A 115,343-nucleotide genomic window follows, 5' to 3' on the forward strand; every position below is an offset into this window, starting at 1 on the left:
CCGAGTGGACCCCGTCCACACCACAGGCGGGGTTGTCCCGGATCCCTCGTCGCTGTCGGCGGTGCTTGCACAACCAGCCCGGACTGGCGGTGTCCGGCCGGACGAGACCCGACCACAGCAGCGTGCGATGCGGCTGGACACCGCCAGGCCGGGATGGTTCCCTTTAGGGCGACGACAGCGACGAGGGATCCGGGACTCGGCGACCAACACACAAACCGCCGCCGAGGCGGGGGGTTGGGGATCCCTCAGAGTCTCGAGTGCCCCCGCCGGAGGCGCCTGCTTTTGACTGTTGGCGCCCACCACACGCGGCCGCCAGCCGCCAGACCAAACGTGTGCGCAGTGACTCGGACCCGCGCGCGGTCGTGCCCAGCACCACCGCCAGCCGCCAGCGCAACCACCGGCACACCACCGAACTGCGCCACCCAGCGGATCCTTCTTAAAGCCCTGCGAAGCCGTCAAAAAAGGCCTTTGACTGTCAATCCACAAACAAACCGCACCCGCCACCAGCACCCACACATAGGTCAGCAGCGCCACAAAATGCTGCCCCGCCCGACTCGCGCACCAAGCGACGGTGGCGGCTGCCGGTCTCGGTCGCCGCCCACCACCCGCACACCGAGCCGTGCCACCGACAACACCAGCCCTTAACCTGCGCCCCGGCCTGACCTCGCGCATCCCGCCGGGCCCTTGACAGCCCTTGAGTTACCGGTAACACTCTCGTCCCACGAAGCCGTCGTCGACAGCGGCGACTCCTCCTGGACGAAATCCCACCCACTGGCGCCCCTGACATCCGCCTCAGACCTGCCCGAAGGAGCGACGTGAACCTCAGCAAGCGCGCTGTCGGCCGCCGACGGCATGTCGCTGCCGAGCGCGCCCGGCGAGCGCGTCATGCTGGTCAAGGATCTGATCCCGGCCGCCGTGGCTGTCCGTGGCGGTCCGTGGCGCGCGGGCCGAGCGGTGGGCCGCGGCGGCTCGATAAGCTGCGCGGATGGCGGGCGACGGGGCCGGTGGGCGCGAGGACGAGGAGAGCGGTCGAGTGACCAGTGAGCGGGTGCGGCCTGTCGAGGCGGTGCGCGGCGGCGGCCGGCCGGGGTTGCGGGATGTGGCCGAGCTGGCCGGGGTCTCGCACCAGACGGTGTCGCGGGTGTTCAAGGACCACCCGCGGGTCAGTGCCGAGACCCGGGCCAAGGTGCTGGCCGCGGCCGCGCAGCTGGACTTCCGGCCCAACGCCATCGCGCGCGCGCTGGCCACCGGGTCCTCGCGGACCATCGGGGTGGTCAGCTTCGACACCACGCTGTTCGGTCCCGCCTCCATGGTCAGCGCTATCGAGAGCAGTGCCCGGGACGCCGACTACTTCGTCTCCGTCATGGGCCTGGCCTCGCCCAGCCGGCGCTCGGTGGCTGAGGCCGCCGACCGGCTGCGCGGGCAGGGCGTGGACGGCATCATCCTCATCCCCGGGCACGTCCCGGCCGACCAGGTGGTGCGGCACCTGCCCGGCATGCTGCCGGTGGTCGCGCTGTCCGCGGCGCAGACCGTGGCCTCGGCGACCGTGGACCAGTACGACGGTCCGCTCGCGGCAGTGCGGCACCTGCTGGACCTCGGCCACGCCACGGTGCACCACCTCACCGGCCCCGCGGACTGGAGCGAGGCGCGCGAGCGCGAGCGTGCCTGGCGTGACGCGCTGACCGCGGCCGGGGCGCCGGTGCCGGAGCCGCTGCCCGGGGACTGGAGCGCGGCCTCCGGCTACGAGCGCGGCAAGCTGCTGGCCGCCGACCCCGCGGTGACCGCGGTGTTCGCCGCCAACGACCAGCTGGCGCTCGGTGTGCTGCTGGCGCTGCACGAGGCCGGGCGGCGGGTGCCGGAGGACGTGAGCGTCATCGGCTACGACGACATCCCCGAGGCCGCCTTCTTCACCCCGCCGCTGACCACCGTGCGCCAGGACTTCGCCGCGCTCGGCCGCCGCAGCATGGCGCTGCTGCTGGACCAGATCGGCGGCGCCCAGCCGGCCACGCCGACCGCGGCGGTCATACCCACCGAGCTCGTGGTGCGCCGCAGTACCGCGCGGCGTACCTGACCAGTTTCACCAGCCAACGCATGAGGAACCGCGGAGGGATCGCGTCCGACCATGAGCAGTGTTACCGCTAACATCGAGCAGTACGTCGTGGGCGTCGACTTCGGCACGCTGTCCGGGCGCGCCGTCGTGGTCCGCGTCGCCGACGGCCGGGAAGTCGGCAGCGCGGTCGTCGAGTACCGGCACGGCGTCATCGACCACCGGCTCCCGGACGGCACCGGCCCGCTCCCGCCGGACTGGGCGTTGCAGAACCCTGAGGACTGGCGCGAGGTGCTGCGCGGCGCGGTCCCCGCGGCCCTGGCCGCCGGCGGCGTCGACCCCGCCGCGGTGATCGGCCTGGCCACCGATTTCACCGCCTGCACCGTGCTGCCCGCGCTGGCCGACGGCACGCCGCTGTGCGAGGTCGAGGGCCTGGCCGGGGTGCCGCACGCCTGGCCGAAGCTGTGGAAGCACCACGCCGCGCAGGGCCAGGCCGACGCGATCAACGCCCTGGCCGCCGAGCGCGGCGAGGCCTGGGCACCGCGCTACGGCGGCAAGCAGTCCTCGGAGTGGGAGTTCGCCAAGGCGCTCCAGGTCCTCCAGGAAGCGCCGGACGTCTACGACCACTGCGAACGCTGGATCGAGGCCGCCGACTGGATCGTCTGGGAACTGACCGGCACCGAGTCCCGCAACGCCTGCACCGCCGGATACAAGGGGATCTTCCAGGACGGCTCCTATCCGTCCACTGACTTCCTGGCCGCCCTCGACCCGCGCTTCGCCGACTTCGCGACCACCCGCCTGGAGCACCCCGGCGGCCTGGCCGCCCTCGGCTCCCGCGTCGGCGGGCTCAGCGAGCGCGCCGCGAAGTGGACCGGCCTGCCTGCCGGTATCGCGGTCGCCGCCGGGAACGTCGACGCGCACGTCACCGCCCCGGCGGCGCGCGCCGTCGAACCCGGCAAGCTGCTGGCGATCATGGGCACCTCCACCTGCCACGTCCTCAACAGCCCGATCCTGGCCGACGTCCCGGGCATCTGCGGGGTCGTGGACGGCGGCATCAGCGCCGGCTACTACGGCTACGAGGCCGGGCAGAGCGCGGTCGGCGACATCTTCGCCTGGTGGACCCGCCTGACCGGCCAGGACCACGACGCGCTGACCGCGGCCGCCGAGCACCAGCCGGTCGGCGGCCACGGCCTGGTCGCCCTGGACTGGATGGGCGGCAACCGCTCGATCCTGGTCGACCACGACCTGTCCGGTGTGGTCATCGGGCTGACGCTGGCCACCCGCCCCGAGGAGGTCTACCGCGCGCTGCTGGAGGCCACCGCCTTCGGCACCCGCGTCATCGTCGAGGCCTTCGAAGCCGGCGGCGTCGGGGTCGCCGAGTTCGTGGTCGCGGGCGGCCTGAAGCGGAACAGCTTCCTGATGCAGCTCTACGCCGACATCCTGCGCCGGCCGGTCTCGGTCGCGGTGTCCGAGCAGGCCCCGGCGCTCGGCTCGGCGATCCACGCCGCCGTCGCCGCCGGGGCGTACCCGGACGTCCCGGCCGCCGCCGAGGCGATGGGCGCGTGCGAGGCCGCCGCCTACGTCCCGGACCCGGCGCGCGCCGACGCCTACGACGTGCTGTTCGCCGAGTACCGCGCGCTCCATGACGCGTTCGGCTTTGACGACCATCAGCACAGCGGTGGCAGCGGGGGAGCGCTCCACCGCCTGCGCAAGATCCGCAACGCCGCCCTCGCCTCCGACCCTGCCTCTGAGAAAGGCCGAGCACAGTGAGCACCGACATAGCCCGGATCCGCCGAGAGGTCTGCGACCTGCACGCCGAGCTGGTTCGCTACCAGCTCGTGGTGTGGACCGCGGGCAACGTCTCGGCGCGCGTGCCGGGGGCGGACCTGATGGTCATCAAGCCCTCCGGCGTCGCCTACGACGACCTGACCCCGGCGAACATGATCGTCTGCGACCTCGACGGCGACGTGGTGGAAGGGGACCTCGCGCCGTCCTCCGACACCGCCGCGCACGCCTACGTCTACCGGCACCTGCCCGAGGTCGGCGGCGTCGTGCACACCCACTCCACCTACGCCTCGGCCTGGGCGGCGCGCGGCGAGCCGGTGCCGTGCGTGCTGACCGCGATGGCCGACGAGTTCGGCGGGGAGATCCCGGTCGGACCGTTCGCGCTGATCGGCGACGACTCGATCGGCCGCGGCATCGTCGAGACCCTGTCCGGCAGCAACTCCCCGGCCGTGCTCATGCGCAACCACGGTGTGTTCACCGTCGGCGAGAGCGCCAAGGCCGCGGTCAAGGCGGCCGTGATGACCGAGGACGTGGCCCGCACGGTCCATCTGGCCCGCGCGCACGGCCGGCCGCTGCCCATCGGGGAGCAGGACATCGCCTCGCTGTACGACCGCTATCAGAACGTTTACGGCCAGTCCTCGGACCGGTCCGCCTCACAGGGAGACGCACAGCGATGACCGCCGAAATCTGGTTCCTCACCGGTTCGCAGGGCATGTACGGCGAGGACACGCTGCGGCAGGTCGCCGAGCAGTCGCGCGAGGTCGCCGCGGCCCTGGACGCCGACGGCGCGATACCCGTGCCGATCTCCTGGCGCCCGGTGCTCACCGACAGCGCCGCGATCCGGCGGGTGATGCTGGAGGCCGACGCGGACGACGACTGCGTCGGCGTGATCGCCTGGATGCACACGTTCTCCCCGGCCAAGATGTGGATCGCCGGCCTGGACGCGCTGCGCAAGCCGCTGCTGCACCTGCACACCCAGGCCAACCGCGCGCTGCCGTGGGCCGGCATCGACATGGACTTCATGAACCTGAACCAGGCCGCGCACGGCGACCGCGAGTTCGGGTATGTGCAGAGCCGGCTCGGCGTGCCGCGCAAGACCGTGTTCGGGCACGTCTCCGATCCCACGGTCACCTCCCGCGTCGGCGACTGGTCGCGCGCCGCCCTGGCCGCCGCCGCCCTGCGCACGCTGCGCCTGGCACGCTTCGGCGACAACATGCGGGACGTCGCGGTCACCGAGGGCGACAAGGTCGAGGCCGAGCTGACGTTCGGCGTGTCGGTGAACGGCCACGGCGTCAACGCGCTGGCCGAGGCGGTCGAGCATGCCCCGCAGGAGGCGGTCGACGAGCTCGTCGCCGAGTACCCGGACCTGTACGACATCGCCCCGGAGCTGCTGCCCGGCGGCGATCGGCACGAATCGCTGCGCTACGGCGCGCGCATCGAGGCGGGACTGCGCCGGTTCCTCGCCGACGGCGGCTTCGGCGCCTTCACCACGAACTTCGAGGACCTCGGCGCCCTGCGCCAGCTCCCGGGCCTGGCGGTGCAGCGCCTGATGGCCGACGGCTACGGCTTCGGCGGCGAGGGCGACTGGAAGACCGCGGTGCTGCTGCGGGCGCTGAAGGCCGCCGCGGTCGGACTGCCCGGCGGCACGTCCTTCATGGAGGACTACACCTACCACCTGGAGGGCGACCGCGGCCTGGTGCTCGGCGCGCACATGCTCGAGGTCTGTCCCAGCATCGCGGCCGGCCGTCCGAAACTGGAGCTGCACCCGCTGTCCATCGGCGGCCGCGAAGACCCGGTCCGCCTGGTCTTCGACGCGGCCCCCGGCCCGGCGTTCGTGGCCGGCCTGTCCGACCTCGGCGACCGCTTCCGCCTGGTCGCCAACGAGATCGACACCATCGCCCCGCCCGAGCCGCTGCCGAACCTGCCGGTGGCGCGCGCCGTCTGGGCGCCCCGACCGGACCTGCGCACCTCCGCAGAAGCCTGGCTCATCGCCGGCGCGCCGCATCACACGGTGTACTCCTCGGCGCTGAGCACCGAGGTGCTGCGCGACCTGGCCGAGATCGTCGGGGTCGAGCTGCTGGTCATCGACGAGGAGACGCGGGTGCGGCAGTTCGAGCGGGAGCAGCGGTGGAACCAGGCGTACTACCGGCTGGCGAGGGGGTTCTGACGCTGCTGAGTCCGCTGCGTCATCTGCTGGTACGAACTGTCGTCGGACCTACAACGCTGGTAGGACCTGAAGCTCGACTGCCAGGACGATGACATGCGCCTCCGCTGTCGGCGAAGGTGTGTCGCGTGAACCCGGCGCGCATCCCGCACGCCGACGGCAGGAGGGGCGCCGATGCGCGAACGCGGACGAGTCACAGCACTGGCCACCGCCGCGGCGGCGGCCGGACTCCTGCTGAGCGCCTGTTCGAGCAGCGGCACGGTCGGCGGCGCGCCGGGTCCGCAGGCCGGTGCCGGAACCAGCACCGGCGCCAGCACCAGCACCAGTACCGGTGCATCGCAACCCTGCACACCGACGCCGGCGAACGGCGACTGCGGCGTCTACAACGGCACCTGGAAGGGGACCACGAGCGGTACCGCGGTCACGCTGACGGTGACCCGCGACCAGGCCGAGCTGAAGGCGCCGCACGACTGTCCCGGCTCCTTCGACGGCCAGCTCCTGCTGCTGACCTGCCAGGACGGCAACACCGACCGGCAGACTGGGAGCGCGACGCTGTCCGCGGATCACAAAACCCTGACTGTCTCCTGGGACGGCGGCATCACCGACGCCCTGACCAAGAGCTGAGAATCGCAGCACGCGAGGGGCGGTGCCGAGTTCGGCACCGCCCCTCGCACTTCCAGTAGATCGGGCTAGAACGCCCCGGTCCCGTTCGGCGTCCCCAGCCCCGTCGGCCCGTCGTAGCCAGCTCCGGCGGTGCACAGGTACGTCGGCGTGCAGGTCCCGTTCGACCCGCTGGTCACGTCGAACAGCGCGCCGGGGTTCGTGTACGGCTGGTGGCCGTACTGGACCGTGGCGGTGTTCCCGGCCAGCGCGTAGACCGAGGCGATGATCGGCGAGGACGCGCTGGTCCCGCCGACCTGCACCCAGCCGTCGGCGCCGGTGGCCAGGCCCAGGGACAGCAGCAGGTCGCAGAACGCCCCGCCGCCGCAGCTGTTCGCGGTGTCGTAGACGGCCACGCCCGTGTTCGGGTCGGCGACCGCGGACACGTCCGCGACCGTCCGGTGCGCGCACCCGGTGTCCGTCTGCCACGCCGGCTTCGGCTCCTGCGTCGAGCAGCCGCTGCCGGCGCCGGACCACGCGGTCTCGGTCCAGCCGCGGGCGTTCGAGGCGGTGCTCAGGCTGGTGCCGCCGACCGCGGTGACGTACGGCGAGGCCGCCGGCCACAGCACGCCGTAGCCGCCGTCGCCGGAGCTGGCGGTGATCGCCTTGCCGGGGTGGTTGAAGTGCGAGTCGGCGGCCAGCGTCGAGCTGTCCTCGGCCGCGCCCCAGCTGTTGGAGATCGACACCACGGCCGGGTTCGCCGCGGCGGTGTCCTCGGCGGTGGTCAGCGACGTGGTGTCCGCGCCGGCCGCCTCCACCAGCAGGATCCGGCAGCCCGGGCAGATCGCCGAGACCATGTCCAGGTCCAGACTCTCCTCCTCGGCCCAGCCGTAGTCCGCCGTCGGCAGCGGCGAGGCCGCCCCGTTACCGTTCACCTTCTGGAAGCAGCCGCTCGCGGCGGTGCAGGCCGGAAGGCCGTACGCGCTGCGGTAGGCGGCCAGGTCCGAGGCGGCGTTGGGGTCGTCGAAGGCGTCGACGATCGCCACCGTGCGCCCGGCCCCGCTCGTGCCGCTGAGCTTGTACGCCGATATCAGGTCCGAAGGTTTGAGCCCGGAGCTGGTCGGGCTGCCGGTGGTGTTCGGCGCGAGCCGTCCCCGTCCCAGGCACTGCGCCTGGCCCTTGACGACCTTGGCGCACCCGAACGGGACGATCGGGGCGAGGGTCGGCCGGGCCCCGCGAGCCACCGCCGCGCTGCCGGTCGCGGCGCTCGCCGGCGCGCCGAACGCCAGGACGAGAGCGAACGCCGCGCCGAGCGCCGCGACGCGGACGCCGGAGCGCCGCAGGAATCTCGCGACGGACGGGGGAACACGATCGTACATATTGCCTCCCGGTGGTGGATGAACGGGAGCGACAGCCCCCACCGGGAATATGCGAGCCTTGCCAATAGGAGTCAATCCTCTGCCGCAGGCCCGTAGATCCACATACAGAGCAAAGAACGGAGTGTTCTGCCGTGTCGCAGCATGATGAGGAACTAGTCCTGGCGCGCATCGCGAAGGGACTCGTCTATACCGAGACAGAAGCCGCCTTCCAGGCCTCGCGGCGCCGCACCGATGAGATATTCGAGTACAACCACACTCCACCGAGCGAACCGGACAAACGGCGGGCCCTGCTGGAGGCGATCTTCGGCTCGGTCGGTGCGCGCACCGTCCTGCTGCCGCCGTTCGCCGCCGGGTTCGGCAGCAACGTGCACATCGGCGACGACTTCTTCGGCAACGTGAACCTGACGTTCGTCGACGACGTCGACATCCGGATCGGCGACGGCGTCATGATCGCGCCGAGCGTGACCCTGACCACCACCGGCCATCCGGTGCACCCGGCGCGTCGCGCGGACTTCGGCCGGTTCTCGGAGTCGATCGTCATTGAGGACAAGGTCTGGATCGGGAGCAACGCCGTGGTGCTGCCGGGGGTGCGCATCGGCTATGGATCGGTGATCGGGGCCGGCAGCGTCGTCAGCCGGGACATTCCGGCGATGACGGTCGCGGTCGGGACGCCGTGCCGCGTGCTGCGGGAAATCACCGAGGCGGACCTCAAGACGCGCACTGCGGAGGCTTGAGGAAGCCTCTGGAGAACCCCTGGCGAGCCTCTGCGGAGCCCCTGCGCAACCCGCGTAGCCAAAGACCACCGCGTGATCTACTTTGGAGGGAATCTGGACGGGTGATCACGTGGCGGTTTCCTCCCGGCACGCCCCGGACCACACCGAGACCGTGGCGTGGTCGGGCGCGGGCTTCGCCTTCGTCGGGCGCGAACGCGAGATCGGCCTGCTGCTGGCCGCCGTCCGGCACCCGCCGGCCGTGGTCCTGGTCGAGGGCGAGGCCGGCATCGGCAAGTCCCGCCTGGTGCACGAGGCCGCCGGAGCTGTCGCCGCGGCCGGCGGCCGGGTCCTGACCGGGCTGTGCCACCCGCTGCGCGAACCGTACCCCTACGGACCGGTCATCGACGCGCTGCGCAAGGCCGGCGACCGGCTCCCGTCGGCCGCCGACATCCCGCCGAGCGTCGGCGCGCTGGCGCCGCTGCTGCCCGATCTGGCCGACCGGCTCCCGGCCCCGCCCGCACCGGCCGCCGACGCCCACGCCAAGCGCTACCAGCTGGTCAACGGCCTGCGCTCGTTCCTGGCCGGCCTGGGCTCGACGGTCCTGGTCATCGAGGACGCGCACTGGATCGACGAGGCTACCCGCGAACTGCTCCTGCTGCTCACCCGCGACATGCCCGAACAGCTCAGCCTGGTCCTCACCTACCGCGACGAGGACCTGCCGCCGGGCGTGTCGGTCCTGGGCCCCTCCTACCGGCGCCAGCCGGGGGTCAGCGGCGCCGCGATCCACCTCAACCCGCTGTCCGGCTCCGACGTGCTGGCCCTGGCCCACGACGCGCTCGGCAAGCACGCCACCCCCGAGCTGGGCAGCGCCCTGTACCAGCGCAGCGAGGGCCTGCCGCTGGCCGCCGAGGAGGACCTGATCACGCTGTCCGAGCGCGGCCCCGGCACGGACCCCGGCCCCGGCGGCGACCTGATCGACGACCTCGCGCACGCCGAGGTGCCCCGCGGGCTGCGCGAGGCGTTCACCGAACGCCTCAGCGCCCTGTCCGCCCCGGCCCGGACCGTCGTCGAAGCCGCCGCCGTCCTGGACGTCCCGGCGCCCGAGCAGCTGCTGGCCCAGGTCGCGGACCTGGAACCGGACCAGGCCGCCCGCGGCCTGACCGAGGCGCTGCGGGTCGCGGTCCTGCAGGAGACCGACACCGACCGCTACTACTTCCGGCACATGCTGGCCCAGCGCGTCGCCTACGAGCAGATGCCCGGCCCGCTGCGCAGCCGCCTGCACCGCCGCGCCATCGCCGTCCTGGAGACCCAGACCCCGCCGCCGCTGGTCCAGATCGCGCACCACAGCATGCAGCTCGGCGACCCGAACTCCTGGCTGGACCGCGCCGAAGCGGCGGCGGACCAGGCGGTCTCGCTCGGCGACTCCGGCACCGCCGCCGCGCTGCTGCACCGGATCCTGGAGCAGCCCGGCATCTCCGGCGACCGCCGCTCGCACGCCGCCCTGGCGCTCGCCGGGATCGCGGTCAACGGCGTCGACTACGTCACCGACGCCCGCGCGCTGCGCCGGATCCTGGCCGACCCCCGGCTGCCGACGACGGCGCGCGGCGAGGTCCGGCTGTCGCTGGGGCTGCTCATGGTCAGCCACGCCGGCGACCGGGCCGGGTTCCAGGAGGTGGCGCGCGCCGCCGAGGAGCTGGCCGAACGGCCGGACCGCGCGGCCCGCGCGATGATCGCGCTGGCCATGAACGAGCGTGACGGCGGCGCCGAGCAGGCGTGGGCATGGGTCGAGCGCGCCGAGGCGCAGGCCGCGCTCAGCCCCGGTCCGGCCGTGCACGCCGCGGTCCAGGCCACGCGCCTGACGCTGCTGGCTCGGCAGGGCGATCCGAGCGTCTGGGAACTCACCGAGCAGCTGCCGCGATCCAGCGACAATGACGAGGAGATGCGCCAGACCGTCCGCGCGCTCTACAACACCGGCGAGATCGCGATCGAACTCGGCCACGACCGGCGCGCGGCCCGGATGCTGAACGAGAGCCGCGACCTCGCGCGGCGCGTCAGCTATCCCTACATGGAGTCCTACAGCCGGATCGCGCTGCTCCGGCTCGACGCTCTGGCCGGGGACTGGGCCGACATCGACAACCGCTTCACCGCGCTGTGTGCCGAGTACCCCGACATCGCCATGGCCAGGATGGACGAAGCGCTCGTGGTCGGGCAGGTCGCCGCCGCGCGCGGGCTGCGCAACCGCGCCGCCGAGCTGTTCACCTCCGCAGCCGCGTACGGGGACGTCGAGTCGCAGGTCACCGGAGCGCTGCGGGCCGCCGCCGGGCTGATCGCCGTCCGGCTCTCGGCCGTCGTCGCCAGCGGGGCGACCCGCTCCACCGGCGCGGCCGTCGCCGCCGCCGGGCACGACGCCTGGGCGGTCGCCGAACCGGCGGTGATGACGCTGCGCTGGGCCGAGGCCTGGGCCCGGGGGACCGGTCTGGTCCCGGTCGCCGTCGAGGCGGCCCTGGCCTGCGGCCGCCGGGAGGCCGCCGAACAGCTCGTCGCCGACGTCGAAGCGGGGCTGCGGGGACGGGACGCGCCGGCTGCGACGGCCGAGTTCCATGTAGCGCGCGGACTGCTGTTGGGCGCGACCGATCCCGCGAGCGCGATCCAGGACTTCGAGACCGCGCGCTGCCTGTGGTCCGACATCGGGCGTCCCTATGAGGTCGCCCGCACGTCCGAACAGCTCGGGGCCGTCCTGAGCGCGGCCCGCGACGGCGAGGCGGCCACCGCCCGGCTGAACGAGGCGCTGGCCGAATACGAGCACCTCGGCGCCGCCTACGACGCCGCGCGCTGCCGTCACACCCTCCACGACCTGGGCCTGGCCCGGCCGCCGGGGCGCGGCCGCCGCGGCTACGGCGACGAGCTGAGCCCCCGCGAACGCCAGGTCGCCGAGCTCGTGGCGCGCGGCGCGACCAACCACGACATCGCCGAGGCGCTGTTCCTGTCCCCGCGCACCGTGGAGCAGCACGTCGCCCGGATGCTGCGGAAACTGGGGACCACCAGGGGAGACGTCCGCGAGGTTCTTAGGGAACGGGGACGGCACAGGGGTTGAATAAATTACGTACCCCTGCAAAATTGGATACTTATTGATCTCTACCAGGGGGACGGCGAACCTCATGGGTGGAGGCGTCTAGCGCTTCCCACCCGCAATCGCCCCACACACCCGGTGCGGAAAGGCCGGCCACGCAGGAGGCCAACATGATCGCCACGAAGGACGCCGACGCAGCGAGTCGAAGTACTGGCAGCACTGTCCTTCCTACCCAACGCACGTGCGACCACACCCCGCCGTGCCCGACTTTCGAAGCTCCGGACCGTGAGGCCGCTCACTTGGTCGCCAGCCACCCCGAACAGGGGTGGGGGCTGCTGTGCAACGGCGTGGTCCAGTTCGACGACACCGGTGAGCTGCTGCCCGACGGCCGGACCGTGGCGCCGCACCGCCGCACGGACTGAAGGCGCTGGGATCCCCGGTGGACTCCGCACTTGTCGCGTTGCTGACGGCCCCGTCCGCGGGAGCGTCCGGCTTCCTCGCGGGCCTGGCCGCCATGCGCCGCCGGCTCAGACGCGCGGCCGGCGAGGCCGCCCACGCCCGCTGGCTCGCGCACCACGACGCGCTCACCGGGCTGCCCAACCGGACCGCGGCGCGACAGCACTTCCAGCACGCCGCGCAGGCCGGACGGCCGCCCGCGGCGGCGCTGCTGGACCTGGACGACTTCAAGACGGTGAACGACACCTGGGGCCACCAGGTCGGCGACGCGCACCTGGTGACGGTCGGGGAGCGGCTGGCGGCGGCGTGCCGGGACGTCGGCGCGCGCGCTTTCCGGCTCGGCGGGGACGAGTTCGTGCTGCTGCTGCCGGGCACGGAGCCGGCGGCCGTGGTGCGGGACGTGCGCACGATCGTGGGGGCGCTGAGCGTGCCGCAGTATCTGAAGCTGGACGAGACACGGTCGGTGACCCTGGTGCCCAGCGCGTCGGCGGGGATCGCGGTGCCGGAGTCCGGGGACGCGTTCTCCGACGTGCTGCGGTGCGCGGACATAGCGCTGTATCACGCGAAGCGCTACGGCGTGGCGCCGCATCTTTATACGCCGGACATGCGGCAGCCCTGGTCGCATCGGCACAAGGTGCTGGACGAGTCGCATCTGTGCAAGGTGCGGGTTTCGGGGTTGGTCGCGGAGCAGGCTACGCGGGGGGCTTGTTCTTAGGCTGTCAGGGCGCCGCGCTACCGTGAGGACGTGATCACACCCGCCATCCGTCCCTACCGGCCCGAAGACCGCGACGCGCTCTACGACATCTGCATGCGGACCGGTGCCGCCGGCGGCGACGCGCGTGGGGTCTATCGGGACCAGACGCTGCTGCCGGACATCTTCGCCGGGCCCTATGCCACGTTGGAGCCGGATCTCGCCTTCGTGCTCGACGACGGCGGACAAGCGGTCGGGTATGTGCTCGGCACCAGCGACACCGCGCGGTTCGCGCAGGAGTTCCGGGACAAGTGGCTGCCCACGGTCGCCGCGCAGCATCCGCTGCCGGGCGGGGAGCCGGGCACGCCCGACGCGGTGATGACCCACGTCCTGCACCACCCGGAGCTGATGGTGAATCCGGCGCTCGCCGACTACCCGGCGCATCTGCACATTGATCTGCTGCCCGGGTATCAGGGGCACGGGTATGGCAGGACCCTGCTTGCCATGCTGTTCGCGGCGCTTGAGAAGGCCGGCGTAGAGCGGGTCCACCTGGTGATGTCCTCTGCGAACACCGGCGCGCGCGCCTTCTACGACCGCATCGGGTTCCACGAGATCTCCGTCCCCGACCCCGGCGAGCTGACTTTTCTCGGGCGCTCGACGGCCGCCTGACGCTCGGCGTATGGCTTGTTTCCCGGGCCTGTGCACGCGCTTCACGCGCCTGTGACGAGCCGGACCTGATCTTGCAACAGGGCCCGGGCACAGTCGGGGTATGAGGACTTCTCGTCGCGAACCCGGCCGTACCCGTCGCCGTCCGGAGTGGAGCTGGCGGCGGGAGATCATCGAGCTCGCAGTGCTCTTCCTCGCCGTCGGCACCGCGGGGCTGTTCACCGAGGTGCTGGGCCGCCGGCACTACGGCTGGCTGCTGCTGATCGCCCTCGGCGCGGCGTTGTTGGCGGCGCTGGTGTTGCAGTGGTGGTGGCGTGCGCACGGCCCGGGGCGATTACGCGCGCACACCCCGTTCGTCTCGGTACGCGGCGCCGACGCCGTGGACGAGGCGCTCGCTGAATGGCACGACGACCTGAACCTGTGGCGCATCCGGGCCGCGGTCCGCGACCGGCCGGGAAGCCTGGCGGCGGTCTGCGATCGGCTGGCCGGGGTCGGCGCGAACATCGTGGGGCTCCAGGTACACCCCCTGGGCGAGGGCGTGCTGGACGAGTTCCTGGTCGACGTGCCGCCGACTGTCGACGCTGCGACGCTCGCCGGGGCCGTCGCGGCTGGGGGCGCGGAGGTCTCGCTGATCGACCGTGCCGCGCGCGACGACCTCACGGATGCTCCGGCGCGCGTGCTGACGTTGGCGGCGCGGCTGGCCTCCGGCGACGCGGGCCTCCCGGTGGCGCTGCACGATCTGTTCGGGCAGTGCGCGGTGACGTGGGACCCGCGCGAGGTGCAGGAGGCGTCGTGCGTCGGAACGCTGATCACGCTCGCCGACCCGGGTGGCGGCGCCCTGCTGGTGACGCGGGAGGCGCTGGACTTCACGCCGACCGAGTTCGCGCGGGCGCGGGCTCTGGTGGGGCTGTGCGGGGAGCTGCGGCGGCGGCATATGGCGGAGTGAGGGCGGCGTCAGGACTCGCGGTCAAGGTCAGGCGAGCCGGCTGTATGCGCTTCGATCGCCTCGGCGAGCCGCTGCCTGGCGGCCGGCTCGAAGTCGTTCCGGCGCTGCCACAAGCGGCGCAGCAACGGCAGTGCGTCCGTCGTGGGCGACGCGGCGGCGAGCTCGAACAGCAGGGTTCCGGGGAGGATGGAATCGTCGTCCGCCAGCTGCCGCAGCTGGTCGAGCAGTGCGGCGGCCGCCCGCGGATCGCCGCGCCGGGCCAGGCCCGCCACGGCCTCTTCGGCGGCCTGGTCGTAGTCGTCGTCGAGGCGGGCGGCGAGGGCTTCGCGGATCTCGGGGCCGTCGGCGTCGAGTTGGGTGCCGAGGCCGAACGTGGCCCAGTCGCGTACCTCGGGATCCGGGTCGCGGGTCAGGGCGATCAGGGCTTCGGTGACCGCGGCGCCGGTGCCTTCGGCGACCACGGCGCCCGGCTCGTCGGCACCGGTCAGCGACGGCAGCGCGACCGCCGCGGCGAAGCGGACCTCGTCGCTCGCGTGCCCGACCTGGCGGAGCACCGCGGGCAGGGCCCGAGCGTCGCCGACGTGCCCGAGGGCGGTGACCGCGGACGCGACGACTCGGGCGTCATCGTCGCCGGCCGCGCCGATGAGCACGGGCAACGTTTCCTCCGCGTAGGGGCGGCCCGTCGCGTAGCCGATCTGCCCGAGCGCGTCCAGCGCGACCAGGCGGCGTGCGGGCTCGTCCGAGGCCGCCGCCGCCAGGACCGCTTCGAACGCGTCGCGGCCGGTGCTTCGATGCAGCTCGCCGATCAGGCGCCAGCGCTCCTCGGCGTCGCTCTCGCTCTCCTGCTTGCCGGTGCCGGTACCGGTACACGAGTTGAGCGCGGCGGCGCGGGTGATGATCTGCTCATGGTCCACCGCCTCAGTCTACTGCGAGACAGGCCTGCCGACCTGCGGTTTTCCGGCAGCCTCGGGAGCCGAACCGGGCCGCGTCACGACCCGCAGATGCCCGCCACGACCTGCGCGTCGGCGAGCGCCTGCCGGGGCGACGGCTGCTGGCCGCTCTCCGCCTGGCTCACGACAGTCTGGATGTCGTCGGCGACCTTGTTCATCGCATCCTTGCCGCCCGGCTTCCGGGTGGTTTGCGCGGCGTCTCGCAGCTGGCTGATCGAGGTGTTGGCGACTTTCAGGACCGCCTGCAGGTCGGTAGAGCTCTGAGCCTTCTCAGCGTTCTGAATCGCCTGCATCGCCTCGGAACAGCCGGCGTCGCTCCCGTCGCTCCCAGCCGAGTTCCCGCCGGTGAGACCGCCCACGGCGCTGTTCGACGACGCGTCCCCGCCGACGGTGCCCGAACTCGAGCACCCGGCGATCAGCAGCGCGATACACGCGGCACCGAATACCGCGGATATATGCGGGCGAGAGGACATTGATATTACCCCTTGTAATCATGGCTTGACCTGGTGAGGACCCTATCGGTGAAACCGCGGATTCGCAGAGGAGGGGTCCTCAAGGTCGGCCGTTACAATAAGAAGTTGCATTTTCCCGCGTCGGCCATAGAATGCCCGGATGGCGAACAAAGAACGTTTCGAGGTCCGGCGCCAGGTCGCCGCGCCGCCGAGCGAGGTCTTCGCATTGCTCTGCGACCCTCGGGGCCATGTGGCCATCGACAGCTCGGGCATGCTGCAGTCCGCTGACGGCGACCCGGTCGGCGCGGTGGGGGACGAGTTCGTCGTGCACATGGACCGCGAGGCGCTCAACGACTACCCGTACGGCAAGTACGACGTGACCGTGACCATCACCCGGTTCGAGCAGGACACCCAGCTCGAGTGGACGGTGATCGGCCGGCTCCAGCCGCCGATCCGCCACCTCTACGGCTACCTGCTGGAGCCCTCCGACCTCGGCACCCTCGTGACCTCGTACTACGACTGGAGCGAGATCCACGAGAAGTGGCGCGAGGCGGACATCTTCCCCGTGATCCCCGAGGCGGCCTTGCGCGCGACCCTGGGCATTCTCGCGCGCACCGTCGAGCGCTAGGCGTGCCCGGAGCCGTGATCGCTCACTGGGTCCAGTTCAGAACGCAGACCGGGCTGGACGGGGACCAGGCGGACGCGCCGGCGGAGTTCACTGCCTGCACCTGGATGCAGACGGTCTCCTGCGGGATGACGTTGAGCGTGACGCTGGTACCCGTCGCCGTGACAGGTTGCGAACCTGGACGAAGCGACTCGGTGTACTTCACGACGTAGCTGGTCGCCCCGGGATCGGCGGACCATGAGACCGTCATCGTGATGAACGGGGAGGCCGGCGGTGCCGCGACACCGGTCACGGAGCCCGGTGCGCCGCCCGCGGACGGCGGGGGCGAAGGCGCGTGGGATGTCGACGGCGGCGTATGCGGTGGGCTCGCCACTCGCGACGTCGGTGTGACCGGGTTGCTGCGCTGCGTTCCGGAAGGCTGCCCGGCCGTCGTGGGGCCGGGGCCGCCGTCGCTGGTGCCCCCGGTCGGTCCGCCGCCCGGGCCGCCACTGGTGCCGCCCACCGCACTTCCCGATGGCGATCCGGGTCCTGATATCGAGCTGGGGACCGACGAGGGCGCAGACGCCTTCGAGCCCGGCGCGGTGGAGGCGGCGGTCGGGGACGTTTCCGCACCGGACGTGGCCGACGTGTCAGAGGTCGAAGTCCCTCCGGTCCCTCCGACCGCCGTCGGAAAGGCTGCGCCCTTTGCGGAGTGGCCGCTGCCGCTGTTCGAGCCGGCCGCCTGGCCGTCCACCATCACCACAGCCGTGATCGCCACCGCCACGAACGTCGCGGCTCCCACCAGCGCCGCGCGCTGCGCCCGACGTCGGCCGCCCGGGCCACCCCGGGGGTCGTCGACCGGCACGGTGGCATTCGGGTCGAGAGCCCCCGGCGGCCGTTCCAGTTCCTCCGCGACGCGCGCCGCGGTGGGGCGTTTGTCCGGATCCTTGTTCAGGCACTTCGACAGCAGCGGCCGCAGTTCGGCCGGCACCCTGCCGAGGTCGGGATCGGAGTGGACGACCGCGTAGAGCAGCTGTGCGGGAGTCCCGTCCCCGAAGGGCCCCCTGCCGGAGACCGCGAACACCAGCAGCCCGGCGAGGGCGAACACGTCGGCGGCCGTGCCGGTCTTGTGGCCCGAATCCAGCTGCTCGGGAGCCATGAACTGCGGTGTGCCCACCGCGAGCCCGGTCCTGGTGATGGTGCTGGCCTGCAGGTCCCGCGCGATCCCGAAGTCGATGAGCTTCGGTCCCTCCTCGGGCAGCAGCAGGTTCGTCGGTTTGATGTCCCGGTGGACGAGCTGCGCCGCGTGGATGGCCGCCAGCGTCCGCGCCAGCGCGGCGCCGAGTGTGCGCACCGCCGCCGTGTCCAGGACACCGGACTCGGCCACCACGTGGTGCAGCGACGGCCCGGCGACGTGTTCCGTCGCCAGCCACGGCCGCGCCGCGTCGGCATCGGCGTCCAGGATCGCGGCGATACCGGCCGTCCCGGGACCCGACACCGCGCGCAGCGCCTCGATCTCCCGCCCGAAACGGCGGCGGAACTCCGGCTCGCGGGCCAGATCGGAGTGGATCACCTTGACCGCGACCAGCCCGCCGTCCGCATCGCTGCCGAGGTAGACCCGGCCCATACCGCCGGATCCGAGAATGCCCAGAAGCTCATAGGGCCCGACCCGAATCGGATCTCCCTCGACCAGCTCGTCCACTACAGCCACCCCCGAGTGACGGACCGTCTCCGCATATTGAGAACGCTCGTGTTCATAGAACGACGTCACTGTGCCACAGCACGACGCTCCGCGCATCAACGCCCTGGCTGCTCGCGGTGCTGCAGAGCAGCCTGTGCACCCGCACCCGCACCCGTCCTCCGGCGTCGGAACCACGCTGGAAGGCTCGGTGCGCTGATGAAGCCCTCGGCGCGGGCACTGGCGATGCCGATGCGTGGGATCTCGCTGCTCTTCTCGAAGAGTAGATAGCGCGGTTCCCAGTAGGGACGGTATTTAGCGTTCGCGCGGTAGAGCGTTTCGATCTGCCACCAGCGTGAGAAGAACCCGAGAACGGCGCGCCAAAGCCGCAGTACGGGGCCGGCGCCGAGTCGCGAGCCGCGTTCGAACACCGATCGGAACATCGCGAAGTTCAGCGAGACTCGTCGCAGCGCCGGCTCGTCAGTGTGCTGCAGCAGCTCGATCACCATGAACTCGGTCAGGCCGTTCTCGGTGTCCCGGCTCCGGCGCATCAGGTCCAGGGAGAGCCCGTCCGGACCCCACGGGACGAAGCTCAGCAGTGCTTTGAGCTCACCTTCCCGGTCGCGGCACTCCACCATCACGCAGCGGCCGTCGGCCGGGTCGCCGAGGCGGCCCAGCGCCATCGAGAAGCCGCGCTCGGTCGCGCCGTCGCGCCATTCGTCGGCCTTGGCCACCAGCTGTGCCATTTCGGCCGGGGAGATGTCCTCGTGACGTCGGATCCGCACTGTGTAGCCGGCGCGCGCGACCCGGTTGTACGCCTGCCGCACCACCCGCATCGCACGGCCTTCGAGAGTGAACCGGTCCAGTTCGACGATGGCCTCGTCTCCCAGCTCCAGCGCGTCCAGCCCGTGCCGGGCGTACACCGTCCCGGCTTCCTCGGACGCGCCCATCACGGCTGGTATCCAGGCGTGCGCACGGGCCTCGGACAGCCAGGCGTCGATCGCGCCCGGCCAGGCCTCCGGGTCGCCGATGGGATCGCCCGAGGCGAGGGAGACGCCGCCGACCACGCGGTAGGCCACCGCGGCTTTGCCGCTGGGCGAGAAGATCACTGTCTTGTCCCGGCGCAACGCGAAGTACCCCAGCGAATCCCGCGTGCCTTGCTGGTCCAGCAGGCCCCGCAGTTTTGTCTCGTCCTCTGCCGTGAGGAGTTCCTTGCCGCGCTGGCTGCGGAAGGCCACGTACAGCACCAGCAGGAACAGCGCCACACCCAGCACGTTGATCGCGGCGTCCACCCAGATCGGGACGGCGACGTCCAGCAGCTGGTCGGCGGGTGCGAAGGTGACGATGCCGACGAAGGCGTAGCCGACGCAGTCGAGGAAGCCCGTACCCGGTGTGGTGTTCGTCGCCTGGACGAGCAGCGCGCCGATCCCGCCGACGGCCACCAGGCCGCCGAGCGCGACCAACCCCGCGGTCCTCGGGTTCGACGGGTCGCCCTTGGAGGTGAACTCGCGCCGACTGGCCAGCAGTGCCACCACGAAGAGCCCGGTGAAGCCGGCGGACACCCAGTTCGCCGGGTGGCGGCGGACGTCGTAGTCGGGGTCGGAGATCAGGAGGGCCAGCAGCATCGACAGCCACGTCAGTCCGGCGAGGACGAGATTGGCGATCCATGCGGCCCGCTTGCGCCGGCGCATCGCGACGGCGAGCAGGAGCGACAGCAACGCGGAGCTCAACCCGGCCGTCAACAGGTACGGGGTGAAGTACGCGCCGTCGTTGTGGGACTGGATCTGGTGCCGGAAGGGCACCGACAGCACCGCGACCAGGTTGAGCAGCGCCATCAGCCGCAGGTACCACACCGTCAGGTCCGCAGCCGTTCGTCCCAGTCGTGCCAGTCGTGCCAGTCGTCCTGCTCGTCCTGCCTCGGAGCGTCCGGCCGGATGCGTCGGTTCGGCGGGGCGGAGAGCTGTCGCGGTCATGATGCCAGCTTGGTCGCCCTTCGCGGCCGGGGGCATCGGGCGAAGGGCTTTGGTCAGCCCCGCCGAAAGGCGGTTTGTTCACCGCCGTTCGGCGGAGCCGGGGGCCACACGCTGTACGCTCCAAGGCGTTCCAGAAATGCGATCATCGCACCGACTGGCAGGACGGGCCGATGGACAGCCTTCGCAGCGCGCAGTGGTACGCGGGACAGGACCGCAACGCCTACATCCACCGGGCCTGGATGCGGCGCGGCGTCCCGGACGACGCCTTCGAGGGCCGGCCGCAGATCGCCATCGCGAACACCGCCTCCGACCTGACCCCGTGCAACGCGCACCTCGGTGAGGTGGCGAAGTCGGTGCGCGATGGAGTGTACGAGGCCGGCGGCATTCCGTTGGAGATGCCTGTGGTCTCGCTGGGGGAGACCAACGTCCGGCCGACCGCGATGCTGTGGCGGAACATGGCCGCGATGGCCACCGAGGAGATGCTGCGCGCCAACCCGATCGACGGCGTGGTCCTGCTCGGCGGCTGCGACAAGACGATCCCGTCCCTGCTGATGGCCGCCGCCTCGGTGGACCTGCCCGCGGTGGTCGTGCCCGGCGGCCCGATGCTGACCGGGACCTTCCGCGGCGCCGCGTTGGGCTGCGGCACCGACGTGTGGCGGCTCTCGGAGGAGGTGCGGGCCGGCACGTTGTCCCAGGAGCAGTTCAACCGCTCGGAATCGTCCATGATCCGCAGCCGTGGGCACTGCAACACCATGGGGACCGCTTCCACGATGGCACTGGTGGCAGAGGCTCTGGGCATGGTGATACCAGGGGTCGCTGGTACCCCCGCACCGGACAGCCGCCTACTCCAGGCCGCCCACGGCACCGGACGGCTGGCCGTCGAGATGGTCGCCACCGCACGGCGGCCGAGCACGTTCCTGACGAAGGCCTCGTTCCACAACGCGATCGTGGCGCTCGCCGCCATCGGCGGGTCGACCAACGCGGTCGTCCACCTGTTGGCCGTCGCCGGCCGCCTCGGCGTCGACCTGACCCTGGACGACTTCGACCGCATCGGCTCGCGCGTTCCGGTGTTGGTGGACCTCCAGCCGGCCGGCCGCTTCCTGATGGAGGACCTGCACCGCGCCGGCGGCCTGCTCGCGGTGCTGCGCGAGGTCAGGGAACTGCTGGACTCCGAGGCGCTGACCGTCACCGGCCGACCGCTGGCCGACTATCTCGACCAGGCCGCGACCTGGGACGCCGAGGTCATCCGGACCCGCGCCGAGCCGCTGGTGGTGCGGGGCGGCATCGCGGTGCTCAAGGGGAACCTCGCGCCCGACGGTGCCCTGATCAAGCCCGCGGCTGCTTCTGCGCACCTGCTGCGCCACAGCGGCCGCGCGCTCGTGTTCGACAGCATCGAGGACTTCCACGCGCGCATCGACGACCCGGCCCTGGACGTCGACGCCGACTCGGTGCTCGTCCTGCGCGGCTGCGGACCGAAGGGCTACCCGGGCATGCCCGAGGTGTCCAACATGCCGCTGCCGAAGAAGCTGCTGGAAGCCGGCGTCCGCGACATGGTGCGCGTCTGCGACGGCCGGATGAGCGGCACCGCGTACGGCACCGTCGTGCTGCACGTCGCCCCCGAGGCCGCTGCCGACGGCCCCCTGGCGTACGTCCGCACCGGCGACATCATCACCCTGGACGTCGAGGCGCGGCGCATCGATGTGGAGATGCCCACCGACGAACTCCTGGCCCGCGGCCCGCACCCCTCGGCCGTCGCAGCCTTCGCCGATCCGGGCCGCGGCTGGCAGCGCCTTTACATCGACCACGTCCAACAGGCCGACACCGGCGCCGACCTGGACTTCCTCGTCGGCTCCAGCGGCTCGGAGGTCATCCGCGAGTCGCACTGACCCGGCGGGCCGCCGGGGGCGAACATCGAACCCGTCCACCCGCGTGTCGCCAAGGTGTCGGCACAGGGTTGCGCTCGAATATCAAAGTGCAACCAGACATTTCCGTCCAGTCCTCGCGAACCGCCTCCGGCCGGCGCCCGCTTCGCGTCGCAGCCCTCGTGGCCGCCGCGTACCTCTTCCTGGAGCCGACCGCAGGGGCGGTGACCGGCCCGACCAGCGAGAGCGGAGCCTCGCCGTACCGCGCGGTCGCCACGGCCGCGGCGCCGGTCTCCGACACCGGCTGCGGGACGGCGACCCCGCCGCCCGGCACCGTATCCCGGGCAGCGGCGCGCGGCACGCTCCCGAACACCGGCGGCGAGTCGCCCGGCACCCTCCTGGCGGCGGCGGCCGGCCTGCTGATCAGCGGCCTGCTGCTGCGCGTGGCGTCCCGGCGGCTCCGTCGCGGTGAGACGAGGTGAGCGGCCGCCGGACCCGGATCCGGATCCCGCGCCTGGCCGCCGCCCTGGCTTTCGCGGGCCAGCTGCTGTGTGCGGCAGCCGTCGGAGTGTTCCTGCTCGGCCTGTCCGCCGGCGGGCAGCAGCGAGCGGCGGCGGCGACCCGGGCGGCGTGGCTCGGGCTGTCGGTCACGGCTCCCCAGACCGTCAAGGTCGGCGAGGCGTTCACCGTCCACCTGACCGTGACGAACCAGACCGGCAGGCCGTGCGCGCTGGCGCCGTCGTCGCAGGGCACTGTCGGCCTGTCGGTGGCCCGCGACGGGGCGCGCCAGTACCCCGGCCTCGCCCTCGTCGAGCCCGTCGACGACATCCGCACCACGGTGGCCGCGGTCGCGAGGCAGACGGCACCCGGCGGCAGCGTCTCCTTCGGCCTGTCCGCTACGCCCGAACCCGGCGCCGCCGGCCTGTCCGAGCTGGCGCTGGCGCCGGACGGGACGACGGTGAGCGGGCGCTGGCTGCTGGACCGGCCGGGCCGCTACACGCTGTCGCTGACCTACGCGATGCCCGGCGGTCCGGGGGAGTGCCCCGGCGGCAGCGGCACGGCGACCGTCACGATCACGGTGGCGAAGCACTGCGCGAAGGGCCTGCTGACGCCGCTGCTTCCGGCGCTGCCTTGGATGTTCGGCGGCGGTGCGCTCCTCACTCTGGCGGCCGCCTCGACGAGCGTCGCCCGCGTGCCCCGGCGCCGGGTCGTGCCGGTCCGGGCGACGGCCGTCGCGGTGTGCGTGGCCCTGCTCGGCCTGGGCGCGCCGACGATCGCCAGTGCCGACATCGTCACCATGGACGCCGCCGACACCGATATGACGTACGACCTCAACGGGTGTCTGGCCAAGTTTGCGAGTGACGACCCGTTGCAGATCATGCCCGACATCCTTCATCGCATTCACATTCGGCTCTACCGGGAGTACGACGCCGTCAGCCGGGCGGTCTGGAGTCATGACGAAGACGTCCTGGAGGTCCACTGGAATCCGAGTGCTCCGCTCGTCTACGGGGACGGGGTGCCTGAGGACAGGTGCGCGACGCTGTATCACGAGCTCATCCACATCGACGACATGTCGACCGCCACGAACGACAACACGTTGTGCACCGACGCGCTCCCGGTGAAAAGGGAGGAGATCAGGGCCGTCCGCGGAGAGAATCTGTACCGGCAGCAGCAGCCGGGGCTGCTGCCGCGCTCGACTCACGGGGATGTGAAGCTGCCTCCGGGTACTGATCCGGACCACGCCGCGATCGCGAAGCAGTGCGATGATCTGAAGCCGCCCCCGCCGCCGCCGGTGCGGAGCACCGGTGGTTGCAGCATGCCGCTCTTTGAGCGTCCGCATGCGCAGCCCCAGTCTCAGTCCCAGCCCCAGTCTCAGTCCCAGCTCCAGTCCCAGTCCCAGCCGCGGGCGGTACGGCGCCGGGCCGCGGAGCCCGGCCCCGACTACGACCACGCGTCGTGCAGTACCGGCGACCCGCATCTCACCACGTTCGACGGACGCCACTACGACTTCCAGACCGTCGGCGAGTTCGTGCTCGCCAAGGACGACACCGAGGGGATCGAGGTCCAGGAGCGCCAAGCGCCGCTGGAGGACTCCCGTCTGGCGTCCGTCGACAGCGCCTTCGGGCTGCGGATCGGCCCGGACCGGCTGACCTTCGCGATGGACGACGGCGTCCGGGTCGTGCTGAACGGCGCGGACATCGTGCCGTCCACGGACCGGCTGCGCCTGCCCGGCGGCGGCAGCCTGCGGGTCGCCGACGACGGCCAGTTCGAGGTCGGCTGGCCGGACGGCACCCTGGCCCGCATCGGCACGATGAGCAGCTGGGGGCTCAGCCTGCTCCTGATCCCGTCCACCGCCCTGCAGGGCAAGACCCGCGGTCTGCTCGGGAACGACGACGGCGACCCGGACAACGACCTGGTGACCTCTACCGGGCAGGTGCTGACTGACCCGCCGGACCCGAAGCTGCTGTTCGGCGCCTTCGCGGACACCTGGCGGGTCACCGACGCCACCTCGCTGCTGCCCTACCCGCCGGGGACGGACACCGCGACGTTCACCGACCGCACCTTCCCCGACAAGCCGGTCACGCTCGCCGACCTCGACCCGGCCCGGGCCGCCACGGCGCGCGAGCTGTGCCGGGAGCTCGGCGTCACCGACTCGCCGATGCTGGAGGCGTGTGTCCTGGACGTCGGCCTCGGCGGCCAGCCGGCCTTCGCCACCAGCGCGGAGGACGTGGACCGGCACGTCGAGGCCGGCCAGGGCCCGCCCGGCGGCGTGGTCGCACCCGGCGGGACCCTGCACGACGGCGACAGCGCCGCCGCGTCGATCACCAAAGCCGGCCAGAGCGACGTCTACCATCTAGACCTGGGCTCGGCGACCGTGTTCCGGCTGGCCGACCTCACCGGAGGAAACGGCGACGGCGGCCACTTCACGCTGACGTTCAAGCTGGACCCCGACGAGAGCACCAACGCGCCGGGCTTCACCTACACGAGCAACTACCAGTGGCGGGTGGACCCCCGCGTCTCGTACACACTCACGGTGAAGCGCGACGAAGGCGACACCGGCAAGTACGGCTTCCTCCTGCTGACCGCGAAGGAGAAGCGGATCCCGATGACCGTCGGCCAGCCGCTGGCCGGCAACCTGGAGGCGCGGGGCCGCGTGGACATCCACACCTTCACCGCCCCCAGCACGGGCAAGCTGCTCCTGACCGACGCCTCGGGCTGCGACCTGACAGCGGGGCTCGTCGAGGACTCGCCGGCCCCGAACGTGCTGGTCCCGTACGGAGTCTGCTCCGACATCGACATGGAGACGGTGCAAGCCGGCCAGAAGTACGACCTCATCGTCTGGTCGGACGACCAGAAGACGGGGCAGTACTCGTTCACGCCGGTAATCAACGGGTGAGCCTCGCAGCTGCCTGAGGAGTTGCTGTGGGGTCCGCGTCGGCCGACGCGGACCCCACCACGCGGCCTTGGGCGGCGCGCCGTTACCCTTCGAGGGCGGCGCGTCGGGCCCGGGTCAGCGATCTCACGACCAGATCGTAGGAGTCCTCGATCATCTCAAGGACCATCTCCTCACTCAGGGAGCCGTCGACCGTCACCGTGTTCCAATGCCGCTTGTTCAGGTGATAGCCCGGGCGGATCGCCGGGTGCGCGGCCCGCAGGCTCTGCGCGACCTCCGGATCGCACTTCAGGCTCACCGCCAGCGGCACGCCGTCCAGCCGCGCGATCGCGAACACCTTCCCGGCGACCTTGAACACCGAGGCGTCGGGGCCGAACGGGAAGTCCTCGACGGCCCCGTTGAGCGCCAGGCATGCCTTCTTCAGGTCGTGGGGTGTCATGGGTTCACAGTATTCGGGCGCCGATGCCTGCTTGCGTTCCGGTGCGGCCTCATCTGGCGGGCCGCGCCCGGACACCACAGACCCGGCTGTGGGGCGTGAGTCGTGGGTCGAACACCCCCACTCTGATCCGGAGCCGGATCCCGGGTTCGAGCCCGTGAACGAGCCCGCGAAGCTGCCCAAGAACCCGCGAGTCCCCATCCATCCGCTGGCCGGACGTGTCACCAGTGTCGCGGCGCGCATCCTCCCCAGCACCGAGCAAGCGCGCCACGCCGAGGAATGCCAGGCCGAACTCAGCGATCTCAGTCAAATCTCGCGGCGCGCGCAGTGGGCCTGTGCCATCCGGTTGCTGACCCACGCCCCGATGCTGCGCCGCGAACTCCGCCGTGACGGGCACCTGGTTCGTACTGGGCGGCTGGACTGCCGCTGCGATCGTCGTTCCGGCCACCGTCGTGTTCGTCGGACTGCTGGCGTGGACTTTGGCCGGCGCCGCGCGCACCGCCCGGCTGCGTTTCCTGATCATCGCCTTGCGCAGCCGACCCCGTCGGCCTGCGGAGAAGTGATCGCGGCGCTTTCGCATGACCGACCAGCCGCTGGGCCCGAGTGGCTGGTCGGTTTGTCGTGGGAGAGGGTTCCCGCTGCCAAACAGGAACCCTCTCATACCGCCGTTTCCCCCTGCGATCGCCCGTGCCGCAGACACTGCCGGGGGCTCGTTCCCGGTCTAGACCGGTGTCACGAGTGCATCCTCAGAATGCACCCTACAGGCTACGCGCGAAAGCCGTCCGGACAATTTTATACGCGAGTGTGCTGTGGAGCTGGCGCTGAAGTGGGATTGCCTCCGTGCCCGATACGAGCGCTCGGGCACATCCGGATGCTTTCGGCCGTGTACATACGCTGCCGGACACTCTCGGACAGCGATGGATGCTTCCCGGACGGCCGGGGCACGTCATGGATCACCTGGTGACGGAGTTGGTAAGGCGTGATTCCATCCGGAAGGTCCAATTCCGCCAGTCCGGCAATGTATCAGATGAGGTGCTACTTGGAAGTAGCTATAAGCCCGGCTGTTAAGTCGAATTGAGCAACCACTTGAACACTGGATGAAAAGCGGCTGACCAGCAGACTTGTGTTGATTGCCAATTGGGGCGATCGTTGGGTACGACATCGCGCCGGACTGCCAACCGACGTGACGGAAAGTCGATCGCCTGTGCCCTCGTAGTCGCCGCAAGGCGCTGCCAAGAAAGATGATCAAAGATGATCAAAAAAGGAATATCTCGGGTTTTCCTTCGTCGGACCTTCCTTTCCGCTCCGCCTCCCGACAAGCAGAACCCCGGAGCCGGCCCCACGTCCGGTCTCCCCTGGTACGGACCTGCGGTCATCCTGGTGATCGTGGTGTTGATCCTGGCCGCGGTGCTGGCAGCGCTCGGGAAGCATCCCAACATGATCGTCAGCCTTCTGGCGTCGGCCGGTGCGGTCGGCGTGACCATCGCGGTCTCGACCGCGGTCAGCCTCCGGGCGGCGACGTCGCGCTCGGTGAAGGTTGAGATCGGGTGACCGGCGCGGACAAGCGCCCTGAGGCGGGGGACCACGTGCCGCCGCTGATGGGCGACGTGCAGGCACCCCTCCGCAAGAGGCGCCAGCTCGAGATGGAGCAGCAGGAGCTCAATGAGCGTCTGCTGTACCTGAAGAGGGAGCTTGAGCGGAAGGCCGAGGAACTCACTGTCGTGGATCGCCAGCTGTACCTGCTGAGGCGTCGCGCGGAAGTGGCGGCGGCCGCCGAGGCCGATGGGGGCGACCGACCTCGCGTTCCTCGCGGCCGACACCTGGCCCGGCCCGAAGACGTGTCGCAGACACAGCGCGTCGTGGCCACCAGCCGGGCCGGCAGGCAGACCCCTTCGTCGGACCCCGGGGCGCTCGCGCGCGCAGCGGACGTCGCCTCCAGTGTGAAGGAGTCCTGCTTCGAGATAGATCCGGAGAAGGCGCAGACCCCGGCCGAGTTCGTCGAGGCCATGAACCGGCTGAAGGCCTGGTCGGGTCTGTCGCTGCGAAAGCTCGAGGAACGGGCCGGTCCCGGGAAGCTCCCGCACAGTTCCCTGGCCGATGCCCTGAAGAAGAAGGACCGACTTCCGGACCCGGTCCTCGTGCGGGCGTTCGCAGGCGCGTGCGGTCTGAAGAAGGCGGAGGTCAACACCTGGGAGGCGCACTGCCGAAACCTGGCCGTCCGGCGGTACGACCCGCCGGTCGCCGAGGATCCGCCGTCCCGGTGGTCCCGGATCCGCACCGGCCTGTCCCGGATGTGCATGCTCGCCATGACCCGGGAGGGGCGGATGCTGTTGATCTGCGCGGCCGCAGCCGTGTGGCCCATCGTGTCCTTCTCGCTGTTTCCGGAAGTGGGCACCGCCGCCGGAAACGTGCGGATCATGGGCGCCGGCTTCGTCGGAACGACGCTGTCCTCCGGCGTTTACCGAAAGGTGCTGATTCGGCGCCGGATCCGCCAGGGCTCCGGCTGATGATCCCGCCGCGTGGCGTCGGCCTCCCGCTCTCCGGATCGGGGCGGGAGGCTGGCTTCTCGAAGGCCGGCGTGTTTTTCCGCTTCCCCGTACGAGCCTGTGTCGGGAGTTCTAGAATCGCACGGACGGGAAGCCTGAATACGTTTGAGGCCACGCGCGACGGCTGAGATCACGCCTGCGACGGCCAGCTTCCGTGGCGCTACCAGCCCCCTGCAGTGAGGTTTCACCATCGTGCATCTTCAGAGCTTCAGCGTTCACGGATTCCGATCGCTGGACTGCGTTGGAGGGATACCCGTCGGCGGGCCGACGATCCTGGCCGGCCACAATGACGGCGGCAAGACGGCCCTGCTCACCGCGCTTGCGTTTCTCCTGGGCGAATACGCGCTCTCTGAGGACGACCGGACATATCAGAACGATGTTCCGGGTCGGTGCGAGAGTACCGATGTGGAGGGATCCTTCCTGCTCGATGATACCGAGCAGGCTGAATTCGGGCTTCCTGCTGATTGTCGGCTCAGGCGCCGAGTCGGAGACGATCTCAAGACCGTGTTCGAGATCTGGGGCCCGATCGCCGACGATGAACGGCTGCGCGGGCTGGAGCGCTACAACGCCCAGATGATCAAAGAGCTTGTCATCGACTTCGGGCTGCCGGTCAGTACCCGCAAGGCGGATAACGAAGCGACGCTGAAGGCCTTCGCCGACGCGCATTCCAGCGCGCAGGGATGGTCGCGCGCCCCGGCGGGGCTCGACCTGCGGCTGCCGCGGCTGCTGCCATACGATGGTCTTGCGGCAGATCCCGATGACGCTGTGCGGACAGCCCTGTTGAGCAGCTACAACACTCATCTCGCCGATCCTGGACTCCAGGGCCGTCTCAGGGAGATCGAGACCGAGATCGAAGACCGCGTCGCGGCGGACGCCAAAGGCCTGTGCGACCACATCCGGGTCCGCTGCCCCGAGCTGCACGAAGTGTTCGTCGAGCCTGACGTCTCGTTCAAGGGCGGATTCCGCGGTGCCCCGCTCCGGATCTCCCGGGCTTCCGGTGAATCGGTGGGCATCGGGCACTCCGGTCTCGGCAGCAGCCGCCGGGTTTCGCTCGCCGTCTGGGAATGGACCAGCGAGTTCCTCCGTCAGGAGCGGGTCACCGACGGCGTCGACGACCGGCCGCCGGTCCAGACGATCGTCGTCTACGACGAGCCGGACACGCACCTCGACTACGCGAACCAGCGCAAGATCATGGAGCTGATCCGCGAGCAGAGTGGGATTCCCGGGGTCCGAGTGCTGGTGGCGACGCATTCGATGAGTTTGATCGACGGCGTCGACATCCCCGACGTCGTGCACCTGAAGCTGATCGAGCGCCGGACGTCCGTCGAGAGACTGGGTGTCGACGAACACGGCGCCGTCGACGAACACCTCCAGGGGATCGCCGCCGCCGTGGGTCTCACGAACTCGATCCTGCTGCACGAACGGTGCTTCCTCGCGGTCGAGGGAGACACCGAACTACGCGCGTTCCCGGTTCTCTTCCGGCTGTGTGAGGGTCTGTCGTTGCAGTCGGCCGGCATCGCGCTCTGGGGCTGCTTCAACAACGAGGGCGCACTGCATCTCGCCGGGTACCTGGCCAAGCACGACAGGTCCGTCCTGCTCGCGGTCGATGCGGACAGCCGCCGTCTGCCGAAGAGCATCTTCAAGGAGACCCGTCTGAACACGATCTTCGGCGGTCGTCAGGCCGACGTCGTGAAGTTCATCGGCGAGGAGGACGGCGTCGACGAGTTCGAAGCGCTGTTCACGGACGACCAGTGGACGACGGCCGCGAACGATCTGTGGCCGCGTACCGACGGTCAGCCGTGGAGCCCGCGGCACTTCGAGGCGCACCGAGGCGACAAGTTCAGCAGTGGGGTACAGGTCATGCTGCAGGAGGGGAGCGAGTCCGGACCCGGTGGGAAGCCGGACATGATGTACACCCTGGCGAAGAGCTTGAAGTCCGCGGACGAGGTGCCGTGCCAGCTGCGGGACGTATTCAGCCAGGCGCGCCGACTAGCTGGGTGAAGTATCGCGATGTGTTGATCTGGTCCTTTGCGCGTGCCGCGCCAAGATGCGTTGCTTGCGCTGATCCAGCGTCGGTTCTTCCCACTTGTGCCAGCCGACCGGCTCGGCCCAGCGCTGCATATGCTCGAGTCTTTCTCTACCGCACCACCGGCATCCGCTGGGTGGGATCAGCCGGGTCGGGTCGTCGCGCGCTGTCACTGTGTTCCCCCTCCCACGGAAGTCATCTTTCCCTGCGGCACTGACATCCATTCCTTGATGAACCGCACCGTCGAATCCCGGCACGTCGTGCTCGAATGTGCGGTGTCGATCAGCTCTGTTAAACTCCGGCCGTCAATCAGTGGGCACTGTTCTTCGGGTGCCCGATCAGTGGGGGTATTCCATGGTGCGGCCTCGTCGCATAACGTCCATCGCCCTGTCCACTCTGGCGGTCGTCGGAGGGCTCGCGACCGCGCTGCCCGCGCAGGCCATGGCGGCCGTCTCGGTGGCGCAGACGCAGCAGTTGGCACCGAGCGGGATCAGCGTGGGCGGGGTGATCAACGCCAGCGGCGTCTTCAGCGGCTACATGTATCTCTCGGCGGGCGACGCGGTCGGGGCGAACGCCAAGTTCACGGTCGACTACGGGGACGGCGGCAAGTTCACGCAGAACGGCGGCCCGGTTCCCACGGCCCAGTCGCCGTTGAACCTGAACCACCAGTATGCCGCGGGCGGATACGGCACCCACACGATCACCGTGACCGTCGATGACGGCTCCGGCGCGGCCCCGGTCAGCAAGACGTACAACGCGGTCTGGCACTACGGGACCGCGCCGACCGAGCCCAGCGTGGCGGTTGCCAAGACCGGCGGCGACGCGCCGTTCACCGCCACGGCCTCCATCTCCGGCGGCACGGTGGACGCGGCCGCGACGAAGAGCTACGTGATCAACTGGGGTGACGGCAGTCCGATCCAGACGATCGCGGCGCCCGCGAGCGGACCGCTGACCCTCAGCCATCTCTACGCGAAGCCGTTGATGTACGAGATCACGACCCACACCTCGGATGGTGTCGACGTCTCGTACCTCAACAACGACACGCCCAACACCGCTGTGGTCACCGCTTACGGCGTGGCGCTGTCGGCCGACACCGGCGCGTACAACGCCTTTCTCACGATGGCCGGTTACGGCGCCCCGCTTGAGTACACCCACTCGTACGAGATGTACATCAACTGGGGCGACGGCAGCAAGATCGAGCAGTTCCAGCCGAACGGCAGCGAGAACCACTTCTACACCACCCCCGGTACCTACACGATCTCCGTGAAGATGGCGGACGGCGCCGATCCGAACAACACCTCCCTTCCGCAATACACCGCGACCACGACCGTCGTCATCACCGGCAACCCGGGCCAGCCCCGGCCGGGCGCCTTGTCGGTGAACCGGCTCTGGGGCGGGGACCGCTACGGGACCTCGGTCTCCGTCGCGGGCCAGTGGGCTGCCGGCAGTGCCGACGCGGTCGTCCTGGCGCGCGGCGACGCGGCTCCCGACGCGCTCGCCGGCGGGCCTTTCGCGGCCCATGTGAACGGTCCGCTGCTGCTGACCAACCCGAACGCCATGCCCACAGTGGTCCGTGCGGCGATCGACCGGGTCACCGGCGGGCCGAAGACTAAGAAGCCCATCTACATCCTCGGCGGCATCGGCGCGGTCTCGCAGCAGCAGGAGGACGGCCTGCGCAGCGCCGGCTACACCGTGGTTCGCCTCGGCGGTGCCACGCGCTTCGACACCGCGCTGAAGATCGCCGGACAGTTCGGCCCGACCAAGCATGTCATCGTCGCCACCGGCCTGAACTTCCCGGACGCGCTGGCCGCGGGCCCGCTCGGCGCCGCGGAGAACGCGCCCATCGTGCTCACGTCCGACACCGCCACGGACCCGGCGACCGCGGCCTTCATCCGCCAGCACGCTGACGTGGACCCGGTCGGTGTCCAGGCGCAGAAGGCCGTCGCGGCCCTGAACACCGCAGGCCAGACCGTCGACCACTCGCTGGCCGGCGGCGACCGCTACGCGACGGCGACCGCGGTGGCGGCGCGCTGGGCGGCGATCGTCGGGCACGCCCCGACCACGGTCGGCCTGGCAAGCGGGATGGTGTTCGCGGACGCGCTCAGCGGCGGTGCTTACGCCGGCAAGCTCGGCGCGCCGCTGGTCCTGACCAATCCGCAGAGCCTGTCGTCGGCGACCGAGGCCTACCTTGCCGGCCTGCGGCAGGCGAAAGAACTGCAGGCGGTGGACATCTTCGGCGGCACGAACGCGGTCAGCCAGTCGATCGAGGGGCAGCTGAAGAACATGTGATCCACCTGTCGGGCCCGGCCGGAATCAGATCTCTGAGGATGGCCGGGCCCGACGCTTGGCGGTACCCCGGCTCATCGACAGCGAACCCGCGGAGGAAGTCGGGTTGCCTCAGACCTCGTCGGGGCTCCGGACCCCCGGCGAACCATTCAGGCGGGGGTGAGCGTGTCGCCGCCCATGTCCACCCTCGCTGATGAAGACCCGACGTTCGCCCGGCGACAGGTCTTCGACGCGCAGACCCAGGACCTCACAACGGCGCAGACCACCCAACAACATCGCCAAGCCCGATTCTCGCGACTATCAGGTCCCGCCGCCGCTGTGGGCTTTCTTCGGCGTCGCCGTACGACGACGATACGCACTGGCGCAGCCTCCTACGACGCACGCGCTCGCTCGATAGTGGATCACCGGTAGGTCGATCTTTGATCATCTTGAGCCGGCCGACGCGACGAACCTCCAATCCCGGGGTTGCAAACAGGTTGCCGACTCTTGACGCTCCGGATGTTTGCGCTAACAATCGTCAACGCACAGCAACGCGCCACCGCTCGAAGCGGCAGAGCTCTGCCTTGCCGCCGTTCCTCGTCTGGGTCTGAACACCACCCACTGCCCCGAGAGATGTGAGGCGTCATGCAGATCGTCGTCGGCGACCGCGCGCCGGTCATGGCCGACGTCGCGCGGGTGGCGGGGGTGTCGCAGCAGACTGTCTCCCGCGTGCTCAATGATCGCCCGAATGTCCGGCCCGCCACACGCGACCGGGTCATGGAGGCCATCAGGGAGCTGGGATACCGGCCCAACGCGGCCGCGCGGACGCTGGTCACGCGGCGGACCCGGACGCTCGGCGTGATCAGCTTTAACACCACGCTCTACGGTCCCGCCTCCATGCTCTACGGCATCGAGCAGGCGGCCAAGCAGCACGACTACTTCGTCACCGTCGCCGCGTTGGCCGCCATGGACCGGCGGTCGGTGTTCGAGGCCGTGGAGCGGCTGCGGGACCAGGCGGTTGAGGGCATCGTCGCGATCGCGCCGCAGACCACCGCGGTCAGCGCGCTCGCGAACATGCCCTCCGACGTGCCGCTGGTCGCTGTCGGGTGCGGGGTGCACGCGCCGCTGAGCACGGTCGCGGTCGACAACGAGGCCGGGGCCGAGCGCGCCACCTCCTACCTGCTCGACCTCGGCCATCGGACCGTGCACCACCTGGCCGGGCCGCGGACGTGGCTGGACGCCCAGGAGCGCGAGGTGGGCTGGCGGCGGGCGTTGACGGCCCGCGGGGCGCGGGTCCCGGAGCCGTTCAAGGGCGGCGACTGGTCCGCGCGCACCGGGTACGAGCTCGGTCGGCAGATCGTCGGGGACGACGGCGTGACCGCCGTGTTCTGCGCCAACGACCACCTGGCGCTGGGCCTCATCAGGGCTCTGCAGGCCGCTGGGCGGCGGGTTCCGGAGCAGGTCAGCGTCGTCGGCTTCGACGACATCCCGGACGCCGAGTTCTTCGGCCCGGCGCTGACCACGGTCCGCCAGGACTTCGACGAGCTGGGGCGGCGCGCGCTGGTCGCCCTGATCCGCTCGATCGGCGGCGGCCGGCGTGCCGGGGAACCGGTGGCCGCCATCGACCCGAGCCTGGTGGTGCGTGCCTCCACCGCACGTCCCGCCGCAGCACCCTGACCCGATCATCCATCGCACCACGCACACCACGCCGCTTGTCGGCGCGAAATGTTACCGCTAACACGCATCGCGAACGAACCACCAAAGCACCACCAACACACTCAGCAGGACTCCGGAAAGGATCTGAACGAGGATGGGCACCAGAAGAATCCGCATCACCGCAGCCTGCGCGGCCGCACTGCTCGTGGCCACGGCCGCGGCCTGCTCGAAGAACGGGTCGGGATCCTCCCCGGCGAGCACCGGCTCCACCGGTTCCGGCGGCTCCGCCTCCGCACCCCCGGCCGCCCTGGCCGGCTCCATCACCTTCAACCAGGACAACCTCGCCAAGCTCGACGCCGCGCTGAAGACCGCGCTGGCCGGCAAGGACCTGTCCGGGGTGAACATCGCGATGGTGGTGAACGTCGCCGCCGACTACTGGAAGGCCGGCCAGGTCGGCTTCCAGAAGGGCTGCTCGGACCTGGGCCTGTCCGGTTCGAAGTGCACCTACTACGCGCCGCCGAACGGCAAGCTCACCGAGCAGAACTCCGAGATGGAGACGCTGCGCTCGCAGGGCGTCACCGGCTACGCGATCTCCGCGATCGACCCGACCTCGGCGGCCGGCACCATCCACACCGACGTCCAGCACGGCATCAGCGTCCTGGCGATCGACTCCCCGCTGCCCGGCACCGACGCCGCCTCGCTCTACCTCGGCACCCCGAACTACACCGCCGGGCAGCAGGCCGGCCTGGCGATGAAGCAGGTCCTCGGCGGCAAGGGCAAGGTCGCGGTCCTGGTCGGCTCGCTGACCGCGGCCAACGCCACGCAGCGCATCCAGGGCTTCGAGGACGCGTTGAAGGGCACGGACATCACCGTCGTGCAGAAGGTCAACGACAACCTGCAGGCGGCCACCGCGACCTCCGACGCCGAGACCATCCTGGCCAACAACCCGGACGTGAACGGCCTGTACGGGGTCTACTCCTACGACGGCCCCGCGCTGGCCCAGGCCGTGCAGTCGGCCGGCAAGGCCAGCAGCGTCCACATCGTCTCCGACGACTCCGACGCCCAGACCCTGGGCTTCATCAAGTCCGGCGTCATCTCCGGCACCGTCGTGCAGATGCCCTACCAGCAGGGCTACACCGGCGCCTACATCCTGGCCGCGGAGAAGGTCCTCGGCAAGGACGCCACGATGGCGATCATCAAGCCCTACCTGGAGTCCGACGGCTCCACCCTCAGCTCCGGCGTGGGCCTGGTGACCTCCGCGGACCTGTCCGCGTACCAGGCGCTCGAGACGCAGTTGGGGATCAGCTGACGATGGCGGCCTCCGTTGACACCCCCGGCCGCGCGGTCACCGCGCGGCTGCGGGGGGTCCACAAGTCCTACGGCCCGGTGCGGGTGCTGGACCTGCCCGAGCTGGACCTCTACGCCGGCCAGGTGGTCGGCGTCGTCGGGGAGAACGGCGCCGGCAAGTCCACGCTGATGGGCACGCTGTCCGGGTCGGTGCGCCGGGACGGCGGCGAGATCGAGATCGGCGGCACGGCCCTGGCCCCGGGCTCGACCGAGGCCGCCGCCGCGCTCGGCATCGCCATGGTCTCGCAGGAGTTCCCGCTGGTCGGGCAGCTCTCGGTGGCCGAGAACCTGCTGCTGGGACGCCGTCCGCGCGGCTCCCGGCGGCGGGTCCTGGTCGACCGGTCGGCGCTGCGCCGCGAGGCGGCCGCCATGCTCGCCGAGATCGGCCTGTCCGCCTCGGCGGTCCAGGTCGGCCGCCAGGTGCGGACCCTGCCGGTGCCCACCCGCCAGATGATCGAGATCGCCAAGGCCTGGGGCCGCCGCCCGAAGCTGCTCATCCTGGACGAGCCGACCTCCTCCCTCGGTCCGGTCGAAGGCGCCCAGGTGCTGCGTCTGGCGCGCGAGCTGGCCGCGCGCGGCGGCACCGTGCTGTTCATCGGGCACCGGCTCGACGAGGTCCGCGAGGTCAGCGACCGGGTCCTGGTGCTGCGCAACGGCCGGCTGGTCGCCGACCTGACACCCGGCGAGGCGAGCGAGGAGCGCCTGATCCGGGAGATGGTCGGCGGCGAGGTGGCGCACTCGCGGCCGAAGGAGGAGCCGACCGACGCCCCGGTGTTGCTGTCCCTGCGCGGCCTGACGGCTGACGGACTGGGCCCGGTCGATCTGGACCTGCGCGCCGGGGAGATCGTCGGGGTGGCCGGGCTGATGGGCTCCGGTCGCAGCCGTCTGATCCACACCGTGGCCGGGGCGCAACCGGCTACCGGCGGCAAGATGACGATCGCCGGTTCTCCCTACGCCCCGCACGGCCCCGGCGACGGCACGGCCGCGGGCATCGCGATGATCCCCGAGGACCGCAAGGAGCAGTCCCTGGTGGTGTTCGCCCCGATCCGGGCCAACGTCACGATCCCGATCCTGCGCCGCATCAGCACCCGCGGACTGCTCGGACCGCGCCGCGAGCGGGTCGAGGCCGTGCGGATCACGGCCAGCGTCAACGTGCGCATGCGCTCGGTGGACCAGCCGATCGGCGCTTTGTCCGGGGGCAACCAGCAGCGCGCGATCTTCGGCCGGGCCTTCGCCACCGAGCCGCGGCTGCTGTTGCTGGACGAGCCCACGCGCGGGGTCGACGTCGGGGCCAAGGCGGAGATCTACGAGCTCATCGACCGGGCCGCCGAGCGCGGGATGGCGGTGCTGGTCGCCTCCTCCGAGCTGGAGGAGCTGCTGTGGATCTGCCACCGGATCGCGGTGCTGAACCACGGCCGGCTGGCGACCGTGATCGACCGCGCCGAGGCCACCAAGGAACGGATCATGACGGCCGCGGCGGGCACCGCGCCGGTCGTGCCGATGGCGGAGGACGCGCCGATGGCGGAGGACGCGCCGGCGCGCGTGCCTGAAGACCCGCTCGAAGACCCGCCTGAAGACCTGCCCGAAGACGCCGCGGAAGGCGTGCCCGAAGCCCGCCCGGAAGGCGTGCCGGAAGACGGTTCAGCAGCCGGCTCGGAAGACGCGCAAGCAGACGTGTCGGAACACGTGTCAGAACACGGAGACGCACCATGACAGCACAGAGCACCCTGACCCCCGAGCAGGCGCCCCCGCGCGGCCAGCCGGCCGTCACGCGGCTGCTGCGCAAGCTCGCCGAATCGCCCGAGGCCGGCGTCATCGTGGCCTGCGTACTGGTGTTCGCGATCATCGCGGCCAACGCCCCGACCTACACCTCGGTCGGCAACCTCCAGGTGATGGGCCGGGACCTGGCGCAGGTCGGGATCCTGGCGGTGGGGGAGTCCGTGGTCATCCTGACCGGCGGGATCGACCTGTCGGTCGGCGCGCTGGCCGGCCTCGCGGGCATCCTGACCGCCTGGTTCAACGTCAACCAGGGCCTGCCGGCGCCGGTGGCGATCCTGCTGACGCTGCTGATCTGCGCCGGGGTCGGGGTGTGGCACGGGACCATGGTGACCCGGCTGAACGTGCCGCCGTTCGTGATCACGCTGGTCACGTACACCATCGCGCAGGGCATGGCGCTGGCGATCACCACCGGCACGCCGATCAACGGGATCGATCCGCTGTTCAGCAACCTGAGCCAGTACTACATCGGCCGGGTGCCGGTGCCCGCGCTGTTCTTCCTGGGCGCGGTCGTGATCGCCTGGTTCGCGCTGGAGCGCACGTACGTGGGCCGGCAGATCTACGCGGTCGGCGGCAACAGGGAGGCGGCCCGCCTGGCCGGCATCCCGATCGCACGGCGCGTCACCAGCGCGTACGTGTCCAGCGCGGTCCTCGCCGGCGTCGTCGGCGTGCTGGTGATCGGCCGGATGAACGTGGCGGACCCCTCGGTCGGCAGCGGCTGGGAACTGACCGCGATCGCCGCCGCCGTGGTCGGGGGAGTGTCGCTGTTCGGCGGCGAGGGGCGCATGGTCGGCATCGCGGCCGGCGCGATCCTGCTGGAGTTCATCGCCAACGGCCTGCTCGCGCTGCACGTGAACACCTACTACCAGACCGTCGTACAGGGGGCGGTGCTCGGCGCCGCGATTCTGCTCGATCGGCTGCGGGCCAGGCTCTTCGGCAGGATCCGGAGATGAGGTTCTGAGACTGTTCCCTACTCCCCGGCTGCCGCAGTCTCCCTTGCTCGGCTGCGGCGACCGGGCCGCTCCTCCGACGGAGCCCGCCTGGCATCCTGGCCTCGTGGACGCTGACGCCCCGACTCCGGTTCACCTCACCAAAGTGATGGACGGCCTGGCGGCGAACCCCGCCCTGCCGGCCGCCATGATCCGGCGCCTGTTCGCGTGGCGGCGGGGAATGGGGAAGGTGGCGGAGCGCCCGGACCTCACCGATGACATGATCGCCGAGATCATCGAGCTCGACGACCACTGGCTCCTGCACAGCCTGGCACTCAACGAGCGGCTGCCGGATCGCTTCCGCATCCGACTCGCCTCCCACCGGGACAAGGCGGTGCGGTCCGCGCTCGCCGTCCGCGCCGCGACCGCGCCGAGGCAGATGCTGGAGCTGCTGATCGACGACCCCGAACCACGAGTCCGCGAGGACCTCGCCCAAAGCCGTCATACACCGCCCGATCTCCGAGCCCGCCTCGCCGCCGACCCTGACCCCGCGATCCGCGCCACCCTGGCGAGATACTGGACCCAAGCGCCCGAGGAGGTCCGGCGGATCCTGCTGACTGATGCCGAGCCCAGGGTCCGTGGTGCCGCGTGCTCGACCTACTTCGCGGGTCGGCCGCATCCGATACCGCCCGCGGATCTGGTGCCGGCGCTGCTGGCGGATCCGGTGACCCGAGCAGGCGCGGTGATCCACACCGTCCTCGACGAGGACACCCTTCGCCGGCTTGCCGAGGACCCGGACGCCGGCGTGCGCGCCGAACTCGCCCGCCATCCGGACCTGCCGCCGCCAGTCCGCGACATCCTCGCCGTCGATCCGGCCCTGAACGTCCGGATCAAGGTCTTCGCCCGGCCCGACACACCCGAGCACCTGCGGGCGCAGATCCACGCCTCGGTCCACGAGCTCTCGCGCGCGACGGCCGATCCGGGCCCCGACGCCGACGAGGCAATGGATCAGCGCTGGATCGAGAATGCCGTCGCGCCCATGGAACTGCGCATCCTGCATCTGGACTGGGTCACCGCCGATCCGCTGCCGCACATCGACTCGCCCTACGTCAGCTTCCGAGTTTCCGCGGCCTGCAACAAGTCCCTTCCCGCTGACGCGGTGGCACGGCTGCTGGACGACGCGGCGGAGAGGGTTCGCCTCACCATGGCCCACACCGCCCCGCACCTCGTCGATCCGGCGACGGCCGAGAGCATCGAGCGCCGCTACCGAGTGCGGGGGGACAAGTTCACGTTCTGGTGGGACGACGCGGAGGTCTTGACCTTCCCGCCGGAGACTCTGCGGCGCTTCGCCACCGACCCCGAGCCCAGGCTCCGCTCCTTCGCGCCCCGCGATCCGGACCTGCCACCGGAACTCGCCGAGAAGCTGGCCCGCGACCCCGCGGATCGTGCTCGCCGCGCGGTCGCGGGCCACCGCAACCTTCCACTTCCAGCCCTGCTTCGGCTCCTCGCAGACTCATCAGAACGCGTCGCGGAGGCTGCCGCCGCCTCGCCGTCCCTTCCGGTCGAGCACATGGAACGGCTGCTGGCCCTGGCGGGCCTCTAACCGATGGCGCGCGCCGTGGAGGCGGTCGTCGAGCACGGCGACGAGCACGCGGGCGTGAGCGCGGGCGTGGGCACGGGCATGTGTACGCGTGAAGCCTCGGGCGTGGGCTCCGGCCCCGGCTCGAGCTCCCGCTCGTCCCGCAGCCCGCGAGCGAGACTCAGCGTCACCACCACCGACAACACGGCCATCACGGTCATCGCCGTACTCGGCGTGAACCACTGCGCCAGCACCCCGGCGACCACGGCGCCGACGCCCTGCATGGTCAGCATGCCCGACGACTGCAACCCCAGTGCCTGCCCGCTCAGCTCGTTCGGTGTCAGGGCCATGAGACGTTCCTGGAGCAGCAGGCTCGCGGCGTACCCGATCGAGGCCAGCATGACCGCCACCGCCGCGACCGGTATCGCCGGGTGCAGCGCGAACACCAGGTACGGCACCGCGAGCAGCAGCCGCAGCGGCGCGCCGAGCATCCGGCGCCAGCGTGCGGGCAGGAAACGCCCGGTCGTGGTGTCGCCGAGCAGCATGCCGAAGGCGGCGCTGGCGAACAGGACGCCGGCGTGCCTCGGCGAGAGCGACACGAACAGCGATTCGCAGCCCACGATCAGGCCGTTCGGCACCCATAGCGCGAGGAACACGTACCGCCGCGGCACGGAGGACCACAGCGCGGCGTTGTTCCGCCAGGTCTGGGCGATCGACGGCCGCCCCGACGCACGCTGCGGCCGGGCGCTGAGCCCGAGCCGTGCGACGACGGCGGCGGCGAAGTAGAGCCCGGCGCCGACCAGCAGCGTGACGCGCGGCGACAGGGCCGTGAGCAGCACGCCGCCGAGGCCGTAGCCGCAGATCTGCATGGTCCCGACGGCCATGTTCAGCACCGAGCGGCCGAGCAGGTACCCCTCCTTCGGCAGGATCTCGTTGAGCAGGCCGTAGCGCACGCCGCCGCAGACCGAGGCCAGCACGCCGATCACGAACAGGATCGCGAACGAGGCCGCGACCGGCAGGCCGGGGATCGCCTGCGCCGCCGTGGCGAGCGCGAAGGCGAGCGCGAGCCCGGACAGCGCGGCGCGCGGCGGGATCAGGTCGGCGGCGGACATCAGCGCCGTCGCGCCGACCACCTGCGCGAGGCTGGGCCCGAACATGCTCAGGGCGGACAGCAGCGGGGAGCCGGTGGCCGCGTAGATGAGAGTGCCCAGCGCCAGGCCGCTGACGGTCTGCCCGGCGACCTGGGCCAGGCTGGTGAAGAACAGGGGCCGGAATTCGGGGGAAGCGAAGAGCTGCCGATACGTTCGCATGGTCGTCAGTGTGCGAGGGGACGCGCGGCAGCCGGTACAGTTTCGCCAGGAGGCGAAACCATGACGCTGTGGCTGGTCGACACCGACACCCTCGCCAGCGGCCGGTTCGTGGTCTCGCCGCTGGCGGAGACGCTCGCCTGCCTGCAGACGCTCCATCGCCGGACGACCGCGCATCCGGGAGAGAAGGCCTGGTTCGACGAGCACAACCCCGCCTTCCTCGCGATGGTCGCCGCCGACCCGCTGACCGGCCCGCTGCTGGAGGCCGCCCTGGGCTCCCGCTCGCACTGGATCGCCGACCTGCTGGCCCCGGTGCCGACCGGCGACCAGAGCTTCGAGCAGGAGCTGCGGAAGGTCCGTGCGACGTCACCGGAGCTGGCCCTGGCGAACCTGACCGTCGCCTACGGCGGTCCGCTGCCCGACCTCCTGGACCGCACCGACCTCGCGCCGCGCCTGGCCGAGATCCTGGAGTGGATCTGGACGCGGACCGTCGAGCCCACGTGGGAGCGTCGCCGCCGGCTGATGGAAGCCGACATCGTCTCCCGCACCGCCCAACTCAGCCAGGCCGGCTGGGCCGCGGCACTGAGCGCGATGCGCCCCGGCATGCGGTGGCTCGGCGACGGGACCCTGCAGATCAACCTCCACAACTTCCCGCCCCGCCAGGTCTCCGGCGCGCGCCTGTACTTCGCCCCGGTGACGCCCGGGCGCGGCTGGGTGGCGTGGGACGACGAGCCGCGGTACGCGATCGTCTATCCGTGCACCGGCGCCATGGCGGACGTCGGCATGACCGTCGCGCCCCAGCCGCTGGCCCGCCTGCTCGGCGCGAACCGTGCGACGGTCCTGCTGCTCCTGGCCTCGCCGAAGAGCACCACGCACCTGGTCACGCTGACCGGCCGGCCGCTCGGCTCGGTCGGCCGCCACCTCAAGGTCCTGCTGGACGCCGACCTGGTGCGCCGCCGCCGCTCCGGCCGGTCGGTGCTGTACTACCGGACGTCGGCCGGCGACGTGCTGGTCGAGAGCGCTTCGCGGGAGAGTCAGGAGGGCGAGTAGGAGGGCGAGTAGGCGGCTTGGGGGAGCGTCACGAGGACTTCGGCGCCCATCGCCGTCGAGCCGAACGGTGCCGAGCCGAACGGCGCCGACATTGCAGCGACCCGGTCGAGCACGCCACGGGCTTCGTCGCCGACCAGGGGCCGGACGTCGTTGTCCGAGCCGCGGCGCACCGGATGGACTTCGACGCCGCGCAGACGGCGCCCGTCGACCCGGCAGTGCAGGACCAGGCCGTCGAGATGGCGGCCCGCCATGACAGGCCAGTCGAAGACGAAGTTCCCGAGGCTGTAGAAGATCGGGCGGCCCCGGAACATCTCAATGCCCTGAATGCTGTGAGGTCCGTGCCCCATGACCAGGTCCGCCCCGGCGTCGATGGCGGCGCGGCCGATCGCCTTCTGGTAGTCGCACACGTCGTCGCCCGCCACGCCCCAGTGGCAGGAGAGCACCAGGACGTCGCATCGGGTCCGCAGTTCCTCGACGTCCCGGATCATCGCGGCCAGCTCGTGCGGATACGCCTCGGTCAGGACGCGCGGCGCTCGGCCGGGCACCTCCGCCGACCGCAGGTCAGGCACGTAGGAGGTCGAGGCGCGCAGGGTCGCGACGCCCGCCGTCCGGGGTCCGGCGGCCATCCCGAAGGGCCAGCAGATGGAGGTGTACGCGAGAAACCCGAACCGGGTGCCGTCGCGTTCCAGGACGACCGGACGGTGCGCGTCGTGCAGGTCGGTACCGCCGCCGCAGTGCGCGATGCCCGCGGCGTCGAGCGTGTCCAGGCTCGCCAGCATCGCCGACGGCGGGAACGTGACGTTGTTGGCGACGCTGACCGCGTCGATGCCGGCAGCGCTGAGCCCCGTGACCATGTCCGGCTCGGAGTGCCGCCAGTTCGGTTTGTGCGCGATGTCCGGGGCCTGCGGATCATCGCCGGGCCCGCACAGCGCTCCTTCGAGGTTGACGAACCGCAGGTCGGCGACCGTCAGCAGATCCCGCACGTGTCTGAAGGCGGAAGCGGGATCGGCTCGCCCCTGGAGGTTGACGTCTCCGGCAAGCAGCAAGATCTGCGACATGCGAAGACGGTATCCCCGTTCAGCCCTCCATGGAGAGCATCACCGGTGTCGCGTCCGCGCCGCGGAAGTGCACGGCCATCCAGTACCCGTCGGCGAAGTATCCGGCGCCGCCGTCGCTGTAGTTCAGGATGAAGTCGCCGGAGTAGTAGAACTCCAGCCGGAAAGCGATGGCCTCCCTGAAGAGCTCGGGTTCGGCCTGCTCCGAGGTCTGATCATCCGGGCCGCGGTCCCACAGGTATCGAAGCCAGCGGTCCCACAGGTATCGAAGCCCGGACTGCCGGATCCGCTCGAAGTCGTCCAGCAGCGTGCGCACCGATGGGAGCAGAGCCTTGATGCGGTCGGGCTCCGCCGCGCCGAAGCGGACGTACACCTGGTCCGAGGGCGGCTCAAAAGTCGCTGAGTATTCGTACAGATCCTCATCGAACTCGAAGCCGCCGAGCACCTCGTCGCTGATCTCGGGGACGGGGCGGTCGGGCGCGTCGGTCGCGTACATGCGCGCGATCGCCTCCCACGACTGCTCCAGATGCGCCTGGTAGCAGGGGTTGTGCTCCTCGTCGAGGATCGGCGGCTGGTTGGCGAACTGGCCGGGGGTGGCCTTCAGCGTGCGGCCGTCGGCGGCGTGCAGGATCCAGTGCCGGTCGTCGTGGTCGATGCGCTGGACGCGGAACGAGCTCGGGATGTCCTGGACGCCGAACACCGGCCCGTCCGCCGGTCCGGCCAGCGCCACGGTGCCGGTCTGCCGGCCGTCCGGACCGGGCTCGACGACGAAGACGCTGTTCAGCGGGCGCGCGACGCCGGCCACGGCACCTTCGGGCAGGTTCTCCAGCAACGGCGCCGCGTCGCCTCGCACCGCCTTGCACCACAGGTCGTGGTCACTGTCACGCACGTGCACTCCTCGGTCAGGCAGACGACCGATCGAACCTCTCACGCGTCGTGGACAGCGGCCGACGGCACTTTTGACGTTGTCGCGGACGCCACCGCTCAGTCAGACCGCCGACTCCACAGCTCCACCTCGTCAAGCCCCACCTCGTGGTGGCTCCGGCAGGACACTGTCACATCCACGCTCTCCCCGCAGCCGATGTGCGCGAGGTCCACCGACTCCGGCCCGCCGGCGTGCTTCTGGCCCCAGCGGAACAGCGCGAACATCGCGGGCATCAGGTCCCGCCCGGACTCGGTGAGCAGGTACTCCTCCCGGGAGCGGCCGCCGGGGTCGCGGTAGGGGCGGCGGGCCAGCAGGCCGGCGTCGGCGAGGGCCTTGAGGTTCGCCGAGGTGGTCGCCGGGGCCATGCCGACGCGCTGCGCGAAGTCGTCGAAGCGGGTGGTGCCGTAGAAGGCCTCGCGCATGATCAGCATCGAGTTGCGGGTGCCGATCACGGCCATCGCCTTCTCGACGGGGCAGTTGCCGATCGGGGACCAGGTGGTGCGGTCGTCCAGGGGCGTGTGCAGCTCCATGGGCGCGGCCTCCTCCGAGTTGACTTCAGTTAGCTGTAGTCAGATACTACCCGGTGCCAGCTGACTTCAGTCAGCCGAAGTGTCGAAGGAGCCCGCCATGAAGCTTGAGAACAGCGTCGTCCTGGTCACCGGTGCCACCGGTGGCCTGGGGCAGGAGTTCGTCCGGCAGGCCCTGGAGCGGGGCGCAGCCAAGGTCTACGCCGGCGCGCGCCGGGACCACGACTGGTCCGATCCGCGGGTCGTGCCGCTCCAGCTCGACGTCGCCGACCCGGCCGCGATCGAAACTGCCGCGGCCGCCGCTGGCGACCTCACCGTCCTCATCAACAACGCGGGTATCAGCGGCGCTCGCTCGCTGCTCACCGGCGACATGACGGAGATCCGCGCGACCTACGAGACCAACGTGTTCGGCCCCCTGGCGCTGGTCCGCGCCTTCGCCCCGACGCTCGCGGCCAACGGCGGCGGCGCCGTCGTCGACATCCACTCGGTGCTCAGCTGGATCGCCACGCCCGGCGCCTACAGCTCCAGCAAGGCGGCGTTCTGGGGTCTGACCAACACCCTGCGTCTGGAGTTGGCGGCGCAGGGCACGCAGGTCCTCGGCGCGCACTTCGGCTACGTCGACACCCCCATGACCGCGCATCTGCCCGAGGGCACTGACAAGTCGGCGCCCGAGGACATCGCCGGCCGGGTCCTGGACGCCCTGGAAGCCGACGAGAAGGAGGTCTTCGCCGACGCTCTGACCGAGTCGGTGCACGCAGGCCTGACCGGCCTGACCACCGGCGTTTTCGCCTAGGAAGCGCGCCGACCATGACCGAGACCCACCTGGCGTCGTCCTCCGGCGCCCCCGGACCTTCCTCGGATGCCGGCTCCAACTCCGGCTCCGTGCGCAGCTCCCCGACCACGACTCCCTCTCCCGCCGGCACCAAGAACCGCGCGCTGGCCCTCGCCGTGATCTGCGTCGGCACAATGATGGCCTTCGTCAACGTCTCCTCGACGATCGGCGCCCTGGCCCGCATCCAGGCCGACCTGCACTCCTCGCCGACCGCCATCGTCTGGATCACCAGCGCCTACAGCCTGGTCGTGGCCGGCCTCATCCTCGCCGCCGGCACGCTCAGCGACCTGATCGGCCGCCGCCTGGTCTTCGGCCTCGGTGTGCTGTTCTTCATCGGCGGCAGCGTCCTCGCCGCCACCGCGGGCCAGACCGGCACGCTCATCGCCGCCCAGGCGGTCATCGGCGTCGGCGGCGCGCTGCTGCTGCCCAGCGGCCTGGCCATCGTCAGCCACGAGTTCTCCGATCCCCGGCAGCGCACCGAGGCCGTCTCGATCTGGGCCGGCAGCTCCGGTCTGGGCCTGGCAATCGGTCCCGTCGGGTCCGGCCTGCTCCTGGCCCACTACTCCTGGCACGCGATCTTCACGATCAACATCGTCCTCGGCGCGCTGGCCCTGGTCGGGACCGTGTTCCTGATCCCGGACAGCCGGCACCCCGGACGCCGCCTGGACCCGGTCGGGCTGATCCTGGGCACCGTCACCGTCGTGATGCTGACCTTCGGCATCATCCAGGGCAAGACGCTCGGCTACGGCTCGCCGGGCATCGTGTCCTCCTACGCGGTCGCGGCCGTCGGCCTGGCCGCCTTCGTCTGGTACGAGGCCCGGCATCCGGACCCGATGATCGACGTCCGGCTGTTCCGCTCGGCCTCGTTCAGCGCGGTGATGGCGGTGGCCGCGACGTCGATGATCGGCTTCACCGGCACGGCCTTGCTGACCGTGCTCTACCTCCAGCACGTCCAGGGCCTCACCCCGCTCGGCGCGGGCACGCGCGCGCTGGTGATGTTCGTGCCCTTCATCGCGGTCAGCTCGGTGGCCGGCCGGATCGTGCACCGGATCGGCTTCAAGCTCATCCTCACCGCCGGGCTGCTGGCGATGGCCGCGGGGATCTTCGCGCTGCGCTGGTCGCAGGCCGGCCCCGGCTTCGGGCACGTGTGGCCCGGGCTGCTGGTCGTCGGCATCGGCGCCGGGCTGCTGGTCGCGCCGTCGACCGCGGCGGCGGTGATCAGCGTCCCGGCCGCGCAGGCGGGGATGGCGAGCTCGGTGGTGAACATGTTCCGGCAGCTCGGGAACGTGCTCGGGGCCAGTGTCCTGGGGACGATCTTGACCTCGAAGTTCGCGGACAACCTCACCACGGACCTGACGAACCGCAGGCTGCCGGCGCCGGTCGTGGACCAGGTCGTGACCGGGGCCAAGCACGGCGCGGACGCCTCCGGGCTGCCGGGGAGCCTGGCCTCCGTGGTCGGGGATGCCGTCCGGCACTCCTTCAACGAGGCCTTCCACACCGGTCTTCTCGTCGCCGGGGTGTTCGTGCTCGTGATCGCCGTACCTACGCTGGTGTTGGTTCGTCATCGGCCGGCGAGCTGAGTCGTTGCGCCGCCAGCGGAACCGCCACCCCGTGCAGTAGCAGGCTCCCGAGCAGCACGATCGTCATCGTGGCGAGAGTGAGGTCGGCGTCCTCGTCCTTGGTGGCGTTGTAAGCGAGCAGACCGAACACGATCGACGTGGTACCGCGCGGTCCGACCAGACCCAGGAGCGTGCGGTCCACGAACGTCGCGCCGGTGCCGAGCATCGCCAGGTACACCGGCACCATGCGCACGACGGTCAGTACCAGGACGCTGTAGAGGATCACCGACCCGGGGACGCCGACCTGGAACACCAGCACCGCGACCGCGCCGAAGACGAACCACACGATGAGCGAGGCGACCGTGCCCAGCGCCTCGACATCGGCGAACTCCGACTCCGGCAGCGGCGCCTGCTCGCCTCGGAACCCGATCCGCGCCCGCTTGTACGCGATGCCGGCCAGGAACGCCGCCACGAAGCCGTTCCCGCCGACCGCCACCGCGATCGAGTACGTGACGATCGGCAGCAGAAGCGCCGCGATGCCCACCGACTCCGCGTTCGACCAGCGCTCGCGCTCCGAGCGCCGCAGCACGGTACCGGTGACCGTCCCGAACCCGACGCCGACCAGCACCGCGTAGGCCGCCGCCGGGAACGCCTGCCGCAGCGCGTCTTCCGGGGAACCGCCGTGCCCTGATTCGCCGATCAGCAGGATGCCGAAGGCGAACGCGGGGGAGAACAGGCCGTCGTTGTAGCCGCTCTCCACGGCCAGCACGTGCCGCACCCACAACGGCAGGTTCCGGTCCTTGAGCAGGTGCGGGGCGGTGGCGAAGTCCAGTGGCGCCACCACGCAGGCGATCACGAACACCACCGCCCACGACGGCGTCGGCAGCAGCGGCACCCCCACCGCGAACGCCGCGGCCACCATCACCGGCAGCGCGACGAACAGCAGCCGCAGGACCGCGCCGCGCTCGCCGGCCAGGAACCCGTCACGGACCACGGTCGCGTCGACGAAGAGAAGCACGGCCAGGACGAGTTCGACGATGCGCTCGGCGATGTGCGTGTCCAGGCGCTCGGCGAAGCCGGTCCCGCCGACCAGCCCGGCCACGACGCCTCCGGCCACCATGACCAGCGGGCCGGAGATGTGCCAGCGCGCCAGGCGGCGCGCGGCGAAGGTCCACGCCAGCAACACGGCCAGGCTGGACACGATCAGGGGCAGCATACCGTGAGGTTACTGATATAGCCGGGCGTTTCCGGCACAGGTGAGGGAAGGCGAGCGTGTCTCCACCGACGGTGCTCGCCTTCCCTCGTCATTCAGTCAGACTGGCAGTCGGGCCGGTAGTCAGGCCGATCAGCGGCAGGGCTGGAACGTCTTGTCGTCCAGGTTGATGTCGAAGCGGACGCCGTTGAAGTCGTTCGCGTTGTCCTTGGAGCAGAACGAGGACGTCGACAGCTTGTACTCGGCCTGGAAGACCGGCTTGCCGGCGGCGACGTACTGGTCGTAGCCGTAGTCGCCGTTCTGGGCGGTGGTGCATTCCTTGTACTGGTTGCACTGCTCGTTCAGCGCGCCGTCGAAGTAGGGGAGCAGTTGTGGGATCTGCTCATTGTCGTTCTTCTGCAGCACGCTCATGCCGCGGGCGTGGGAGTCGTTGGCCAGGGTGGCGTTGAAGTAGAGCTGGTCGGCGGCGGTCAGCGGGAAGCCGGTGCTGTTGGTGTAGCCGTCGACGTTGTCGAGCTCGACCATGTCGAAGCCCTTCTGCCGGCACATGTCCAGGCGGGCGTCCATGATCTTGCGCAGGGCGCTGCCGGACTTCTGGATCTCGCGGACGTCCAGCCACTTCTCGCCGGGCCAGCCGTTGCCGCTGCCCAGGACCGCGGACGGGAACTGCGAGGCGTCCGGGCGCCAGTTCTCGTAGGTGCCCGCGGACAGGTAGCAGACGGCCTTGATGCCGGCCGAGTGCAGCGCGGAGACGTTCGCGGCGGAGTTGTTGAAGCCGTCCACGTCGTACATCTGGACGTTGCGGAAGGGGGCGCTCGGGACCGTGGACAGGACCCAGTTCCAGGACGTCTGCAGGCTCGGCTGCCAGCAGCCGTTGCAGGCGGCCGGGCTCGGCAGGGACGGCGTCGCGGGGGCGGCCGAGGCCGCCGGGGCCGCGGCGACGGCCGCGGCGGCGGCCAGGGCGAGGCCGGCTGCCGCCGCGGCGATGCGCTTGGGCGATGGAGTCAGGGGCATGATTTCTCCTCGAGAAGTGTGGCGGTTCTCGTGCTGGGCGATTCTTAGCAGCGGGGCCGTCGCAGCGTCGAGGTGTGGATGGGAAACGCGCAGTCCCGGTGAGCGACTGGGCCGAATCGCTCATGTCGCCTGCGTTTTCGTTGACGGGGGTCGGTGCGGTGCGCACGCTCTGTGCGGTATGAAGCCACAAGTCCTGGCAGTCGCGGCTCTGGCCGCGCTCGTGCCGTCAACGCTCGCGGTGTCGGCCTTCGCCGACGCTCCCGGCGCCCCAGCGACCTCGAAGCACTCTGCGACCGCCACGGTGTATGTCGCTCCGGGCGGTTCCGACTCGGCGGCGGGTAGTTCCACCGCGCCGTTCGCCACGATCCAGCACGGGGTCTCGGCGGTGTCCGGCGGCGGCGGCACGGTCGTGGTGCGCGGCGGGACCTATGCGCAGCGCGTCAGCCTGCACAACGCGAAGAACGTCACCATCACCGCGGCCGCCGGCGAGCACCCGGTGCTCGACGGCTCCAAGCTGACCGTCCCGAGCGGCCGCTCGGCGCTGGTCGACATCGCCGACAGCACCACGGTCGCGGTCCAGGGCCTGGAGATCACCGGCTACCGGACCAAGGACATCGCGGGGATGCCGATCGGGATCTACGTCCACGGCGGGGACACCGGCGTCACGATCAGCGGCGACCATGTGCACGACATGGGCAACGACAACGGCACGCTGGGCAGCATGGCGATGAACGCGCACGGGATCGCCGCGTACGGCGACTCCCCGACCCGCTCGATCAGCGGCCTGGTCATCGACCACAACGAGGTGGACCACCTGCACCTCGGGGCCAGCGAGTCGGTGGTGGTGAACGGGAACGTCGACGGCTGGCGCATCACCGGGAATCAGGTTCACGACAACAACAACATCGGGATCGACGCCATCGGCTTCGAGCAGACGCTGCCGCCGGCGTACCGGTACACGGACCTGAACCGGGCCCGCAACGGGGTGATCAGCGGGAACACCGTGCAGAACATCATCTCGGCGGGCAACCCCGCGTACTGGTCGTCGACCGGCTGGTGCAACTGCGCGGACGGTCTCTACGTCGACGGCGGCACGCACATCGACATCGCCGGCAACACCGTGCAGGCCGACGACATCGGCATCGAGGTGGCGGCGGAGAACGCCAAGGGCGCCGCCGACCACGTGACCGTCGAGGGCAACACGGTCAGCGACAGCCGCTACGTCGGCATCACCACCGGCGGCTACTGCGACGGCGGCCAGGACTGCGGCGGCGTGCAGACCGGGACGTCGTTCGCGAACACGTTCACCGGCAACGTGCTGCGGAACAACAACACGGACCACGACGGCTCGCCGGAGTTCCTGATCCAGTACCACGAGAGCGGCAACCGGATCACCGGCAACACGATCTGCGCGGCCGGCCCCGGCACGCTGCTGATCGGCACGGTCGCGCGCTCGGGCTCCGGCTCGGGGGACGTGGTGGACGGGAACCGGTACTCGGCCGCCGCGGCGGACGCGGGAACCGCGCGGTGGGGGTGGCATTCGGTGACATACACCGGGTTCGGTGCTTATCGGGCCGCTACCGGGCTGGATGCGAACAGCGTCTTCGCCGGGTCCTGCTGAGCTGAGCGGACGGAAAGCCATGGCATCGGCAGCTCGATGATTCGGGCTGCCGATGGCGCTTGGGCGCTGGCGGGTTGCGGTTGGCCCGGGGGAAGGCAGGCCGCCGACGCACCGACACCCGGACGCACCGCCGCACCGAGGCGCCGACGTACCGACGTACCGAGGCGCCGACATACCGAGGCACCGAGGCACCGAGGCACCGAGGCACCGAGGCACGGACGCACCGCCGCGCGCGTTCGCCGGTCAGCCGTCCGCGCCGCGACCGGCCAACCGCCCGCCGGTGTGCCCGCCACCCCTCACCGCCGCACCGGCTCCGCAATCCGCACCGACACCCCCTGAGCCGCGATGGCCTGTAGCTCCGCCGGATCGGCGCTGCCGTCGGTGACCAGCTGGTCGATCGCGTCCAGCCCGACCACGTGCGCCAGGTGTGTGCGCCCGATCTTCGAGCCGTCCGCGACCACCACGACCCGCTGCGCGCGGCCGATGATCACCGCGTTGGTGTGCGCCTCGACCTCGTCGTGGGTGGACAGGCCGCTGGCGGCGCTGATGCCGTCGATGCCGATGAACGCCGTGTCCACGTTGAAGCGGCCCACGATGGTCTCGGCCCAGGGGCCGACCATCTCGTAGGAGTTGGAGCGCGCCACGCCGCCGGTGACCACCAGTTTCACCTTCGGGCGGTTCACCAGGATGCCGGCGATGTTCAGGGCGTTCGTCACCACCGTCAGCTCGGTGCGGGTGGCCAGCAGGCGCGCCACCTCGCTGGTGGTCGTGCCGCCGTTCACGGCCACCACGTGGCGGCCCGGCGCCAGCGCGCGCAGTGCCATGCGCGCGATGGCCCGCTTGGCCGCGCGGCCGTGGTTGTCCCGGTAGCGGACCGGGAGTTCGTAGGCGACGTCGCGTCCCACCGCGCCGCCGCGCGTGCGGACCAGCAGGTTCTGGTCGTCCAGCAGGGTCAGGTCGCGGCGGATGGTCGCCACCGACACGCCGAGTTCGCGCGCGGCCGTGGCGACGTCGACGCTCCCGCCGTAGGCCAGCCGGTCCAGGATGGCCGTGACCCGGTCGGAGCGGTGCATGGTCGGAGTGTTCTTGCTCTGCAGCTCGGTCATCGCCGGACCCGCTACGCCTGGAACGGCGGTCCGGGGCGGACTGGAGGTGCTGGGGGAAGGGCCGATCGGGCATCAGTGAGGCTCACGGTGAGCTCCATTGTGCTGGTGGGCACGACCCCGCCTCGGAAAGCCGCGCGCACGATCGGCGGGCGGTCCTGGCGACTCGGTCCGGGCTCGCGGCGGTGCCGACATACCGGATGGGCGTACCTCTGACGTCGCGTTTCCACAGCGGCGCACCCCGATGCTACGCGTGCGTCCCGGTGCTGCCAAGCACTTGCTCATCGCGCGGATCCGAGCGTCTTCGCGCACCGCCGGTGAGCGAAACGTGCGTGGATCTTGTGAGTTCGGTGTGCGGAGCCCTTGAATGACGGAACTCTTCCATCTCTGTTCCCCTCGTCTTCTCCGCCTGGGAGGTCTTCCCGTGCATCCAAGAACGGCCCGCACCCTTCGTTCGGCCGCAGCGGTCGCCACCGTCGCCGCGCTGGCGCTGACCGCCGCCTGCTCGTCGTCTTCTTCTTCCTCCGCCTCCAAGGCGCCCGCGGACCCGACGAAGCCGGTCACCATCACCGTCTGGACCGGGCAGGACGTCAACCCCGAGAAGCTGCTGGAGGGCCTGGCCAAGCAGTTCCACGACGCGCACCCGAACGTCACCGTCGACATCTCGCCCGGCGCGCCGACCACCGACCAGCTGCTGCCCAAGCTCACCGCCGCCTTCACCAGCGGCACCTACCCGGACATCTCCTACAACTTCGGCAGCTGGGCCACCCAGATGCAGCTGTCCGGCCGCACCCTGGACATCACCGACAAGGTCAAGGACCCGGCCGTGAAGTGGGAGGAGTTCCCGCCGGCGGCCCGGCAGACCGCGACGCCCAACGGGCACGTGATCGGCTTCCCGGCGGTCGTGGACAACCTGGCGCTGATGTACAACAGGAAGCTGTTCAAGGCCGCGGGCCTCGCCGAGCCGACGAACACCTGGACCTGGGACGACTTCCGGGCCGCGGCCAAGAAGCTCACCGACACGTCCAAGAACGTCTACGGCACCGCCTACTCGGTCTCCGGCACCGAGGACACCACCTGGCACTTCTGGCCGCTGCTCTGGCAGAAGGGCGGCAGCGTCCTGAACCAGGACAACAGCAAGGCCGCGTTCGACTCGCCGGCCGGCGTGGCGGCCCTGACCTTCCTGCAGCAGATGGCTGTGACCGACAAGTCCGTGTACCTGTCGCAGGACGACCAGAAGTACGCCGACCTGTTCAAGTCCGGCCTCATCGGCATGATCATGAGCGGTCCGTGGCAGCTGTCGGACAACGTGAGCGCGAACCTGGACTACGGCGTCACCTACCTGCCGTCCTTCGACGGCACCAACCACCAGACCATCTCCGGCCCGGACCTCTGGACCCTCTACGACCACCACAACACCGACCGCGCCTACTGGTCCTACCAGTTCGCGCAGTGGCTGACCTCGGAGCAGACCGACCCGAAGTTCAACCTGGCCACCGGCAACCTGCCGCTGCGCATGAGCGAGGCCGCCAGCCCGGAGTTCCAGGCCTACGCCAAGCAGTACCCGGGAGCCCAGACGCTCCTGGACAACCTGACGAACGCCACGACCGCTCGGCCCACCGTCCCCGGCTACGTCGGGCTCTCCCAGGCCGTCGGCCAGGCCATCGCCAAGGTGCTCCAGGGGCAGGGTGATCCGGCCTCGGCGTTGAAGGACGCGGCCAAGGCCGCCGACGTCGCGCTGGCTCAAGCGGATTGAGGTCGGGTGCGATGAAACACGGAATCCTGATATCGGATCATGAGAAGGCCGGAGGCGGCGGCGCCCGGCGCCGGCACGCCGCGACGGGGTCGGGGGCGGCGCTCGCTGCTGGCTCCGACGCCGGCTCCGGTGCCGGCTTCGGTGCCGGCTTCGCGGCCGACGACCTCGGCGGGGCTTTCGGCCCCGGCCGGGAGAAGCCGAAGTGGACCGCCCGGCGCCGCCGCGTCGTCGCCAACCTCACCGGCTGGTCCTTCGCCGCGCCGGCCACCCTGATCATCCTGGGCCTCACCCTGTTCCCGGCCGGCTGGGCGTTCCTGATCTCCCGGGAGCACTGGAACGGCATCACCCCGGCGCGCCAGATCGGCTGGGACAACTACCGCCTGATGCTTCAGGACTCGGACTTCCGGTCCGCGGTGAACCACACCGTGCTGTTCACCGTCCTGTACGTGCCGGTGGTGCTGGTCCTGGGCATGTTCCTGGCGATCGCGCTGAACCGGAAGATCCGCTTCATCTCCTTCTACCGGACCGCGCTGTTCGTGCCCCTGGTCGTCTCCGCAGCGGCCACCGGCATCCTCGCCAACTTCGTGTTCGACCAGCAGTTCGGCCTGGCCAACAACGTGCTGCGGGTGCTGCACCTGCCGCAGCAGGGCTTCCTGGCCGACCGGCACGAGGTCATGTGGGTCATCGCCCTGATCTACCTGTGGACGGACCTGGCGTTCTCCGTCATCGTCTACCTCGCCGCGCTCCAGGACATCCCGACCGACTGCCTGGAGGCGGCGCGCATGGACGGCGCCAACCGCTGGCAGCAGTTCCGGCACGTGATCCTGCCCAGCCTGGCGCCGGTCACGGTGTTCGTCGGGGTCTGGGAGACGATCTCGGTGCTGCAGATCTTCGAGCTGGTCCTGACCACCACGCACGGCGGACCGCTGGGAGCCAGCCAGACCGTCGTGTACTTCGTCTACAACCAGGCGTTCAACCTGTCCCGCTACGGCTACGGATCCGCCGTCGCCTACACGCTGTTCGGCGCCACCCTGGTGATCACCCTCGGGCTGTTCGCGTACGCCCGGCGCAGCAAGATCGAGGCCTTCTGATGAGCCGCCTGACCCACGCAATCAGCAGAGCCAGCCGCTGGCACCTGTTCCTGATGCCGCTGTCCCTGCTGTTCCTGCTCCCGCTGCTGCAGATGGTGCTGGCCTCGTTCACCTCGAACGCGGACATCAACCGGTTCCCGCCGCGGTTCATCCCCTCGGCCCTGCACATCAGCGGCTACGTCCGGCTCTTCCGGGACGCCCCGGTCGGGCGCTGGATGCTGAACTCGGCCATCGTCTCCGGCATCGCGATCGTCAGCCACCTGATCCTGTGCTCGCTCGGCGGCTACGCCTACGCGCGGCTGTCGTTCCGGGGCCGGACCGTGGCGTTCGTGACGCTGGTCGCCACAATCATGATCCCGACCCAGATGCTGATGATCCCCACCTACTTCATGTTCACCCACCTGGGGCTCATCGACACCCTCGGCGCGGCCTTCGTGCCGTTCCTGACCTCGGCCTTCGGCGTGTTCCTGATGCGGCAGTTCTTCCTGTCGCTGCCCAAGGACCTGGAGGAGGCGGGCCGGATCGACGGCCTGACCACCTTCGGCGTGTTCTTCCGCATCGTGCTGCCGCTGGCCCGGCCCGCGTTGGCCACGCTGGCCGTGTTCACGCTGCTCAACTCCTGGAACGACCTGCTGTGGCCGCTGATCGCGATCAACGACCCGTCGAAGTTCACCATCCAGCTCGGGCTGATCAACTTCCAGGGCGCGCACCACATCGACTGGCAGGAGCTGATGGCCTGCAACGTCGTGGCCACCGCGCCGCTGATCCTCGGATTCCTCGTCGCGCAGCGGCAGTTCGTGCAGACGATGAGCATGTCCGGGCTCAAGGGCTGAGGCGGGCGCCGGCGGTCTCCCGGTGCCGAACAGCTTCCCCGTCACCCCTCCCATCAGCTTGCCGAACAACCTGCTCGAACACGTTGCCTGAACGGAGCACCATGCCTTCCTTGCCTTCTTTCGTCGCCGCCGAGCTCACCGACCAGCCGCACAGCTGGCAGCGGGCCGCCGACCTGGCCGCCTCGGCGGACGGCCTGCCGCAGCCCGGCGAGCGGGTGGCCGTCGTCGGCTGCGGGACGTCCTGGTTCATGGCGCAGGCCTACGCCGGCCTGCGCGAGGCCTCCGGCGCCGGGGAGACCGACGCCTTCACCGCCTCCGAGCTGCCGGCCGGCCGCAGCTACGACCGGGTGCTGGCGCTGAGCCGGTCCGGGACCACGACCGAGATCCTGGACGTGCTGGCCGCCGCCACCGCGCCGACCACGCTCATCACCGGCGTGGCCGACTCCCCGGCCCCGGCGCTGGCCGGGAGCGTCATCGTGCTCGACTTCGCCGACGAGCGATCGGTGGTGCAGACCCGCTTCGCCACCACGACGCTGGTACTGCTGCGCGCGCACCTCGGCGAGGACGTGTCGGGCGCGATCGCCGACGCGCAGACCGCGGTCGGCTCGCCGCTGCCCTCGGGCATCGCCGACCGCACGCAGTTCACGTTCCTGGGCGCGGGCTGGACGACCGGCCTGGCCGCCGAGGCCGCGCTGAAGATGCGCGAGGCGGCGCTGGCGTGGTCGGAGTCGTACCCGGCCATGGACTACCGGCACGGTCCGATCGCCATCACCGACGAGCAGTCGGCGGTGTGGATGTTCGGCGAGGCGCCCGAGGGGCTGGCCGAGCAGGTCGGGGCGACCGGGGGGTTGTGGGTCCAGCAGGACCTTGATCCGCTGGCGTCGCTGATCGTGGCCCAGCGCCTAGCGCTGGAGCTGGCCGCGCGCCGGGGGCTGAACCCGGACGCGCCGCGGCATCTGACGCGGTCGGTGATTCTGCGTCCGCACACGCCGTCGCCCGCGTCGGCCTGACCCTCCTTCTCATCGCGCTTCCGTCTTCTCCCGAAAGAGAATCCCGCGTGTTCCGCATAGTCTTCATCGGCGCCGGCTCGGTGGTCTTCACCCGCCAGCTGCTGCACGACATCCTGTCCTATCCCGAGCTGTCCGGCGTGACCATCGCGCTGCACGACATCGACCCCGAGCGCCTGCAGGTCGCCGCCGCGCTGGCCGACCACGCGGTGCGCACGCTCGGCGCCGAGGTGACCGTCACGGCCACCACCGACCGCCGCAAGGCCCTGGACGGCGCCGACGCCGTGGTCAACATGATCGCGGTCGGCGGCCACCGGGCCGTGGTCACCGACTTCGAGGTCCCGGCCGCCGCCGGCCTGCGGCAGACGATCGGCGACACGCTGGGCGTCGGCGGCATCTTCCGCGCCCTGCGCACCTTCCCGGTGCTGAAGGCGCTGGCCGAGGACATGGCCGAGGTGTGCCCGGACGCCTGGCTGCTGAACTACACCAACCCGATGGCCATGAACATCCAGTACCTGAGCACGGTCGCGCCCCGGCTGAAGGCCGTCGGTCTGTGCCACTCGGTGTACTGGACGGTACGCGGCCTCTGCGAGATCATCGGCGTCCCGTACGAGGAGGTCGACGTCCTGTCGGCGGGCGTCAACCACCAGGCCTGGATCCTGCGCTGGCAGCACCAGGGACGCGACCTCTACCCGCAGCTGGACGCGGCCATCACAGCACGCCCCGACCTGGCCCGGCGCGTCCGCGTCGACATGTACCGCCGGCTGGGCTTCTACCCGACGGAGACCAGCGAGCACAGCTCCGAGTACGTACCCTGGTACCTCGGCCACGACAGCGAGATCGCCCGCCTCCGCATCCCGGTCGGCGACTACATGACCATCGACGCCGAGAACCTGGCCGAGTACCAGGCCCTCCGCAAGGCGGTCGCCGACGGCGACGACCTCACCGGCGGCTGGGAGAGCGACGCGGCGGAGTACGCCCCGCAGGTGATCCACAGCCTGGTCACCGGCACCCCGCGTACGATCCAGGTGAACACCCCGAACACCGGCCTGATCAGCAACCTGCCCCAGGGCGCGGCGGTAGAGGTCCCGGCCACACTGGACCGCCTCGGCGTCCACCCGCACCACGTCGGACCCCTGCCGGTCCAGCTGGCGGCGCCGAACCGCCACTTCCTGAACGTGGTCGACCTGGTCGTCGCCGCCGCAGTCGAGGGCGACCCCCGCCACATCAGGCACGCCGCGATGGCGGACCCGGCCACCGCAGCGGCGCTCACCGTCGAGCAGATCTGGGCCCTGTGCGACGCGATGGTCGAGGCCCACGGCGACGCGCTGCCGGAGCCGCTGCGGCGCGCGCCGCTGGCTGCTCGGGGTGGTCGGTGAGCGGGGTCGGCCTCGCAGAACTGCGAGGCCTGACATGACCTTCGACCTCCTCGTCGTCGGCGACGCGAACCCCGACGTCCTGCTCTCCGGCGTCCCGCCGGTGCCGCCGTATGGCCAGGCTGAGACTCTGGTCGACTCGGGTGTCCTGGCGCTCGGCGGGTCGGCGGCGATTGTCGCGCACGGTGCCGCGAGGCTTGGACTCTCTACCGCGCTGGCGGCGGTGGTCGGGCGCGATGCCGCCGGCGACTTCGTCCTCGATACGCTCACCTCCGCCGGCGTCGACATCGGCGCCGTCACGCGCCATGCCGAGCTGCCCACCGCCCTGACCGTCTGCCTCGGCGGCCCCGGCGGTGACCGCGCCATCCTCACCGCCGCCGGCTGCCTCGCCGCGTTCGATCCGCAGCAGCTGCCCGAGGCCCGGCACGTCCACGCCGCGTCCTACTTCCTCCAGCCGACCTTGGCGGCGCGGCTGCCCGACCTGTTCCGCACGGCGCGCGCCACGTGCTCCCTCGACACCAACCACGACCCGGCCGGCACGTGGCGCCTGGCCCCCGGGTTGCTCGAAGTCTGCGACTACGTCCTCCCGAACGAAGCCGAGGCGCTGGCCCTGACCGGCACCGCCACCGTCGAGCAGGCGATGGCAGCCTTCGTCGAAGCCGGCGTCACCCCCGCCGTCAAGCGTGGCCGCGACGGTGCGACGGCCCGCCGCGGCGCCGAAACCCACGCCGCGCACGTCACGCCGCTCTCCCCTGTCGACACCGTCGGCGCCGGTGACAGCTTCGACGCCGGGTTCCTCGCCGCGCTGCTCAACGGCGAGGACCTGGACCAGGCCCTCGCCGTCGGCTGCGCCTGCGGTGCCCTGTCCACCCAGGCCGTCGGCGGTACCGCCGCCCAGCCCACGTGGGACGAGGCCATCGCCTACGCGGTCCTGGCCGAACAGTCAGCCGGCCTCAGCCCCGGCTGAAGGTGATCGGCGCGGTGTAGAACGAGTTCCCGTTGAACACCGTCCGCTGAGTCGCCGCCGAACTCCCCAGCGCGCTCAGCGGGACGGTCCACGTGTACACGTTCCCGTTCTGCGTCATGGCCGGGCTCACGCCGCTCACCGGCGACCAGCTCCAGCCGGAGGACAGGCTCCGATACAGGGTGTTGTTCTCGATCATGTAGTCCGCGCCGAGCGGCGTCGAGGATGGCGACGGCAGCTGGAACCCGGTGCTCTGGTTGTCGTCACTGTCGATGAAGACGTGGTGGAAGCTGGTCGCCGCGTTGAACGTGGCCTGGAACTTCTCGTTGCCGCCGCTCACGCAGGCCGAGAAGTTCGTGATGGCGCCCGACCCGGCGACCGGCGTGCACGAGGAACCCCCGCCACCGCCGCCCCCGCCGGGAGCAGCAGCCTGCGCCAGCTCGTCGTTCCAGTACGCCCCGGGCGGCAGCGTGTCCCAGGGGTTGGGCAGGTTGTCGTTCGTGACGTACAGGTAGCCGGCGTTGCGCTGCTTGCTGAGGCTGACCGCGTTCTCCATGTCGGCCTGCGTCGGCGTGTCGTAGACCAGGTGCCAGAACTGGTCCGGATTCCCGGAGTTCAGCTCCCACGCCGGCGGCGTCCAGCTCGTGTACGAGGCGTACGAGCCCTCGAACATCACCAGCACGTCCGCCGCGGAGGCGTAGCACTGGTCGGCGGCCGTGCCGGGGTTGTCGGCGGTGAGCGCGCCGGGGTGGTTCTGCTTCACGTAGGACCCGACGGCCTGGTACAGCGCGACGTGCGCGTTGTTCGTGCCGCAGTCGTTCAGCGCGTCGTCGAAGAAGATCCCGGCCAGGCCGTAGCTCCCGTACCAGCTGTACCAGGTGTCGACGTCGGCCTCGGCCTGCGCGGTCCACGCCGCGGTGCTGGTCTGGCCGTCGCGCGTGGTGCGTCCGGTGGTCCCGAAGTAGCCGGTGTCGACGTACCCGATCACCTGGGCACCGGACGACGTGGCCGCCTGGATGGCGTCGGCGTAGCCCTGGTCGAACGACGACCCCAGGCCGTTGTTCGGGTTGGCGATCGCGATGCCGACCGCCGGGTTGCTCTGCTCCAGCTGCGTCCAGTAGCTGCTGCTGGGCCCGAAGTACGCCGGGACGCCGACGTGCTGCACGGTCGCGGTGTCGGCACGCGCGGCCGTCGCCGGCGGTGCCAGCCCGAGGACCGCCAACGCCAGCGCTGCGATCCCGACCAGTAGTCGGGGGCGGGACAGGTGCATGGTGCTCTCCTTCCACACAGTGGACTTACAAGGAGGACGCCGGGATCGAAGGAACCCGGCGGTGGTGCCCTGCAGAATCTGCGAAGTGCGCGACGACCGCCGCGTCAGGTGCGGCCACCGCGATCGGCACGCCGCCGGAGCGCAGCGACTCGGTCGCGGCGACCCCCGCGGCCACCGCCTCGCGCGCCGCCACCGGCGAGGTCTCCGTCGGGCCGCCGACCGCGACGAAGCGCAGGAACTCCGCGACCAGCGCGCTGTCCGCGCCGCCGTGCAGCCCTTCGGCATCGTCCCCGGTGATGGGGAGGACCAGGTCGGCGTCGCTCCGGTAGCCGGAGCGCTTCCGGTTCCAGACGCGGATCTCCGCCGGGTCGCCGTCGATGCCGTCGCCGAAGTTCTCCAGCCGTCCGGCGTCGCCGATGACCGTGTAGTTGCGCCAGTAGTCGGGGGAGTAGTGGCACTGCTGGTAGCTGGTGAACACTCCGTTGTCGAGCCGCGTGAGCATCTGCGACAGGTCTTCGACGTCGACGACCGGGTTGAGGTCGCGCAGCTCCGAAGGCGGCCACGCGCCGACGTCGAACCAGTCGCCCATGAGTGAATCAGGGCTCTCGGTCCCGGCTGGCCGCCGATGGGGATTGGCGCCGTAGACCGTCAGCCCGCCCAACGCCACGACCTGCCGCGAGTAGCCCCCCGCCAGCCAGTGGATCACGTCGAGATCGTGCGCGCCCTTCTGCAGCAACAGGCTCGTTGTGTGAGCGCGCTCGGCGTGCCAGTCCTTGAAGTAGAAGTCCCCGCCGTGGCCCACGAAGTGCCGGCACCACACCGCCTTCACCTCGCCGACCGCGCCGTCCTCGATCAGCGCCCGCATCCGCCGCAGCATCGGCAGATGCCGCAGGTTGTGCCCGATGTACAGCCGCGTCCCGGTCCGCGCCGCCGTCGCCAGCAGCGCGTCGCAGTCGGCGAGCGTGATCGCCATCGGCTTGTCCACGAACACCGCCACGCCCGCCGCCAGGAAGTGCAGCGCGGGCGCGGCGTGCAGGTCGTCGGGGGTGAGCACGAACACCGCGTCCAGCTCGCCGTCCGGCATCGCGTGCCAGTCCTCGTAGACCGCGACGTCGTCCCCGAACAGCTCCCGGGCCCGGGCCCGCCCGCGCGCGCTCGGATCTGCGCACGCCACCACCCGCGCCACCCCCGGCTGCTGCGTGTGCGTGGCCAGCTTCGCGCGCTGGCCCACCCCCACGACGCCGATCCTCAGCTCCGACATGCTCATCCCTTCGTTCCGGTCAGGGCGATGCCCTCGATCACACGGCGTTGCAGCACCACGAAGACGACGATCACCGGCACGGTGGCCATCAGCGCCCCGGCCATCAGCACCGGGTAGTCGGTCATGAACTGGCCCTGCAACGAGGCCAGGCCCGCCGACAGCGGCATCTTGTGCGGATCGGTGTTGACCACCAGCGGCCACAGCAGGTCGTTCCAGGACCAGATCATCGTCAGGATCCCCAGCGCGATGAGCCCCGGCCGGGCCAGCGGCAGCATGACGCTCCAATAGATCCGCAGGGGCCCGGCGCCGTCGAGCCGCGCGGCCTCCTCCAGCTCGGCCGGCATCGCCAGGAAGAACTGCCGCAGCAGGAAGGTTCCGAACGCGCTGAACATGCCCGGCAGGAACAGCGCCGTGCGGCTGTTCAGCAGGTGCAGGCTCTGGACGATCTGGTACTGCGGGATGACCAGCAGCTGGCTGGGCACCAGCAGGATCGACAGGAACAGCCCGAACAGCAGGCTGCGTCCGGGGAAGCGCAGCCGGGCGAAGGCGTACGCGGCCATCGAGCAGAACAGCAGCTGCGCGGCGGTCCGGGCCAGGGTGTTGAGGACGCTGTTGACCAGCATGTCGCCGAACGGCACGGTGTCGAACACCGAGCGGTAGTTCGAGCCGTGCCACTGCGGCGGGAGCCAGGTCGGCGGCACCCGCGTGGCCTCGGTCAGGGTCTTGAACGAGGTCAGCAGCTCCCACAGGAACGGCCCGGCCATGGCGATGGACGCGGCGATCAGGAACGTGTGCGCTCCGATCGATCCCCGGCGGCTACGCATAGTGCACCCACCGCTTCTGCAGACGGAACTGGAACCCGGTCAGGGCGACGGTCACCAGCAACAACACGAACGCGATCGCGGCGGCGTAGCCGCGGTTGTTGTCGACGAAGGCGTCCTGGTAGAAGAGGTAGACCACGCTCCTGGTCTGCGGCAGCGCCGGATTGGTCTGGCCGATGAGGACGTAGACCAGGTCGAACGTCTGCAGCGTGCCGATCACCGACAGCACGGTCACGAAGAACAGGCTGGGGCTCAGCAGCGGCAGCGTCAGTGCGAAGAACTGACGGACCGGACCGGCGCCGTCGATCTGCGCGGCCTCGTAGTACTGACGCGGGATGGACTCCAGGCCCGCCATCAGGATCACCATCGTGTACCCGACGCCGGACCACAGCCCGACCACGGCCACCGCGATCAGCGCGGTGTGCTGGTCGCTGATCCAGTAGGGGCCGTGGATCCCGATCTTGCCCAGCAGGGTGTTGATCAGGCCGTAGTCCCCGGCGTAGAGCCAGCGCCACACGATCGCCACCGCGACCGGCATCGTCACCACCGGCAGGAACAGCAGCGCGCGGTAGAACCCGACGCCGCGGCGGCCGGGCCGGGCCAGCACCGCGGCCAGGACCAGCGCGATCGGGATGCCGGCCAGGCCGAGCAGGCAGTACCACAGGGTGTTGACGAACGCCGAGCGCAGGTCCGGGTCGTGGAGGAGGGCGCGGTAGTTGGCCAGGCCGGTGAAGGTGTGGCCGCCGAACGGGCCCCAGGTGGTGAAGCTGTAGTAGAACGTCTGCAGGACCGGCCACAGGTAGAAGACGCCGAGGCCGAGTGCGGTGGGGGCCAGGAAGAACGCGGCCCAGGCGGCCTCTGTGCTGCGGTGGCGCCGTCGGCGGCGACGGGTTTCCCGGGCGCTCGGGGTGCCGGTGGCACCGCTGCTGCCACCACCGCCACCGCTGCCACCGCCGAGCGCTGATGCGGCGGGCGCGAGAGGCCGGGCTCCCGCGCCCGCCGTCGTCACGAACCCTCCTTGGCCAGCGCCGCGTCCATCTGCGTCGCGAGATCGGCGGCGGCCTTGTCGACTGGCTCGCTCCCGTCCCACGCCTTGGTCAGCTCGGTGGTCTCCAGCGTGTTCCACGCCGCGGTGTCCTTGGAGATCGGATACGGGACCGCGTCGGGCAGCTGGTCGAGGAAGGACTGGAGGTGGTACTGCGGATAGGCCTTGACCCAGCTCTGCTGCGTGCCGTTGTACGCCGGGATCACGGTGCCGGTGTCGGCCTCGATCTGCGCGGCCTGCTGCGAGCCGAGGAACGCGGCGAACTTCTCGGCCTGCGCCGGGTGCGAGGTGTGCGCGAACACCACGTTGGCCAGGCCGTGGATGATCGTGGCCTTCTTCACCCCGGCCGGCAGCGGGGCCACGTCGACGCCGGTCTTGGTGGTGTCGTTCGCGGCGAACGCCTTGGCGTCCCAGGACCCGCCCCAGTACATGGCGAGCTTGCCGGACTCGAACAGGTTCAGCGGCGCGGTGTCCGTCATCTGCTTCAGGCTCGGCGACTCCTTGGCCGCGACCAGGTCGGTCCAGAATTTCAGGCCGGCGATGCTGGCCGGGTCGGCGTAGCCGGACTTCTTGCCGTCCGGGGAGATGACGTAGCCGCCGGCCTGGTAGATCGTGTCGTAGAAGTTCTCCTGGCCCTCCAGGTTGGCGCCGACGCCGTAGACGCCCTTGCCCGGGTCGGTGAGTTTTTTCGCCGCGGCTTGGAAATCGGCCCAGGTCCAGGCGGCGGTGGGGTAGGCGACGCCGGCCGCGTCGAAGATGGCCTTGTTGTACCAGAGGCCGACGGTGTCGAAGTCCTTCGGCAGACCGTACTGCACGCCCTTGTACTGGTAGAGCTTGGCCAGCGCCGGCGGGTACACCGAGGTGTCCGGGTGCACGTCGGTGAGCGGCTCCAGGACGTTGTTCGAGGCGTAGAGCTGGAAGTTCGGGCCGTTCATCCAGAAGACGTCGGGCGCCGAACCGCCGGAGGCGGCCGCCTGGAGCTTGGTCCAGTAGTCCGCCCACGGCGTCTGCTGGATGGTGACCGTGATGGTCGGGTTCTGTGCTTCGAAGGCTGCGATGATCTTCTGCATGGCCGGGACCTGTGTCGCGTCCCAGACCCCGTAGCTGAGGGAAACCTTGCCACCGCCGGAGGAGGAGCTCGCGCTGCTCGAACAAGCGGTTGTCGAAGCGGCCAGCGCGAGCACTGCCGACGCTGCCACCACTGTGCGTATGCCCATGTCTCATCACCCTGATCGCGTCGAGCGGGGGATTAATATTGCGGCGAGTGTTACTAACTCGGGGAGGCGTGTCAACCCTTGCGCTCGCCATCGGGCAGGCGGACTGCATGATCAGTGCCCGAATAAGGCTGAATCGTGGGATTCATCCCGCGAATCTGGAGTCAGACAGCGTCCAGATCATCTGGCGCCGACCCCTGGTGCGTGGTTTATTATTCTTGCCGTGGTCAATATTCGACGGCGTTTGCAGGGTGGGACCGCGCGGGGTGGAAGATGAGACATGACTGAGCTGAGTGTCAACGGCGCCGACGCCGTGCTGCTGCGCCGGCTGCGGCTGCTGTCGGTGGTGGACGCGCTGCGCCGGACCGGGGCGCAGCCGCTGACGGCGCTCGCCCGGCAGACGGGGCTGTCCCGGCCGATCGTGCAGACCCTGGCCGACGAGCTGACCGAGATCGGCTGGGTCGCCTCGGTCGCGCCGGCCGAGCCCACCGGCGTCGGCCGGCCCGCGCGGGTGTTCCGGTTCCGCGCCGAGTCCGGCAACGTCGCAGGGCTCGACATCGGGGCGCACGCGATCACCGCGCTGGTCACCGACCTCGACGGCGAGGTGCGGGGCCGCAGCCGGCTGACGGTGAGCCCGGCGGCCCCCGCCGCCGACCGGTTGCGGTCGGCCAAGGCCACGCTTACCGAGGCCTGCGCCGCCGCCGGACTCGAGCCCGGCCAGCTCAGCCAGCTCGGGGTGGCCAGCACCGGCGTCATCGAACACTCCGGACGCGTCGCGCTGTCCGTCGCGCTGCCCGGCTGGACCGGCATCGACATCCCCGCGGCGTTCGCCGACACGGTCAGCTGCCCGGTCGTCGCCGAGAACGACGGCCGCGCCGCGGCGCTGGCCGAACGCTGGCGCGGCGCGGGACGAGACGTCGACGACATGGTCTACATCCACGCCGGCTTCCGCACCGGCAACGGCGTGTTCGTCGGCGGACGGCTGCTGCGCGGGCACACCGGCGCGGCCGGCGAGATCGGGGCGCTGCCGGCGTCCGGCTGGGCCGAGGCGCCGACGCATCTGCTCGGCTACCCGGGCCTGGATGAGGAAGTCCGGCTGGAGCAGATGGCCGAGCTCGTGTTCTCCCGGGCCCGCGCCGGGGACCCGACCGCGCTGGTAGCCACCGAGCGGTTCGTGCGGGCGCTGGCCGGCGGGATCGCGGCACTCGTGCTCACCTTCGACCCGGAGCTGGTCGTCTTCGGCGGCGGTATTTCGCGGTCCGCGGATCTGGTCCTGGACCGACTCGCCGCCGAGCTGGAGCGGGACTGCATCCGGGTGCCGCCGGTGGTCGCCTCCAGCCTGGACGCCGAGTGGGTGGTGCTGGGCGCGGTGCGGGTCGCGCTCGACGCCATCGAAGGGCGCTACTTCGCGACCGGGGTGTCGGAGCCGCTGGCGCCGCCGCCTATTGCGGCGTGACGCCCAGCGTTCGGGCCATCGCCCGGTGGAACGCGTTCGCCAGCCGGGAGTCGTCTTCGGCGCGGGTGGCGGCGACGACGTGGCACGGGTCCATACCGCTGATCGGAACGGTCACGAGACCGGGGCGCGAGGCGCGGCGGTGCTCGCCGGCCGGTAGGACCGCGACGGAGTGGCCGGCGGCGATGAGCTCCAGCTTGTCCTCGAAGCCGTCGTCGGCGCCGGGGGCTTCGGGGACCGCCGACCCGGTCGGCCCGGGCTGGGGCGTGCCCCAGATCGTCGGGGTGTAGGCGCAGGCGATGAGCTCCTGGTCGGCGAGGTCGTCGAGGGTGATGGACTCCTTGCCGGCCAGCCGGTGGTCCGAGGGGAGGACGGCCACGCGGGGCTCGTCGTAGAGGGCTGTGATGCGGAGCCGGTCTGGCGCCATCGGCAGCGGCAGCCTGGTCACGAGCGCGTCGACGCGGTGCTCGGGCAGGGCGTCGAGCTCTCTCCAGTCCAGGTGGCGGGTGCGGATGAGGGCGGCGGGGTGGAGTCGGCGCAGTTCGCGGACCGCCGGGGTGACGGCCAGGTCGCCGACGTGGCCGATGACGAGCCTGCCCGCCGGTGCGGATCGGGCCGCCAGCGCGCCGCGGTGTGCTGTGGTCAGCAGGGTTCGTGCGTACGGCAGGAACTCCTGACCTGCTTCGGTGAGGCTGACGCCGTGCGGGGTGCGGTCGAACAGGCGCGCGCCGATCTGGTGCTCCAGCCGTTGGATCTGCCGGCTCAGCGCCGGCTGGGCGACGTGCAGCGCGGCTGCGGCCCGGCCGAAGCCCTCGTGCTCGGCCACGGCGGTGAAGTACCGGACCAGGCGGAGGTCGAGATCCATTCGTCAAGCGTACGTCGGGTCATGCGGCTGCGGTATGACCCCATTCCGACCAGGTCTTGGACCGCGACCCCGGCCGTGGCCTTGACTCGAATCATGAACGATTATCTGCGGAAGAACGTGGTGATCACCGGCGGGAGCAGCGGCTTCGGCCTGGTCACGGCGAAGCTGTTGGCCGACGGGGGAGCGCGGGTGCTGATCACCGGCCGCGACCCGGAGGCGCTCGCCGCGGCGCGTGCGCAGCTCGGCGACGGCGCGGTGGCGGTGCGGGGCGATGTCGCCGACCTGGACGATATCGGCGCGCTCGCGGCTCGGGCGGAGGCGGAGTTCGGCGGGGTCGATGCGCTGTTCGTGAACGCCGGGATCACTCGGTTCATGCCGTTCGAGGCGATGACCGAGGCGGTCTACGACGAAGTGTTCGCGACGAACGTCAAGGGCGCGTACTTCACCGTGCAGAAGCTTGCGCCGCTGTTGCGGGAGGGTGGCAGCGTTGTGTTGACGACGTCGGTTGCGAACGTCAAGGGGCTGGAGATGATCAGCGCTTACTCGGCGAGTAAGGCGGCGGTGCGTTCCATGACCCGGAGCCTGGCGCGTGAACTGCTGCCCCGGGGGATCCGGGTGAACGCGATCAGCCCGGGGCCGATCGCGACCGGGATTCTGGAGAAGGTGATGCCGAAGGAGGCCGCCGAGCAGACCGCGGCGCAGATGCGGGACGCTAATCCGATGGGGCGGTTCGGCGATCCGGCTGAGATCGCCAAGGCTTTTGCGTTCCTAGCCTTCGACGCCACCTTCACCACCGGCGCTGAGCTTGTGGTGGACGGGGGTGCTTCGCAGCTGTGACGTGGTGACCGGTTGGTTCAGCTGTCCGGGGTCGCGACGTCCGCCAGCCAGTCGGTTAGGAGTCGGTTGACGTCATCAGGGCGTTCCTGCTGGAGCCAGTGGCCGGCGCCATCGAGGATGTGCGCGGCGCTGAGGGCGGGCATCGTGTGCGGGAAGGCCTTGATGGCGTCGGCCAGCCAGGTGGTCGAGGCGTCCTGGGATCCGCCGATGAACAGGGACGGTTGCGTGATCGGGGCTCCGTCGAGGTCGGCGAGGTCTTCCCAGTCGCGGTCCATCGCGCGGTAGCGGTTCAGGGCGCCGGTCAGGCCGGTGCGTTCGAACTCTGCGGCGTGCGCGTCGAGGTCGGCTTCGGTGAGCCAGGCGGGCCGGCGGCCTTGCGGGAACCGGTCGCGGAGCCGGCCGCCTTCGCGCGCGACGAAGTGTGGCGAGGGCGCGTCCGAGCCGGGCATGGTGTCGGCGGACAGCGCCGCATAGAACCCCGCGAGCCAGCCGCGCACGTCGGGTTCGATCTCCGCCTCGGCGCGGCCCGGCTCCTGGAAGTAGCTGACGTAGAACTCTTCATCACCGCCCATCTGCGCGAACACATCGCTGGGCCGCGGCCCGCCGCGCGGAGCGTAGGGGACGCTGAGGAGCGCGACGGCGCGGACGACGTCGGGCCGCAGGAGGGCGGTGTTCGCGGCGATGGTCGCGCCCCAGTCGTGGCCGACGACGATCGCGCTGCTCTCGCCGAGCGCCTCGACCACGGCGACGTTGTCCTCGACGAGCTCGACCATGCGGTACGCCGCCGCGTCGCCGGGCTTCGACGAGCGGCCGTAGCCCCGCACGTCGACGGCCACGGCCCGGTACCCGGCGCGCGCCAGCGCGGGGAGCTGCCGGCGCCAGGAGTACCAGCCCTCCGGGAAGCCGTGGATGAGCAGCACGAGCGGACCTTCGCCCTGCTCGACCAGGTGAATGCGGCCTGCGGGCGTGGCGACGAGGCGGTGTCGGGGGTGGTGCGGTGTGCTGGTCATGATGCCTCCTGCGATCCGGTGCTCCTGGTACGGTTGTGATCATGCGCCGGACGGCGGCGCACGACCAAACACCGTTGCCATTCCGGCAAACAAGCCGCGATCGGAGCCCCGGGGGGCGGACGTGGACGCACTGGTGGACGTGAACGACCCGGAATTCGCGGCGGCACTGGAGACGGTGTTCCACGACCTCCGCGCACAAAGCGCCGTACAACCCGAACTCCGCGAGAACCCCGGCTACGGCCCGATGCTCTACGCCCCCGACGGCAGCGGCCAAGGCCTGACCCAACCCCGCGGCACCACCGCCCCCGACCGCCTCGCCGACCTCGCCGACCAGATCCAGGAATGGGCAGTGGAGGCACTGTGGACGGAGGGCGTGGCAGCGGTCTGGCCGCACTGCCCGGAGCACCCGAACTCGCACCCGCTCCGGGCGACGGTGGTGGAGGAGGCGGCGGTGTGGGCGTGCCCGAAGAGCGGGGCGGTGGTCGCGCGCATCGGGGAGTTGGACAGCCGAAGCCTTACATAAGCTGGCTGATCTGCTGATCAAGCTCCCAGGCAGCGAGGTCCTGGCGCCAGGTCTTGTTGATGTTCAGCCCGAACTCGGGCGGGCTCTTCAAACCGGCGAAGTGGTGGTCGACGAACGGCCGCACCGGTGACCGCCACACAGTCGCGGGCACCAGAAACAGCCGGGGTTGCGGATCGGCGTGGGCGAAGACCACCAAGCACAGCGCATAGTGCTCCTCCAGCGGGAAATGTTTCTTGCTCATGAAGACATACGTTCCGGCGCCGGCATTCACCCGAACGGACTTGACCTGCACCACCAGGTGCCGGCCCGCCCCGAGATCGACCAGCAGATCAACACCGCGGTCATCCGCCAACGGTCGGTAGACAGGCAGCCCGGCTAGTGCGAAGCGAGCTGCGGCGATCATCTCGGCGGCGGCGCCGAGTAGTCGGGTCCCGGCGGCATCCCAGTCGCCGTTCGATGTCACGTCGCCAGTCAAGAGCAGGTTGGGCTGGTCCGCAATCGAGCGAGGAAGGCCTCGTGCCCGCCGCCGAAAATCGCTAGCCCCTCGCCCCCGAACCGCGCATAATCGCCGCTCTGGCGATCGGTGCACCCCTCACCGCGTCCGGATGGCTTTGGGAGGCCCCGATGGTGACGTTGTCCCAGCTCTTGCTCGTTGCCGGTGCGGCGGTGGTCTTCGCGGTGGTGCCGGGGCCGGCGGTGGTGTTCATCGTGACGCGGAGTGTTGATCAGAGTCGGCGGGCGGGGATGGCTTCGGGGCTCGGGGTGGCGTGCGGGAACCTGGTTTTGGTGGTCGCGGCTGCTTTCGGGTTGTCGGCGTTGCTGACCACGTCCGAGATCGCGTATGACGTCGTTCGCTTCGCCGGTGCTGGCTACCTCGTCTACCTCGGGGTGCGGCGGTTGCTGGACCGGTCGGTGCCGTCGGCGGCGGGGGAGGCGGCGCCGCAGCCGCTCTCGCGTCTGTTCGGGCAGGGCCTTGTCGTCGGTGTGCTGAATCCGAAGGCGGCGCTGTTCATCTTCTCGTTCCTGCCGCAGTTCGTGGTCCAGGGCCATGGCGCCGTCGCCGCGCAGATGCTCGTCCTCGGCACGCTCGTCGTCGCGATCACGCTCGTCAGCGACTGCTGTTACGCCGCGCTGGCCGGCGGCGTCGCGCAGAGCCTGCTGCGCAAGCCGAAGGTGGTGCGGCGGCAGCAGATCGTCGCCGGGTGCGTCTACATCGGGCTGGGCGTCGCGGCCGCGGTCAGCGGGCCCTCGCATGCGACCGCGAAGGCCCACTGAGCGGCGCGGGAAGCTACTTCCAGCTGTCGTTCAATGTCACCGACCCCGAAGCCCCGGTACTGGACGTCCGGTTGGCGCCGGACTCCCACTCGATCGTGCCGTCCGGATCCTTCTTGAGGTACTTGTACTCGAACGCGGTGTTCGGCGGCAGCGCCACCGCCCCGCTCCACACCGGATACCCCGCCGACGACAGCGCCACGGCGCTCGCCGTGTTCCAGCTCCCGAGCGCCGGTATCGAGCCGACGACGTAGACGTTCTGCCCGTACCACGTCGTCGCGTTGACGTTGAACGCGACGCTCACCGTCGCGGTAGCCCCGTGCCAGGTGTCGGCGAGCGACGCGGCAGAAGTCCCCGTGGCAGCGCTGTGGTTCGGATCAGGCTCCCACGTCACGTTCCCGCCGGCGTCCTTGGCGATGTACTTGTACTGAAACGCGGTGGAAGCGGGCAACGTCACCGTCGCCGACCACTGCGAACCGTTCTGCGTCAACGGAATCGCCGAACCCGGAGCCCAAGAGCCCAGAGCGGACAGTGAACCGACCAGGTAGATCGGGGCACCGGACGGAGCGCCGGTCACCGTGAAGGTCTCCGCGACCGAAGACGAAGGCGAAGAGGGAGAAGAGGAAGCAGACGTAGGCGGCGGCCCGGAGGAACCGACCACAGCATCGACATCGATAGCCACCGCATCCTTCGACGCAGTCGTCACCGTCGCCGTACCGGAAGCACTCACCACCACAGTCGGGCCGCTACAAGAACCACCCGCGAACTCCCCATGCACCACATCGCAGTACGTCCCGGCCGGCAGCCCCGTCTGGTAGCTGCTGCTCACCGCCGACCCCTCGTTGTTCACCGAGATCCACCCCGCCGACCCCCGCGAAAAGGCGATCGCGTTGTTCCCGTCGCTCCACCAGTTCCCGACGTCCAGCCCCCGCGTCACGTTGTGGAACCCGACCAGGTTCGCCACCCCCTGCTCCCGGTCCAGGCACTCCCACACCCCGGTCTCGCACACCGTCCCGGTCACGAACCCGTTGGCGTCGGCCGGCGGCGACTGGTCGTTGGTGCTGTAGTCGAACCCCGAGTACACCTGCGGTGTACTGCCCCAGCCGTACGCCAGCTCGAACTCCGTCGCCAGCGTGTACGTCGCCCCGTCCTTGTAGCTCAGCGCCGTCCCGTTCCGCTCCAGATCGTGGTTGGTGACCATGACCGCGTCCGACGCCGACGGCTCGAACCCCTGCCCGAAGTTCTGCAGACCGCTGATCGACCCGAGGAACGCGCTCCGGATCCCGTACGCGTAGTCGAACCCCAGCACGTTCCCGTTCCCCTCGAACGCCGCCGGCGCCAACGCCCCGCTCCCGCCGGGCATCACCTCCTGGTACACGTACGGCCGCACCCCGGCGTTCGTGTTGTTCGTCTGTGCCAGGATCGCGGCCATGTCGGCCTGCGCGATGTGCTTGGCCGAGTCCATCCGGAACCCGTCGACGCCGTACCCCTCCAGCTTGTTCAGGTACCCGGCGAGCTTGCCGCGCACGGAGTCCTGCTCGGTGTACAAATCCGACAGCGACAGCAGCTGGCACTCCTGCACCTGCGTGGCGTTGTTCCAGTCCTTAATGCTCAGATCCGAGTTCGGGCACGGCGGATCGAAGTGGAAGTTCGAGCTCGTGTACCCGATCGACCCGTACGTGTACGTCGCCGGGTTGAACGAGTCCCCGCCGTAGGAGTCGGTGGAGGTCTGGTTCGACCCGGCGGTGTGGTTCAACACCGCGTCCACGTACACCTTCACCCCGGCGGCGTGGCAGGCGGAGACCATCGAGGCGAACTGCGCCTCGCTGCCCATCCGGCTGTTCAGGTCGTACCCGACCGGCTGGTACACGTCCCACCAGGCGTGCGTGGCCCCGGCCAGCCGGATCGAGTCCTGCGGCGGCGCGACCTGCACCGCGCCGTAGCCCTTGGGTCCGAGCACCGTGGTGCACTCGGTGGCGACCGAGGGCCAGTTCCATTCGAAGAGGTTGGCGATGACGTCGTTCGACGACCCAGCGGGCGCCGTGGACGAGGTGGACGAGCTCCGGAGAGGGGTGCTGAGCGAGGTGCTGAAAGCGACGGCGCCGGCGACCAGCACCCCGGCCGCGGTAAGGGCGGCCAGGCCGGAGGACCGGGCGCGGGCGCGCGTCCGTGGGGACGAACTCATGGCGGATGAGCCTTTCGACATCGTCGAGAACCGGACAGGAAGGCAAGGCCGCGGCCGCTGACCTGGAGACGCACCACGAAGAGTGCGCCAGGCCACGGACTGAGTCAACGCTCTTGCGTCAACTTTCTGAAACTTGCAAGAGATCTTGCCGACGGCCGCAGGTCATCACGACGAGACCGCGCTCCGCAGGGCTCTGATTGCAAGAGGCGTAAGGGGCGCGGCCGCACGGCGCCACGTGCGCGAGCTGTCGAAACAGATCGTCGAAGCGCTTCGCCACAATCAACGCTACCGCGGGTTCGAGGATCAGCAGTGGATTCAGCCGCCAACGCACTCTTGTGCCTCTCCTGATGCTGCCTTAACCTCAACGCAACGTTGAAGCGCTTCGACAATCCTTCGACAACCCACGCGAATTCAGGTACTTCAGGTACGTCCGTTTCGATGGAGGGGTCCCATGGCGAGATCGACTGTCTTCTCCCGCCGCCAGGTGTTCAGGACGTCCGCGGCCCTCGGCGGCGCGATAGCCGCCGCGCCGCTGCTGTCGGCGTGCGGCTCCGGCAAGGCCGCGGTCAAGGAAAGCGGCGCCGCGGCGCCCAGCACCGTCAAGTCGGTCCTGCCGACCTACAAGGCCTCGACCCTGGTCACCCCCGACATCCCGCCGGTGACCGGAGCGAACGGCGCGGCCAGCGACCCCGGCTTCCTGGCGTTCCCGGCGACCCCGGCGAAGTCCGTGACCGGCCCGGTCGGCTCCGGCGGCAGCTACCAGGCGGTCACGCCGCTGTGGGGGTCGGTGCCGCCGGCGGGCAACAGCTACTACACGGCCGTGAACCAGGCCATCGGCGCGACCCTGACCGACAGCCCGTCGGACGGCACCACCTACGCCACGATGCTCGCGACCCGCTTCGCCTCCGGCAACATCCCGGACTGGCTGGACGTCCCGGGCTGGAACACCCAGGGGATCCAGAACTTCGCCGAGGGCGTCGACAAGTTCTTCAAAGACCTGACGCCGTACCTGGCCGGCGACAAGGTGCTGGACTATCCGAACCTCGCGGCCATCCCGACCGGCGGCTGGCAGGCAGGGGTCTGGAACGGCAAGCTCTACGGCATCCCGCTGTGGACCTCGGCCGGCCTGTTCGCCGGCCTGCTCTACTACCGCGGCGACCTCTTTGCGAGCGCCGGCATCGACGCCTCGACCATCACCTCCGCCGACAAGCTCTTCGAGCTCGGCAAGGAGCTCACCGACACCGCCAAGGGCCAGTACGCGTTCGACGACCTCGGCGTCTACCTCTTCCAGGTCTTCAACATCACGTCCGCCACCACCGGCACCGGCTTCAAGGCCGACTCGACCGGCAAGCTGATCAGCAAGTACGAGCAGCCCGAGTTCCTGGAATACCTGGCCTTCGCCAACAAGCTCGCCAAGAGCGGCTACATGCACCCCGACGCGCTGTCCGGCGACGCCTCCAAGGCCGACAACCGGTTCTGGGCCGGCAAGAGCGTCATCTCCGCCGGCGGCACCGGGGCGTGGAACAAGGCCGACGCGCTCAGCGGCGTCGCGGCCAACCCGAGCTACATCCGCCAGGGCTTCAAGGTCTTCTCCTTCGACGGCAGCACCCCGACCATCGGACTCGGCGCCGGCGCCGGCATGTTCTCGTACCTGAACAAGAAGCTCACCGACGCCCAGGTCAAGGAGCTGCTACGGATCGCGGACTACCTGGCCGCGCCGTTCGGCACCGAGGAATACCTGGTGTCCCGGTACGGCAAGGAAGGCACCACCTACACCGTCACCTCCGCCGGGCCCGCGCTCAACGACGAGGGCAACAAGATCGTCACCGACACCTACGACCAGCTCGCCAACTGCCAGGCGATCACCTTCAACTCCGGGTACAACCAGATCACCAAGGACTACGCCGCCTGGCAGGCCGATGCCGTACAGCACGCCTACAAGCCGATGTTCTACGCCATGAACATCACCGAGCCGCAGCAGACCGCGAAGGCCACCACGGCGCTGGAGTCGGTCATCACCGACGTGAAGTACGGCCGCAAGTCCGTCGCGGACTACCAGACCGCGCTGAGCAGCTGGGTCACCAACGCGGGCGACCCGCTGCGCACGTTCTACGACGGCATCGTCAAACAGTACGGGACGGGCATCTGAGGCCGGTCGACAGGCATCCGGTATCGGCCGACAGATGTCCGAGACACCCGCTGACAGGCATCTGCGACACCGGCTAAGCGCTCACCGACCGCGCGAACTCCAAGGCGCGCGCCACGTGATGCGCCCCGCCCCCCTCGTGACCGTTGTACGGGTAGACCTCGATCTCCTTCGGCCCCGCGTAGTGGTTGAAGGAGGCGAAGACGGTCGAGGGCGGGCAGATGTCGTCCATCAGCGCCACCGAGTACAGCGCCGGGGCGGTGGCGCGCGCTGCGAAGTTCGTGCCGTCGACGGAGGAGATGGTGTCGAAGACGCGGTCCACCTTGTCCCGGTGGACCTTGCAGAACTCGGCGATCTCCTTGTAGGGGGTGCAGTCGGTGATCTCGGTCGCGTGGCGGATGTGCTGCATGAACGGGACGTCGGTGACGACCCCGGCGAGGTCGCCGACCAGGCCGGCGACGGCCAGCGCGATACCGCCGCCCTGGCTGCCGCCGGCGACCAGGACGCGGGCCGGGTCGACGGCCGGATGCGTGCGAGCGGCCTCGACCGCGCGCACGGCGTCGGTGTAGAGCCGCCGGTAGTAGTAGGTGTCGCGATCCAGCACGCCGCGCGTGGCGAAGCCGGGGAAGGAGTTGCCGGCCGGCCCGTCGTCCGGGGTGTCGCCGACCTGCCAGGCGCTGCCCTGGCCGCGCGTGTCCATGGTCAGGTGCGCGTAGCCGGCGCTGGCCCACACCAGCCGCTCGTGCGGCAGGCCGCGGCCGCCGCCGTAGCCGACGAACTCGACGATGGTCGGCAGCGGCCCGGTCGCGCTGGCCGGTCGTACCAGCCAGCCCTTCACCGGCTGGCCGCCGAAGCCGTGGAAGGTCACGTCCTCGACCGCGACTGTGGTCAGCCGCGTTTCCACGGGCTCGAACCGCGCCCCGAGGCCGGTCTCGCGCGCCTCGGCCAGGGTCGCGGCCCAGAAGGCGTCGAAGTCGGCGGGCTCGGTGCGCGCGGGGAGGTAGTCGCGGAGTTCTTTCAAGGTCATGTCGACGAAGGCCATGAGCGAGAACGCTAGTGTCGAACGTGTTCGCTGTCATCGTCGGGAGTCCGGCGCCCCCGTGTTCCGAGAGGGTCAGCTCATGATCAGGGAGAGTTACCTCGCGGCAGCCGAAGCGGCGGCGAACCTGCTGGCGCACCCGGCCGTGGCCCAGGCCTGGGACGAGCCTAGCGCCCTGGCCGGCTACACCGTCAGCGGATTGGCGGGCCATCTGGCAGGCCAGGTCAACGTGGTCGCCAAGGTGCTGGACGGCTCCGACCTCGACCCCGCCACCGAGCCGGTCGCCGCGCTGGACCACCTGCTCAACGCCAGGTGGCTCAACGCCGAGCCGGACGGCGAGGTCCACCTCACGATCAGGGCCAGCGGTGCGCAGTACGCGGAGGTCGGCCCGAAGCTGTTGGCCGAGCAGACCGCTGACGTGCTCGACCGCCTGCGCCGGGACCTGCCGGGTCAGCCGGAGCGGCGGCTGGTGCAGTTCCCGTGGGGCCCGCCCGCGTTGCTGCTGGACGACCTTCTGCTCAACCGGATGATGGAGCTTGTCGTCCACCTCGACGACCTCGCGGTCAGCGTCGCGGTGCCGGCGCCTGGGCTGCCGGTCGCGGCGACGGACGCCGTCATCGGCCTGCTCGCCGCGGTCGCTGCTCGCAAGCACGGCCCCGGGGCGCTGATTCGTGCGCTGAGCCGTGCCGAGCGCGCGTCGGGGTCGATCACCGCCTTCTGATCGGCGCCGTCTGACCGCTGCCTCCCGACAGCCGCGTTCTGCAAAGTTTCCGCCAGGTGTTGTTTCGTGCATCGGCACGCCCTTACGATGACGCATCATTGAAGCGCTTCGACAACGTCGACAAGCATCGACGATGAGTCGGTGATCGGGTTGGCGTCGGAGGTCGAAGCGCTTCGATCGAGCGCACCCGAAGACCCGAAGGGGGTCCTGTGAAGTTCACCGACGGCTACTGGATGATGCGGCCGGGCGTCCAGGCGTCCTATCCCGCCCAGGTGCTCGACGGGCAGATCGGGCCGGACTCGCTGGTCGTGCACGCCCCCTGCTACCGCTTCCGCGACCGCGACGACCTGCTGCGCGGCCCGGCGCTGACGGTGGCGTTCGCCGCGCCGCTGCCGGACGTGGTCCGGGTGACCGTCACGCACTTCGCCGGGCAGGACCGCAAGCCGGACTTCGTGCTGGTGGAGGGGGAGCCCGAGACCCCGGTGATCGTCGAGGACGACGACGCGCTGAGTTTCACCTCCGGCGCGCTGACGGCCCGGATCGCCAAGGGGCCGCGCTGGAGCCTGGACTTCCTGGCCGAGGGCCGGCGCCTGACCGGCAGCGGGACCAAGGCGATGGCCGCGATCGACACCGCCGAGGGCGGGCACTTCGTCCGCGAGCAGCTGGACCTGGCGGTCGACGCCTTCGTCTACGGCCTCGGCGAGCGCTTCGGTCCGCTGGTGAAGAACGGCCAGTCCGTGGACAGCTGGAACGCCGACGGCGGCACGGCCAGCGAGCAGGCGTATAAGAACGTCCCGTTCTTCCTGACCAACGCAGGCTACGGCGTGTTCGTCAACCACCCCGGCCGGGTCTCCTTCGAGGTGGCCTCCGAGTCGGTGGCGCGGGCCCAGTTCAGCGTCGAGGGCCAGAGCCTGGAGTACTTCCTCATCTACGGCCCCACGCCCCGGGAGATCCTGCGCAAGTACACCGCGCTGACCGGCCGGCCGCCCCGGGTTCCGGCCTGGTCCTACGGACTGTGGCTGTCCACGTCCTTCACCACCGACTACGACGAGGCGACCGTCGGGGCGTTCATCGACGAGATGGTGCGGCGCGACCTGCCGCTGTCGGTGTTCCACTTCGACTCGTTCTGGATGCGCGAGTTCAACTGGTGCGACTTCGAGTGGGATCCGCGTACCTTCCCCGACCCGCGCGGGATGCTGGAGCGGCTGAAAGCCCGCGGCCTGCGCGTATGCGTGTGGATCAACCCTTACATAGCCCAGCGCTCGCCGTTGTTCGCCGAGGCCAAGGCGGCCGGGTACCTGCTGCGGCGGCCCAACGGCGACGTGTGGCAGTGGGACCTGTGGCAGCCGGGCCTGGCGGTCGTCGACTTCACCAACCCCGAGGCCCGGCAGTGGTACGCGGGCAAGCTGGACGCGCTGGTCGAGATGGGCGTGGACTGCTTCAAATCAGACTTCGGCGAGCGCATCCCGACCGATGTGGTCTACGCCGACGGCTCCGATCCGGAGCGCGTGCACAACCTGTACGCGTACTACTACAACCAGACCGTCTTCGAGCTGCTGCGCAAGCGGCGCGGCGAGGGTGAGGCGCTGGTCTTCGCCCGCTCGGCGACGGTCGGCTCGCAGCAGTTCCCGGTGCACTGGGGCGGCGACTGCGAGTCGACGTTCGAGGCGATGGCCGAGAGCCTGCGCGGCGGGCTCTCGCTGGGCTTGTCGGGCTTCGGGTACTGGAGCCACGACATCGGCGGCTTCGAGGGCACGCCGGATCCGGCGGTGTTCAAGCGCTGGATCGCCTTCGGGCTGCTGTCCTCGCACAGCCGGCTGCACGGCCACGAGTCCTACCGCGTCCCCTGGTTGTTCGACGAGGAGGCGGTGGACGTGCTGCGGCACTTCACCAAGCTCAAGGCCCGGCTGATGCCGTACCTGCTCCAGAGCGCGGAGCAGGCGGTCGGCAGCGGCGTGCCGGTGATGCGGGCGATGGTGCTGGAGTTCCCCGACGACCCGGCGTGCACGCACCTGGAGCGGCAGTACATGCTCGGCGACGACCTGCTGGTCGCGCCGGTGTTCACCGCCGACGGGACGGTGCGGTACTACGTGCCCGAAGGCACGTGGACGCACCTGCTGACGGGGGACAAGCTCGTCGGGCCGCGCTGGGCCGCCGAGCAGCACGGGTTCGACAGCGTCCCGTTGCTGGCCCGGCCGGGATCGGTGATCCCGATCGGCGCGGTCGACGACGGGCCGGAGTACGACTACGCCGCGGGCGTCACGCTGCGGGTGTTCGAGCTCGACGACGGCGCCGAGGTCTCCACGGCCATCCCGGCCGCGGACGGCACAGTGCTGGCCACGTTCACCACGACGAGGAAGGGCCGCGAGATCCGCGTGACCTCCTCCGGCGGCGCGCGCGACTGGCGGGTCCAACTCTCCGGAGCGGAAGCCGTGCAGGCCGAGGGCGACACCGTGGTGCTGACCCTTGGCGCGTGAGGTTCCACGTTTCACCCAGTCAGGTATGTCTGTTTCGATATGGAGGGTCCCATGGCGAGTTCCGACGGCTTCTCCCGCCGCCAGATATTCAAGACCTCCGCAGCTCTCGGCGGTGCTGTAGCCGCTGCCCCGCTGCTGTCCGCGTGCGGTTCCGGCAAGGCCGCGACCAAAGAGAGCGGCGTCGCCGCGAAGAACGCGGTGCAGGCGGTGCTCCCGACCTACAAGGCGAGCACCGCGGTCACCCCCGACATCCCCTCGGTCTCCGGGGCGAACGGCTCGGCCAGCGACCCGGCGTTCCTGTCCTATCCCGCCTCGCCGCCGAAGTCGGTGACCGGCGCGGTCGGCAACGGCGGCTCCTACCAGGCGGTCTCGCCGATCTGGGGCTCGGTCCCGGCGCCGGGCAACAGCTACTACACCGCGGTGAACCAGGCGCTCGGCGCGACGCTGACCGACAGCCCGTCGGACGGCAACAACTACGCCACGATGCTGGCCACGCGCTTCGCCTCCGGCAACATCCCGGACTGGCTGGACGTGCCGGGCTGGAACGTCTCCGCGATCCAGAACTTCGCCGAGGGCGTCGACAAGTACTTCAAGGACCTGACCCCGTACCTGGCCGGCGACAAGATCCTGGACTACCCGAACCTCGCGGCCATCCCGACCGGCGGCTGGCAGGCCGCGGTGTGGAACGGCAAGCTGTACGGCATCCCGCTGTGGACCTCGGCCGCCACCATCCCGGGCGCACTGTTCTATCGCGCGGACCTCTTCAAGGCCGCCGGCGTCGACGCCTCCGCTATCAAGTCCGCCGACCAGCTCAAGGCGGCCGGCAAGCAGGTCACCGTTCCGGCGAAGGGCCAGTACGCGTTCGACGACCTGGGCATGTACCTGTATCAGCTCTTCAACGTGCCGGCGAACAACGGCCGCACCGGATGGAAGCGCGACAGCACCGGCAAGCTGGTCAACGGCTACGAGGTGCCGGAGTTCCTGGAGCTGTTGAGCTTCGCCAACTCCCTGGCCAAGGGCGGTCTGATCCATCCCGACGCGTTGGCCGGCGACGCCTCGAAGGCCAAGAACCGCTTCTGGGCCGGCAAGACCGTGATCACCGGGGACGGCAGCGGGTCGTGGAACAAGGGGGACTCGCAGAGCGGGGTCGCGGCGAACCCCGGTTATGAGCGGCAGGCCTTCAAGGTCTTCGCCTTCGACGGCGGCACCGCGTCGATGCCGCTTTATCCGAGCGCCGGCATGTTCTCGTACTTGAACAAGAAGCTGAGTGACGCCCAGGTCAAGGAACTGCTGCGGATCGCGAACTACCTCGCCGCCCCCTTCGGCAGCGCAGAGTACCTGATCGCCCGGTACGGCAAGGAGGGCGTCGACTACACGATGACCGACGGCGCGCCGATCCTCACCGACCAGGGCAACAAGGACGTCACCGACACCCTGGACCAGCTGGCCAACTGCCAGGCGGTCACCTTCAACTCCGGCTACAACCAGATCACCAAGGACTACGCCGCCTGGCAGGCCGACGTGGCCCAGCACGCCTACAAGCCGATGTTCTACGCGATGAACGTCAGCGAGCCGGCCCAGACCGCGAAGGCGAGCACGGCCCTGGAGGCGGTCATCACCGATGTGCGGATGGGGCGCAAGAGCGTGTCGGACTACCAGTCGGCGTTGACCACGTGGCAGAACAGCGGCGGCAACCAGCTGCGCGACTTCTACGAGGGCATCGCCAAGCAGTACGGCACGGGGAACTAGAGGTGAGCGCGTCGACGGCGCCGCCCGGGTCACGCTCTCGGTCGCGTTTCCGCTTCCGTTCGGGATCGCCCTCAAGCCCGCGTTCGCGGATGTCCTTCCGCATACGGTTCCGCAGGGACAAGTCCCTGCTGCTGATGACGCTCCCGGCCCTGCTGCTGCTCCTGCTGTTCAACTACCTGCCGATGGCCGGCATCATCGTGGCCTTCGAGCACTACGACATTTACCAGGGCCTGCTCCACAGCGACTTCGTCGGGCTCGACGAGTTCCGCCAGCTGGTCGCCAACCCGGACTTCTGGCACGCGTTCGAGAACACGCTGGTGATCAGCTTCGTGCAGCTGGTGCTGTACTTCCCGATCCCGATCGCGCTGGCGCTGATGGTCAACACGATCCTGAGCCCGAAGATCCGCGGTCTCATCCAGGCCGTCGTGTACCTGCCGCACTTCTTCTCCTACGTGCTGGTCATCACGATCTTCCAGGAGTTCCTCGGCGGCGCGGGCGTGCTGAACGTGTTCCTGAACAAGCACGGGATCTCGTCGTGGAACGTCATGACGGACCCGCACACGTTCAAGTACCTGGTGACCGCGCAGGCGGTGTGGAAGGAGGCGGGCTGGGGGCTGATCGTGTTCCTGGCCGCGCTGGCCGCGATCGACCAGTCCCTGTACGAGGCGGCGGCGGTGGACGGCGCCGGACGCTGGCGGCGGATGCGGCACATCACGATGCCGGGGCTGCGCGGGATCGTGGTGCTGATGCTGGTGCTGCGATTGGGCAACGCGCTGAGCGTCGGGTTCGAGCAGATGCTGATCCAGCGGCAGGCGGTCGGGGCCGGGGCCGCGGACGTGCTGGACACGTACTCCTACATCTACGGCATCGGCGGCGGGTTCGGCTCGGCCACCACGATGGGCGCCGACTACAGCTACGGCGCCGCGGCGGGGCTGTTCAAGGCGGTGCTGTCGCTGATCCTGATCCTGGGCGCCAACAGACTCGCGCACGCTTTCGGTGAGGACGGGTTGTATCGCAAATGAGCTCTCTGACGGAAACCCCGCGCACGGTCACCACCGCCCCGCGCAAGCGGGCCAAGGGCCGCGAGGTCTGGGAGGAGTCGCCGACCCGGTTCGGGCAGTTCAGCAAGGGCACGGTGCTGACCGTGGTGTGCGCGCTGGTCGTCGTGCCGGTGTGGGCCGTGGTGCTGACCAGCTTCTCGACCAAGGGCTCGATCAACGGCGCCGGCGGGCTGGTACTGGTGCCGCACGGGCTGAGCCTGCAGAACTACCAGCTGATCTTCTCCGGCGGGACGGTGTCGCAGGCGCTGTACGTCAGCCTGTTCGTGACCCTGATCGGCACGGCGCTGTCGATGTTCGTCAGCGTGCTGTGCGCCTACGGCCTGTCGCGCCCGCGCTCGCTGGGGCAGCGGCCGCTGCTGCTGATGCTGATCGTCACGATGTTCTTCAACGGCGGCCTGATCCCGACGTTCCTGGTGGTCAGCGACCTGAAGCTGTACGGCAGCCTGTGGGCGATGATCCTGCCGTCGATGGTCAACGTCTTCAACATCCTGATCATCCGCTCGTTCTTCCAGAACACCGCGGCGGAGATGATCGAGGCCGCCCGCCTGGACGGCGCGAACGAGTGGCGGCTGCTGTGGTCGGTGGTGATCCCGACCTCGCGGCCGGTGCTCGCGGTGATGACGATGTTCTACGCGGTCACGTACTGGGGGACGTTCTTCAACGCGCTGCTGTACGAACCCGACAGCCGCAAGTGGCCGCTGGCGATGGTGATCTACGAGTACACGTACTCCGGGAACCAGATGCCGGGGATGGGGACGACCGGGATCGGCGGGCTGCAGAACGCCTCGCAGCTGGGCTTGCAGATGTGCGTCGTGTCGCTGTCGCTGGTGCCGATCATCGTGCTGACGCCGTTCGTGCAGAAGCACTTCGCCAAGGGCATGCTGACGGGGGCGATCAAGGGGTAGCGAAGTCGGGACGGATCCGGAGAATGGTGCTCAGGTGCCGGGCGATCTGCCCGGCACTTTGGCACGGAGAACGGGGGCGGGGATGGATGGTTATGTCAGCACGGGAGCGGGCTGGTTCACACTGAGCCTGGTGAACGCCGGCTTGGCACAGGGGAAGGGCCGCAGCGGCTGGAACTGGTTCCTGCTGTCGCTTGTTCTCGGCCCGGTCGCGACGTTTCTGATCGTCGCGTGGCCGGCGCTTGAGGCTGATCGGGACCGATTGCTGCGGTGACGCATCGAAGCGCTTCGATGGTTTCTCCTGCGGTGCCCGTGTTACGGGGATAGCATCCCCGCACGGGCCTTGTGTCTGACAGGCGGTCTGCCGTACCTTCGACATCGAAGCGCTTCGATTACCTCAGCTCCCGGAAGGTCCGCCCGGTGCCCCACCTCAACGACGCTACGCGCGGTCGGCTCCTCTACGGTGGCGACTACAACCCCGAGCAGTGGCCGGAAGAGGTGTGGGCCGAGGACATGGCCCTGATGCGGCGGGCCGGCGTCAACACCGCCACCGTCGGCGTCTTCTCCTGGGCCCGCTACGAGCCGCGGCCGGGCCTGCGTGACTTCTCGTGGCTGGACCGCGTCCTGGACCTGTTGCAGGGCAACGGGATCAGCGCGATCCTCGCCACCCCGACCGCCTCCCCGCCGCCGTGGCTCGGCCACCTGCACCGCGACACCCTGCCGGTGATGGCCGACGGCGTCGTGCTCGGCTACGGCTCCCGCAACCAGTACTGTCCCTCCTCGCCGGTGTACCGGGAGCGTGCCGACGCGATCGTCGAGGACCTGGCGGCCCGCTACGCGCACCACCCGGCCGTCGTGATGTGGCACGTCGGCAACGAGCCCGGCCCCTGGTGCTGGTGCCGCAACTGCGAGTTCGGCTTCCGCCGCTGGCTGCGCGAGCGCTACGGCGAGGGCGACGACGGCCTGGCCGCGCTGAACCACGCCTGGGGCACCGCCTTCTGGAGCCAGCATTACGGCGCCTGGCCCGAGATCAAGCCGCCACGCGCCGCCCCCTACATGCTCAACCCCGCGCAGGTCCTGGACTACAGCCGCTACCAGTCCGACGCCCTGGTCGCGTGCTTCGACGCCGAAGCAGCGATCCTGCGCCGCCACAATCCCGAGCTGCCGATCACCACGAACCTGATCCCCGACTTCTTCGCCGTCGACCAGTGGGACCTGCGCGGACGCTTCGACTTTGCCTCCGTCGACTCCTACCCCGACCCCGCGCTCGGCCCCGAGGCGGGCGCGGACCACGCCTACGCCGCCGACCTGGCGCGCTCGCTGTCCGGCGGCCGGCCGTGGGTGCTCATGGAGCAGTCCCCGTCGGAGGTGAACTGGCGGCCGGTGAACAAGCACAAACAGCCCGGCCGGATGCGCCTGTTCTCGCTCCAGGCCATCACTCGCGGCGCGGACGCCTCCCTGTTCTTCCAGTGGCGGCAGGCGTCGGCCGGAGCCGAGCGGTTCCACGCCGGGATGCTGCCGAACGCCGGGCCGGACACCCGCGGCTTCCGCGAGATCACCGAGCACGGCCGCGAGCTGGCCGACCGCGACGATCTCAGGAAGCTGGTCGGGACGACCGTGACGGCGCGCGCCGCGATCGTCCTGGACTGGCCGAGCCGCTGGGCGCTGGGCGGTCGGGGGCAGCCTTCCGAGCGCGTCGACTACTCGCGGATCGTGAAGCAGTGGCACGCCTCGCTGTGGCGGCAGAACATCGCCGTGGACTTCGTGCGGATCGGCGACGATCTCGGCGGCTATGCGTTGGTGCTGGCGCCCGCGCTGCACGTGCTGTCCACCGCCGACGCCGAACACCTCGCCGGGTACGCCGCCGACGGCGGGTGCCTGGTCGCCGGGTACCTGACCGGGACCGTCGACGAGACGACGCGTCTGCACCCCGGCGGGTATCAGGCCGCTGCGCTGCGGGAGGCGCTGGGGGTGTTCGTCGAGGAGCTCCATCCGCTGGACGACGGCGAGACAGAGCCCTGCCAGTCCTCCGAGCTCGGCGCGTTCGACGCCGTCGACTGGACTGAGCTGGCGCATCCGCGCGGGGCGCAGGTCGTCGCCGAGCTGAAGGACGGCCGGGCCGCGGTGACCCGGAATGCTCACGGCCGGGGCACGGCCTGGTACGTCGCGGTCCAGCCGAGCCTCGACGGGCTGGACCGGATCCTCGCCGCCGCAGCCTTCGGCGCCGGCGTCGCACCGGTGGTCGCGGGGCTTCCGGCCGGGGTCGAGGCGGTGCGGCGCGGCACCACCCTGGTGCTGCTCAACCACAACGCGGAGGCGGTCTCGATCGACCTCGGCGCCGACGCGGCCGGCGGTCTTGCCGCCGACCCCGCCGCTTCCGCCGCTTTCGCCTCCGCCTCTGCCGGACTCGAACTGCCCGGCTATGGCGTCCTGCTCCGCGACAGCGCCGCCGACAGTCCACAATGACAGGCATGACCGATCCGAAGGGCCAGGGAACGAGGATGGCGACACTCGCCGAAGTGGCGAAGCACGCGGGAGTCTCGCCGAGCACGGTCTCCTACGTCCTGAGCGGCAAGCGCTCGATCTCGGACTCCACGCGGGTGCGCGTGCAGGCCGCGATCGACGCCCTGGGCTACCACCCGAACGCCGGGGCGCGGGCGCTGGCCAGCAGCAAGTCGCACATCGTGGCGCTGGTGGTGCCGCTGCGCACGGATCTGTACGTGCCGGTGATGATGCAGATCGCCATCGCGGTCACCACCACCGCGCGCCAGTACGGGCACGACGTGCTGCTGATCACCAACGACGAGGGCCCCGACGGCGTGCGCCGGGTGGCCGGCAGCGGCCTGGCCGACGGCGTGATCCTGATGGACGTCGAGCTGGAGGACGAGCGGGTGGAGGTGCTGCGCAGCCAGGGCACCCGCGCCTCCCTGATCGGCCTGCCGGCAGACCCGACGGGCCTGTCCTGCGTGGACCTGGACTTCGCCGGCGCCGGCGCCATGGCCGCGGACCACCTGGCCGACCTCGGGCACCGCGAGATCGCCTTCATCGGCCAGAGCGAGGGCGTCTACCGCCGCCACACCGGCTTTGCCGAACGAACCCTTGCCGGGTTCCAGGAGGAGTGCCGCAAGCGCGGCCTGCGCTCGGTGCACCGCCCCTGCGACGCCTCGTTCGAAGGCGCGGCCGGCGTCCTGGCCCGCATCTTCGAGGACCGCCCGGACACCACCGGCCTGGTGGTGCAGAACGAGGCGATGATCGCACCCCTGCTGGGCCTGCTCCGCTCCTCGGGCCGCACGGTCCCGGAGGAGGTGTCGATAGTGGCGATCGGCCCCGACGAGCCCGTGGCGCTCCAGACCTCGCCCCGCCTGACGACGATCCCGGTGCCCGCACAGGAGCTGGGCCGCCAGGCGGTGGAGATGCTGCTGGGCCCGGACGCGGGCAAGTCCGGGGTGACGCTGCTGCCGCCGACGCTGGCGGTGCGGGAGAGCACGGCTCCGGCTCCGGGGGAGTGACGGGGGCGGCGTTCGGTTGAGCGCCGCAGGTCGCGGTGCTAGGCGCCGGTGTTCAGCGGTTTTGGCGGCTGCCCTGGCATGCCGGGAACGCGTGGCGCGTCCCCGGCATCGTGTGAGCTCCAGCCTCAGCCTCAGCCTTAGCCCATGTGAACCGCCGCACCCTCCGCAGCGTGCTCCTGCTTCCCGGCATTGATCGCCACCGCCGTGATCACCAGCGCCCCGAGAAAGAACACCGCCGCAGCTCCGAACGCGACGGTGTACCCATGCGTCAGCGCATCGCCAGCCCTGCCGACCAGCGCCGCATCGCGTCCGGCGGCGCCCCGTGCGAACGCCCCGGCGGCGTCCGGGAGCCGCCGGTCGGCTGCGCGGGTCGACAGCGTCGACAGCACCGCCAGCCCGAGCGCCCCGCCGACCTGCTGGGCCGTGTTCAGCAGCGCCGAGGCGATGCCCGCGTCGCGGTGCTCGACGCCGTGCACTGCGGTCAGCGTCATCGGGACGAAGGTCAGTCCCAGTCCCAGCGCCGTGACGATCATCGCCGGCATCAGGTGCGTCGCGAACGCCGAATCGGGTGACAGCGTCGCGAACCAGAGCATGCCCGCCGCCGCGATCGCCAGGCCGGGCGCCGCGATCGTGCGGGGCGGCAGGTGGGTGGCGAGCTTGGAGCTGATTCCCGCCGCCAGGGCCATGCCGAAGCTGAAGGGCAGGTACGCGAACCCGGTCTTGACCGGGCTGTACCCGAGCACCATCTGCATGTACATCGTCAGGAAATAGAAGGTCGCGAACATTCCGGACCCGACAAGCAGCATCGTGGCGTAGCTACCAGCCCGCACGCGCTCGCCGAACAGCCGCAGCGGCATCAGCGGATGTTTGGTCCGAGCCTGCTGGAGCAGGAACGCCGCCAGCAGCACCGCCGCCGCAACGAACGACGCGATCGTCAGCGCATCGCCCCACCCGTGGTCGCCGCCCCGCGTGATGGCGTACACCAGCGCGACCAACCCACCGGTCCCGCTGACCGCACTCGGCACGTCGAGCCGCCCCGGATGCCGCTCGGCCTCAGCGAGCTGCGACGTGCCGGCCAGCACCGCCAGCCCGATGGGGATGTTGACGAAGAACACCCACCGCCAGTCCAGATAGTCGGTCAGCACCCCGCCGGCGAGCAGCCCGATGGTCGCGCCCATACCGGCCATGGCCGCGTACACGCCCATCGCGGTGTTCCGTGGCTTGCCCGCCGGGAACGTCGTCGCGATCAGCGACAACGCACTCGGCGCCGCCAGCGCCGCGCCGACCCCCTGCAACACCCGCGCGGCCAGCAGCACGCCGGAGTCCGGCGCGAGCCCGCCGAGCAGCGAGGCGACGGTGAACACCGCGATCCCGGCACGGAAGACGCGCCGGCGTCCGAACAGGTCGCCGGCACGCCCACCCACCAGCAGCAGCCCGCCGAAGGCCAACGCGTACGCGTTGACCACCCACGCCAGGTTCGCGGCCGACATGTGCAGGTGGGTCTGGATGCTCGGCAGGGCGATATTGGTGATGGTGCCGTCCAGGACGATCATCAGCTGCGCGGCGGCGATGACGAACAGCGCCAGGCCCAGGCGACGGCCGCCGGGCGGCGCGGCTCGGTCGCCTTTATCGCCGGCGGACGCGGCGGCCGCAATGGTGTCATTAATGGACATGAGCGCTCCAAGGAATGGCGATTCAGCGCATGCCGAAGCCCACGCTGATGACGGTCCGGAAAATGGAAAAGGGCAGCACCCGGCGGCATTCCCCGGCCTTGGTCGACTTGGGGGAACGCGCTGGTTGCTGAGGGTGCTGCGGGAGCTGTTCGGGCGCTATGGGGCCCTGACTTGCGCGGCCGACATTGGCGCCGACGGCTTGTTGCGCTTGAACGTTATCACTTATACCGCGAGTGGACTTGCCATTTTCGGATGTGGCAAGAGTCACGCTTGACGCTATTGAATATCTGTGAGCAATGCAGCGTTGGCGCCGATTTGCATTTCTTGCGGAATTGTGGGCAACCGACGCGCGGGCTACCTGTACGAGCGCGCGAGGCCAGGCGGGTTGAGCCGCTGGATCCAGCGACGGTCCCGAGCATCGTCCTCGTCGTCGGACACGACGAACACCACCACGCTGTCTCGCCCGCCATCGCTATCCGGTCCGCCGAAAAACCCTTCCCGCGCAAGGGACTCCAGCGTCGCGACACACGCCTCGTACACCTCGTTCCGGAAGGCGTCGGCGTCGAATCCGCCATCGAAGCCGGTGTCGTCGAGGCAGGCAGACCAGTGCGCGTACAGCCGCTTGGACAGCGGTCCGAACACAGTCCCGCCGATCCCCTCGTACCCCCACTCGGCGGGACTCCAGCGGCACATCTCGGCCGCGTCCGGGTACCTCGCCTGCGCGGCGGCCAGCTGGTAGCGGGTGTTGGCGGCGCAGCAGACGGTGATGCCACTGGAGTCGGAGTACAGCGCGTAGCCGCAGACCTCGCCGGGGTACCTGGCCTCCAGGTCGGCGAACGTCGCCTCGGCGGCGATGCGTATGTCGCGCCGCAGCGCGTCGAAGTCGATCATCGGGCCGCGATCAGCAGATCGACGACGTAGGCCTCTTCGACGCTCCCGTCAGGGAAGAGGTCCTGCAGCCTGCCTCGCTCGTCAGCGAAAAACGCATCCTTCGAAGCCTGCTCCAGAACGAGAAACGCCGAGCGGCTGCCGATGTTGCCCAGATGCGTGTCGAGGGAGACCGTGCGCTGCCAATGGATCTGCCGCCGCACGACGCGCAGCCCGCTCAGACCCGCGAGCTCGACCGCCTCCTCATCACTGGGACGCACCGACGACCGCGCAGTCACCCCGCAGTGCCGTGCGATGCGCTCGTGCTGCGCGCTGATCCACGGCACGTCGAACGCCGTCGTGTTCCACCAGACCGCGAGCGCGCCGTCGGGGCGCAGGACCCGCAGCGCCTCCGGCACGGAGCGCGTGGTGTCGGTCCATTGCCAGGACTGCGCGTAGGTCAGGAGGTCGTGCGAGGCGTCGCGGAGCGGCAGGGCATTGCCGTCGCCGCGCACGACCGGCACGTCCGGCAACGCCTCCCGGAACTGCGCAGCCATCTCCCCGCCGGGCTCCACGCCGATCACCTCGGCGCCGCGCCGGCTCAGGAGCCTGGTAGCGATACCGGTGCCCGCGCCGACATCCGCGACGCGCGTGCCGGTCAGCGGACGGCCCAGGAACTCCTCGACGGCGTCGAACAGTGCGGACGGATATGAAGGGCGGCTCGCCTCGTACTGCGCGGCGGCCGAGTTGAACGAAAGAGCACGCGAGCTGGCAGTCACTCACCCATGCTTCCATGACCGACGCTTGAAGGGCTCAGCGTTCGATGCCGCAGCTATTAGGCGCTCAACGCCCTGCCGCTCAACGCCCCACCGGCGCCGGACCCGTCGACGCCCGCGGCACCAGCCGCGATCCGACCACGGCCCGCCTGTGCTCCTCAGTCGCCCCGCCCCGCCCCCCGCCGACCGCCTCCACCAGCAGCTCCAACGCCGCCGCAGCCAGCTCGCCGGCATCAATCCGCACGCTCGTCAGCGCCGGAGTGCACACCGAGGCGAGCAGCGTGTCGTCGATCCCGACCAGGCTTACGTCCGTCGGCACCCGCACCCCCAGCGCCGTGAACTGCTGCAACGCGCCGAGCGCGACCAGGTCGTTGTGCGCCAGCACGGCGGTCGCGCCGCTGGAGGCGATCAGCGTGGCCGCGTGCACGCCGGTCTCGAACCGCGGCTCGTACGGGCCCAGCTCGGTTACGGTCAGGCCCAGGCCGCGGAACGCCTCCGCGAACAGCTTGTCCCGCTGCCGCTCGGGACGGCTGGCGTCGATCAGAGCGCAGTGCCGATGGCCCAGGGCGAAGAGCAGTTCGCCGGCCTGGCGGACGCCGTCGGTCAGGTTGATGCGCAGGCTGCTGATGCCCTCGACGTCCCGGTTCACCAGCACCAGCGGCGTCTGCGCGGCGATGGTGCGCAGCCGCTCGTCCGGGAGCGCCGAGGCCCACAGCAGCAGGCCGTCCACGCGGTTGGCGATGGCCGCGATGGCGTCCAGCTCCGCGCTCTCGCGGTCGTCGCAGTCCGCGACCAGCGTGGTGTAGCCGAGCTGCCGGGCGCGCTGTTGCAGGGCCTTGAAGATCGGCGGGAAGAAGGGGTTGGCGATGTCCGGGATGATCATGCCGAGCGTCGCGGTGGCGCCGGCTCGCAGCGAGCGCGCCGAGGGGTTGGGGACGTAGCCGAGTTCGGCGGAGACCTCCAGGATGCGCTCGCGGGTCTCGGCGCGGACCTGGTCCGGCAGGGTGAAGGCCCGGGACACCGTGGACGTCGAGACGCCGACCGCCCTGGCCACGTCATTGATCGTCACCGCCATGGGGCCAGCGTAGTCAATCGTTCTCAGGAGGGGCAACCAGGAGGGATCTGGTGCCTGCTTCAGGATCTCGCTACATTTGCGGGAACGATTGCAGAACGATTGCAGAGAGCCTGCAGAGCCTTCATCGAGGAGTTCCCCGTGACGTTTTCCCTCGGCATCGTCGGCGCCGGCCAGTTCTCCGGGCAGTTCGCCAAGCTGTGGCAACTGCATCCCGGAGTCGGCGACATCTCCGTCACCGACCTGCTGCCCGAGCGCGCCGAACGCCTCGCGGCCGAGTACGAGCTCGCCGGCACGGTCCCGTCCTTCGAGGCGATGCTCGCCTCCGACGTCGACGCGGTCGGGATCTTCACCCAGCGCTGGACCCACGGCCCACTGGTCGTGCAGGCGCTGCGGGCGGGCAAGCACGTCTACTCGGCGGTGCCGATGGCGGTGACGCGCGAGGAGATAGCCGCGATCATCGACGAGGTCCGCGCGACCGGCCTGACCTACATGATGGGGGAGACCAGCTACTACAACCCGGCCACGGTCTACGCCCGGGACCTGGTCGCCAAGGACGCCTTCGGCCGGCTCTTCTACGCCGAGGGCGACTACGTGCACGACATGGACCTCGGCTTCTACGACGCCTACAAGTACAGCGGCGGCGAGAACTGGAAGGCCACCGCCAGCTACCCGCCGCTGCTCTACCCGACCCACGCGATCGGCGGCGTCCTCGGCGCGTGGCAGACGCACGCGGTGAGCGTGTCGGCGATCGGCGTCGTCGACGACCGGGGCGACGGCGTGTTCGACAAGGAGGTGAGCATGTTCGACAACGACTTCTCGAACGCCACCGCCCTGTTCGAGGCGGCCGGCGGCGGCAGCTTCCGCACGAACGAGTTCCGCCGCGTCGGCTACCCCTCGCGCCTGCGCGAGTCGCGCTTCCGCTTCTTCGGCACGCAGGGGAGCCTGGAGCAGCTCGCGACCGTGAGCCTGTGGCAGGACCGCGACGGTGTTACCGACGTCAGCGACCACTTGCAGCCGCGTCCCACCCTGGCGCCGGACGACCCGTCGCTGGAGCACGTCGCCCCGGCACTGCGCGACGCGTTCACCTCCGGCTCGGCGCCGGTGCACGACCGGACCCGGCTGCCGCGGGAGTTCGCGAACGTGGTCAACGGGCATGAGGGCAGCCACCACTTCCTGGCCGACGACTTCGTGGTCGCGGTGACGACCGGCGCGCCGCCGGCGGTGAACGCCTGGGAGGCGGCGCGGTACACGCTGCCGGGGATCGTGGCGCACGAGTCCGCGTTGCAGGGCGGGGCGCGGTTGGTGATTCCCGACTTCGGTGACGCGCCGGGGATCTGAGCGCGGGGCGGTGGGCAGGCGGGCGGGCAGGCAGGCGGTGCTGTGGTGCGCTGGCCTGCCTGCTGCCCGCTGCCTGCCGCTCGGTATCCGCTGCTCCCCGCCCTGCAGCGGTTTTGGCGCGCTCGGGCATAGTGGCCGGAGCAGTCAAGTGAAACGGGGCGAAGAGTATGAACACAGGCGGTAGGCGGCGGCCGACCATAGAGGACGTCGCGGCCGAGGCCGGAGTCAGCCGCGGGACGGTGTCCCGGGTGCTCAACGGGGGTCTGAACGTCTCCGCGGACGCACTGGCCGCAGTGGACGCCGCGATCCGCAAAACGGGATACGTCGTCAACCTGCATGCGCGAGCGATGGTGACGCAGCGGTCGGGGACTGTGGCGTTCGTCCTGTCGGAGCCACAGGAACGGTTCTTCACGGACCCGAACTTCAATGTGCTGCTGCGGGCCTGTACGCAGGCGCTCGCCGACCACGACATCGCGCTGCTGCTGGCGTTCGCCGGGACGCCGGACGAGCAGAAGCGGGTGCTGCGGTTCCTGGGCGGCGGGCACGTCGACGGCGCGCTGCTGGTCTCGACGCACACCGGGGATCCATTCGTCGGGCAGGTGCTGGGCCTGGGGCTGCCGATCGTCGCGTGCGGGCAGCCGATCGGGCATGAGGGGGCGCTGCCGTATGTCGGCGTCGATGAGCTTGACGGCGCGCGGCAGGTGGTGGCGCACCTGGTGGCCGTGGGGCGGCGTGCGGTCGCGACGATCACCGGGCCCCTGGACACTCCGGGTGGCGTGAAGCGGCTGGCCGGGTGGCGGGAGACGACCGGGGGCGACGACACGTTGGTCGCGTACGGGGACTACTCGCGGGAGTCGGGGGAGGCGGCGATGGGGGAGTTGCTGGAGCGGCGGCCGGATCTGGACGCGGTCTTTGTGGCTTCGGACCTGATGGCGGTTGGGGCGTTGGACGCGCTGCGGCGGGCCGGGCGTCGGGTCCCGGAGGACGTGGCGGTGGCCGGGTTCGACGATTCGCCGGTCGCGGCTACTGCGGTGCCTCCGTTGACGACGATGCGGCAGCCCTTTAAGCGGATCAGTGCTGAGATGGTTCGGTTGTTGTTGGCTCGGATCGAGGGGGAGCCGCTGGCGTCGGTGGTATTGCCGACGGTGTTGGTGGAGCGGGCTTCTACGGGCTGAGTCCTGTTGCTCTTTGGCTCGGGTCTCGCTTAGCTGCGCTCCGGCTGCGAGACGGAGAAGTCGACTCTGAGCGCGTAGCGGTCGGCCACGTAGCAGCTGACCGTGTATTCCAGCGGGTCGCCGTGCTGGTCGACGATAGAGCGGGTCTCGACGAGCATCGGGGTGGTCGCGGCGACGCCGAGGTCGGGGGCGTCGTCGTCGGCGGTGCGGGCGGTGAGGAGCGAGGAGCCGAGGGTCGGGGTCAGGCCGAGGCGGCGCAGGGCGTTGTGGAGTGAGCCGGTTTCCAGGTCGGTGGTCAGCAGGGCGCTGAGGGTCGCGGGGAAGACGGCGCGCTCGATGGCGATGGGGAGCTCGTCGAAGAGGCGGACGCGGGTGATGGCGACGACTTGCTCGCTGTTCTGGCTTGCCTCCTCGCCCTCATCCTCCGTCTGATACAGCGCAGCAGACTCCTGCGCGGTCGCCGCGCGTACCTCTGCTTTCAAGACCCGGGAGCGGGGCGTCTTGCCCTCGGCGAGGGCCTGGTCGTGGAAGCTGAGCAGGACGCCGACGGGGCGGTGCGCGGCGCCTTTGCGGACGAAGCTGCCGCGTCCCGGGACGCGTTCGAGCATGCCGTCGCGCTCCAGGCCGGCCAGGGCGGCGCGCACCGTCATCCGTGAGACGCCGAACTCCTCGGCCAGCCGCGGCTCGGAGGGGAACGGATCGCCGTCGGCGGCGGAGTCGAGGCGGCGGCGCAGTTGCTTCTCGATGCGCTCGTAGAGGGGCTGGGCCATGCCAGAATTGTATATGCTGTCTAGACAGCTCACAAAACGACCCGCTGTTTTGTCGAATATGGCAGAGAGACTTGCCCCACCCCGAAGGAGAACGCCATGTCTGTCGCCTCGCTCGAAGCCCCGCACTGGGACGGCCCCCTGCCGACCCGCGACGCGGTGGCGAAGATGATCGACCACTCCCTGCTCCGCCCGGAGCTGACCCCGGCCGACGTCGAGGCCGGCCTGGCGACCGCGGTCGAGTACCAGGTCGCGTCGGTGTGCGTACGCCCCGCCGACGTGGAGCCGGTCGCCGCCGCGCTGCGCGGCACCGGCGTCCTGGTCGGCACAGTGGTTGGCTTCCCGCACGGCAGCAGCACGACGGCGACCAAGGTGTTCGAGACCAGCGAGCTGGTCTCGCTCGGCGCCGAGGAGATCGACATGGTGATCGACATCGGCCGCCTGCGCGGCGGCGACGCGGCGTTCACCCGCGCCGAGATCGCCGCGGTGGTGCAGGCCGCCGAGGGGTGCCCGGTGAAGGTGATCTTCGAGAACGCCTACCTGACGGACGAGGAGAAGATCGCCGGCTATCAGGCGGCCGAGGCCGCCGGCGCGGCGTACGTCAAGACCAGCACCGGCTTCGCCGCCGGGGGAGCGACGGCTGCGGACATCGCTTTGATGCGCCGGACGGTGTCGCCAGCCGTGCGCGTCAAGGCGGCGGGCGGCGTGCGAACGCTGGACGCACTGCTGGAGCTGAACCGGCTGGGAGCCACGCGCTTCGGGGCGACGACCACCGCGGCGATGCTCGACGAACTCGAGGCGCGGCGGGGTGGTGATGGCGATAGATAACGGGCCCTAATCCTCAAGCGATCCGGGCCGGGCGGCATCGCAATGGCCTTCTGCGGCCGGCGGGGGAGCGGGGTGGAGAGGACTGGGTCCCGAGCGCCGGATATCGTCCGGATCGAACCTAGGAGGAATGAGTCAGCCATGAGCAACCAGGAACCCGTCGACTCCAGAATCACTGACCCGGCACGTCTCCCATTCGCGTATGCGGATGCGCTCAACGCCGGCGACGCCGACGCTGTCGTCGCGCTGTTCCATCAGGACGCGTCGATGCGCACCTTCGGCGGCGACATCCTCACCGACCAGGAGGCGCTGCGTGCTGAGGCGGTCAACTCGATCGCGGCGCAGGCGCGTCTGACCAACAAGCCGAGGTTCACCCAGGTCGGGGGCGACACGGCTCTGAGCGTCGTCGATTGGGATCTTGAGGCGACGTTGCCGGATGGGACCCGGATCTCGCCGACCGGGACGACGACGGCCGTTGCCCGACGGTCGGCAGACGGGTCGTGGCGGTTCGTGGTCCTCAACTGCCAGGGGGCGGCCGGGGCTCCCGGGTGGTCCAATAACTAGATAACGGGCCCCAATCCTCTCCTCATATCCAACTCACCTTCACGCCCACACGACCTAGTAAGGAGCCGCCTTCGGCGGCACTCATCTAAAAGAACGGCTTCGCCCGGGCACGGGGGAGTAGCTGCCGCTGGCGGCCGGTGCGCCGCCGGGCCACTGGCGCTCTGCCAACTTGGGCGCCAGTGGCCCGGCGGACGCCCTCGCCGGATTCCTCGAAGCTCTCGGTGAGCCCGGACAGCGTCGATCCGCTGCTGGCCATCGCCGCCTGCACGCTTTCGTTGGCGACCTGGGTGCTGAGTATGACTGGTTCGCGCCCCGGCCGCTGCAGCCGCAGGCCTCGGCGGTGACGGTGCCGCCGGCGGGGATGGTGACCGTCGCGGAGCCGCCGAAGGTCACCGCGGTCAGCGTCGGGTCGTTGCGCAGCACCGCCAGATGCATGGCGGTCAGCTGCTCGGAAGGGTCGAGGTCACCGTGCCGCAGCAGCCGCCGGTCCAGCAGCGGCGTGGTGAGCGCGCGTTCGCGCAGCCGTTGCCGATCCGGCCGCTGCCGTCACGCAGTTTCTATGCTCGTCCTTGCCGGACGCCGCTTGGCTCACCGTTGTCCGGGTCGAATCCGACGTAGTCCGCGAGAAACGCCAGGCCCGCCTGGCGCGTCAGGCCGCGTGCTGATGCGAACGCGGCCTCGAACTCCGCCTCGCCGAGCTGCGTCTTGACGCTGCGTGCGACGTCGGCGCGGTCCGGGTCGCTCAGGTCGATGCCGCCGCGGAGCGCGAATGCGGTGCCCAGGGCACGTGCGGCTGTGGTCGGGTCGCCGAGGGTGTCGGCGTAGCAGGCCACGACCACGGCGATGCGCGCCAGGACCGGCATGTCGTGGGCGATGCTGCCGAGTGCGTACGCCTCGTGCAGTCTCAGGCGTGCGCGCTCGACGTCGACGCCGATGCCAGCGTCGGTATCGCCGACGCTTGGCACGCCAGGCGTCAGGTACAGCAGCGCTGCGGAGATCTCCCGCGCCGCCAGCAGCTGGGGCGGGCCCTGCCAGTGGTCGCGGGTGAGCTCGTGTGAGGCTCGCAGGTACTCGCGTGCCGTGTCGAGGTCGCCTTCGCGGCGGGCGATGTCGGCCAGGCCGATGTACGCCATCAGCATCGAGGCGTGCGAGTGGTTCCGCTGTCCCGACTCCAGGATCGACGTGACGAGCGTCTTCGCCTCCTGGAGGGCGCCGGTGCCTGCCAGGGCGAAGGCGCGCATCAGCTGGACCTGGGCGGCGTCGTCGGCGGCGTTGATCTCCCGTAGGAGGTCCAGGGCCTCGTCCTGGAGGCGGATGGCGTCGTGCATCTGGCCGTCGGCCATGGCCATCGCGGACAGGGCCGACAGGGTGGCGGACAGGCCCCAGCGTTCGCCGATCAGGGTGAAGCGGCGGCGTGCTTCGAGCAGGTCCTGGCGCTGGGTGACCAGGTCGCCGCTGTTCTCGGCGGCCATGCCGCGCATCAGGTGCAGCATGCCGCCGACCCAGGGGTCGGGGTGGTTCTCGTAGATCGCGACGGCCGTGTAGACGGCGTCGAGGTCGTCGGTGATGATCGGGATGGTGCAGGCGGCGATGGCCAGCAGCGGGTTGTCGTGGGCGGCTTCGGCCTCGTCGAGGACGGAGGCGAGGGCGTCGGTGATCTCGGTGAGGTTCGTCCAGTCCTGTGCGCTGAACAGGCCGGTGAGGGCGTGCAGGATCTTCACGACGGCGTGCGCCTCGACCGGCGATTCGCCCGGGACCGACAGCGCCAGTTCCAGCCAGGCGCGTCCTTCGGTGGTCTGGCCGACGATCGACCAGTACCAGGCCAGCGAGGCGGCCAGGCGGACGGCGGTGTCGGCGTCGCCGATGTCGGCGGCGAAACGGAGCGCGGCCAGGACGTTGTCGCTGTCGGCGTCGAGCCGTGCCAGCCACTTCAGCTGTTCGCGGCGGCGCAGGTGCGGTTCGGCGGTTTCGGCGAGGTCGCGGAAGAAGTGGGCGTGGGCGCGGCGGACTTCGGTGATGGTGCCGGCCCGGGCCAGTTGTTCGATGCCGTATTCGCGCAGCGTCTCCAGCATGCGGTAGCGCGGCGGGGCGTCGAGGTCGGCGGGTCCGGGGCGATCGCCGTCGGGTTCCACTGGCTGGAGAAGTGATTTGTCGACAAGGGCGAAGAGGAGGTCGTCGACGTCGGCGGCAATGCCAGCAGTGCCGGCCCCGGCCTCGGCGCCACGATGCACCGCGGCGGCCGATTCAGCGGTGATCCCGCCGGGGAACACCGACAACCGCTCGGCCAGGTCCCGTTCGGCCTGCGACAGCAGCTCCCAGCTCCACGCCACGACCGCGCGCAGCGTTTGGTGCCGCGGCATCGCTGTACGGCTGCCGCCGGTCAGCAGCCGGAACCGGTCGTCGAGGCGCGAGGCGACGGCGTGCAGAGGCAGCGTACGAAGACGCGCGGCGGCCAGCTCGATCGCCAGCGGCAGCCCGTCCAGGCGCCGGCAGATCTTCACCACGTCGGCGACGTTGTCGGCCGAGACGACGAAGTCGGGCTGGACGGCTGCGGCCCGGTCGGCGAACAGCCGCACGGCCGGGAACGTCAGTGCCTCGGCGGCCGTGGCGGGCTCGGGGCGGTCGACCGGCTGCGGCAGGGACAGCACCGGGAACAGGTTCTCCCCGCCGATGCCCAGCGGCTCGCGGCTGGTGGCGACGATCCGCAGCCCGGGGACGTGTTCGAGCAGGTGCTCGGCGGCGCGGGCGGCGGCGTCGACGAGGTGTTCGCAGTTGTCGAGCACGAGCACCAGGTGCTGCTCGGCCAACCCTTCGGTGACCCGGGTCAGCGCGTCGCGCGCCGGGCCGGCCTGGGCTTCGGGGCGCAGCAGCCGCCATTCGCGCTGCCCGAGCGCGGTCAGGATCGCCTGCGGGAGCTCGGCGGGGTCGGTGACCGGCGCGAGCTCGACCAGCCAGACGCCGTCGGCGATGTCGGCGTCCTGGGTGCCGGTCTCCAGCAGCCGCGCGGCGGCTTCGCCGGCCAGCCGGGTCTTGCCCGCGCCGCCCGGGCCGACGAGCGTCACCAGGCGGGAGGCCGCGAGCATCTTGGCGATGCGTGCCACCTCTTCCTCGCGGCCGACGAAGCTGGTGAGGCGGGCTCGGAGGTTGGTGCGGCGCCGCGGCGGCTCAGGCGACGATGCCGATGCCGATGCCGGGTCCGCATCGGCCAAGGAGCCGGCGACCGCGGTCAGCATCGGGTCGTTGCGCAGCACGGCCAGATGCACGGAGGTCAGTTGCTCGGAAGGGTCGATACCGAGCTGATCGGCAAGCGTGGTGCGGACGCGTTCGTAGGCCACGAGCGCGTCGGCTTGGCGTCCGGTCGCGTATAGGGCCTTCATCAGCAGCGCGGCGATGTTCTCGCGCAGCGGATGCTCGGCGAGCAGGGCTTCGAGTTCGGGTAGCGCTTCGGCGTGCAGGCCGAGGCGCAGTTCGGCGTCGAGGCGGTCGCACAGCGCGCTGAGCCGCAGCTCGTCCAGCCGCGCGGCCGGGGCTGTGGCGAACCCGGCGTCGGCGACGTCGGCCAGAGCCGGTCCCCGCCACAGCGCGAGGGCTTCGCGCAGTAGCCGCCGGGCGGTCGCGGGGTCGGCCGCGACGGCGCCCCGGCCTTGTCGGGCCAGGGCCTCGAAGCGGCGGGCGTCGACGGCATCGGCGGATACGGCCAATCGGTAACCGCCGGGGGTGCCGATGACGATGTCGGGGTCGCCGAGCGTCCGGCGCAGTCGGGACACCAGTGATTGCAGCGCGTTGGCGGCGCCGTCGGGCGGCTCGTGTTCCCACAGGGCGTCGACGAGCGCCGGGATGGAGACGCTGCGGTCGGGGTCCAGGGCGAGTCTGGTCAGCAGTGCGCGCAGCCGGGCGCCGCCGATGGGGATCGGGACGCCGTCAGCGCGGGCCTCCAGCGGGCCGAGGATCAGGACGTCGAGCTGCACGGGGTCCAGTCTGGCCCATCGGTTGGTTCAGCGGATGATGACTTTCAGGGCGGTGCGGTTGTCCATGGCCTTGTAGCCGTCGGGGACTTCTTCGATGCCGATTTCGCGGTCGAAGACCTTTCCGGGGTCGACGGTGCCGGAGAGGATGTCGGGCAGCAGGGTGCTGATGTAGGCGCGGGCGGGTGCGGGGCCGCCGGTGAGGGTGATGTTGGGGCCGAACAGGGTGCCGAAGCCGACGGGGGCCTGGTCGTACTGCGGGACGCCGACGCGGCTGATGACGCCGCCGGGGCGGACGACGCCGAGGGCTTGCTGGTAGGCGGGCATGTGGCCGACGGCTTCCAGGACGATGGCGGTGCCGTCGCCGCCGGTGAGGTCGCGGACCTTGGCGATGCCTTCCTCGCCGCGTTCGGCGACGACGTCGGTGGCGCCGAACTCGCGGCCGAGGTCGGTGCGGGTCTTGTGCCGGCCCATCAGGATGATCTGTTCGGCGCCGAGGCGTTTGGCGGACAGGACGGCCATGAGGCCGACGGCGCCGTCGCCGATGACGGTCACGGCGCTGCCGGGGGTGACACCGCCTTTGTGTGCGGCGTGGTGGCCGGTGCCGTAGACGTCGGACAGGGTGAGCAGCGACGGCAGCAGCGGTGAGGTCTCCTCCACCGGCACGGGCACGAGGGTGCCGTCGGCCAGCGGGACGCGGACGGCTTCGGCCTGGCCGCCGCCGACGTCGCCGGAGTTCCAGAAGCCGCCGTGCCGGCAGGAGGTCTGCAGGCCTTCGCGGCAGAAGTCGCAGGTGCCGTCGGACCAGGCGAAGGGGGCGATGACCAGGTCGCCGCGCTTGACGGTGGTGACGTCGCGGCCGGTGTCTTCGACGACGCCGAGGAACTCGTGGCCCATCGAGGAGCCTTCGGTTCCGGCCGGGCGGTTGTGGTAGGGGTGCAGGTCGGAGCCGCAGATGCAGGAGGCGACGACGCGGACGAGGGCGTCGGTGGGGTGCTTGACGGCCGGGTCGGGGACGTCGATGACGCGGACGTCGCCGGCGCCGTAGAGGTAGGTGGCGCGCATGGGGTTCCTCGTTTCGCGGGTGGTGCGGGTGGTGCTTGGTGCGTGGGGGTGTGTCGGACGGCCGTGGACGAGTCCGGTCGTTCCGGTGTCGATGCGACCAGTCAACGCCGCGTGGCCGCCGACGGGGAGTGCCTGCTGTTAGGGGTAACGCCAGTACCCCTCTCAGCTCTCTGTTCAGCTCTCAGCGCGATGCCCCGGGCGGTTGCCACAGGCCGAACCACTGCTCAGCGCCGTGTTCGTGGTAGCGCTCGACTTCGCCGAAGCCGAGTTTGGCGGCGAGCCGTCGGGCGCTTTCGTTGGCGACCTGGGTGGTGAGCACGACTGGTTCGCCGGGGCGTGCGGCGGCGAACCAGTCGAGTGCCGCGGTGCATGCTTCGGCGGCGTATCCGTGGCCCCAGGCGTGGGGCAGGAACATGTAGCCCAGTTCTGTGCGGGCCAGGTCGGGGCGGGAGTGGCCGGGGTGTGCGGCGCTGTGCGGGTCGAGGGTGATCAGGCCGATCATCGCCGTGTCGAGTTCGACGGTGAAGAAGCCGAATCGCCGTCCGGGTATCGCGGCCGCGGTGCGTTCGAGTTCTTCGCGGGGTTGGGCTCCGCCGACGTAGGTGCCGACTTCCTCGGAGGCGAACAGGTCGATGATCGCGGGTCGGTCCCGGGCCTGGGATTCACGCAGCACCAGCCGCTTGGTGTGGATCGGTGCGGGTGGCCAGGTGTCGGGTCCGGAAACGGTCATGCCGACCGACTCTATCGCGGGAACCTCACGACGGCCGTCGGCGCCGCGCTGGTGGAGCGCGGCGCCGATGGCGCGCGCCGCAGCCTGGATGAGGTGGAGGCTGCGGCTTCAGCGGTATGGAGCTGGAGCCCTGCTAGGCGGCTGGATCGTTTTGCTGGAGCGTGGCGAGTGTCAGGACGTGGTCGCCGATGCCCCAGCCGCCGTCGGCGACTTCTTCGACGAGCACCATCGTGCCGCCGCGGGCTCGTTCGCCGTAGATCTCCACGTACAGCTCGGTGGTGCGGTGGACGATCTTCTCTTTCTGCTCGGCGTCCAGGGTGCCGGCCGGGACCTTGAAGTTCGCGAATGGCATGTCGGGGTTCCTGTTCTGTTTCTCGTTCTGGGTGGTCAGCGGCTGGCGTGTTCGGGGAGCAGGTCGGCGATTCCGATGCGGTGGTAGAACTCGCTGCGGATGCGGTCGGAGACGGTGGAGACCACGTCGCTGCCGTCGCGGCTGGGGTCGACGTGGACGCGGAACGGACGTTGTCCGGCGGGCAGATCCACGACGTCCACGATGGCTTCGGCGACTTCGTCGACGGTGCGGCCGGCGGGGAACAGTCCGGCCAGGCGGGCGGCCATCTCGTCGCGGAGTTGTCCGTAGGCGGCGTCGTAGTCGGCGGCGCGTTCGGTGTCGGCGGGGAGTCCGGCGTGCGCGAAGTGGTTGGTGCCGGCCGGGTAGGCGCCGGGCACCACGATGACGGTGTCGATGCCGTAGCGGATGACTTCGGCGGCGTAGCTTTCGGCCAGGGCGTCCATGCCGGCTTTCGCGGCGAAGTACGGTGCCAGGAACGGCGGGTGGCCGCCGCGGGTGCTGGAGCTGCCGACCCACACCAGCAGTCCGGTGCCGGCGCGGCGCATCAGCGGTAGTGCGGCGCGGTTGACGCGCTGGGTGCTGAGCACGTTGATGTCGTAGAGCTGGGCCAGCTGTTCGGGGGTGAACGCTTCGGCGGGGCCGAGCACCATGTGTCCGGCGTTGTGCACGACCACGTCCAGGTGGCCCTGTTCGGCGGCGATGCGGGCGATGGCGGTGTCGACGGAGTCCTGGTCCTGGACGTCCATTTCGATGCTGCGCACGTCCACGCCGTTGTCGGCGGACAGCTGCGCCAACTCCTGTACGTGTGCAGCGTTGCGGCCGGCGGTTTCGCGCATCCCGGCGTAGACGGTGTGTCCGGTGGCGGCCAGTGCTCTGGCGGCCAGGTTGCCGAAGCCTGATGAGGCGCCGGTGACGACGATGACCTTGCTGTCTGTGGTTTTCGCGGTGTTCTGGCTCATGTCAGTTCCTCGTCCTGTTTCGGTCGTGCGTTCGGTCCTGCGTTCGATCCTGTGCTCGGTCCTGTTTCCGGTGTGGTGGTGTGTGTTCAGACCAGGCCGCCGTTGGCGCGCAGCACCTGCCCGTTGACCCAGTGGCCGGCCGGGCCGGCCAGGAAAGCCACGACCTCGGCGATGTCCTCCGGGGTGCCGAGGCGCTCCAGCGGCGCCTGCGCGGCCAGGCGCGCGATGAGTTCGTCGTCCTTGCCGTCCAGGAACAGGTCGGTGGCGGTCGGTCCGGGGGCGACGGTGTTCACGGTGACGTCCCGGCCGCGCAGCTCGCGCGCCAGCACCAGCGTCAGCGCCTCGACCGCGCCCTTGCTGGCCACGTAGGCGCCGTAGGTGGGGAAGGAGGTGCCCAGGACGGAGGTGGAGAACGTGACGAGCGCGCCGCCGGGCCGAAGCCGCCGCGCCGCCTGCTGCGCGACGACGAACGTGCCGCGGACGTTGGTGCGGTGCAGCTCGTCCAGGTCCGTCAGGTCCAGGTCGACCAGCGGCGCCAGCGCCATCCGGCCGGCGGCGTTCACGACCGCGTCCACGCCGCCGAACCGCTGCTCGGTCTGGTCGAACACCGCGGCCATGGCCTTCTCGTCGGCGATGTCGGCCTGTACCGCCAGTCCCTGCCCGCCGGCGGCTTCGATCTCGGCGAGGACCTGCTCGGCCAGGTCGGTGCGGCCGGCGTAGACGATCACGACGGCGTGGCCGTCGGCGGCCAGTCGGAGCGCGACGGCCCGGCCGATGCCGCGCGAGGCGCCGGTGACGATGGCCACGCGCCGCTGCGCCGAACCCGAGGCGCCGGTTGCGGCAGTGGCCTCGGAAAGGGTGGTCGTGTCGGCCGGGGTGGTGTTCTCAGTGCTCATGATCTGCTCCGTTTCTCGGTGACACCACCACCTTGTGCCTGGTCGGAGCCGGTAACCAGTTGCCGTTTACCCAGGGGTCGGCGCCCCCTGGCTCCGCGCGCGCCGGTGGCGGAGACTGGGGAGGTGGATCTGGCTGAACTCGGAGGCTTCCTGAAATCCCGGCGCGACCGGATACGTCCGCGCGAGGTGGGGCTGCCCACCGGGCCGCGGCGCCGGGTGCCGGGGCTGCGTCGCGACGAGGTGGCGCAGCTGGCCGGCGCGTCCGTCGACTACTACATCGAGCTGGAACGCGGCGGGGCCCAGCCGTCGGAGCAGATGCTGGCCGCGCTGGCCCGGGCGCTGCGGCTGAACCGGGACGAGCGCGACCACCTGTACCACCTGGCTGGGCGGCCAGTCCCGCCGGTCGGCGGTGCCGCGGCGCACGTCAGCCCGGGCATGATGGATCTGATGGACCGGCTGGCCGGTACCCCGGCCCGGGTCATCACCGACCTGCATGTGGTCCTGGTGCAGAACCCTCTCGCCGAGGCGCTGCTCGGCCCGGTGCCGCCGGGTACTGGGCCGCGGGCCGGGTTCGTGTACCGCTGGTTCACCGAGCCGGCCGCGCGCGAGCTGTATCCGCCGGAGGATCACGAGCGGCACGCGCTGACTTTCGTCGCGGACCTGCGTGCGGCCGCGGCCCGGCGCGGCAAACGCGACGAGGAGACCAGGGGCATGGTCGCCGAGCTGCTTGAACGCAGCGAGGAGTTCGCCCGCATCTGGGCCCGGCACGACGTGGCGGTGCATCTGATGGACACCAAACGCATCGTGCACCCGGCCCTCGGCGTGATCGACGTCAACTGTCTGAACCTGCTCACGGAAGACGGCAGTCAGCGGCTGCTGTGGTTCAGTCCCGTACCCGGAACCGACGCCGTGGAGAAACTGGAACTGCTGTCCGTTCTCGGTACGCAAGATCTCGCCGCTGATCCGAGCCGTAGCGCGCCGGGGTGATACACAATTGAGCGCGGTGTGGCGCCTGGCCCCGCCGACGTTCTCAGCCGGAGGTGTGGATGTCGTCAGGGGCCTTGCTGGAGCGGCGTGGATCGGTGGTCGACTTCTCGGCGTTCACCGGGTGGCTGCGCTCGCACGATCCGGCGCTGGCGGCGACGCGGCGTGCGGCGCGCACGGCGGTGGTGATGCCGGCGTTGTTCGCGTTGTGCACGCAGGTGTTCCACTCGCCGACGATGGCGAGTTTCGCGGCGTTCGGGTCGTTCTCGATGCTGCTGCTGGTCGACTACAGCGGGACTCTGATTCAGCGGCTGCGTGCTCAGTTGGCGCTGGCTGTGGCGTGGGCGGTGCTGATCTGCATTGGCACGCTGGTCGCGCGGGTGACCTGGCTGTCGGTGGTGGCGACGGTCGCCGTGGCGTTCGCGGTGTTGTTCTCCGGGGTGGTCAGTTCGGTACTGGCCGGGAGCTCCACGGCGTTGCTGTTGGCGTTCGTGCTGCCGGTGGCCACGCCGGTGCCGCTGGACCAGTTGCAGTACCGGCTGGCCGGTGCGGGGCTGGCCGCGGCGGCGGCGTTGCCGGCGGTGACGTTGTTGTGGCCGCGTCCGGCTGCCGACCCGCTGGCCAAGCCGGCGGCGCGGGTGTGTCGGGCGGCTGCGGCGCTGTTGCGGGCCGATGCGCGCGCCACCGGTGGGCAGCGGGCGTTCAACATCGGGGCCTGTCAGATCGCCTCGGATGAGACCACTGCCGCGAACAACGATCTGCGTCGTATGTTCGACGCGACGCCGTATCGTCCGACCGGGTTGTCGACGTCTTCGCGCACGTTGGTGCGGCTGGTCGACGAGCTGACCTGGCTGGTCACGATTGTCACCGACCGGCCTGACTACAACGAACAGCCGCCGGCGTGCGATCCGGCTGCGCGCACCGCCCGGTTGGCCGCCGCTGATGTCCTGGACCGGGCTGCCGACGTGCTCACCGATCTGCGGGGCGACATCAGTGCTTTGCAGGCCGCCGGGAAGGAGTTGCGGTCGGCGCTGGCGGCGATGGAGGACAGCTCCACGGCGCGGCTGCCGGTCGACCAGCCTGTCGGCGAGGGCCCGGATGAGGCGTTCGTGTTCATCTCCACGCTCGACTTCTCCTTCCGGGCGCTGGAGTTGGGGTTCGCGGTGGAGCAGATCGCCGGGAACGTCGAGCTGTCGGCGAAGGCGTGGCAGCGCAGCTGGCCGGACCGGCTGCTGGGGCGTGAGCCCGGCGCGTTGGCCAAGCCTTTGGCGTCGGCGCGGGAGCGTGCCGGGGCGCATCTGGGCTGGAACTCGGTGTGGCTGCACAACAGTGTCCGCGGCGCCATCGGCTTGGCCCTGGCTGTGCTGCTCGCTGATCTGACCAGTGTTCAGCACTCGTTCTGGGTGCTCCTCGGGACGTTGTCGGTGCTGCGGTCCAACGCGTTGAACACCGGGCAGAACGCGATGCGCGCGGTGTTGGGCACGGTCCTGGGGTCGATCATCGGTGCCGGGTTGTTGCAGGTGATCGGGCATCACGGGAACGTGCTGTGGCTGCTGCTTCCGGTGGCGATCCTCATCGCCGGGATCGCGCCGGCGGCGATCTCCTTCACCGCCGGGCAGGCCGCGTTCACTGTGACGCTGGTGATCCTTTTCAACATCGGGCAGAACCCGGACTGGCACATCGTGCTGCTGCGGATCCAGGACATCGCGCTGGGCTGCGCGGTCAGTGTCGTGGTCGCGTTGTTCTTCTGGCCGCGCGGTGCCGCCGCCGCGGTCGACAAAGCCCTGGCCAAGGCGTACACCGACAGCGCGCGGTACTTGTCGGGGGCCGTGACCTACGCCCTCGGGCACTGCACCAACAATCCCGACGCGCAGGCGATGGCGGCGCCGGAGGCTGCGGAGGCGGCCGGCCGCGAGGCCGCCGCGTCCGCGCGGCGCCTGGACGACGCCTACCGCACCTACCTGGCCGAACGCGGCGCCAAGCCGCTGTCGCTGGCCGACACCACCACCCTGGTGACCGGTGTCGTCGGGCTGCGGCTGGCCGCCGACTCGGTGGTCGCGCTGTGGCAGAACAGCGGCCGCACGAAGCTCACCGCCGACCAGAGCGCCGCCCACGACGCCATCCTGGAGGCCGCGGAAAACGTCACCGAGTGGTACCGGGACCTGGCCGAGAGCCTCGGCGACCACGCCGGCACGCCGATCCCGGCGCCGGTGCCGCTGCGGCCCGAAGCCGCCGCGCGCCTGGTCGACGCGGTCCGCACCGACCTCGTCGACCAGGACGGACAGGCCACCGCGACCGCGGTGCGGGTCATCTGGACCGGCGACCACGTGGACGTCGCGCGCCGGTTGCAGCCGGGGCTGGCGGCCGCGGCGAAGGTAGCTGTTCTGCGGTAGGCGTCTGCGGTAGCCGGTACCTGTAGTCGGTGTTCGGCCGGGGGTGGGCAGCATGTTGCTGTTGCCCGCCCGCCGCCTCACCACACGGGGAGTTCGGTTCCGTGTTCTGATGCCGGGCGCGGGCCGAACACCCTTCGCTCCGAGGCGGTGATGGGGCGGTCGTTGATCGAGGCCTCGCGGCGGCTCATCAGGCCCGCCGGGTCGAACTCCCACAGTTCGTTGCCGTAGCTGCGCCACCACTGGCCCTGCGCGTCGTGCCACTCGTACTGGAAGCGCACGGCCATGCGGTTGCCGCGGAAACCCCACAGGGCTTTGCGCAGTGCGTAGTCCAGTTCGCGTTCCCACTTGGCGGTCAGGAACTCCACGATCGCCTCACGGCCGGTCAGGTGCACGTCGCGGTTGCGCCATACCGAGTCCGGTGTGTAGGCCAGGGCGACCTTGTGCGGGTCGCGGGTGTTCCACGCGTCTTCGGCGGCCTGCACTTTCTGCAGTGCCGAATCCATGTCGAACGGCGGGAACGGGGGTCGGGATTCGGTCATGGCGCCAGGTCTATCACCGGATTCTCACGGATGCAAGGCACATCATCCGTGATAACCTCGGTGCATGCAGGAGGATGCGAGGGCACGGGAGTGGATGCTGGCCGACGAGGCTGTGCCGATCCGCCTGATGGCGACCGTCTGGGCCGACGTCGCGGGCGTCCACGACGATCTGCGTACCGCCGACGACCTGGACGCCTGGCTCGACGCGGCGGCCGTGGACCGCTCGGGGCAGGGCAGTACCGCGGCCGAGCTCCAGCTCGCGCGGCGTCTGCGGGACGCCGTCCGCCGCCTCGCGGCGCAGGTCACCGGCGATGACCGGGAGGCCGCACGTTCGGCGACCGGCGACGTGCGGGCCGCCGTGCGGGACCTCAACGAGGTCGTCGCGCAGCTGCCGGGCCCGCGCATCACGCTCGCTGACGGCGTCCTGAAGTCCACGACCAGCGCACCGGGCAGCGCGGTCACCGGCGCCTTGGCGCGCGTCGCCGCCGAATCGATCGCGCTGCTCGCCGGCCCCGATGCCGAGCAGCTGCGGGCCTGCTACGCGCCGGGATGCGTGCTGTACTTCGTCAAGACGCATCCGCGGCGCGAATGGTGCTCGGTGACCTGCGGCAACAGGGTGCGCGCCGCGCGGCGCTACGAGAAGGTCCGCTCAGCGCGCTGACGCCCCTCGAGGGGCGCCTAGGGCTGCGGGGCGTCGGCGTGCGGGATCTCCTCCAGCGAGGTGTACACCGGGATGCCGCGTTCGCGGGCGATCGCCACGTCCTGATCGGCGCCCCGGGATTCCCCGGGCAGCCGCAGCACCGCGTCGCAGTGTGCGAGCAGCCGCTGCGCCGTCGGGTACATGACCTGCTCGGCGAGCGGGTCGTTCGGGCCGGACGCGCCGGCGCTTTCCAGGACCGGCAGGGCGACCCATTCGCCGATCATCGGGACGTGCCCGGCCTGGAAGATCGGCCAGGCCGCGGTCTCCAGGCGCTTCAGGTTGCGCGCCATCAGCTCCGGGTCGCCGTCGGTGCCGGAGGCGTAGGGGCCCGCTATCAGGATCAGCAGTGGTTTCGTCATGCCGTGTAGGATACGGTAAGAACGTGCAGCATCATGAAAGAGTCGGAACGGACTCGGGACAGACTCGGAAGGAATCGGCATGCTGGCCGCCTCGCGCAAGGACCTGCTGCTGGAACGCCTGCGCCGTGACGGACGCGTCGTGGCCAAGGACATCGCCGCCGAACTCGGCATCTCCCCGGACAGCGTGCGCCGCGACCTGCGGGAACTCGACGCCGCCGGGCTGGCCGTGCGGGTCTACGGCGGCGCGCTGCCCGCCTCGCCGGCCGTCGTCGCCTACGCCGCCCGCGACGCCGTCGCCCCCGACAGCAAACGCCGCGTCGCGGCCCGCGCCGCCGCGCTCATCCAGCCCGGCTCGACCGTGATCCTGGACGGCGGCACCACCACCCGCGCCGTCGTCGACGCGCTGCCGAAGACCCTGGACTGCACGGTCATCACGCACAGCCCCACCATCGCCGCGGCGCTGCTGGACCACCAGGCCGAGGTGTTCCTGCTGGGCGGGCGGCTGTTCAAGCACTCGGCGGTCACCTGCGGCGCCGCCGCGGCCGAGGCCGCCGCGCGGATCAGCGCCGAGGTGTTCCTGCTCGGCGTCACCGGCGTGCACCCCACCGCCGGGCTCACCACCGCCGACGCCGACGAGGCCGCGATGAAGCGGGCTTTGGCCGCGCGCGCCGCCGACACCTACGTGCTGGCCAGCGCGGAGAAGATCGGGGCGGCGTCGCGGTACACGGTGCTGCCGTGGGAGGCGGTCACCGCGGTCGTCACCGATGTCAGTTCCGACGACCCGACCATCGCGCAGCTCGGGCACAACGGGGTTGAGGTGCTTTACGCGGGAGGGGCGGACGGCGATGGCTGACAGCGTGCGACTGATGGCGGCCGTCGGCGGTAGCGGCGAGCGCCGGCGGTCGATGTGCACCGTCGGCGCTCGCTGATTGCTCTCGCTGGCTTTCCCTGACTGCCATCGGCTTTCACCGGGTCAGCTGGGCTGCCCGGTCGGCATGATCGTGACCTGCTGCAGGTTGACCCGCGGCGGCAGCGCGGCCAGGAAGCCGACGGTCTGGGCGATGTCGCCGGGCGTCAGGAACTCCATGGTCTGCGCGGCGCCTTCCAGCCACGCCTGCGCGCCGGCGTCGGTGACGTGGGTCTGCAGCTCGGTGCCGACGATGCCCGGCTCGATCGCCGCCACCCGCACGTTCTTCGCGCCGAGCTCGGCGCGCAGCTGCCGGGACATGTGGGTCACGTAGGCCTTGGTGCCGCAGTACACGGCGAAGCCGGGGAAGATGTTCTGCGCGGCGATCGAGGAGGTGTTGACCAGGTCGGCGACGCCGCGTTCGGCCGCGGCCGCGACCAGCTGCGGGACGAACGCGCCGATGACGTTCATCAGGCCGGTGATGTTCAGGTCGATCTGGTGCTGCCACTGCCCGGTCGCCACCTCCTCGATCGGGGCCGGCAGCATCACCCCGGCGTTGTTGAACAGCAGGTCGGCGCCGCCGAACTCGGCCGCGACCCGGTCGGCGGCGGCCTGCACCGCGGCCCGGTCGGTGACGTCGGCGGTGATGGCCAGGGCCTGGCCGCCGTCCTTCTCGACGCGCTCGACCAGCTCGGCCAGCCGCTCGGCGCGGCGGGCCAGGACGACGACGCGGGCGCCGAGTGCGGCCAGCTCCAGCGCACTGGCCTCGCCGATGCCGCTGGAGGCGCCGGTGATGACGGCGACGCGGCCGGCCAGCGGACGGGCCGGGGTGGCGGTGGCGTCGGTGGCGCTGGTGGTTCCGATGGTGGTGGCGGCGGTAGCGGCGGCGGTGGTGTTCGTGGACATGATGCGTACCTTCCACAGCAGATCAGGTGAGGACATGCGGCCGATCCGTTCCGGCCGCACATCCAGAACACCAGCCGCCAAGGCCCTGTGGACCGCCATAACTGACCCTGACCAGGCAGGTACTGGCAGGGCTACTTTGCGCCTCCGCCACGGACCCGACATGGACCACACTGGAAGACATGGACCGCGCCACCGAGATCGCCGACTTCCTGCGCTCCCGGCGCGCCGGAATCACCCCCGACCAGGCCGGGCTGCCCTTCGACGGCCGGGTGCGGCGCGTGCCGGGGCTGCGCCGCGACGAGGTCGCGCGGCTGGCCGGCGTCAGCAGCGAGTACTACACGCGCCTGGAGCAGGGCCGCGCCGGCAACCCCTCCCCGGAGGTCGTCGCCGCCGTCGCCGACGCGCTGCGCCTGGACGACACCGAACGCGAGCACCTGACCGACCTGCTCACCCCCGGGGCCGCAACGGCGTCGTCGGCGGCACAGCGACGCGCGCCGAACCGCAACCGCGTGCAGAAGGTACGACCCGGGCTGTACCTGATGCTGGAGGCCCTGGAACAGGTCCCGGCGTTCGTCATGGGCCGCCGCACCGACATCCTCGCCGCGAACCGCCTGGCCCGCGTCGTGATCACCGACTTCGACGCGATCCCGGCCCCGCGCCGCAACCTGGCCCGTTTCATGCTGCTGGACCCCCAGGCCCGCGAACGCGTCGGCGAATGGGACCGCATCGCCGCCGAAACCGTGGCGATGCTGCGCTTCGAAGCCGGCCGCTACCCGCACGACCGCCAACTCGCCGACCTGATCGGCGAGCTGACCGTGCACTGCCTGGAGTTCACCCGCTGGTGGGGCGACCACCGCGTACTGCGCCGCACCCACGGCGCGAAGAGCTACCGCCACCCGGTGGTCGGCGAGCTGCAGTTCTCGTACGAGTCGTTCCAGGTGCCCGGCGACGCCGAGCAGATGCTGTGCGTGTACACGGTCGAGCCGGGTTCGGACAGCGCGCACGCGTTGCAGATGCTGGCGAGTTGGAGTGCGCCGGAGGCGGTCGGGGGTCCGGGGGTGCGGTGAGGCAGGGTCCTGTCTGGTTCCTCGGTATGCTCCGGTCCGCGGATCACACGATCAGCGGTCGTGAACGGAGGGGGCAGTGGCGGCCAACGCAGGCGGTGCCGGGGGCGGGTCTGATCCAGAACTCACCGACCGGCAGCCCTCCGACCCGGGACTTGCTGAGGACGAACTCCAGCGGTGCCGCGTCGCCATCGCCGCCGCAGATCTGCCGCATGCCGCCACTCACCTGGGCCGGGCCCTGGCCTATGACCCGTCCCAGGCAGCGGCCTACACCTGTCTTGACCAGATCGCCGAGGCCGCCGGATCCTCAGCGGCGGCACGTGAGCTGTTCAAAGGCGACGGCAGCCCCGTCGGACCCGGGAACGCCGCCGCGATCGTCGCGCTGCTCGCCGGCGAAGGCCAGTCGGCCAAGGCCGTGGAACTGCTCGGCGCAGTCGCTGCTGCCGCCCCCGACCTGCCCTGGGCCGACGCCCCATGGTTCAGCCCGCAACTGGCGCTGACCCTGCCGGAGATCAGTATCGGCCGTGCTGTCAGCGCCGTGTGGCAGGCGATCGGCAACCCCGCGCCGCCGCGGACCGCACAGGCGATGGAGCCGTGGCTGGCCTTCACCCGCACCGCCGCGGCGCGTCCCGGCGTGCGCGCCGACCTGCTGTGTGAAGGATCCGCCCTGGCCAGGCGGGTCGGCGCGCACGACGAGGCGATCGCCTGGTGCCGGCTGGCCGCGCAGCGGGACACCCAGACCGAAGGCGTGCCGTCGCAACACACGCTGATCATGCTCGGGTACGCCTACCGCGACGCCGGACAACCCGGCCCGGCGATCGAGACCTGGACGAAGGCCAGCGCCCGCAAACCCGCCAACGCCGACCTCATGCTCGACCTCGCCGACCTCACCTTCGACCAAGGCGACTTCGCGGCCTCGCGGCGCTGGGCCGAACGTTCCGCAGCGGTGAACAGCACCTCGCCGAAGATCCGCGCTGCACTGCTCGCCGCCACCTTCCGTGCCGAAACAGCAGCCGGCACCATCGGCGCGGAAATCGCACCCCTGATAGAGCTCGCCGACCTGTCCGCCGCACACCCCACCAGCGACTACATCCGCGCCCGCGTCACGCAGGCCTGTCGCGGCGCCGCGTGGCTGACGATCGTCCCGCCGCCGACCGAGGCGGTCTGCTCCGCCTACGGCCACTTCGCGCACATCGAGGACTCCGGCGAAGGCACCGTCACCCGGTCCTTCTCGACCACCCTGGAAGCACCCACCCCGACAAACCTCTACCGCATGCGCTTCCCCCAGGCCGTCATCGAGGACGCGCCAGTGATCGAGCCGGACCCGCGCATCCCGGTGACAACGCAGTACGGCCCGCCGCTGTGGACCTACGACGGGACCGTCGCCACCGCCACAGTGCCGCCGCCCTCGGCGCGCGCCGTCGAACTGCTCCACGACCTCGCCGCCGGCATCTGGGCCGACCCGCTCGTCGCCTACGACCACGCCGCCGGCTTCGCCGCCCTGGAGGTCGCCGACCTGCTCGCGCTGCTGGCGCACCTGCCGCCGCCGCGCGAGACCGGCTGGATCGCGATGAGCGGTGAGCACCCGCTGTACTGGGAGCGGCTCGCGCAGGTGTGGGTGTGTATCGGCATTCTGCACCAGCGCAGCCAGGAGCCGTGGGCGACGTCCACGCGCCGCACGCAGCTGCTGCGGCTGCTGTTCGGCCCCGAGGACTGGACGGTCGACGCCGCCGCGTTCGCGCTGTGCGTCAGCGCTTGGCGCTTCCCCGCGCAGCGCACAGAGATCGCCGAGGCCATCGGTCAGCGATATTTGGCGGCGGCCAAAGCTCTCGGCAAGCGGCCGACGCAGCTGCATGCCCCGCTCGCGCAGGTGCTGCTGATCTGTCCCGGCGTCGACGCCGGCCTGGCCGCGCGGGCCCGCAAGGCACTGGCCGCACAGCAGCAAGCCATGCGTGCCACCGACGTCGAGGGCATGAAGGACTCGTTGCTGCGCCGGTTCACGCGCCGAAAGGAGCGGTGAGGTGCGCGCCGCACCTCGGCCGTGACCGCGTAGCCGGGCGAGATCTGTTCTGCTGCCCTACGGCGGATGCGCGGCGGCAAGTGGGCCGGGGCGGATTCACGCCGGCGGCTCGGCATCCGCCTCGAGTGCGTGCCGCATCGCGGCCTGGCGCGCGACCAGCTCATGAGCCTGGGTGATGACGTCGGCGTCGACGTCTGCCACGGTGCGGTGGCCGTACTCGAGGATGTCGTACTCGTCGTCGAGTTCGGCGAGCCGCTCGGTGAGGGTCAGCCGGTGCCCGAACGTCCGGTGCACGGTGGCGGCCAGCTCCCGGGGTGTGATCCGGCCGGCGATCAGTTGGGCGGCGAGCGCCGATGCGGTGAATTCGCGGCTTGTGTCGCTGTCGGCGGGTAGCGGTGCGAGGGCTAGTTCCGTCAGGACGGTGGGGAGCAGTGCGGGTACCTCGGTGACGGCTTCGCGGGCGGTCAGTGCCGCCAGCATGGCCAGCGATGGGCTGTCCAGACCTGCGACCAGGGCGTCGCAGGCGGCTTTGACGACGTGCTCGGCGCTGACTATTCGGCAGTTGTAGAACGCGGCGGCGTTGTGGAAGTCGGCGGCGGCGTCGGTCGGTGTCACAGTCCCATGATCGCTGATGGTTGCCGGCTGGGGCGTTGCCGCCGTCCACGTGCGGACGGCGGCAACGCCCTACTCCGCGCTACCTCAGCTGGCCGGCCACGGCGAAGGCGCCGGCGGCGGAACCACTGCCGGGCGGTCGTCGCAGGTGATGGTGTTCGGCAGCTCCCACGGGGCCAGCCACGGGCCCGTGGTGCCGCCGCCGGTGTTGCCGCCGAGGTCGGTCAGGGCGAATTCCGAGCCGGCCGGGGTGAAGTGGAACGAGCCGCAGTTGTTCACGCCGACCGCGCCGACGTTGCGTGCCACGACGTTCTGGAACGTCGCGCCGCCGGCGGCGCGGGCCGAGACCACCGAGGTGCCGGTGCCGTCGACCTTGATGTTCGCGAAGTGCACGTTCGTGATCGAGTACAGGTCCTTCACCGAGAAGTCCGACACGAGCATGATCGCGTTGTAGGTGTTGTCCAGGAAGTTGTCGCCGGTGACCTGGATGTTCGCGTCGATGCTGTGTTCCAGGGCGTAGATCCAGATCGCGCCCAGGCCGATCTTCCAGTTCAGTTCGAACGTGCCGGCGCGGACCGTGGTGTTGTCCGCGACGGTGATGGTGCCGGCGAACGGCACCGCGCCGAAGCGGCTGCCGATCTGGAGTGCCGAGCCTTCCCGGATCGGGTCGGCGACCAGGTTGTCCGACACCGTCAGGTCGCTGCCGCCGTACAGGGCGATGCCGTTGGCCAGCACCGGCGTCTGCACCGTGTTGTGGTCGAAGACGTCGCCGGAGTCGGCGGTCTTCTCCGACCACGCCGCCAGGCCGTCGTCGCCGGTGTTGCGGATGAAGTTGTTCTTCACCACCGAGTTGGTCACGCCGGTGTGGAAGTTGATGCCGTCGGCGATCTGGTCGGCGATCTGGTTGTTCTCGATGGTGAGGTTGTTCATCGGGCCGTCCAGCCACATCCCGACCTTGGTGTGGTGGATGTACAGGCCCTCGATGCTGGAGTCGCTCAGCGCGCCGCCGATGCCGTTGACCTGGTCGGTGTCGATGCGTTCGCGCACGTCGCCCTCGATGGCGAAGTCGGACAGGTGCACGTTGTGCGACCCGCCGACCGAGGCGTCCTTGCCGTAGAAGCCGACGCCGGTGTGGACCGAGCCGTCCGGGGCCGGTGCGGACAGCGTCACCTGGTGGCCCTTGACGATGGTGTACCAGCTGCCGGCGCCCTCGATGGTGACGTCGTCGACGATGATGTGCCGGTTCACC

96 protein-coding genes and 2 pseudogenes (1 of these 98 running past the window's edge) are annotated in these 115,343 nt (G+C 70.5%); 58 read left to right on the forward strand and 40 right to left on the reverse strand.

Annotated elements, in window-relative coordinates:
• The first annotated feature begins 985 nt into the window (after positions 1–985).
• The 5 genes from ABH920_RS23450 to ABH920_RS23470 all read left to right on the forward strand — a co-directional run bounded on the left by ABH920_RS23450 (position 986) and on the right by ABH920_RS23470 (position 6,620).
• Positions 986–2,071 (forward strand): LacI family DNA-binding transcriptional regulator, encoded by a 1,086-nt coding sequence (locus ABH920_RS23450; RefSeq protein ID WP_370351241.1) that lies wholly within the window; start codon positions 986–988, stop codon positions 2,069–2,071.
• Positions 2,072–2,122: 51 nt separating this feature from the next.
• A complete protein-coding gene (locus ABH920_RS23455) occupies positions 2,123–3,817 on the forward strand; it encodes a ribulokinase (protein ID WP_370351242.1) in 1,695 nt (564 codons plus the stop codon).
• Positions 3,814–4,509, forward strand: coding sequence for an L-ribulose-5-phosphate 4-epimerase (locus ABH920_RS23460; protein WP_370351243.1), 696 nt, complete (start codon positions 3,814–3,816; stop codon positions 4,507–4,509). Before ABH920_RS23455 ends, ABH920_RS23460 begins: the two co-directional genes overlap by 4 nt.
• Entirely contained in the window at positions 4,506–5,999 is a 1,494-nt protein-coding gene (gene araA / locus ABH920_RS23465; protein WP_370351244.1) for an L-arabinose isomerase, read from the forward strand. The genes ABH920_RS23460 and araA overlap by 4 nt, the downstream gene beginning before the upstream one ends.
• 171 nt (positions 6,000–6,170) lie before the next feature.
• Entirely contained in the window at positions 6,171–6,620 is a 450-nt protein-coding gene (locus ABH920_RS23470; protein ID WP_370351245.1) for a hypothetical protein, read from the forward strand.
• Between the two features lie 65 nt (positions 6,621–6,685).
• On the opposite strand, the gene ABH920_RS23475 is transcribed toward ABH920_RS23470, so the two are convergent.
• A complete protein-coding gene (locus ABH920_RS23475; RefSeq protein WP_370351246.1) occupies positions 6,686–7,975 on the reverse strand; it encodes a peptidase S8 in 1,290 nt (429 codons plus the stop codon).
• Positions 7,976–8,106: 131 nt separating this feature from the next.
• Here ABH920_RS23475 and ABH920_RS23480 point away from each other — a divergent pair, with 131 nt between their 5' ends.
• The 6 genes and pseudogenes from ABH920_RS23480 to ABH920_RS23505 all read left to right on the forward strand — a co-directional run bounded on the left by ABH920_RS23480 (position 8,107) and on the right by ABH920_RS23505 (position 14,517).
• Positions 8,107–8,709, forward strand: coding sequence for a sugar O-acetyltransferase (locus ABH920_RS23480; RefSeq protein ID WP_370351247.1), 603 nt, complete (start codon positions 8,107–8,109; stop codon positions 8,707–8,709).
• Positions 8,710–8,818: 109 nt separating this feature from the next.
• Positions 8,819–11,782: an AAA family ATPase gene (locus ABH920_RS23485; protein WP_370351248.1), complete on the forward strand. Its 2,964-nt coding sequence runs from the start codon at positions 8,819–8,821 to the stop codon at positions 11,780–11,782.
• Between the two features lie 218 nt (positions 11,783–12,000).
• Positions 12,001–12,180, forward strand: a pseudogene (locus tag ABH920_RS23490) (DUF5999 family protein); the annotation flags it as partial.
• Positions 12,181–12,197: 17 nt separating this feature from the next.
• Entirely contained in the window at positions 12,198–12,929 is a 732-nt protein-coding gene (locus ABH920_RS23495; RefSeq protein ID WP_370351249.1) for a GGDEF domain-containing protein, read from the forward strand.
• A gap of 30 nt (positions 12,930–12,959) precedes the next feature.
• The gene (locus tag ABH920_RS23500; RefSeq protein ID WP_370351250.1) at positions 12,960–13,574 is read left to right on the forward strand and encodes a GNAT family N-acetyltransferase; all 615 of its coding nucleotides are present in this window, start codon (positions 12,960–12,962) and stop codon (positions 13,572–13,574) included.
• Positions 13,575–13,674: 100 nt separating this feature from the next.
• Positions 13,675–14,517 (forward strand): hypothetical protein, encoded by an 843-nt coding sequence (locus tag ABH920_RS23505; RefSeq protein ID WP_370351251.1) that lies wholly within the window; start codon positions 13,675–13,677, stop codon positions 14,515–14,517.
• 8 nt (positions 14,518–14,525) lie between these two features.
• On the opposite strand, the gene ABH920_RS23510 is transcribed toward ABH920_RS23505, so the two are convergent.
• Entirely contained in the window at positions 14,526–15,431 is a 906-nt protein-coding gene (locus tag ABH920_RS23510; protein WP_370351252.1) for a HEAT repeat domain-containing protein, read from the reverse strand.
• A gap of 74 nt (positions 15,432–15,505) precedes the next feature.
• Complete coding sequence (locus ABH920_RS23515; protein ID WP_370351253.1) at positions 15,506–15,940, reverse strand: hypothetical protein; 435 nt, start codon at positions 15,938–15,940, stop codon at positions 15,506–15,508.
• A gap of 139 nt (positions 15,941–16,079) precedes the next feature.
• Here ABH920_RS23515 and ABH920_RS23520 point away from each other — a divergent pair, with 139 nt between their 5' ends.
• Positions 16,080–16,547: an SRPBCC family protein gene (locus ABH920_RS23520; RefSeq protein WP_370351254.1), complete on the forward strand. Its 468-nt coding sequence runs from the start codon at positions 16,080–16,082 to the stop codon at positions 16,545–16,547.
• Between the two features lie 22 nt (positions 16,548–16,569).
• On the opposite strand, the gene ABH920_RS23525 is transcribed toward ABH920_RS23520, so the two are convergent.
• Positions 16,570–18,225 (reverse strand): protein kinase, encoded by a 1,656-nt coding sequence (locus ABH920_RS23525; RefSeq protein ID WP_370351255.1) that lies wholly within the window; start codon positions 18,223–18,225, stop codon positions 16,570–16,572.
• A 95-nt stretch (positions 18,226–18,320) separates the two neighbouring features.
• A complete protein-coding gene (locus ABH920_RS23530; protein ID WP_370351256.1) occupies positions 18,321–20,174 on the reverse strand; it encodes a phosphatidylglycerol lysyltransferase domain-containing protein in 1,854 nt (617 codons plus the stop codon).
• A gap of 170 nt (positions 20,175–20,344) precedes the next feature.
• Between ABH920_RS23530 and ABH920_RS23535 the strand changes: the two genes are divergently transcribed.
• From ABH920_RS23535 to ABH920_RS23545, 3 genes are all read left to right on the forward strand, one after another.
• Positions 20,345–22,060, forward strand: coding sequence for an IlvD/Edd family dehydratase (locus tag ABH920_RS23535; RefSeq protein ID WP_370351257.1), 1,716 nt, complete (start codon positions 20,345–20,347; stop codon positions 22,058–22,060).
• A gap of 86 nt (positions 22,061–22,146) precedes the next feature.
• Complete coding sequence (locus ABH920_RS23540) at positions 22,147–22,518, forward strand: LPXTG cell wall anchor domain-containing protein (RefSeq protein ID WP_370351258.1); 372 nt, start codon at positions 22,147–22,149, stop codon at positions 22,516–22,518.
• Positions 22,515–25,433 carry a VWD domain-containing protein gene (locus tag ABH920_RS23545; protein WP_370351259.1) on the forward strand — a complete coding sequence of 973 codons (2,919 nt, stop codon included), beginning with the start codon at positions 22,515–22,517 and terminating at the stop codon, positions 25,431–25,433. The genes ABH920_RS23540 and ABH920_RS23545 overlap by 4 nt, the downstream gene beginning before the upstream one ends.
• An 82-nt stretch (positions 25,434–25,515) precedes the next feature.
• Here ABH920_RS23545 and ABH920_RS23550 read toward each other — a convergent pair whose 3' ends face one another.
• A complete protein-coding gene (locus tag ABH920_RS23550) occupies positions 25,516–25,869 on the reverse strand; it encodes an MmcQ/YjbR family DNA-binding protein (RefSeq protein WP_370351260.1) in 354 nt (117 codons plus the stop codon).
• Between the two features lie 383 nt (positions 25,870–26,252).
• On the opposite strand from ABH920_RS23550, the gene ABH920_RS23555 reads away from it, so the two are divergent.
• The 5 genes from ABH920_RS23555 (at position 26,253) to ABH920_RS23575 (ending at position 32,727) form a co-directional block, all read left to right on the forward strand.
• Positions 26,253–26,429, forward strand: a complete 177-nt coding sequence (locus ABH920_RS23555) for a hypothetical protein (protein ID WP_370351261.1) — start codon at positions 26,253–26,255, stop codon at positions 26,427–26,429.
• An 826-nt stretch (positions 26,430–27,255) separates the two neighbouring features.
• Positions 27,256–27,417 carry a hypothetical protein gene (locus ABH920_RS23560; RefSeq protein WP_370351262.1) on the forward strand — a complete coding sequence of 54 codons (162 nt, stop codon included), beginning with the start codon at positions 27,256–27,258 and terminating at the stop codon, positions 27,415–27,417.
• Positions 27,414–28,373: a hypothetical protein gene (locus ABH920_RS23565; RefSeq protein ID WP_370351263.1), complete on the forward strand. Its 960-nt coding sequence runs from the start codon at positions 27,414–27,416 to the stop codon at positions 28,371–28,373. Before ABH920_RS23560 ends, ABH920_RS23565 begins: the two co-directional genes overlap by 4 nt.
• A gap of 231 nt (positions 28,374–28,604) precedes the next feature.
• The gene (locus tag ABH920_RS23570) at positions 28,605–30,413 is read left to right on the forward strand and encodes an ATP-dependent endonuclease (RefSeq protein WP_370351264.1); all 1,809 of its coding nucleotides are present in this window, start codon (positions 28,605–28,607) and stop codon (positions 30,411–30,413) included.
• 379 nt (positions 30,414–30,792) lie between these two features.
• Positions 30,793–32,727 carry a cell wall-binding repeat-containing protein gene (locus ABH920_RS23575; RefSeq protein ID WP_370351265.1) on the forward strand — a complete coding sequence of 645 codons (1,935 nt, stop codon included), beginning with the start codon at positions 30,793–30,795 and terminating at the stop codon, positions 32,725–32,727.
• A 153-nt stretch (positions 32,728–32,880) separates the two neighbouring features.
• On the opposite strand, the pseudogene ABH920_RS23580 reads toward ABH920_RS23575, so the two are convergent.
• Positions 32,881–33,006, reverse strand: a pseudogene (locus ABH920_RS23580) (integrase); the annotation flags it as partial.
• A gap of 342 nt (positions 33,007–33,348) precedes the next feature.
• Here ABH920_RS23580 and ABH920_RS23585 point away from each other — a divergent pair.
• The 5 genes from ABH920_RS23585 to ABH920_RS23605 all read left to right on the forward strand — a co-directional run bounded on the left by ABH920_RS23585 (position 33,349) and on the right by ABH920_RS23605 (position 40,014).
• Positions 33,349–34,380 (forward strand): LacI family DNA-binding transcriptional regulator, encoded by a 1,032-nt coding sequence (locus ABH920_RS23585; protein WP_370351266.1) that lies wholly within the window; start codon positions 33,349–33,351, stop codon positions 34,378–34,380.
• Between the two features lie 133 nt (positions 34,381–34,513).
• Positions 34,514–35,668 (forward strand): substrate-binding domain-containing protein, encoded by a 1,155-nt coding sequence (locus ABH920_RS23590; RefSeq protein ID WP_370351267.1) that lies wholly within the window; start codon positions 34,514–34,516, stop codon positions 35,666–35,668.
• A gap of 2 nt (positions 35,669–35,670) precedes the next feature.
• Positions 35,671–37,419, forward strand: coding sequence for a sugar ABC transporter ATP-binding protein (locus ABH920_RS23595; protein ID WP_370351268.1), 1,749 nt, complete (start codon positions 35,671–35,673; stop codon positions 37,417–37,419).
• The gene (locus ABH920_RS23600) at positions 37,416–38,435 is read left to right on the forward strand and encodes an ABC transporter permease (RefSeq protein ID WP_370351270.1); all 1,020 of its coding nucleotides are present in this window, start codon (positions 37,416–37,418) and stop codon (positions 38,433–38,435) included. The genes ABH920_RS23595 and ABH920_RS23600 overlap by 4 nt, the downstream gene beginning before the upstream one ends.
• Positions 38,436–38,538: 103 nt before the next feature.
• Entirely contained in the window at positions 38,539–40,014 is a 1,476-nt protein-coding gene (locus ABH920_RS23605) for a hypothetical protein (RefSeq protein WP_370351271.1), read from the forward strand.
• Here the strand turns inward: ABH920_RS23605 and ABH920_RS23610 are convergent.
• Positions 40,011–41,300, reverse strand: coding sequence for an MFS transporter (locus ABH920_RS23610; RefSeq protein WP_370351272.1), 1,290 nt, complete (start codon positions 41,298–41,300; stop codon positions 40,011–40,013). The two genes, ABH920_RS23605 and ABH920_RS23610, sit on opposite strands and share 4 nt — an antisense overlap.
• Positions 41,301–41,360: 60 nt before the next feature.
• Between ABH920_RS23610 and ABH920_RS23615 the strand changes: the two genes are divergently transcribed.
• Positions 41,361–42,347, forward strand: coding sequence for a transcriptional regulator (locus tag ABH920_RS23615; RefSeq protein ID WP_370351273.1), 987 nt, complete (start codon positions 41,361–41,363; stop codon positions 42,345–42,347).
• Here ABH920_RS23615 and ABH920_RS23620 read toward each other — a convergent pair.
• From ABH920_RS23620 to ABH920_RS23630, 3 genes are all read right to left on the reverse strand, one after another.
• The gene (locus tag ABH920_RS23620; protein WP_370351274.1) at positions 42,332–43,405 is read right to left on the reverse strand and encodes a CapA family protein; all 1,074 of its coding nucleotides are present in this window, start codon (positions 43,403–43,405) and stop codon (positions 42,332–42,334) included. The genes ABH920_RS23615 and ABH920_RS23620 overlap by 16 nt on opposite strands.
• A gap of 19 nt (positions 43,406–43,424) precedes the next feature.
• Positions 43,425–44,291, reverse strand: coding sequence for a hypothetical protein (locus ABH920_RS23625; protein WP_370351275.1), 867 nt, complete (start codon positions 44,289–44,291; stop codon positions 43,425–43,427).
• A 95-nt stretch (positions 44,292–44,386) separates the two neighbouring features.
• Positions 44,387–44,857, reverse strand: coding sequence for a winged helix-turn-helix transcriptional regulator (locus ABH920_RS23630; protein WP_370351276.1), 471 nt, complete (start codon positions 44,855–44,857; stop codon positions 44,387–44,389).
• Between the two features lie 97 nt (positions 44,858–44,954).
• Here ABH920_RS23630 and ABH920_RS23635 point away from each other — a divergent pair, with 97 nt between their 5' ends.
• Positions 44,955–45,647, forward strand: coding sequence for an SDR family oxidoreductase (locus tag ABH920_RS23635; protein WP_370351277.1), 693 nt, complete (start codon positions 44,955–44,957; stop codon positions 45,645–45,647).
• A 14-nt stretch (positions 45,648–45,661) separates the two neighbouring features.
• Positions 45,662–47,266 (forward strand): MFS transporter, encoded by a 1,605-nt coding sequence (locus ABH920_RS23640; protein WP_370351278.1) that lies wholly within the window; start codon positions 45,662–45,664, stop codon positions 47,264–47,266.
• On the opposite strand, the gene ABH920_RS23645 is transcribed toward ABH920_RS23640, so the two are convergent.
• A complete protein-coding gene (locus ABH920_RS23645) occupies positions 47,229–48,461 on the reverse strand; it encodes a cation:proton antiporter (RefSeq protein ID WP_370351279.1) in 1,233 nt (410 codons plus the stop codon). The two genes, ABH920_RS23640 and ABH920_RS23645, sit on opposite strands and share 38 nt — an antisense overlap.
• A 129-nt stretch (positions 48,462–48,590) precedes the next feature.
• Complete coding sequence (locus tag ABH920_RS23650) at positions 48,591–49,472, reverse strand: endo alpha-1,4 polygalactosaminidase (protein WP_370351280.1); 882 nt, start codon at positions 49,470–49,472, stop codon at positions 48,591–48,593.
• A 178-nt stretch (positions 49,473–49,650) separates the two neighbouring features.
• Here ABH920_RS23650 and ABH920_RS23655 point away from each other — a divergent pair, with 178 nt between their 5' ends.
• Positions 49,651–51,093, forward strand: a complete 1,443-nt coding sequence (locus ABH920_RS23655; protein WP_370351281.1) for a DUF5123 domain-containing protein — start codon at positions 49,651–49,653, stop codon at positions 51,091–51,093.
• Between the two features lie 296 nt (positions 51,094–51,389).
• Here ABH920_RS23655 and ABH920_RS23660 read toward each other — a convergent pair whose 3' ends face one another.
• Positions 51,390–52,199, reverse strand: a complete 810-nt coding sequence (locus ABH920_RS23660; RefSeq protein WP_370351282.1) for a DeoR/GlpR family DNA-binding transcription regulator — start codon at positions 52,197–52,199, stop codon at positions 51,390–51,392.
• A 421-nt stretch (positions 52,200–52,620) separates the two neighbouring features.
• Here ABH920_RS23660 and ABH920_RS23665 point away from each other — a divergent pair, with 421 nt between their 5' ends.
• From ABH920_RS23665 to ABH920_RS23690, 6 genes are all read left to right on the forward strand, one after another.
• Positions 52,621–53,952, forward strand: coding sequence for an ABC transporter substrate-binding protein (locus ABH920_RS23665; RefSeq protein WP_370351283.1), 1,332 nt, complete (start codon positions 52,621–52,623; stop codon positions 53,950–53,952).
• An 11-nt stretch (positions 53,953–53,963) separates the two neighbouring features.
• The gene (locus tag ABH920_RS23670; RefSeq protein WP_370351284.1) at positions 53,964–55,043 is read left to right on the forward strand and encodes a carbohydrate ABC transporter permease; all 1,080 of its coding nucleotides are present in this window, start codon (positions 53,964–53,966) and stop codon (positions 55,041–55,043) included.
• Positions 55,043–55,876, forward strand: a complete 834-nt coding sequence (locus tag ABH920_RS23675; RefSeq protein ID WP_370351285.1) for a carbohydrate ABC transporter permease — start codon at positions 55,043–55,045, stop codon at positions 55,874–55,876. The genes ABH920_RS23670 and ABH920_RS23675 overlap by 1 nt, the downstream gene beginning before the upstream one ends.
• Positions 55,877–55,986: 110 nt before the next feature.
• Positions 55,987–56,886, forward strand: a complete 900-nt coding sequence (locus ABH920_RS23680; RefSeq protein ID WP_370351286.1) for an SIS domain-containing protein — start codon at positions 55,987–55,989, stop codon at positions 56,884–56,886.
• A gap of 47 nt (positions 56,887–56,933) precedes the next feature.
• Positions 56,934–58,262, forward strand: a complete 1,329-nt coding sequence (locus ABH920_RS23685) for an alpha-glucosidase/alpha-galactosidase (RefSeq protein WP_370351287.1) — start codon at positions 56,934–56,936, stop codon at positions 58,260–58,262.
• 34 nt (positions 58,263–58,296) lie between these two features.
• Entirely contained in the window at positions 58,297–59,226 is a 930-nt protein-coding gene (locus tag ABH920_RS23690) for a carbohydrate kinase family protein (protein ID WP_370351288.1), read from the forward strand.
• Here the strand turns inward: ABH920_RS23690 and ABH920_RS23695 are convergent.
• From ABH920_RS23695 to ABH920_RS23715, 5 genes are read right to left on the reverse strand one after another with little or no spacing between them, the layout of a single operon-like run.
• Positions 59,213–60,493 carry a spherulation-specific family 4 protein gene (locus ABH920_RS23695; RefSeq protein ID WP_370351289.1) on the reverse strand — a complete coding sequence of 427 codons (1,281 nt, stop codon included), beginning with the start codon at positions 60,491–60,493 and terminating at the stop codon, positions 59,213–59,215. The genes ABH920_RS23690 and ABH920_RS23695 overlap by 14 nt on opposite strands.
• Positions 60,494–60,518: 25 nt before the next feature.
• Complete coding sequence (locus ABH920_RS23700) at positions 60,519–61,754, reverse strand: Gfo/Idh/MocA family protein (protein WP_370351290.1); 1,236 nt, start codon at positions 61,752–61,754, stop codon at positions 60,519–60,521.
• Between the two features lie 2 nt (positions 61,755–61,756).
• Entirely contained in the window at positions 61,757–62,578 is an 822-nt protein-coding gene (locus tag ABH920_RS23705) for a carbohydrate ABC transporter permease (protein ID WP_370351291.1), read from the reverse strand.
• Positions 62,571–63,584: a carbohydrate ABC transporter permease gene (locus ABH920_RS23710; protein ID WP_370351292.1), complete on the reverse strand. Its 1,014-nt coding sequence runs from the start codon at positions 63,582–63,584 to the stop codon at positions 62,571–62,573. Before ABH920_RS23710 ends, ABH920_RS23705 begins: the two co-directional genes overlap by 8 nt.
• Positions 63,581–64,837, reverse strand: a complete 1,257-nt coding sequence (locus ABH920_RS23715; RefSeq protein WP_370351293.1) for a sugar ABC transporter substrate-binding protein — start codon at positions 64,835–64,837, stop codon at positions 63,581–63,583. Before ABH920_RS23715 ends, ABH920_RS23710 begins: the two co-directional genes overlap by 4 nt.
• Positions 64,838–65,114: 277 nt before the next feature.
• Between ABH920_RS23715 and ABH920_RS23720 the strand changes: the two genes are divergently transcribed.
• On the forward strand, positions 65,115–66,290 hold the full coding sequence (locus ABH920_RS23720) for an ROK family protein (protein ID WP_370351294.1): 1,176 nt from the start codon (positions 65,115–65,117) through the stop codon (positions 66,288–66,290).
• Here the strand turns inward: ABH920_RS23720 and ABH920_RS23725 are convergent.
• Complete coding sequence (locus ABH920_RS23725; RefSeq protein ID WP_370351295.1) at positions 66,277–67,152, reverse strand: LysR family transcriptional regulator; 876 nt, start codon at positions 67,150–67,152, stop codon at positions 66,277–66,279. The genes ABH920_RS23720 and ABH920_RS23725 overlap by 14 nt on opposite strands.
• 93 nt (positions 67,153–67,245) lie before the next feature.
• On the opposite strand from ABH920_RS23725, the gene ABH920_RS23730 reads away from it, so the two are divergent.
• Positions 67,246–67,989 carry a glucose 1-dehydrogenase gene (locus ABH920_RS23730; RefSeq protein ID WP_370351494.1) on the forward strand — a complete coding sequence of 248 codons (744 nt, stop codon included), beginning with the start codon at positions 67,246–67,248 and terminating at the stop codon, positions 67,987–67,989.
• A gap of 17 nt (positions 67,990–68,006) precedes the next feature.
• Here the strand turns inward: ABH920_RS23730 and ABH920_RS23735 are convergent, their stop codons facing one another.
• Positions 68,007–68,999, reverse strand: a complete 993-nt coding sequence (locus tag ABH920_RS23735; protein WP_370351296.1) for an alpha/beta hydrolase — start codon at positions 68,997–68,999, stop codon at positions 68,007–68,009.
• A 121-nt stretch (positions 69,000–69,120) separates the two neighbouring features.
• On the opposite strand from ABH920_RS23735, the gene ABH920_RS23740 reads away from it, so the two are divergent.
• On the forward strand, positions 69,121–69,522 hold the full coding sequence (locus ABH920_RS23740; RefSeq protein ID WP_370351297.1) for a hypothetical protein: 402 nt from the start codon (positions 69,121–69,123) through the stop codon (positions 69,520–69,522).
• Here the strand turns inward: ABH920_RS23740 and ABH920_RS23745 are convergent.
• On the reverse strand, positions 69,515–69,985 hold the full coding sequence (locus ABH920_RS23745) for a hypothetical protein (protein ID WP_370351298.1): 471 nt from the start codon (positions 69,983–69,985) through the stop codon (positions 69,515–69,517). The genes ABH920_RS23740 and ABH920_RS23745 overlap by 8 nt on opposite strands.
• 161 nt (positions 69,986–70,146) lie before the next feature.
• Between ABH920_RS23745 and ABH920_RS23750 the strand changes: the two genes are divergently transcribed.
• Positions 70,147–70,797 carry a LysE family translocator gene (locus ABH920_RS23750; protein ID WP_370351299.1) on the forward strand — a complete coding sequence of 217 codons (651 nt, stop codon included), beginning with the start codon at positions 70,147–70,149 and terminating at the stop codon, positions 70,795–70,797.
• Between the two features lie 13 nt (positions 70,798–70,810).
• Here ABH920_RS23750 and ABH920_RS23755 read toward each other — a convergent pair whose 3' ends face one another.
• A complete protein-coding gene (locus tag ABH920_RS23755) occupies positions 70,811–72,979 on the reverse strand; it encodes a carbohydrate-binding module family 20 domain-containing protein (RefSeq protein ID WP_370351300.1) in 2,169 nt (722 codons plus the stop codon).
• A gap of 451 nt (positions 72,980–73,430) precedes the next feature.
• Between ABH920_RS23755 and ABH920_RS23760 the strand changes: the two genes are divergently transcribed.
• A complete protein-coding gene (locus ABH920_RS23760) occupies positions 73,431–75,128 on the forward strand; it encodes a hypothetical protein (protein ID WP_370351301.1) in 1,698 nt (565 codons plus the stop codon).
• Positions 75,129–75,201: 73 nt separating this feature from the next.
• Here the strand turns inward: ABH920_RS23760 and ABH920_RS23765 are convergent, their stop codons facing one another.
• Complete coding sequence (locus tag ABH920_RS23765; RefSeq protein ID WP_370351302.1) at positions 75,202–76,167, reverse strand: acetylxylan esterase; 966 nt, start codon at positions 76,165–76,167, stop codon at positions 75,202–75,204.
• 79 nt (positions 76,168–76,246) lie between these two features.
• Here ABH920_RS23765 and ABH920_RS23770 point away from each other — a divergent pair, with 79 nt between their 5' ends.
• From ABH920_RS23770 to ABH920_RS23805, 8 genes are all read left to right on the forward strand, one after another.
• Complete coding sequence (locus ABH920_RS23770; RefSeq protein ID WP_370351304.1) at positions 76,247–76,885, forward strand: maleylpyruvate isomerase N-terminal domain-containing protein; 639 nt, start codon at positions 76,247–76,249, stop codon at positions 76,883–76,885.
• A 209-nt stretch (positions 76,886–77,094) separates the two neighbouring features.
• Positions 77,095–79,362, forward strand: a complete 2,268-nt coding sequence (gene yicI / locus ABH920_RS23775) for an alpha-xylosidase (RefSeq protein WP_370351305.1) — start codon at positions 77,095–77,097, stop codon at positions 79,360–79,362.
• Between the two features lie 51 nt (positions 79,363–79,413).
• Positions 79,414–81,111: a Tat pathway signal sequence domain protein gene (locus tag ABH920_RS23780; protein ID WP_370351306.1), complete on the forward strand. Its 1,698-nt coding sequence runs from the start codon at positions 79,414–79,416 to the stop codon at positions 81,109–81,111.
• Positions 81,112–81,200: 89 nt separating this feature from the next.
• Positions 81,201–82,133 (forward strand): ABC transporter permease, encoded by a 933-nt coding sequence (locus ABH920_RS23785; RefSeq protein ID WP_370351307.1) that lies wholly within the window; start codon positions 81,201–81,203, stop codon positions 82,131–82,133.
• Entirely contained in the window at positions 82,130–83,077 is a 948-nt protein-coding gene (locus tag ABH920_RS23790) for a carbohydrate ABC transporter permease (protein WP_370351308.1), read from the forward strand. Before ABH920_RS23785 ends, ABH920_RS23790 begins: the two co-directional genes overlap by 4 nt.
• A gap of 34 nt (positions 83,078–83,111) precedes the next feature.
• A complete protein-coding gene (locus tag ABH920_RS23795; RefSeq protein ID WP_370351309.1) occupies positions 83,112–83,348 on the forward strand; it encodes a hypothetical protein in 237 nt (78 codons plus the stop codon).
• A gap of 146 nt (positions 83,349–83,494) precedes the next feature.
• Positions 83,495–85,540: a beta-galactosidase gene (locus ABH920_RS23800; RefSeq protein WP_370351310.1), complete on the forward strand. Its 2,046-nt coding sequence runs from the start codon at positions 83,495–83,497 to the stop codon at positions 85,538–85,540.
• A gap of 35 nt (positions 85,541–85,575) precedes the next feature.
• Positions 85,576–86,583 (forward strand): LacI family DNA-binding transcriptional regulator, encoded by a 1,008-nt coding sequence (locus ABH920_RS23805; protein WP_370351495.1) that lies wholly within the window; start codon positions 85,576–85,578, stop codon positions 86,581–86,583.
• Between the two features lie 137 nt (positions 86,584–86,720).
• Here ABH920_RS23805 and ABH920_RS23810 read toward each other — a convergent pair whose 3' ends face one another.
• The 4 genes from ABH920_RS23810 to ABH920_RS23825 all read right to left on the reverse strand — a co-directional run bounded on the left by ABH920_RS23810 (position 86,721) and on the right by ABH920_RS23825 (position 90,974).
• A complete protein-coding gene (locus ABH920_RS23810; RefSeq protein WP_370351311.1) occupies positions 86,721–88,256 on the reverse strand; it encodes an MFS transporter in 1,536 nt (511 codons plus the stop codon).
• A 354-nt stretch (positions 88,257–88,610) separates the two neighbouring features.
• Entirely contained in the window at positions 88,611–89,147 is a 537-nt protein-coding gene (locus ABH920_RS23815; RefSeq protein WP_370351312.1) for a DUF4303 domain-containing protein, read from the reverse strand.
• Complete coding sequence (locus ABH920_RS23820) at positions 89,144–89,902, reverse strand: class I SAM-dependent methyltransferase (RefSeq protein WP_370351313.1); 759 nt, start codon at positions 89,900–89,902, stop codon at positions 89,144–89,146. The genes ABH920_RS23815 and ABH920_RS23820 overlap by 4 nt, the downstream gene beginning before the upstream one ends.
• 79 nt (positions 89,903–89,981) lie before the next feature.
• Positions 89,982–90,974 carry a LacI family DNA-binding transcriptional regulator gene (locus ABH920_RS23825; RefSeq protein ID WP_370351314.1) on the reverse strand — a complete coding sequence of 331 codons (993 nt, stop codon included), beginning with the start codon at positions 90,972–90,974 and terminating at the stop codon, positions 89,982–89,984.
• Between the two features lie 138 nt (positions 90,975–91,112).
• Here ABH920_RS23825 and ABH920_RS23830 point away from each other — a divergent pair, with 138 nt between their 5' ends.
• On the forward strand, positions 91,113–92,312 hold the full coding sequence (locus ABH920_RS23830; RefSeq protein ID WP_370351315.1) for a Gfo/Idh/MocA family protein: 1,200 nt from the start codon (positions 91,113–91,115) through the stop codon (positions 92,310–92,312).
• A 167-nt stretch (positions 92,313–92,479) separates the two neighbouring features.
• Positions 92,480–93,487 (forward strand): LacI family DNA-binding transcriptional regulator, encoded by a 1,008-nt coding sequence (locus ABH920_RS23835; RefSeq protein ID WP_370351316.1) that lies wholly within the window; start codon positions 92,480–92,482, stop codon positions 93,485–93,487.
• A 29-nt stretch (positions 93,488–93,516) separates the two neighbouring features.
• Here ABH920_RS23835 and ABH920_RS23840 read toward each other — a convergent pair whose 3' ends face one another.
• Positions 93,517–94,257, reverse strand: coding sequence for a GntR family transcriptional regulator (locus ABH920_RS23840; protein WP_370351317.1), 741 nt, complete (start codon positions 94,255–94,257; stop codon positions 93,517–93,519).
• Between the two features lie 96 nt (positions 94,258–94,353).
• Between ABH920_RS23840 and deoC the strand changes: the two genes are divergently transcribed.
• Together deoC and ABH920_RS23850 are read left to right on the forward strand one after the other, a co-directional pair.
• Positions 94,354–95,082, forward strand: coding sequence for a deoxyribose-phosphate aldolase (deoC, locus tag ABH920_RS23845; protein ID WP_370351318.1), 729 nt, complete (start codon positions 94,354–94,356; stop codon positions 95,080–95,082).
• 138 nt (positions 95,083–95,220) lie between these two features.
• Complete coding sequence (locus tag ABH920_RS23850) at positions 95,221–95,643, forward strand: SgcJ/EcaC family oxidoreductase (protein WP_370351319.1); 423 nt, start codon at positions 95,221–95,223, stop codon at positions 95,641–95,643.
• 557 nt (positions 95,644–96,200) lie between these two features.
• Here the strand turns inward: ABH920_RS23850 and ABH920_RS23855 are convergent.
• The 6 genes from ABH920_RS23855 to ABH920_RS23880 all read right to left on the reverse strand — a co-directional run bounded on the left by ABH920_RS23855 (position 96,201) and on the right by ABH920_RS23880 (position 103,610).
• A complete protein-coding gene (locus ABH920_RS23855) occupies positions 96,201–99,611 on the reverse strand; it encodes a BTAD domain-containing putative transcriptional regulator (RefSeq protein WP_370351320.1) in 3,411 nt (1,136 codons plus the stop codon).
• Positions 99,612–99,638: 27 nt separating this feature from the next.
• The gene (locus ABH920_RS23860; protein ID WP_370351321.1) at positions 99,639–100,673 is read right to left on the reverse strand and encodes an alcohol dehydrogenase catalytic domain-containing protein; all 1,035 of its coding nucleotides are present in this window, start codon (positions 100,671–100,673) and stop codon (positions 99,639–99,641) included.
• A 181-nt stretch (positions 100,674–100,854) separates the two neighbouring features.
• Complete coding sequence (locus ABH920_RS23865) at positions 100,855–101,403, reverse strand: GNAT family N-acetyltransferase (protein WP_370351322.1); 549 nt, start codon at positions 101,401–101,403, stop codon at positions 100,855–100,857.
• Positions 101,404–101,536: 133 nt separating this feature from the next.
• Positions 101,537–101,755, reverse strand: a complete 219-nt coding sequence (locus tag ABH920_RS23870) for a tautomerase family protein (RefSeq protein ID WP_370351323.1) — start codon at positions 101,753–101,755, stop codon at positions 101,537–101,539.
• A gap of 35 nt (positions 101,756–101,790) precedes the next feature.
• Positions 101,791–102,714 (reverse strand): SDR family oxidoreductase, encoded by a 924-nt coding sequence (locus tag ABH920_RS23875; RefSeq protein ID WP_370351324.1) that lies wholly within the window; start codon positions 102,712–102,714, stop codon positions 101,791–101,793.
• An 86-nt stretch (positions 102,715–102,800) separates the two neighbouring features.
• The gene (locus ABH920_RS23880; RefSeq protein ID WP_370351325.1) at positions 102,801–103,610 is read right to left on the reverse strand and encodes an SDR family oxidoreductase; all 810 of its coding nucleotides are present in this window, start codon (positions 103,608–103,610) and stop codon (positions 102,801–102,803) included.
• 123 nt (positions 103,611–103,733) lie between these two features.
• Between ABH920_RS23880 and ABH920_RS23885 the strand changes: the two genes are divergently transcribed.
• The gene (locus ABH920_RS23885) at positions 103,734–104,597 is read left to right on the forward strand and encodes a helix-turn-helix domain-containing protein (RefSeq protein ID WP_370351326.1); all 864 of its coding nucleotides are present in this window, start codon (positions 103,734–103,736) and stop codon (positions 104,595–104,597) included.
• A gap of 59 nt (positions 104,598–104,656) precedes the next feature.
• Positions 104,657–106,987, forward strand: a complete 2,331-nt coding sequence (locus ABH920_RS23890; RefSeq protein WP_370351327.1) for an FUSC family protein — start codon at positions 104,657–104,659, stop codon at positions 106,985–106,987.
• Between the two features lie 77 nt (positions 106,988–107,064).
• Here ABH920_RS23890 and ABH920_RS23895 read toward each other — a convergent pair whose 3' ends face one another.
• Positions 107,065–107,526 (reverse strand): nuclear transport factor 2 family protein, encoded by a 462-nt coding sequence (locus ABH920_RS23895; RefSeq protein ID WP_370351328.1) that lies wholly within the window; start codon positions 107,524–107,526, stop codon positions 107,065–107,067.
• A gap of 64 nt (positions 107,527–107,590) precedes the next feature.
• Here ABH920_RS23895 and ABH920_RS23900 point away from each other — a divergent pair, with 64 nt between their 5' ends.
• Positions 107,591–108,187 (forward strand): ABATE domain-containing protein, encoded by a 597-nt coding sequence (locus ABH920_RS23900; RefSeq protein ID WP_370351329.1) that lies wholly within the window; start codon positions 107,591–107,593, stop codon positions 108,185–108,187.
• 17 nt (positions 108,188–108,204) lie between these two features.
• On the opposite strand, the gene ABH920_RS23905 is transcribed toward ABH920_RS23900, so the two are convergent.
• On the reverse strand, positions 108,205–108,585 hold the full coding sequence (locus ABH920_RS23905) for a DUF4406 domain-containing protein (RefSeq protein WP_370351330.1): 381 nt from the start codon (positions 108,583–108,585) through the stop codon (positions 108,205–108,207).
• Positions 108,586–108,664: 79 nt separating this feature from the next.
• Here ABH920_RS23905 and ABH920_RS23910 point away from each other — a divergent pair, with 79 nt between their 5' ends.
• Positions 108,665–109,438 (forward strand): DeoR/GlpR family DNA-binding transcription regulator, encoded by a 774-nt coding sequence (locus tag ABH920_RS23910; protein ID WP_370351331.1) that lies wholly within the window; start codon positions 108,665–108,667, stop codon positions 109,436–109,438.
• Positions 109,439–109,558: 120 nt separating this feature from the next.
• Here ABH920_RS23910 and ABH920_RS23915 read toward each other — a convergent pair whose 3' ends face one another.
• Positions 109,559–110,434 carry an SDR family oxidoreductase gene (locus tag ABH920_RS23915; protein ID WP_370351332.1) on the reverse strand — a complete coding sequence of 292 codons (876 nt, stop codon included), beginning with the start codon at positions 110,432–110,434 and terminating at the stop codon, positions 109,559–109,561.
• Between the two features lie 143 nt (positions 110,435–110,577).
• Here ABH920_RS23915 and ABH920_RS23920 point away from each other — a divergent pair, with 143 nt between their 5' ends.
• Together ABH920_RS23920 and ABH920_RS23925 are read left to right on the forward strand one after the other, a co-directional pair.
• Positions 110,578–111,465: a helix-turn-helix transcriptional regulator gene (locus ABH920_RS23920; RefSeq protein ID WP_370351333.1), complete on the forward strand. Its 888-nt coding sequence runs from the start codon at positions 110,578–110,580 to the stop codon at positions 111,463–111,465.
• 76 nt (positions 111,466–111,541) lie between these two features.
• On the forward strand, positions 111,542–113,482 hold the full coding sequence (locus ABH920_RS23925; RefSeq protein ID WP_370351334.1) for a hypothetical protein: 1,941 nt from the start codon (positions 111,542–111,544) through the stop codon (positions 113,480–113,482).
• Positions 113,483–113,578: 96 nt separating this feature from the next.
• Here ABH920_RS23925 and ABH920_RS23930 read toward each other — a convergent pair whose 3' ends face one another.
• Both ABH920_RS23930 and ABH920_RS23935 read right to left on the reverse strand, forming a co-directional pair.
• Positions 113,579–114,097: a hypothetical protein gene (locus ABH920_RS23930; protein WP_370351335.1), complete on the reverse strand. Its 519-nt coding sequence runs from the start codon at positions 114,095–114,097 to the stop codon at positions 113,579–113,581.
• An 84-nt stretch (positions 114,098–114,181) separates the two neighbouring features.
• Positions 114,182–115,343: the 3' portion of a glycosyl hydrolase family 28-related protein gene (locus ABH920_RS23935; protein ID WP_370351336.1), read on the reverse strand. Its footprint extends 863 nt past the window's final position; 1,162 of the gene's 2,025 nt are visible here — the last part of the coding sequence; its start codon lies off the right edge, out of view; the stop codon is at positions 114,182–114,184.

Origin of the sequence: Catenulispora sp. EB89, from assembly GCF_041261445.1 — a bacterium.
Taxonomy (GTDB): Bacteria; Actinomycetota; Actinomycetes; order Streptomycetales; family Catenulisporaceae; genus Catenulispora.

Coding starts and splice junctions, on each gene's coding strand:
- ABH920_RS23450 (WP_370351241.1), top strand. CDS start 986: ATGGCGGGCGACGGGGCCGGTGGGCGCGAGGACGAGGAGAGCGGTCGA.
- ABH920_RS23455 (WP_370351242.1), top strand. CDS start 2,123: ATGAGCAGTGTTACCGCTAACATCGAGCAGTACGTCGTGGGCGTCGAC.
- araA (WP_370351244.1), top strand. CDS start 4,506: ATGACCGCCGAAATCTGGTTCCTCACCGGTTCGCAGGGCATGTACGGC.
- ABH920_RS23470 (WP_370351245.1), top strand. CDS start 6,171: ATGCGCGAACGCGGACGAGTCACAGCACTGGCCACCGCCGCGGCGGCG.
- ABH920_RS23475 (WP_370351246.1), bottom strand. CDS start 7,975: ATGTACGATCGTGTTCCCCCGTCCGTCGCGAGATTCCTGCGGCGCTCC.
- ABH920_RS23505 (WP_370351251.1), top strand. CDS start 13,675: ATGAGGACTTCTCGTCGCGAACCCGGCCGTACCCGTCGCCGTCCGGAG.
- ABH920_RS23515 (WP_370351253.1), bottom strand. CDS start 15,940: ATGTCCTCTCGCCCGCATATATCCGCGGTATTCGGTGCCGCGTGTATC.
- ABH920_RS23520 (WP_370351254.1), top strand. CDS start 16,080: ATGGCGAACAAAGAACGTTTCGAGGTCCGGCGCCAGGTCGCCGCGCCG.
- ABH920_RS23530 (WP_370351256.1), bottom strand. CDS start 20,174: ATGACCGCGACAGCTCTCCGCCCCGCCGAACCGACGCATCCGGCCGGA.
- ABH920_RS23535 (WP_370351257.1), top strand. CDS start 20,345: ATGGACAGCCTTCGCAGCGCGCAGTGGTACGCGGGACAGGACCGCAAC.
- ABH920_RS23550 (WP_370351260.1), bottom strand. CDS start 25,869: ATGACACCCCACGACCTGAAGAAGGCATGCCTGGCGCTCAACGGGGCC.
- ABH920_RS23575 (WP_370351265.1), top strand. CDS start 30,793: ATGGTGCGGCCTCGTCGCATAACGTCCATCGCCCTGTCCACTCTGGCG.
- ABH920_RS23585 (WP_370351266.1), top strand. CDS start 33,349: ATGCAGATCGTCGTCGGCGACCGCGCGCCGGTCATGGCCGACGTCGCG.
- ABH920_RS23590 (WP_370351267.1), top strand. CDS start 34,514: ATGGGCACCAGAAGAATCCGCATCACCGCAGCCTGCGCGGCCGCACTG.
- ABH920_RS23595 (WP_370351268.1), top strand. CDS start 35,671: ATGGCGGCCTCCGTTGACACCCCCGGCCGCGCGGTCACCGCGCGGCTG.
- ABH920_RS23600 (WP_370351270.1), top strand. CDS start 37,416: ATGACAGCACAGAGCACCCTGACCCCCGAGCAGGCGCCCCCGCGCGGC.
- ABH920_RS23610 (WP_370351272.1), bottom strand. CDS start 41,300: ATGCGAACGTATCGGCAGCTCTTCGCTTCCCCCGAATTCCGGCCCCTG.
- ABH920_RS23615 (WP_370351273.1), top strand. CDS start 41,361: ATGACGCTGTGGCTGGTCGACACCGACACCCTCGCCAGCGGCCGGTTC.
- ABH920_RS23620 (WP_370351274.1), bottom strand. CDS start 43,405: ATGTCGCAGATCTTGCTGCTTGCCGGAGACGTCAACCTCCAGGGGCGA.
- ABH920_RS23630 (WP_370351276.1), bottom strand. CDS start 44,857: ATGGAGCTGCACACGCCCCTGGACGACCGCACCACCTGGTCCCCGATC.
- ABH920_RS23635 (WP_370351277.1), top strand. CDS start 44,955: ATGAAGCTTGAGAACAGCGTCGTCCTGGTCACCGGTGCCACCGGTGGC.
- ABH920_RS23640 (WP_370351278.1), top strand. CDS start 45,662: ATGACCGAGACCCACCTGGCGTCGTCCTCCGGCGCCCCCGGACCTTCC.
- ABH920_RS23645 (WP_370351279.1), bottom strand. CDS start 48,461: ATGCTGCCCCTGATCGTGTCCAGCCTGGCCGTGTTGCTGGCGTGGACC.
- ABH920_RS23650 (WP_370351280.1), bottom strand. CDS start 49,472: ATGCCCCTGACTCCATCGCCCAAGCGCATCGCCGCGGCGGCAGCCGGC.
- ABH920_RS23655 (WP_370351281.1), top strand. CDS start 49,651: ATGAAGCCACAAGTCCTGGCAGTCGCGGCTCTGGCCGCGCTCGTGCCG.
- ABH920_RS23660 (WP_370351282.1), bottom strand. CDS start 52,199: ATGACCGAGCTGCAGAGCAAGAACACTCCGACCATGCACCGCTCCGAC.
- ABH920_RS23670 (WP_370351284.1), top strand. CDS start 53,964: ATGAAACACGGAATCCTGATATCGGATCATGAGAAGGCCGGAGGCGGC.
- ABH920_RS23675 (WP_370351285.1), top strand. CDS start 55,043: ATGAGCCGCCTGACCCACGCAATCAGCAGAGCCAGCCGCTGGCACCTG.
- ABH920_RS23690 (WP_370351288.1), top strand. CDS start 58,297: ATGACCTTCGACCTCCTCGTCGTCGGCGACGCGAACCCCGACGTCCTG.
- ABH920_RS23695 (WP_370351289.1), bottom strand. CDS start 60,493: ATGCACCTGTCCCGCCCCCGACTACTGGTCGGGATCGCAGCGCTGGCG.
- ABH920_RS23700 (WP_370351290.1), bottom strand. CDS start 61,754: ATGTCGGAGCTGAGGATCGGCGTCGTGGGGGTGGGCCAGCGCGCGAAG.
- ABH920_RS23705 (WP_370351291.1), bottom strand. CDS start 62,578: ATGCGTAGCCGCCGGGGATCGATCGGAGCGCACACGTTCCTGATCGCC.
- ABH920_RS23715 (WP_370351293.1), bottom strand. CDS start 64,837: ATGGGCATACGCACAGTGGTGGCAGCGTCGGCAGTGCTCGCGCTGGCC.
- ABH920_RS23720 (WP_370351294.1), top strand. CDS start 65,115: ATGACTGAGCTGAGTGTCAACGGCGCCGACGCCGTGCTGCTGCGCCGG.
- ABH920_RS23725 (WP_370351295.1), bottom strand. CDS start 67,152: ATGGATCTCGACCTCCGCCTGGTCCGGTACTTCACCGCCGTGGCCGAG.
- ABH920_RS23730 (WP_370351494.1), top strand. CDS start 67,246: ATGAACGATTATCTGCGGAAGAACGTGGTGATCACCGGCGGGAGCAGC.
- ABH920_RS23735 (WP_370351296.1), bottom strand. CDS start 68,999: ATGACCAGCACACCGCACCACCCCCGACACCGCCTCGTCGCCACGCCC.
- ABH920_RS23750 (WP_370351299.1), top strand. CDS start 70,147: ATGGTGACGTTGTCCCAGCTCTTGCTCGTTGCCGGTGCGGCGGTGGTC.
- ABH920_RS23755 (WP_370351300.1), bottom strand. CDS start 72,979: ATGAGTTCGTCCCCACGGACGCGCGCCCGCGCCCGGTCCTCCGGCCTG.
- ABH920_RS23760 (WP_370351301.1), top strand. CDS start 73,431: ATGGCGAGATCGACTGTCTTCTCCCGCCGCCAGGTGTTCAGGACGTCC.
- ABH920_RS23765 (WP_370351302.1), bottom strand. CDS start 76,167: ATGGCCTTCGTCGACATGACCTTGAAAGAACTCCGCGACTACCTCCCC.
- ABH920_RS23770 (WP_370351304.1), top strand. CDS start 76,247: ATGATCAGGGAGAGTTACCTCGCGGCAGCCGAAGCGGCGGCGAACCTG.
- ABH920_RS23780 (WP_370351306.1), top strand. CDS start 79,414: ATGGCGAGTTCCGACGGCTTCTCCCGCCGCCAGATATTCAAGACCTCC.
- ABH920_RS23785 (WP_370351307.1), top strand. CDS start 81,201: ATGTCCTTCCGCATACGGTTCCGCAGGGACAAGTCCCTGCTGCTGATG.
- ABH920_RS23790 (WP_370351308.1), top strand. CDS start 82,130: ATGAGCTCTCTGACGGAAACCCCGCGCACGGTCACCACCGCCCCGCGC.
- ABH920_RS23805 (WP_370351495.1), top strand. CDS start 85,576: ATGGCGACACTCGCCGAAGTGGCGAAGCACGCGGGAGTCTCGCCGAGC.
- ABH920_RS23810 (WP_370351311.1), bottom strand. CDS start 88,256: ATGTCCATTAATGACACCATTGCGGCCGCCGCGTCCGCCGGCGATAAA.
- ABH920_RS23815 (WP_370351312.1), bottom strand. CDS start 89,147: ATGATCGACTTCGACGCGCTGCGGCGCGACATACGCATCGCCGCCGAG.
- ABH920_RS23825 (WP_370351314.1), bottom strand. CDS start 90,974: ATGGCGGTGACGATCAATGACGTGGCCAGGGCGGTCGGCGTCTCGACG.
- ABH920_RS23835 (WP_370351316.1), top strand. CDS start 92,480: ATGAACACAGGCGGTAGGCGGCGGCCGACCATAGAGGACGTCGCGGCC.
- ABH920_RS23840 (WP_370351317.1), bottom strand. CDS start 94,257: ATGGCCCAGCCCCTCTACGAGCGCATCGAGAAGCAACTGCGCCGCCGC.
- deoC (WP_370351318.1), top strand. CDS start 94,354: ATGTCTGTCGCCTCGCTCGAAGCCCCGCACTGGGACGGCCCCCTGCCG.
- ABH920_RS23850 (WP_370351319.1), top strand. CDS start 95,221: ATGAGCAACCAGGAACCCGTCGACTCCAGAATCACTGACCCGGCACGT.
- ABH920_RS23860 (WP_370351321.1), bottom strand. CDS start 100,673: ATGCGCGCCACCTACCTCTACGGCGCCGGCGACGTCCGCGTCATCGAC.
- ABH920_RS23865 (WP_370351322.1), bottom strand. CDS start 101,403: ATGACCGTTTCCGGACCCGACACCTGGCCACCCGCACCGATCCACACC.
- ABH920_RS23870 (WP_370351323.1), bottom strand. CDS start 101,755: ATGCCATTCGCGAACTTCAAGGTCCCGGCCGGCACCCTGGACGCCGAG.
- ABH920_RS23875 (WP_370351324.1), bottom strand. CDS start 102,714: ATGAGCCAGAACACCGCGAAAACCACAGACAGCAAGGTCATCGTCGTC.
- ABH920_RS23880 (WP_370351325.1), bottom strand. CDS start 103,610: ATGAGCACTGAGAACACCACCCCGGCCGACACGACCACCCTTTCCGAG.
- ABH920_RS23890 (WP_370351327.1), top strand. CDS start 104,657: ATGTCGTCAGGGGCCTTGCTGGAGCGGCGTGGATCGGTGGTCGACTTC.
- ABH920_RS23895 (WP_370351328.1), bottom strand. CDS start 107,526: ATGACCGAATCCCGACCCCCGTTCCCGCCGTTCGACATGGATTCGGCA.
- ABH920_RS23900 (WP_370351329.1), top strand. CDS start 107,591: ATGCAGGAGGATGCGAGGGCACGGGAGTGGATGCTGGCCGACGAGGCT.
- ABH920_RS23905 (WP_370351330.1), bottom strand. CDS start 108,585: ATGACGAAACCACTGCTGATCCTGATAGCGGGCCCCTACGCCTCCGGC.
- ABH920_RS23910 (WP_370351331.1), top strand. CDS start 108,665: ATGCTGGCCGCCTCGCGCAAGGACCTGCTGCTGGAACGCCTGCGCCGT.
- ABH920_RS23915 (WP_370351332.1), bottom strand. CDS start 110,434: ATGTCCTCACCTGATCTGCTGTGGAAGGTACGCATCATGTCCACGAAC.
- ABH920_RS23920 (WP_370351333.1), top strand. CDS start 110,578: ATGGACCGCGCCACCGAGATCGCCGACTTCCTGCGCTCCCGGCGCGCC.